We start from the raw sequence: 107,675 nt of genomic DNA, 5'->3' as shown, positions 1-107,675 counted from the left end.
TCTTTTTCTGGCCTGTTGCCGTTGTGTCCCGCTTCCATGCAATGGGCCGCGAAGAGACGAAACCCTGCGGTGTTCTGTACCCCTCTTTCCTGCCGTTCAGCCCTGTATCTCAGTTCCATTCTCCGTTACCGGCTCGATATGGACGATCACTTCCTTCATGCCTGGCACCTGCTCTTTGAGGACGGCCTCGACCTCCCGGGCAATCTCGTGGGCGTGGAGCACGCTCATCTCCGGGTCGACGGTGACGTGGATGTCGGCGAAAAGGTCGCCCGCACCGCCGCGGCACCTGAACCGATTATAGCCCCGGACACCGGGTATCGAGGGCACGCTTTTCCTGACGATATCTTCGCACCTTACGGTGGCGGCATCGGTGAGCACCATGCCCGCCTCCCTGATGATGGAAAGGCCCATCTTCCCGATCAGGGCCCCGATCGCAAGGGCGATTACGGGGTCTGCCGCCGGATATCCGGCGCTGACGGCGACGAAGCCGGCCAGTACCGAGAGGGAGACGTAGACATCGCTTTTCGTGTGCTCGGAGTCGGCGATGAGAAAACTGCTCTGCAATTCTTCGCCCATCCGCCGTTCGTACCATGCAACGAAGATGTTGATGATAAGGGTCGCCACCATCACCCCGACGGTGATCCCGGTGATCTCGGGCGCCGCTCCCGCGCTCAGGCGTACGACCCCCTCGCTGATCACCCAGTAGGCGGTGAGGAGGAGCATCCCGCCGACGATCAGGGTTGCGAGGCTTTCGACCTTCGCATGGCCGTACTGGTGGTCCCGGTCTGGCGGGCGCCCGGCAACGCGGGTGGCGGCGATCCCGATGATGTTCGAGGCCGAATCGAAGGATGAGTGAAGGGCGTCGGCGACCATGCTCATCGAACCGGCGAGGAGGCCGAAGATCGCTTTCGCAAGGGCGACTATGATGTTGAGGCCGAGGATGACCCAGAGCACCCGCTGGACCCGGTTGTATTCGGTCATTCTTCGTCTCTCCTCAGAGCAGCCCCCGCTCCCGCATGGAGGTGTGCCCTTTGCGCGAGACGATGATGTGATCGAGCACCCTGATCCCCAGGATCCCGGCGGCGGCGACGAGTTGTCCGGTCATGGCGATGTCCTCGCGGCTTGGTTCGAGGCTGCCCGACGGGTGGTTGTGGACGAAGATCACCGAGGTCGCCCGGTCGGTGAGGACGTCGGCGAAGACCTCCCGCGGGTGGACTGGGCTGTAGTTGATGAGCCCTTTTGTCACCTCCCGGTTGCCAATCACCTCGCCGGCGCCGTTGAGGGAGATGCAGATGAAGTACTCCTGTTTCCGGTCGGCCAGGTGGCGCACCAGGGGCAGAACGTCGGTGGGGGCCGATATCCGTATTTCTTCGGGCGTCAGGCGCCGGCGGGCGAGTTCGAAGGCGGCGGCGATCTGGCACGCCTTCGCCGCCCCGACGCCGGAAACGCCGACGAGATCGGCATATGCCGGGACGCCCGAGTCGGCAATCACCCCCTCGATGTCCCGCGCGATCTCGAGCACGTCCCGCCCGGCCACGCCGCGGCCGATGATCGCGGCGATGAGCTCGCGTTCGGTGAGGGCCGCGGCGCCTTTTGCGGCGATTTTCTCCCGCGGCCGGTCGCCGTCAGGGACATCGCGCATCTTTTTCATCAGGGCAGATTCTGCCCCGCCGGTATAGAACCTTTCGAATCTCATCTCACCCGTCTGTCTGGACTCTTCTCTTCAGGAAAGGATGCTTTTCGGCCTCGATGTCCGTTCGTGCATCTCTTCCGGGTGGAAAGTATATGTAGGGCGGGCGCCGATCGGATCAGCATGGCAACACTGGAGAATCTCAAGGCGGCTTTTGCCGGAGAATCGCAGGCGAACCGGAAATACCTCTCGTTCTCCCAGAAGGCCGATGAAGAGGGCTTTAAGAACGTCGCACGTATTTACCGCGCAGCCTCCCGGGCTGAAGAGATTCATGCACGGCGCGAGCTCTCCGTGATGGGCGGGGTAAGGAGCACGGCCGAGAACCTGAAGGAGAGTATCGAGGGAGAGACCGACGAGTTCACCGAGATGTACCCGCGGTTCGTGGAGGAGGCGAAGAAGGAAGGGAACAGCGAGGCCGCCATCACCTTCACCCATGCGATGAAGGCCGAGGAGGTGCATGCCGGGCTGTACAAACGGGCACTGGAGGCAGTCTCTGCTGGAAAAGACTTCGACAGTGCGGAGGTCTTCCTCTGTCCGGTCTGCGGGAACGTCGAGATCGGCGCCGCCCCCGAACGCTGCCCGATCTGCGGCGTCCCCGGGACAAAATTCCTCAGGGTCGAGTGACCCCTCTCCTTTTTTTTCGTGCCCTGAAGGCATCGTTTCCGTCGCTCACGGGATAACGGGGTGGATACGGTCTGCACAACTCTTTTATCTCCCCGGGGCCGAGGAGGGTGTGTATGCCGCGTGTGAAAGTGTATTCGACGGCCCAGTGTCCGTACTGCCGTATGGTCAAGGCCTTCCTCGAGAAAAACGGTGTCGCATACGAGTCTATCGATGTGGGGGCCGACGAGGCGGCGGCGGCGGAGATGATCGACCTTTCCGGGCAGTACGGCGTGCCGGTGACCGTCGTCGACGGCGAGGTGATCATCGGTTTCGACGCTCCGCGCCTCACCGAACTCTTCGGGTCAGAGAGGTCGGGCGAGGTCTACGACCTGATCGTCATGGGGGCGGGGCCGGCCGGGCTGACCGCCGGGGTCTATGCCAGCCGCAAACTCCTCTCGACCATGATCATCTCCGAGAACATCGGCGGGCAGGCGATGGAGAGCTGGGCGATCGAGAATTATATGGGCTACCGGATGGTCACCGGTGAAGACCTGATGACGAAGTTCGAGGAGCAGGTGAGAAACCTCAACATCCACCTCGAACTCGACCGGGTGACAGGCGTTGAGAAGGAAGACGGGCTGTTTAAGATCACCACCTACGGGGAACGAGTTTTTCGGACAAAGAGCGTCGTCGTCGCTACCGGCCGCCACTCCCGCCGCCTGGGCGTCGAGGGCGAGGAGCGGTTCTGGGGCAGGGGTGTGTCGGTATGCTCCACCTGCGACGGGCCGCTCTTTAAAGGAAAGGACGTTGCGGTTGTCGGCGGCGGCAACTCGGCAGTGATTACGGCGATCGAGATGGGGAAGATCGCCCGGAGCGTGCACCTCATTGTGCGGAGCACGATCCGGGCCGATCCCGTCTACCTCGACCGGCTAAAGGGGATGGAGCAGAACGTCACCATCCACCAGCCGTACACGGTCGCCGCTCTCCTCGGCGAGGAGGTGCTCACCGGGATCAGGATCCGGGAGAAGGACTCGGGCGACGATGAGGAACTGGCGGTCGACGGTGTTTTTGCTGAGATCGGCCATGACCCGAACACTGATGCCGTCCGCGGCGTCGTGGCGCTCAACGATCAGGGCGAGATCGTTGTGGACGAGAACTGCCATACGAATGTCCCCGGGATCTATGCGGCCGGCGATGTCACCTCGATCAGGGGCAAGCAGATCATCATCGCCGCCGGCGAGGGGGCGAAGGCCGCCCTCGAGGCGCAGGCATATCTCCTCTCTCTCCAGGCCCCTTAATATCCATTATTTTCGTTTTTCTCCCTGAAATACCGGTCGAGATCGGCGATCTTCTCAGCCGGGCCGAAGACCACGCAGACATCGCCGCCCTGGATCGTCGTCTCGCCGCACGGCGCCGTGATCACCTCTTCGCCCCGCCTGACAGCGAGGACGGTGACGCCGAACCGCCGCCGCAGGTTCGCTTCGGCAAGGGTGTGGCCGGCGATCCGCGCCTCCTGCCCCACCCGGAGGGTTTCGATCTCCGCACCCGGGCGGTAGAAACCGAGGTCCTGGAGACCGGGCTCAAGGGGGTGCGCCGACCTGAAGAGCTCGTAGCCGTCGGCCCGGACTTCGGCGGCGAAGCGCTCGATCTCGTCCCTCGGGACGAGGTACGACGAGAGGATGCAGGTGAAGATCTCGATGGAGGTGATGTACTCCTCCGGGATCACCTCGTCGGCACCGAGGTCGGAGAGGTCGGCGATGTCTCCGACATAGCGCGTGCGGGCGATGATCCTGACGTGGGGGTTGGCCCGCCTGGCCGTGGCGATGATCCGGCGGGTCGCCGAAGGGTCTGAGATGACGATGACGAGCACCTTTGCCGTCCTGATCCCGGCATGGCCGAGGACGGCCCGGCGGGTTGCGTCGCCATAGTGGATCGGTTCGCCCTTCGCCCGCTCCACCTGAATGGTCTCGGGGTTCATCTCGATGATCACGTAGGGGATATCGGCCGCCTTCGCCGCCTTCGCCACGTTCTTTCCGCCGAGGCCGAAGCCGACGATGATGACGTGGTCCTTCATGCAGGGCTCTTCGGGGGGCTTCTCCCTGATTGTGCCCAGCCGTATCCGTTCGGGCAGGGAGAGTCTCATTGTTCGGTTGGCGACCGTCGGTGCACCTCCGATGATGAAGGGGGTTGCGATCATCGTGAGGATCGTGACGGCGAGGAAGGTCTGGTATGCTCCACTGTCGATGAGGCCGTAATCGGCCCCGGTCTTGGAGAGCACGAAGGAGAACTCTCCGATCTGGCTGATCGCAAGGCCGGCGAGAAGGGCGGTGCGGATCGAGTAGCCGATCGCGAGGGTGGCGGCGCCTGCGACCACCGCTTTGACGACGACGACGCCTGCCATGAGGAGGAGGACGACGCCGAGGTGCTCGAAGAGAAAAGCGATGTTGAGAAGCATACCAATGGAGACGAAGAAGAAACTGGTGAATACCTCTTTGAAGGGGAGGATTGCCCCCAGGGCCTCGTGGGAGTACTCTGATTCCGAGATGATCAGCCCGGCGAGGAAGGCCCCGAGGGCGAGGGAGAGGCCGGTGCTGGCGGTGAGCCATGCGGTGAAGAGGCAGATGAGGACGATGGAGAGGAGGAAGATCTCCGGGATCCGCAGGCGTGCGGCATGGAAGAGAAGTTTTGGGACGAGCCAGTTCGCCGAGACGATGACGAAGATCAGGATCCCGACCGAGGTGGCCAGGAAGGCCGGGATCGACATCCCCGAACCATCGTCCACCCCGGCAAGGATCGGCACCAGGAGCATCATCGGGATGATCACGAGGTCCTGGAAGATCAGGATGCCCAGCGCCGTCCGCCCCTGTGGGCTCTCCATTTCGGAGCGGCCCTGGAGGACCGAGAGGACGATCGCCGTGCTGGAGAGGGAGAGGAGAAACCCGAACAACACCGCTTCCTGCCATGGGATCCCGAGAAGGAGGGAGGCTGCCGCCACGATCAGGATCGTCCCGCCGACCTGCAGGGAGCCGCCGAGGAGCACCGCCCGTTTGATCCGCAGGAGGCTTTTGAACGAGAATTCCATCCCGATGGTGAAGAGGAGGAGGATCACGCCGATCTCTGCGAAGTCGCCGACCGTTGCGGTGTCCTGCACGAGCCCGAGCGCATAGGGGCCGGCGAGCATGCCGGTGATGAGGAAGCCGACGATGGCCGGTATACGCAGGCGTGAGCAGACAAAAAGGATGGCGATGGAGAGGCCGAAGATGACGACGATGTCGGTGAGGATCGATGCTTCCATGAGTATCTGACAGGTATAGATTCAGTGAGGGGGGAAGATGTAGGTTTCTCAAAACCGGTCAGGAATAGTGGGCATCCTGCCGGTACTCTTTCTTGTCCACGACCGAACCGGCGCTTCAGCGCCGTACTCACCTGCCGGTGAAAAAATAAACTCTGGATTTTTTATTCTGATTTGCTGGCTTTTTTCCGGTCCTTCTCCTCATACCCCTCGCGCAGCAGGGTCATCAGGTTCTTTACCGGCAGTTTCGTGTTCTCGGCGATATGGAACTCGCAGAAGGGGCAGCACGAGACGACCACGTCTGCGCCGCTCGCCTCGAAGGCCTCGCCCCGCATCCGCCCCAGGGCGGCCGCCTCCTCGGGCACGCCCGACCTCACCCCGCCTCCCGAGCCGCAGCACTGGTTCGGGGTCTCGACGAAGGTCCCGGCCACCTCTCTGAGGAATTTTCTTGGCTCCTCTGAGATCTCCTGCCCGCGCAGGAGGTGGCAGGGGTCGTGATAGGTGGCGGTGACATGGAGTTTTGCCGGGGGCTCGATCCCGTAGCGGTTGAGCACCTCGGTGGCGTCCAGCACCTCAAAAGGCGTTTTATAATCGTTCTTCAGGGTCGAACCGCAGCCCGCGCACATCGTCATCACCACGTCGATATCCCGCGTCCTGAAGGCCTCGATGTTCCGGCGTTTAAGGTGGTCGATGAACGAGGTCTGCCCGGTCCTGATCAGGGGCGACCCGCAGCAAACCTGCTCGTGCGGGATCACGACGCGGATGCCGTTTCTGCGCATCACCTCGAGCATGTCGAGGGCGGTGTCGGGGAGGCGGCCGTTGTACATGCAGCCGACGAAGAAGCCGACGGTCGCCCGCACCTCGCCCTCGGGCTCGATCACCTCGGGCACCCCCTCCAGGAAGGTCTCCTTGATCCGCGGCACGCTCCGGCCGGTCTTCCTGACCAGTTCGGCGACCTCCTGGTGGCGCGGCAGGGTGAGGCCCTGCCTGTTTGCGATCTCCCGCAGTTTCTCGATCGCCTTGCCGGGCAGCTGGATCCCCTTCGGGCAGACCTTCCAGCATTGCTGGCAGCTCGTGCAGAAGAAGAGCCCTTCCTTCACCGCCTCGGGGACGCGGTCCCCCGTGTCCCTGGGGTCGAGGGCGAGGCGCAGCTCCTGGCGCATCGCCGTCGGGCCGGCGAAATCGGTCACCTTCAGGGCAGGGCAGACCGAGACGCAGGCCATGCACTCGATGCAGTCACGCAGGGGCTTGATCGCATCGATCTCCTCCTTTGTCGGGAAGGTGACGCATGGGGCCGGGGCGATATGCGCCAGGCGGTCGATGTACGGGGCAAGGTCCACCTCGAGGTCCTGCACTACCGGCAGGTCGAGCGGGCTGACGACCATGCCGTCCTTCGCCTCGGCGAGGCATGCGAGCACCGGCGTGCCGTTCACCTTCACGGCGCAGCTCCCGCACTGCCCGGACCCGCAGCAGTAGCGATAGGCGAGCGTCTGGTCCTGTGCGTGGACAGCGTGGAGGGCGTGGAGCACCCGCGCCCCCTCGTGAACCTCGACGGTGTAGGCCTCCGGGTGCGGTTTTTCGTCGGTCTCCGGGTTGAAGCGGATGATCGTAAAGGTGATCTCTTTCATTGTCCAACCTCCTCGATCCACGCCTCTCTGAGGCTGATATGGGTGTGGCCGAAGGGCGAGGTCTGTGCGTCCCACGTATGGACGACGTCGGTGCGGTAATGCGCCCCCCGGTTTTCCGGGCGGAGCAGGGCCGATCTGGCGATGAGCATCGCCGTGGTGCAGAGGTTCTGCACCCCGCAGCACTGGAGGAGGTTCCGCCCCGACGCCGCCTTCAGCCTGGCGCCGAGCAGTTCCTCCGCGGAGCGGAGGGCGGTGCGAAGTCCTGTTTCATCCCGCCTGATCCCGGCGCCGTCCCACATCGCCCGCTGGAGGCGCTCCTGCACGACGTTCGGCGTCACCTCGCCCTCGAAGAAGGCGGCGAGCCTCTTTTCCTGCGCCTCGACCTGCGCGGGATCGATTGCCCCTTTGCGTACAGGTGCACGGCCTGCCGCCTCCCCGGCCCGTTTCCCGAAGACCTGCGTGTCTGCAAGGGCGTTGCCGCCGAGACGGTTTGCGCCGTGGACGCCGCCCGAGCATTCGCCGCAGGCGAAGAGGCCGGGCAGGGTCGTCTGCCCCTCAGGGGTGATCCGGAGCCCGCCCATGATATGGTGGGCGGTCGGGGCGACCTCCATCGGCTCCGTTCTGATGTCCACGCCGAACCTGAGGAACTGCTCGAGCATCACCGGCAGCCGCTCTTCGATCTGCCTGGCCGGCAGGTGGGTGACGTCGAGCCAGACCCCCCCGTTCTTCGTCCCCCTTCCTTCGAGCACCTCGGTGGCGATCGCCCGGGCGACGACGTCGCGGGTCGAGAGCTCCATGCGTTCGGGGTCGTAGCGGGCCATGAACCGTTCGCCGGCGGCGTTGATCAGGCGCCCTCCCTCGCCCCGCACCGCCTCGGTCACCAGCCTGCCGCGGGCGTCATACGGGTAGACGGCCCCGGTCGGGTGGAACTGGACCATCTCCATATCGATCAGGTCGGCCCCGGCGCGGTAGCCGAGGGCGAACCCGTCCCCGCTCCCGGTGCCCGAGTTGGTGGAGACGTCGTAGACCCGCGCTCCTCCTCCTGTCGCCAGCACCACGGCGTCCGCCCGGATCGCCCGGATCTCGCCTTTTTTATCCAGCGCCAGGGCGCCGCAGACCCGATCTCCGTCTTTTAAGAGCTCGATCGCCGCTGTCTCCTCGATCTGCTCGACCCCGCTCCCTCTCAGCCGCTCCATCAGGGTCGCTATCATCTCGTGGCCGGTCCGGTCGCCGGCATAGCAGGTCCGCGGGCGGCACTGGCCGCCGAACGAGCGCTGGGCCACCTCGCCATCAGCCGAGGCGTCGAAGACTGCTCCCCATGATACGAGGTCGGACATCCGCGCAGGGGCGTCGTTGACGAGCGCCTCGACCAGGGCCGTGTCGTTGAGGTAGGCCCCGCCCCGCATCGTATCCTCCTCGTGGAGGGTGCAGGCGTCGGTGGTCTTCAGGACGGCGTTGTACCCGCCTTCGGCCATCGTCGTGCAGCCTCCCTTTCCGGTTATGCTCTTGGAAAGAAGGACAGTTTTGCCATATCGGTCGGCCTCGATTGCCGCCCTGACCCCGGCGCCGCCACTCCCGATCACCAGGACATGGCAGTCGATTACTTCCAGCGCGCGCATCCTATTATTACGTGGGACATGTCAGTACATAAATACCATTGTGTGGGATCAGCGAGAGTGAGCCAGAAATGAGGCTTGTAATGAAATTTGGGGGCACATCCGTTGGCGATGCGGAATGTATCCGTCGTACGGTCGACATCCTTGAACGCTACCATGCCGAAGGGCACGAGATGGCCGTCGTCGTCTCGGCGATGTCAGGGGTGACCGACCAGCTCCACGCCATCGCAGCAGAAGCCGAGTCCAGTGTTGAAGAACCCCCGATTGAGGCGTTTATCCAGGCGATCCGGGCGAAGCACATGAAGACCCTCGAGGCCGTCGCCCCGGGCCAGGCCGCAGCGGTCGGAAGCGTCATCGACGACCGGCTCGAAAACCTCGATCATATCCTGACGGCGGTCCACGCCCTCCACGAGCTCACCCGCCGCTCCAAGGACTATATCGTCTCCTACGGCGAGCGTCTTTCGTCTCTGATCGTGAGCGCCGCCCTGCGCGAGCGGGGCATCTCCTCATCGGCGCTCGACGGATGCGAGGCCGGGATCCTGACGACGAACAAGCACGGCGACGCCCTTGTCCTCCCGACGAGCGATCCGCGGATCAACAGCCGTATCCTTCCCCTCCTGATGAACTCAGTGCCAGTGATCACCGGTTACATGGGCTGCACGCCCGAGGGAATCGTCACCACCCTGGGCCGGAGCGGTTCTGACTACTCGGGCGCGATCGTCGGGCGGGCGATCGACGCCGACGAGGTCTGGATCTGGACCGATGTGGACGGCGTCATGACCTCAGACCCGCGGATCATCAAGAACGTCCGCGTCCTCCCGTACGTCAGCTACCGCGAGGCGATGGAACTCTCGTTCTTCGGGGCGAAGGTGCTTCACCCCAAGTCCATCGAGCCTGCGATGGAGAAGGACATCATCGTCCGGGTGAAGAACACCTTCAACCCGGACCACCCGGGAACGATCGTGCGGCGGCAGGAGCACCGGGAGAAACGGGTGGTCAAGGCGGTCACCCACATCGAACGGGTGGCGCTCGTGAACATCAACGGCGTCCAGATGATCGGAAGGCCCGGCGTGGCGCGGGAGATCTTCACGGCGCTGGGCGACGCCGGGATCAACGTGATGATGATCTCGCAGGCCTCCTCGCAGGCGAACATCTCCCTGATCATCGACGAGGGAAACCTTGCGGAAGCCCTCGAAGTGCTCGCGGCCCCGGTGAAGTCCGGGATCGTGCGCGAGGTCACCTCTGACCGGAACGTCGTGGCGATGGCCGTCGTCGGTGCCGGAATGGCCGGTACGCCCGGCATATCTGGCCGGATCTTTACGGCGCTCGGCAAGGCCGGGGTGAACGTGATGATGATCTCGCAGGGCTCGTCAGAGGTGAACGTCTCGTTCGTGGTACGGCAGGACGACAGCCGGCGGGCACTGCAGCTGCTCCACGACGAGTTCAGGCTCTCGGAGGCGTGCGACGATGAGTAAGGGTTCGGGCTATGCCGACGCCGGCGTGGACATCGACCTTGAGGCGCAGGGCGTCAAGACGCTCATCCAGCAGCTCACCTTCAGACGGACCGGGGCCTTCCCCATGCTCGGTTCGGTCGGCCACTTCGCCGGGCTCATCGAGTTCGGCGACATGGCGCTCGCCCTCGCCGTCGACGGCGTGGGCACGAAGATGCTCGTCGCCGACGCCCTCCAGGACTGGACGACCGTCGGGATCGACTGCATCGCCATGAACGTGAACGACCTCTTCGTGATGAACCTCGAACCGGTGGCGTTTGTCGATTACATCGCCACCGATGGGATCTCGATCGAGAAGATGCGCCAGATCGGCGTCGGCCTCAACGAGGGCGCCCGTCAGGCGAACATGAATATCGTCGGCGGGGAGACGGCGACCCTGAAGGGGCTCGTCACCGGCCTCGACCTCGCCGGCACCTGCCTTGGCGCCCAGAAGAAGGCTGATGTCGTCACCGGGGATGCGATCGTCCCCGGCGACCTTGTCGTCGGCGTCCCCTCCACCGGCGCCCACTCGAACGGCTACACCCTGGCCAGGAAGGTCGCCCTCGAAAACGGCGGTTTCGACGTCGTCCTCCCCTCTGGCCGGACCGTCGGCGAGGCGCTGCTTGCGCCCACCCGCATCTACCGGGAGGCCCTCGACGCCGCGGCCGCCTGCGAGGTGCACGGGATGTGCCATGTCACCGGCGGTGGTCTCCTGAATTTCACTCGCCTCTCGTCCTTCGGCTTCGATATCACCGAGCCTCTCCCGGTCCCCGAGATCCTTGCCTGGACCCAGGAGATGGGCGGGCTCTCCGAAAACGAGATGTACCGCACCTTCAACATGGGAATGGGCTATGCATTCGTCGTCCCTGAGGAGAGTCTCCGGACGCTGCAGCAGATCGTTCCGGACGCCCGGGTCTGCGGCGAGGTCGTGAAAGAGAGCGGGGCCTCTCTCCGCGGCGTGCGCATCCGCTGAAAAAATCGATTTCTCATCTTTTTTTGTCGTCTCCCGGATAAATCAGGAATATTTATATCATCAAGCGATATACTGCCAATCATACCTGAAGGGAGGTGAGTTCATGGCAGATAAAAAGAAACCGGCAGCAAAAAAACCTGAAGAGGTAAAACCGGAGACCGCAAAGAGCGCACCGGCAAAGGGAGCGAAGAAAAAGTGAGATTTCTTCTCCTCAACTCATTTTTTTTCTGCGGCGGCGTCGCCGGGATTTTTGATGATTGCAGAGTTCCCTGAGGGGTCCTCGATGATCAGGGTGATCTGTGCCTGCCCCTTCCTGACGAGGGCGATCTGCTCCTTCAGAGCGAGCGCCCGGTCACGCTCCTCCCCTTCGCTCGTTCTGAGCGCCGTGTCCAGGACGTCCTCGATCCGGTCGAGTACACCCTCGATATTGGTGATATATCCCTCGGCCGCCGGGCCCGGCCTGATCACGATCCCGAGCTCCGGGACGGTGACCGTCCCTGACGATCCCCGCACCACCCGCACGCAGAGGTCGTCCTCGCAGGTCACGGCATACTCGCACCTGGCCGGCTGCCCCTCCCTCAGGATGAAGGCGTCGGCCATCCGCCACCCGCACGGGCAGACCGCACTCTCGATGAGGATCTCAGAAAAATAGGGGATGGTTTCTGTCTGGTAGATGTACTCGATCTCCTTTTTACAGACCGGACAGGGCGCACGGAGGACGTTTCGCACTACAGTCCCCCGATCTTTTCCCGGGAGATCTTCACCGACATCGGGGTGACGAGCACATAGTGCTGGTCTCCAAGGCCGATGATGTCGCCGTTGACGTCGTGGGCAACCTCCCGCAGGTCCTTGAGCACGCGTTCGTACATGATCTTGTCGAGCTTTAAGCGGGAGATGTCCACGATGACGATGTTGCCGTTGTAGACTTCGTCCTTGACCTTGGGGGTGTCTTTGATGTCTGCGACCTGTGCGACCCTGACGTACATCGAGGCGGGCTCTTCGCCGGTCGCCCCCTCGTATGTGGCGAGATCGAGTTCCATATAGTCGTCCTGCTTCGCCGGAGCAGATTTGCCGATGATGGAGTCGAGGAATTTACCCATGAAAAGAACTGTAGAATGGAATTTATTTAAGGGTATCCAATCTTTCTTCAGAGTTCCAGGTTCCAGACGTCGTCTCCGACCCTGTGGAGCATCCGTACGACCTTTCCTTTCTCCATGGCAAGGAGGTCCGCGGCATCGTACAGGGCGATGCCGATGGCGAGCGGCTTCCCGTGCCGTTCCTCGGCGATGACGCAGGGAGCATCCTTTTTTACGTCAGGGCTCACCCCCACCACGCCCGGGCGCATGATGTCGGCGCCGTTCATCACGTACGGCACAGCCCCGGAATCGACGGTGACCCGCCGCTCAGCGAACGGACGCTCCACCGCACCCCTGACTGTGGTAAAGACGCGGCCGTCCACCTCCATCAGGAGCGGCCGTTTGTCGATGAGGTAGAGGGTGAAGGGGGAGTTCGTCTCGACCACCTCGATATTTTTCGAGCGAAACTGTTCCTCGGCGGCCCCGATCTCGTCGGCGAGCGCCCGCTGGACGCGCGAGCCCTCTGACTTCTTGATCGTGTGCCTTTTTTTCACCACGATTGTTTCCATTCTTCAGTACAATGTGCGTTTATTCTTCTTTAAATCGTTCGCCGCGGTATGTTTAAGTAGATTCCACGCGCATGTATGGTACTCTTGAAGAGGTCCTAAAGGTAATTGCCATGACGAAAAGACCACTGGAGATTCTTGATCAGGTGCTCAACGGCCAGCCCGTTATCATTTCTTTGAAGGGCGGGCATGAAATCCGGGGGGTCCTGCAGGGATACGATGTCCATCTCAACCTCGTCCTTGACCGGGCTGAGGAAGAGGTCGACGGTGCCGTTGTAAAGCGCGGCACACTGATAGTGCGCGGGGACAATGTGATCTATATCTCTCCTTCAGTCGAATAATCTGGGTGAATTAAAATGTCAAAAGGTACGCCATCAATGGGTAAGCGGCAGCACCACAGCCACATCACCTGCCGCAGGTGCGGGAAGTTATCCTTCCATGCGAAACACAAAGTCTGTTCTGCCTGCGGGTTCGGTCGCAGCACGAAGATGAGCAGCTGGAAGTGGACGACGAAGCGCCCCAAGGTTCCAACGCATTAAGGTCTGAACATGTGTGGGATCGTTGGCATCGTGGATGCTGGCGGTGTCTCTTTCCCGCTGTATTATGCCCTGTATGCTCTCCAGCACCGGGGACAGGAGAGCACGGGAATATCAACTTTTGACCGGAGGCCCTTCGTCCATAAAGGACGGGGGCTTGTGGCCGAGGTATTTGACGAACAGATACTCGGAAGGTTGAGGGGCACCGTCGGGATCGGGCATGTAAGATATCCCACGACAGGGGCTAATCTGCCCGAGAATATCCAGCCGTTCAATTTTGTCTTTCGGGAGCATACGCTCTCTCTTGCCCATAACGGGAACCTGGTGAACACCAACGCCCTGCGCACCTGCTACGAGCAGGACGGGCAGATCTTCTGCACGACCACCGACTCTGAGGTGATCGCAACGATCATCGCCCATGAGATCCGCCGTTCTGGATCGGTGGAGGACGCCGTGGGGGTTGCGATGCAGAAACTGCAGGGCTCGTACTCGGTTGTTCTCACGCTGGACGACGCTCTCTACGCCTTCCGCGACCCGCTCGGGATCAAGCCCCTCTGCATCGGCAGGACGCGCTCGGGCTACATCGTGGCCTCGGAGAGTGTGGCTGTCGACGCCCTGAACGGGACTCTCCTGCGGGACGTCGCCCCTGGTGAGCTGGTAAAGGTCACGGAGAACGGGATCACCTCGACGCAGCTCGCCGTCTCAGATCGGAGGGCGCACTGCATGTTCGAGTTCGTCTATTTCGCGCGGGCGGACTCGGTCATCGACGGCACGCTCGTCTACGATGCCCGGCGGAAGATCGGCGAGGAGCTCTATCTGGGCGCGCCGATGGACGCCGACATGGTGGCGCCGGTGCCGGACTCGGGGACGGCATATGCGATCGGGTATTCGCAGGCGTCCGGGATTCCCTATCTCGAAGGGCTGATGAAAAACCGGTACATGGGCCGGACCTTCATCATGCCTGACCAGCAGATGCGGGAGAATGCCGTGCGCATCAAGATCAACCCGATCAAAAAGCACCTTGAGAACAAGTCCGTCGTTCTCATCGACGATTCGGTGGTGCGGGGCACGACCTCGCGCCGGCTCATCGATATCGTCAGGGATGCCGGGGCACGTCAGGTCCACCTCCGCGTGGGTTCGCCGCCGATCGTCGCCCCCTGCTACCTTGGTGTGGACTTCCCCACCCGCACCGAACTGATCGCAAGTTCGCGGTGCACCGAGGAGGTGAAGGACCTGATCCACGCCGATTCGCTCTATCACGTTCCCCTCTGCAAGATGGTGGAGGCGATCGGGATCGACGTCGGCAACCTCTGTACGGCCTGCCTCACCGGGCAGTACCCGGTCGAGGTGCCCGGGGAGTGCTGCGACGCGCGGTGCGTCGAGTTTCAGAAGGGAAGCGTCCAGACGCGTCTGGACGTGGATTAACTCTTTTTCTCCTTTCTTTGGCTCTTCGCTACTGTGTGTGGGTAGCCCTGATATCTTCATTTGACTCCTCTCAGGCGACACGGGATAATGGGCTGACCTCACGAAGCAGGTCGCGATTGAGAAAGCGAGGAGTGTTTCCAGATTAAAAGGAGTTGTTCCCTGTGCTGGTGCCTGGGGGCTGGCTTGCCCCGCTGATCTGCGATAGGGGGGATGGGCGTAATCCCTCAGGATCCCGTGTGTGCCTTCCCGGTCCAATCGTGCGCGTGGGTCCGGGGGTGCAACCCCCGGCGTGCAGTGCGGGGAAGGCGGTTGATCGATAGGCACGTGTGAAAGCGTTACCCACATGAAACAGCGAAGAGCCCTTTCTTTCCTGTCAGGTATTCTTTTCCGCCGGGAACATTTCGGGATGTTGTTTCTTCGCGCGTGTGTGGGCATGCCGGAGGCTGAGATCGGGGGGATAACTTACGCGAAGAAGTGAAAAACGTGAAGAACAGTAGCGAGGGATGGATTTGAACCATCGGTCTACGGGTTATGAGCCCGTCGGGATTTCCTGACTACCCCACCTCGCTTCGCTGTTATATTGTTTGTCGGTCCTCTCATATATAAGAATCTCAGGGTCCGACGGCGGCGGTTGTTTCTGCCGCCTCCGTCCGTTGTACGGCTGCGCGCTGCGAGCGCTCCCTGATTCCGGTTCTGGGGCGCTGAGGTTTGGACGGCGCCATCGCTGTTCCCATGGCAAAACGCGGGAAAAATGTGCAGAATAGTAGCGAGGGATGGATTTGAACCATCGGTCTACGGGTTATGAGCCCGTCGGGATTTCCTGACTACCCCACCTCGCTGTGCGGGATATACATCTGGTCTTTTCTTGCGTATATAGTTTCCCTGCTCCCCGATAGATACCTGGATAACCCCCTCCTTCCTATCCCCTGCATGGACGACGAACTCGAACGGATCAGGGAGAGAAAACGGCTGGAGCTGGCGTCGCGGCTTTCTGCCAGAGACGGCGTGATCGAGATATCGGACCACGGGTTTGCCGGCGCCATCGCCGCTCATCGATATCTTGTCGTGGACTTCTGGGCCGAATGGTGCGGTCCCTGCCAGAGGGTCGCCCCTGAGATCGAGGCGCTCGCTCTGGAGTTTGCGGGGCGGGTCGCCTTCGGGAAATGCAATGTCGACCAAAATCCAAAAACTGCGAGGTCGTTCGGGGTCGAGGTGATACCGACGCTGGTCTTCTTCTCAAACGGCCGGCCGGTCGGGAGGCTCACCGGCGCCCTGCCGCGCGAGACGCTCAGGTCGCAGGTGAAGAGGGCGTTTGGTCTATCCGAATAACGTCCTTCCCCCGAATATCTCCCCGAGTTTTGCGGCGAGCACGAAATCGGTCCGGGTGAGGCCGCCCGAGGCGTGCGTGTACCAGAAGACGTCCACATGCCTGTACCTGGTGAGGCAGATGTCAGGGTAATGGTCCGCGCTCTCGGCGCCGAGGGCGATCACCTGACCGATGAAGGCGGCCGCTTCCCCGACCGACCCGAAGGAGAACCGTCTCTTCAACTTCCCGTTCTCGAACGCCCACCCCGGCACCTGCGGGAGCAGGGCCATGATCTCCCGGCGGGTGAGTGGCGCCGCGCCCGGAACAATCGGCTGCACCGATTCTGTGCTGAGAGGCATGGATATGCCTTCGGGTCATTATATTTAAATATTTCTCAGTGTGTGCAATGTAGTTAAACCCGGATGCCGAACATTCTTCTGTGTCAGAGGTCTTTGCATCCCTTCATCCGACATTGCAGGGCATACTTGCCCACCGTCTTGGATGGGACGACCTGCGGCCGGTGCAGGAGGAGGCAGCCCTCGCCGCGGCCGAAGGAAACGATCTCCTGGTGGTGGCGGGAACGGCCGGGGGCAAGACCGAAGCGGCGTTGATCCCGGTGATCGACGCCGTCTTAAAGGGTGGCCTCTCCGGTGTCTGCTGCATCTGCCTCTCGCCTCTCAAGGCCCTGATCAACGATCAGGAGGAGCGGATGCTCACCCTCTGTACCCCGGCCGGCCTTTCGGTGCAGAAATGGCACGGCGACGTCCCGAAGGGCGAACGCTCCTGGGGCGGTTGCGACCCACCCCACATCCTCCTCACAACCCCGGAGTCGCTTGAGGTGATCCTCCTCGATCCCTTCCTCGCTGGCGACCTGCGAAACCTCCGCTTCGTCATCGTCGACGAGGTCCACGCCTTTGCCGGCGACCTGCGGGGTGTGCATCTCCGCTGCCTCCTCGACCGTCTCGACGGCGCGGCCTACCGGCCCCTCCAGCGGATCGGGCTCTCGGCGACCCTGGGAAATCCCGGGGAGATCCTCGGATGGTTCTCCGGCCCTGGCCGCCGGGCCAGCCTCGTCGCCGTCCCGTCCCCGCCGGGAAAAAAACAGTTTTCTTTTCTCGTGACCGACCGGTCCGGGCTGGCCGATACTGTTTCCCGCCTGGTCAGCGGCCAGCGCGCCCTCGTCTTTGTCAGGAGCCGGAGCGAGGCCGAAAGGCTCTCATCCGCCCTTGCCGGGACGGTCGATGGCCTCTCTGTCCACCACTCCTCTATCCCTCCAGCCGCCAGAAAGGCCGCCGAGGCATCGCTCTCCGAATCGGGCGCCGCCTGCGTGATCTGCACCAGCACCCTCGAACTCGGCATCGATATCGGCGGCCTCGACCTCGTCGTCCAGGTGGGTCCGCCGCCCTCGGTCTCCTCCTTTCTCCAGAGGCTCGGGCGGACCGGGCGGCGCGGCTCGCCGGCACGGATGGCCTTTGTGCTCGCGGACGACCTCGACCTCCTGGTGGCGGCGGCGACCGTCGAGGCGGCGATGCGCCGCGAGGTCGAGCCCCTCCGCCCCCCGGTCCTGCCGTACACCGTCTTCATCCAGCAACTTCTTCTTGTGCTCCTGAAAGAGCGGCGGGCGCCGCGGCGTGGTGTAGCCTCCTCCCTCCTCTCATGTGCCGCCTTTGCCGGGATCAGGGAAGAGGACGCCGGAGCGATCGTCGATCACCTCCTCGCGGAGGGCATACTCTCGGCAGACGGCGTCTTTCTGATGCTCGGGCCGGTGGCCGAACGCACGGTCGCCCGCGTCCACGGCCGCGACCTCCTCTCGGTCTTCGCGGGCGCCGGCGCCTTCCGCGCTCTCACCCCTGAGGGCGAGGCGGCCGGCGACCTCGATCCCAGGTTTGTGGCCGGGGGTGTCGGGACGGTCTGCACCCTCGGAGGGCGGCGGTGGCGGATCATCGCCCTCGACGGCGACCACCGGATCGCCACCGTCGTCCCTGAGGGCGGCGGCCCCCGGTCCTCAGACCGCCGCCCCTTCTGGTCGGGCGCCGGCGCCCCGATGAGCCCGACAGTCGCCCGCGCCGTCCAGCGCCTCCTCGCCCGCGGCTCCTCCTCCCTCCCCCTCGGGAGGCGGGAACAGGCGTCGATCCATGGGGTTGCCGAGGATATCGGGGGTGGCATCCCTCACGAGGGCTTCATGGTCAGGGAGCGAGCCGATGGTATTTTTATTCTCTCCTGCCATGGGGGGCGGTTTAACCGGGCGCTCGCCGCCCTCTTAGAACGGGCGCTCGGGGACGGGCCGAAGATACGCGTCTCCGATCTCTGGCTCCTCGTCTCAGGGGTGACCGGGCCGGACCCGGCCGGGGAGGTGTGGGACGCCCTCGGTGCGGTGCAACGGTGGACCGCAGCAGACCTCGCCGTCACCCTTCCCCTGCCGGCATCCGATGACTGGAAGTTCGGCCCCCTCCTCCCATCCTCGCTTTTCGTCGAAATGGTCCGCGCCGACCACGACGACTGCCCTGCTCTGGCCGCTCTCCTCGCCCGGACCCCGCTGCACCCCCTGAGAGAAGATATATGTGCGCCGGGCCCTCACCTCCATAACGAATGAAACCCGGCCCCCTCATCATCTCCTGTCTTCTTCTGGCACTGTTATCCGTCCCCGCCCTTGCGGCGGCGCCTGAACGGACGGTCACTGGTACTCTTCTGCCAGGCGGGGAGTTCGTCATCACCCTGAATGTGAGCGGGATCGCCGTCGGCGGACTTGTCGAGACGATCCCGGAAGGGTTTTTGTTCTTCTCCTCCACCCACCCACCCGGACGCGTCTCGGTCGCCGATCGGCAGGTCTCCTTCGCCCTCCTTGACGACGAGAGGGTCAGCTACCGTCTCCGCGCCCCGACTGAGGGAGACGGCGTGATCACCGGGTACTGGGAGGATTTTGTCGCCGGCGAGAATGGCACCGTGGCGCCGACCTGGCTTTCCCCCACAACGGAACCGCGGGAGGCGGCAGCGTCCACGATCCCTGCAGCCGCACCGGGCTTTTCAGTGCCGGGGACTCTCCTCGCACTTGCGGCCATCCTGTTTGCCTGGGGGCGATCGGGATGAAGGCCACTTTTGCTGTCGTCCTCTGCCTGCTCCTTGCGGTGCCCTCTGTGGCGGCGATACCATGCGACGCCGATGGCAACGACAGGCTCTCCGAGGGCGAGATGGTCGGGGCGATCTTCTCATACCTCGACGTCACCTACCGGAACGGCACTGGAACTGCGCCGTCGCCTGCCGATCTCCAGGATGCCTCCTTTATCTACCATCACTGGGGCGGCGCCCCCGGAGAGTGCACCGATGCAGCGGGGCGCACGCTCGTTTTCGAACGGCCGATCCGGGCTGTGGCCGTCATGTCCCCGCAGACTCTGGAGACGATCCGTGCGATCGGCTATCCGATGAGATATGTGCGGGGCGCTGAACATTCGATCCTCATGGACCGGCAGTTCTTCCCTGATCTCGTCGGGTGCAGGGCGGTCGGGAGCCTTGACGACCCCGACGCCGCCGCCCTCGCCTCCCTCTTCCCGGACGTTGTTTTTGCTCCGGTCGGCCCTGAAGGGGACGCTGTCGCGGATGCCGCCTCCGCTCTCGGCATTCCGGTGCTCAGGTTCTCCTGCGCCTCCCCGGCCTCCGTCCGCGACGAGGCCCTCGCGATAGGCTCCCTCCTCGGCTGCCAGGACGGCGCCGAAGACCTCTGCCGCTTCCTCGACGAACAGGATGAGGCGGTGCGCTCCTGCCTCGACGGTTTGTCGGCCGACCAGGTCCAGGCCGTCTACGTGGAATCATTCCCGGCGTATATCGCCTGCGGCTCCGGAACGCCTGCCGGCGACCTCGTCCTTCTCGGCGGGGGTAGCCCGGTCCCTGCCGGCTCCGGAACGTTCGGGGTCGACGACGGGGTGGTCATCGCCGCCGCCCCCGCCGTCGTCATCAAACTGGTCGGGGAGGACCCCTCCAGATTCGGGGGCTTCGGCGACCGTCTCCCCCTCAGGTTCATCGAGGTCAGGAACGCCATCGGCAATCGCCCTGGCTGGAGTGCCCTCCCTGCCGAGCGAGAGGAAAGGGTCTACCTGATCCACGCCAGCCTCGTCGAGGGGCCGCGGTACGTCGTCGGGCTGCACTATAGTGCACGCTGGCTCCACCCTGACCGCTGCGCAGGGCTGGACCCGGCGGCCGTGCATGAGGAGTATCTCTCGCGGTTCTGCGGGCTCTCCGGCGTCTCAGGAACCTTCGTCTATCCGGGTGATGCCTGATGCAGGGCCGGTTCGTCGCCGCGGCCGTCGTGTTCCTCGTTCTCGCCCTCGCCGCGGGCGTCCATCTCTTCACTACCTATGACGACTATAGCCGCCACAACATCCAGTGGAACGGCACCTCCTCGTTCTTCTCCTTCCTGGAGGAGCGTGGTGCACACGAGGTCTGGAGGCCGGCGGATCTGGGCGGTTACAACGACGCCGTCCTCATCATCATCGCCCCGCAGGGTTCTCCGGGCGCAGAACAGATCGCCGCATACCGGGCATTCCTGGCGCGGAACAACACCATTGTTCTCTGCGATGATTTCGGGAGCGGCAACGAGTTCCTCGCCGCGGTCGGGTCGGGCATCTCCATCCTGCCCGGCAACCTCACCTCGGTCGACCGGGACTATGCCGACGGTGCGGCGGTGAAGGGCTACCGTGCCGGCAACCACACCCTCGTCGAAAATGTCTCTACTGTCCTCTTCAACCGTCCGGCGGCGTTGAAAGGTGGTACGCCGCTTCTTCAGACCTCCCTTCTCTCATGGGTGGACAGAAACTCGAACGGACGGATCGACGGCGACGAGGTGGTGAGCAGGTACCCGGTCTGCGCCCTCGAACAGGTCGGCGGCGGCGAGGTGATCGTCATCGGCGACCCCGGCATCTTCCTCAATGCGATGTCCGGGTTCTCCAGCGAGAACCGGCAGTTCATCGAGGCCCTCATCTCCCTGCGCCCGGTGCTGCTCGTCGACCAGGGCTGGAGCCGCACGGCCTCGGCCGGAGCGCCGACCGCCGCCGTCCGCCTGGCAAAGGAGTATCCCCTCCTTCAGATTGCCGTTGCCGGACTCTTTATCGGTGCGGCTGCATATTTTTTTAGAAAGAGGATCATTAGGTAGATGACATGGATGCGACAGACCTCGATGTAAGTTATATTGCCGATGCCTATCATGAGGTGCTGGAGACCACGCAACGGTTTGTGGTCGGGAACAGGGCCCTTATAGACCTTATCTTCACCGGCGTCCTCTCCGACGGTGCGGTGCTCATCGAGGGCGTGCCCGGAACGGCGAAGACCACGGTCTCGAAGATCATGGCGAAACTCCTCTCCTACTCCTTCAAGCGGATCCAGGGTGCGGTGGATGTCCAGCCCGCCGACATCATCGGTGTCCGCATCTATGTCGCCCGTGAAAATCAGTTCATCCTCCAGAAGGGGCCGATCTTCTCGAACTTCGTCCTTGTGGACGAGATCAACCGGCTGACCCCGAAGACCCAGTCGGCCCTCCTGGAGTCGATGAGCGAGCACCAGGCGACGATCGACGGGAACACCTACCCGCTCCCGAAACCCTTCTTCGTGATCGCCACCCAGAACCCCTACGAGTTCGAGGGGACGTTCTCCCTGGTGGAGGCCCAGCGCGACCGTTTTATGTACAGCATCCCGCTTGAACATCTCAATGTCGAGGACGAACTCGAGATCATCAGGCGCGACAACGGCGGCGGGCTGAGCTGGACTGACTTTGAGGAGTCCCTCCCTGCCCTGCTGAGCCCGGAGGATATCGGGGAGATGATGGGCGTCGTCCGTCAGGTCCATGTCGATGAGGCGGTGCTCAGGTATATTGCTGACCTCGTTGCGGCGACGCGGTCCCATGGGGACGTCCGTCTCGGGGCGAGCTCCCGCGCCTCGCTCGCCCTCCTGCGGGGCGCAAAGGTCAGGGCCGCGATGGACGGCCGGCCGTATGTCCTCCCCGACGACGTCAAGACGCTTGCCATGCCCGTGCTCCGCCACCGCCTCCTGATGGAGCGTGATGCGATCATCGGGCAGATCTCGGTGAACACGGTCATCGAGGAGATCCTGAACTCCGTCGAGGTGTCCTGATCTGTGAAGCCCAGCCCTGCGGCTGAAGGCGGGGCCGTCCTTGCCGTCGCCCTCGCTGCGTATGCCCTCGTCTTCGATGACCTCGCAGGGCTTCTGGCCGCTGGAACGGTTCTTTTTTTCCTCGTTTTCAGAGGAGCAGTCTTTCTCCATGGCATCTCCCGCCTTGCCTCCACCATTTCGGTTGAACGGGCTGTCGGCAAGCGTATCGTCCGTCAGGGCTCGCTGCTCGCGGTGGAGACGAATGTCTCCTACGACCCCGGGACCGCTCTTGCGGTGGAGATAGAAGACCTGATCCCGGCAGTGGCGGTGGCTGCAAGCGAGCAGAAGTCCCGGGTGGTCGGGCCCGGCCGTGTCGCCCTCAGGCACTCGTTCAGGGTCATGGCCGCCGGCGACACCTCCTTTAGCGGGATCGGGCTTGTTGCAAAGGATCCCTTCTTCTCGGCCACGCTCTCCCTGCGAAAGCCCGCCCTGAAAAACCCGGCCCTCCGCGTCACTCCGCAGGTCCTCCCGCTCTCCGGCAGGGGGAAGGGCCACGGCCCGGGCGACGAGGAGGGCGGGTCCCTGCGCCTTCTCAGGGGTCAGGAAACGCGCGGCTACCGGGAGTATATCACCGGCGACAGCCTTGACCTGGTGGACTGGAAGCTCTCTGCGAAGTACGGGGAGATGTACGTCAGGGAGGCCGAGGGGCTCTCCGGGGGGAGGCCATTTATCGTCGTGGACCTGCCCGACCGGCACGATGCCCCGGAGAGGGACGTCTTCGACCGCTATGCCCTGGCGGTGAACGGTGCGGTGCAGGGATCGTTCACGAAGTTCGGTTCCTGTCCCCTCCTGATCCTTTCCGGGGGCGATATCGTCACATATATCCCGCCGGGCGCCGGCGAGAAAGAACTCTTCCAGACCCTTGCCGGGATCCGCCCGGTCGAACGCTCGGTTCACCTCTACAGGTATATCGATCCGGCGATGGCGAGAGCCCGGATCCGCGCCCTCAAACGGGAGGGTGCGGATCCCGGCGGGTTCGGCGAGTCTCTCTCCAGGACGCTATCCGCATTCGGCGGGGACGGTGTTCCCGTCATCTTCAGGCAGCAGGTGGCGCGGGCGATGCGCTCCTCCGGTGCCGCATCGGTCCTGCTGTACACGACGGCGCTGGGCGACCTGAGCCATATCGTCCAGGTCGTCCAGGAGGCGCAGCGGCAGGGGATGCCGGTCACCGTCCGCGCCTCCGGGCCCTCGGGCGCCGGAGCAGTCGGGCGGATGCTGGCAGCCCACGAGGCTGCAACGGTGGAGGAGGTCTAGCATGGACGGCCGATATCTGGCACTGGCGGTGGCGCTTCTCGGCCTCGCCTCGGCCTTCTCCGGCACCTCGGGACTGGCCGGCGTTGCGGCGGTCGGTGTCTTTTGTGCGGTGTTTTTCCTCTCTCCGCCTCGTGAGGGACGGTGGTTTACCGTCCTCTGTGCAGGCTCGCTCGTCGCCGTCGCTGCTGGTCTCTCCTCGCTCCTCTGGACGGCGGCGATCATGCTCGTCCTGCTTGCGTGGGTCGAGGGCGACCTCGGCCTCCTGAACGCCCCGAAAGACCGCCGGGCCTATGTTCTCTTTACCGTCGTTGCCCTCCTCCTCATTCCCATGGCCGGGCTGCGCCACGTCCCCCTCCCGCTCGCCCTCCTGCTCGCCGCGGCCCTCGCCGGGGTGGGTGTGCTGGCGGTGCTGTGGTACAGGCTCGTATGGACCTCACAGAAAGGTGAACCATGAAGTTGTCAGACCTGAACGATACCTATCTTGCAGCGTTCCTCCTCCTGGGCGCCGCCGCCGCCGCCCTCATCGTGGCGACCCTGACCGGCCGGGGCGACCTGACGAGCGCCACACTCGTGCTTGCGGGTTTTGGATCCTTTATCGCCGGCGTATTCCTCCTTGCCCTGTATAAAGGCGAGCCGGTGGACCCGGCCGTCGCCGCCCTGCTCCCGGTGCAGGGAACGATCGGGATCGCCACCCTCATCGCCGACCTTGGTGTTCAGGGTGATGCCCTGTTCATGCCGCCGGGCGAGGACGGCGCCGTCGTCGAGGTCGTCCCGGCCGGGGCGAACGTGCCGGCCTCACTCCCTGCAGGATATTCCTACGTGACCGCTGCAGACGGTGCCGCCGTCGTCATGGCCCCCCTTGCCGCCCCGCTCCTCGACCACCTCAAACGCTCCTGCTCCCTCGAGATCCCGTCGGACCGGGAGCAGCTCTGCGAGGCGATCGTCGAAATCTTCGGGAACGTCCTTGAGGTGGCCGGGCCGGTGACCGCCCGGTTCGAGGGCGAGAACCTCGTCATCGACCTCAGGAACTTCACGCTCTTCAAAGGGTGCCTGGCGGTCAGAAAAGCATCGCCGAAATGCTGCACGATGGTCGGGTGCCCGATCTGCAGCCTTGCCGCCTGCGTCGCCGCAGAGGGTCTGGCCGCCCCCTGCAGGATCGCCTCGGCGGCGCCCGCAGGGGACGGGCTGCAGATCATTATCGAACAGGCGGCCTGACCCGGACCCAGAGGTGGAGGTCCCGGTAGCTCGCCTCGATCCTATCCTCGCCCCAGACGTTGTCTGAGGGGACGGTTTCGTTGAAAAGGAGGAACTGGAGCCGGTTCATGTCGGTCCTCTCGATGGAGAAGGAGTAGGGCTCTTCGACCGTGGTGTTGTGGGGGATCTCCAGGGAGAACTTCCCGATACGCTCCATTTTGTTCACCGTGGAGGTGTTTGTCGCCGTATCGAAGGTCTGGTCGGTGAGCAGCACCTCGACGGTGTAGGTGACGTTCCTGTACTCGTGGTTGCCGACGCCGATGATCAGGGACTGCTCGGTCCCGGCAAAAAAGTCGGTCGGGTAGTCGGCGGCCTTCCCGCCTGATCCCAGGATGTAGAACTCGGTGAAGTGCTCGCCCTCTTTCGGGACGACGATCACGTAGACGGTCGTCACGATCGCGGCCGCGACGGCGAGGACCAGGACGACCGAGAGCGCCCGGTCGAGCCTTGAACTCTCCGCCGGGAAGAGTTCTGATCGCGCCTCTGCCGCCATGCTGGCGAACGGAACGAAAAAACGCTTTTCCGGCGGGAGTATGACCCGCCGCCAGTGTGCGGCGGCGAGCATTGCAAAGGTGAAGATCACAAGAGCGGTGAGGATCGGATCGAGCCTGATCCCCCAGGGCGTGTAGTTGAGGGCAAGCCCGATCAGGGGGACGACGGCGATCGATAGTCCGAAGGAGAGGGCGACCCGCTCGATACCGTCGAGGTCGTCTTTTGCCGGGAAAAGGGCGGCGATCAGGGCGTAGCCTGGAATGAAAAGGACCATGGGCAGGCCGAAGACCACCCGCAGGACGCTGGTGTTCAACACCGGGAGATAGACGCAGAGCACTGTCGCCACCGTCCAGAGGGCGATGGCGACGAGGTCCTTTGGCACGGCCCCGGGTTCGAGGGCCTCAACGATCACGGGCTTGTCTTCGCTCATGGCATCACAAAAAAATTCAGGGCATTTTTCTATACAGCAGACCGGCGGCTGCAACACCGCCGAGGGCGCACAGGAGGGAGAGGGGCGTTGCCACGGGGGTCGTCGCCGTTGCGGCGGCGGTCGTCTCTGTGGCGGTCGTCGTCCCGGCCGGGGCGGTGGTTGCTCCTGTCGTCACTGCCGTCGTCGTCTCTTCGCGGGGCATGACCAGGGCGTACTCTCCTGCGGCAGAGATCGATGTTGTGATGGTGTCGCCGTCGATCCGGCTCTGCAGGGGCTTCCAGGTCCCGCCGGTGTAGCCGAGTATGGTGTACGGCACCGTGCTGTCTATCTCGTCCGCGGTCATCGTGATGCTGAAGTCCGCGGAGGGGTTAAAGGTTGCGTCTGACGGCAGGATCGCGAACGGTCCGGCGAGGGCCGTCCATGCCTGGGGCACCGCCCGGTTGCTCACCATCACGGTGAGGTCGTCGGCGCCGGCGCCCGAGAGTGCACCGCGCTCAAAGGTCAGGACGGCCAGGCCGTCGAGGGAGGAGACGGTCAGGGTTTCGTCCGCGGCCGGGGTTGTGGTCGTTTCGCCGCCAGAGGAGGAACCGCCCGGCACGGTCGTCGTCGTGGGCGTCGCGGCCGGGACGGTGGCGACCAGGCTTCCGTCCACGTAGACCTTCACGTTGACACTGCCGCTGCCGAAGCCGTTCACGGTGAAGGTGACGTCCGCATCGGTGGCTCCGACCTTCTTGCCACTGAGGTCCATGGAGGACGTAATGGCTCCCGCTCCCTCGGCGCCCGATCCTTCGAGGGTGATATAGGTGATGAGCCCCTGTGGGATGTCCCCTGGCTGGTTTATGGTCACTATCCCGTTCTCTGCGTCCCCATAGATTGTCACGGCCCGACCGCCCATCCGCGCGCTGAAGTTCGCCGTCTTCACGTTCTCGGCCCGGATATCGATCTGGCCACCGGTGAGGGCGAAGGGTATCTGGAGGTTATTGGTGCTCAGAGAGTATTTTCCGCTGCTGTCGAGGGGGATCGAGGCCTCGACCCTGATCATAAAGGCACTCCCGTCAGGGAGGTCTTTGACCGAGACGGTGATCGGCGTGTTTTCCTGGATCGTGTCCGGCGCGATGGTGACGGTGGCGGCGGCGATCGGGGCGACGACTGCGATCAGCCCCAGGATCACTGCAAGCAACCGCCCGATTCTGGGCTCTTTCATGCACACTACTCTTGGTGGATACTATATCTCTTTTGTGGACTCTGCTGGTGGATCTCTCTCGTTTTTCCCGAATATCCGGGTTCAAATCATTTCATTGAGAATTGCGATTAACTCCTCCCTGCCATCAGATACTCGCTCCCGACTGCCCTCTTCCCCTCGCTGTTCAGCCGTTTCCTTCCTGAACCCCTGCATTTAGAGGGTTTTTTGGATTTTCTCGAGAGCTATCGCTCGGCAGCTTGCGCTTTGAGGGTAAGAAGTTGCCTGAAGTTGAAATTCATGCAGGAGAAGATGTTCTTGACGTGCACTCTGGCAACCGTCGTGACCATGAGGTGGCCTGCATGGAACACCCGCTTGATCACGGCAAACGGTCGTTCCACCAGCGATCGTGTTCTGCTGATGGCCTTGTTCCGCCGGTTCTCCTTGATGGAGAGGGGATGGTTGCGAACGGCCCGGTGCATGGTCTTGTCCATAGATGCCTGCGGTTTCACCCCAAAATAGCCTTTATCGCGATAGACCGTCTCACCTTCCCGGGAGAGATCGATCCTGCTGTCATGGAGTGACGCCGTGGTGGTCTCAATCCGGCGGATCAGCTGACTGTCCTTGTCGAGCAGGATGTGAAGTTTGTACCCGAACTGTGACTTCGAGCCCTTCTTGGCCCAGGTGCCGTCGCGGCTGCGCCGCGTCTCTGCCTGATCTCCCCGGGGCGTGCCGGCAGGAGCATGCCCGGGATCGGCGGTGATGAACGTCGCGTCCTGCATGACACCGCGTTTGATGGCGAGCCCTTGTACTTCGAGTTGCCGCTGGAACTCATCCCAGATCGCGGTATCCTTCCCGGTTTGCGCCAAGCGTTCCCGGAACAGCCAGACCGTCGACCGATCCGGAATGGTTTCCGGATATCCCAGGAAGTGACGGAACGAGATCCGGTCGGTCGCCTGACGCTCCAGTTCGGGGTCAGACAGGCCATACCACTGCTGAAGCACCAGCAGCCGGATCATCAGAACGACGTCATAGTTCGGACGGCCGCCTCGCCCCTCGGCGTTGGTGTAGAGGTCAGCAAGGAGAGGGCGGAAGGCATCCCAGTCGATCAGACCGCTGACCTCACCCAGCCGATCACCCAGAGCTGCAAGGCTGGCATATTCGTGGTGGATCGCGAAATTGGTAAACGTGCTCATGGGAAAAAGGTCGATCCGGGACTATAAAGTACTTTGGGTGAGGTGGGGTTGTTCGAAATTCTCTAGCGAAGTACTGAGCCCTGAACCCCGCCATCTGGGCCCTGGGCAGGGTCGGCGACGCCCGGGCGGTGAAGCCCCTGGTCGCGGTCATGAAGAACGGCGGCACCGAGTCCTGCCGGGGGATGGCGGCGGCGGCGCTCCTGCGACTCGGGTATCCCGGCGGGGTTGCGGCGGTGAAGAGCGCGCTCGGCCTGGAGGAGACGGTCCCCGGGGCGTTCGTCCTCGAAGAGGTGGAAGGGACCGGGTGAACTTTTTTTTCGTTTTTCGGGTGGGGGAAGAGGCCGCCGGGGTCGTAGCCGTGATCGAGAGGGAGAGCTCTTCTCTGTCTGGTGTGCCTGAGATACAGGGGCGGTCGTGTTCTATGTCAGGTGTACCTGACATACGGGGGACGATCGCGTTCTCAGTAAAGCGTACCTGACATACGGGGAAGGGGACACATTCTAAGTGACTGCTCCCCCTCCTCTCGTCGGGGGCATCCCGGGTTACCCCTGAGATTGCAGCCCCAATCTCATAATGTTGATCGCAGCGTTCTGGTCGCGATCCATCACCAACCCACAATGCGGGCAGGAATGTACACGATCAGAGAGCGTTTTTGCGACGATCATCCCACATCTGGAGCACATTTGAGACGTGTTTCTGGGGTTCACCAGGATCACGCGTGAGCCAGCATCCTCCGCTTTGCTCTCTGTGATCGTGATGAACATATTCCAGGCGACATCTGCAATGCTTTTTGCCAGATAGTGGTTTTTCTGCATATTTTTGACGTTTAGATCCTCAAACACAATCGTGCCAAAACGATCCACTAATTGACGGGAGATCTGGTGAGCAAAATTGAGCCGCCTGTTGGCGATCCGTTCGTGGACGTGTGCGACGATCTTCCGGGCTTTCTTCCGTTCTAGAGTGCCCTTCTCTGCCTTCGAGAGTTTCCTCTGTGCCTTCGCAAGGGCCTTCTCGTCGGTGCGGAAGAACCGCGGGTTTTCGATCTTCTCTCCGCTTGAGAGTGTGGCAAAAGACTCAAGCCCGACATCGATCCCGACTGTGGTCTCCTTCTGCGGTGCAGGCGTGGGATCGTACTCGACCGAGAAGCAGGCATACCACTTTCCGGTTGAAGACCGCCGGATTGTAAGGGTCTTGATCGTCCCTTCGACCGGACGGTGGAGAACGATCCTTACATCTCCGATCTTTGAGAGATGAAGACGATCGCCATCGAGTTTGAATCCATACTGCGGATACGTGATACTGTCGTATCGGCCTTTCCCCTTGAACCGCGGGTATCCCGGGTTCTCCCCTGCCTTCACCCGCCGGAAGTACGCTTTGAACGCAAGATCAACGCGCATCTGGACATTCTGAAGAACCTGAGAGTGAACCTGGTTTAGATCGGGTCGTTCCTTTTTCCATTGGGTCAGGATCTTGTTGGTTTCATAGAGAGAAATGGAATGCTGTTCCTGTTCCAACGCCTTTTTTCGCAATGCGAGCGTATCGTTATAGACCCATCGACACATCTCAAGCGTCTGCTCAAGGAGAAGAGCCTGAGACTTTGTGGGATAGAGTCGATACCGATATGCCTTAAGCATTGGGCGGTTATGTGTCTTAATACGTAATAATGGTGTCGGGGGACGGCATTCATCCCCCCACTGAAGTGGGGGCATTCTGCCTGTTTTCTTCGTAAAGCGTACCTGACATATTCACGGGGCTATATACCCTGAGCGCATATGATCAGGTGAGGAGAAATGATGAGCGAACGGGCAGGGACCCTTGTCCCGCAAAAAGGGGGGTACGCAGCATTCGTCCCGAAACCGCTGCCGCCGGAAGACCTGGACCTCGACGAGGGGCTGCTCCTCCTGCTCTCGAAGGCCGAAACCGCCCTTGCGCGGCTCGAATATCAGCCGTCAGAGTGCAAACGCCCTGGTGAATAAGTTTGAAGATGCCGGGATCCTGGTCGAGATCACGGGAAATCAGCGATATAAGAGGTACATCTTCAGCGATTATCTGCGCATTGTTCAGGAGGGGACGTAGAAGTAGGCGTCGCCTCCGGATCCCCTTCACTCACGCCGTTTTCTCCACCGTATACCGCAGGTGCACCCGCCCGCCCCTCACCGCCGTCGCCCCGATCAGCGCCAGCCCGACCGGGCGGTCCACCGACGCGAAGATCCTCTGCTGCCCGGCCCCAGCCACCACCGGGGTGACCACCAGGCTGATCTCGTCCGCGGCCCCGCACCGGATCAGGGCGTCGGTCAGGGTGGCCCCGCTGTCCGAGACGATCCGGGCGAAACCGAAACGCTCCTCGAGTTCCCGGACCGCCGCCGCCAGGTCCACCCGATCGGCCCCGCAGACGACGAACGGGTACTCCCGCTCCCGCAGGTAGGCGAGGTAGCCCTCAGGCGTCGTCTCCGAGACGAGCACCACGACGTCCTTGAGATGCTCCATCCCCCGGTAGAAGTGGAGCAGCCCGTTCAGGGCTCCCCGACTGTCCACGAAGACCCCGACCGGGCGGGGGTCGTCGGCACGCACCGGCGGGCGTTTGCGCTCGTCCGGGGTCTCGGGCCGGGTGATGTCCATGAACGTCTCGATCCCGCCGTCGTCGAGCCCACCAGGAGGGCGTCGGGGTGCAGGGAGAGGAGGAGTTCGTAGTGCAGCCCGATATCGATCTCGAATCCGGTAAAGGCGTTGTCCAGGCTGACCGTGGTGTGGATGATCGTCCGCGGAGACATGGAGGAAGATGCGGGTTTTTCCTATAAAACCGGTTCTTCGAGAAGGCATGCGGGCATACGCGATGCCTTCGATCCTCCCCGCAGAAAAACCAAATTGTTTATCTATCGAACAGGGAGATCGGTTACTCGATAAGGTTTTTCCAGGAACACTTCACCCCTCTCCGCTCGAAAAATCGGGAGGGGCCGACATGACGGGCAAAAGAGACCTTACCGCGAGAGCACCATCAACCACGCCGTCAGCGTCGCCCGTCCTCCTGGAAGATCTCCGCAAGATCATCGAAGAGACGCGACAGGGCGTAGCCGCGACGGTCAACGCCGCCCTGACCCTCCTCTACTGGCGTGTCGGCAGGCGGATCAACGACGAGATCCTCAAGGGCGAACGCGCCGAATACGGCGAGCAGATTATCTCCACTCTGTCAGGAAAGTTGATGGAAGAGTACGGGAAGGGTTTTTCGGAAAAAAGTCTGCGTCACATGCTTCGTTTTGCCGAGGCATTTCCCGATGAACAGATTGTCTCGGCACTGATGAGACAATTGAGCTGGACTCATTTCCTCTCGATCATCTATTTGCCTGATCCTCTTCAGCGCGATTTTTATGCCGAGATGTGCCGGATTGAAGGATGGAGCACTCGCGTTCTCCGGCAGAAGATCGCCTCCATGCTCTACGAGCGCACCGCACTCTCCAGAAAACCTGAGGAACTTGCCCGCACGGAACTTGACGCTCTGAGGGACAAAGACAGACTCACGCCCGATCTCGTCTTCCGCGATCCTTACTTCCTTGATTTTCTCGGGCTCACCGGGGCCTTTCAGGAGAAAGACCTGGAAGCCGCCATACTGCGGGAGATTGAAACGTTCATCCTGGAACTCGGCATCGGGTTCACCTTCGTTGCCCGGCAGAAGCGGATCACCGTCGACGGCGATGACTTTTACATCGACCTTCTCTTCTTCCATCGCCGTCTCCGCCGCCTTGTCGCCGTTGAACTCAAACTGGATACGTTTCGCCCAGAGCACAAGGGGCAGATGGAGTTCTACCTCCGCTGGCTGGATCGGTACGAGCGCCAGCCCGGCGAAGATTGTCCCATCGGGATGATTCTCTGCGCCGGCAAAAAGCAAGAGCAGATCGAACTGCTGGCGCTGGGCAACGCCGGCATCCATGTTGCCGGGTATCTGATGGAACTGCCACCGAGGGAACTTTTGCAGAAAAAACTGCACCGGGCAATTGTCCTGGCCAGAGAGAGGTTCGGGGAAGGGATCGAGAACGATCGCGTCTGAGCGTCGCAGAGAAGAGCAGGTTGCCGGGATCTTCTCTTCACCAATATCCGCTCATTCCGGCAGAAGGAACGCAGGCGCCGCACGTATCCCTCAGGCACCCGCCCCCGGTACCCCGCAAGGTGTTGAGGTGCCGAAGGCAAACCGCTGATTCTCACGCCAGCCCGACCGCCGTCCGGTGCATGATATCGGCCGCGTTTCGCAGCGCCCGCCCGGCGTCCCTGAGGTGGTGGTAGATCTCCCGTTTCCGCAGGGCCGCCATCGCGTCGTTCGTGTGCAGCAGGTCGGCCATGCCCATGATGTAGATGTCCTCGATCCGGTGTATCGCCGCGCGGGCCAGCCTGATCTGCTCCTCCAGTTCGGCGTTGTTCCGGTTCATCACCTTAACGCCGGCGGCGACACAGGCAGTCCCGGCGAGCAGGGCGTCGGCCATCCCGGCGATCGGGCCGTCGGGCTCAACACCGAATGCGTACATCTCCCGCGCCGTCTCGCCGGCGTAGTTCAGGATATAGTCGATCTGCCGCGAGATGCTGTAGATGTCCTGCCGGTCGAACGGCGTGGAGAAGGAGGTGATCAGTTTCTCCTCCAGGTCGTGGCGCATCCGGTCTGCCTCCTCCTCCAGATCCCCCAGTTTCGCCGGGTTCTGAAGTGGACGGGTCTGCAGCCAGTTCACGAACGTCTGCACGCCCACCTGGATATGGCCCGCCTGATCGGCAAGCATGCCCTCGAAATCGTATTCCCTCGGGAAGATGGAGCCGAAGAGGTCCAGCCGCCTTTTTTTTCCCTGATCTTTTGATGGATCTCCCATGACACGATCACGCTCCGGTGAAGAGTGAGATTACGAAATAGACCAGCGCCCCTGAGAGCGCCGTTCCTGGGATCGTCACCACCATGGCGGCGACGATATCTTTTCCGACCCGCCAGTGCACCCGCTGCGGGTTCTCCGCAGCCCCCACCCCGATCACCGAGGTGGTGATCACGTGCGTCGATGATATCGGGGCGCCCGCGAGGGTGGAGAGGGCGATCGTCGCCGCGGAGGAGACCTGGGAGTCGAAAGAATGGATCGGCTCGATCTTGAAGATCCGCCGCCCCAGGGTCCGCATGATCCGCCACCCGCCGCCGAGGGTCCCGAGGGCGAGGAGGACGGCGCACGTGAGCCGCGCCCAGAGGGGGACCTCGACGACCGCCGACTCGCCGGCGGCGAAGAGCACCAGGGCGATGATGCCGAGCTGTTTCTGGGAGTCGTTCGCCCCGTTGAAGAACGCCATCAGTGCGGCCGTGATCCTGTTCAGGCTGACGATCCTCCAGGTGACCGTTTTCTTTGCATTGCGGAGGAGGAGACGGGTCGTCCGGCGCATCAGGTAACTCACCGAAAACCCGACGAAGACCGAGGCGACGAAGAAGACGAGGATCTTCACCAGCCCGACCACTTCGGGCTGCGGCGCCAGGAGTTCTTCTATGCCCCAGTACACGCTTCCCATCCCGGCCGCCGCCATGCCGGCCCCGATCAGGCCGCCGATCAGGGCGTGCGTCGACGACGAGGGGAGGCCGTAGCTCCAGGTCGCAAGGTTCCAGAGGGTTGCGCTCAGGATGGCGGCCAGCAGCACCCACAGCGTCTGGACGCCGGGGTCGAGGGTGAGGAGGCCGGAGAGGGTGAAGGCAACGGCGCTTCCCCCGAGGACGGCGCCGAGAAACGACATCCCGGCCACCAGGACGATCCCCTTTTTCGGCGTCGCCGACCTGGAGGCGACGAGGGTGGCGGCCACGGAGCTGGCGTCCTGAAACCCGTTGGTAAAGGTGAAGGCGAATGCAAGAAGGATTGTGATCGCCGCAACGTCGAGCATACGCGTATCGTGTCTCCAGAAGGCCAGGGCAAGAGGCCCAATTGCCCAGATTTCATCTGGAGGGATAAATAGGTGCTCCCCGGTGCCGGGTCGGGAAAGGTTCATATCCCCCGCACCCGCAGAGGGGAGCATGTCGTACCGGCCGAGGATCACCGACGATAGCGTGCTGCGGCGGTGGATGGCCCTGGAGATCGGGCGGATCAACGAGGGGCTGGCGGCCGAACAGAAGAGCCTGGCCCGCCTGCTCGCGGAGGAGAACCCCGCGACGGTGACGAAGGCGGGCGGCGAGTATGCCTTCGACCGCGCGGTGATCCGGAGGCTCGGGGAGCGCCTCCCGGTCGGCCTCCACGACCGCCTCCGCCTCCCGGTCATCTTCCGGTTCACGCCCGACGTGAAGGAAAGCCTCTATCTCGCCGATCGAACGGCGCTGGAGGCCCTCCAGGCCCTGGGCGAGTTGAGCGAAATGCGGACGATGCAGAAGGGGCGGGCCTGGGTCTCGCGCGCGATCGTGTATGCGATGATGGAGGCCTACCCGACGGCGATCCAGATCGGGATGGGATGATCCCGGGAAAAAGGAGAGGGGTCAGCTCCCCTCGATCATCTCGGCGACGATCCCGCGGAAGCTCTCGCTCTCCTTGTTCAGGCGCTGGTTCGCGGCCTGCACTCCCCGCTCAGTCCCGATCCGCAGAAGCGACGACGCTGCCAGCTGCCGGCAGTACTCGCTCTTGTGGTCCAGGACGCGGATGAAGAAGTCGACCGCCCGCTCGTCGCCGGTCTGCTCCAGGGCCCAGAGGGCCGGGAGCTGCACCCGCCGCTCGCCTGTCCTGATTGTCTGGATCAGGGACTCGACCGCCGGGCCCCCGATCTCCCCGAGGCCCATCGCCGCCTTCCACTGGATGGCCTCGTTCTTGTGTTTGAGGGCCTTGATCAGCGGCTCGACCGCCTCGTCGCCCATCCGGGCCAGGGTCAGTGCGGCGCGGTTCCCCTCTTCTTCATGCGTCTCCAGGATCTCGACGAGGCCGTCGATATCGTGCTGCATCCGGAGTTCTTCGAGATCCGGTCGTTTCTTCAACAGTTCCATCTGTGCCATGGCTTTTCCCCCCGTAGCGGCTGCCTGTTGTCGATGAGAGATAAAGAAGATTTCCACCGGTAGAGACACAGGTGAGATCACAGGACGAGGTGTGCCATGAACACTGATCCCGAGATGTTTTGCCATATGCTCACGCTGCCACCCCGCCAGGATTTTTTGAAAATGTCATGGATAATGTCTCGGAAAAAACCACAATTTTTCACATAATCCACACATAGGAACATAAAATGCGGATTTACCGTGAATGGGTGAAAATGGCCAACAGCGGCGGGCGCCAGGCCCTGAGAAAAGGGGGGTTATTCCTCCACTTCAAAGACTTCGGCGTTGGGGGCGTTGTTCTTCACACTCTCGATACCCTTCAGGCAGGACTCCCTGGACTTGTAGGCCTGGCTGACGGCGATGATCTGGCCGTTGGATGCCTTCAGTCTGAACCTGTATCCTCCGACCTTGTCGTTGTACACCTCAAATTTTCCTTTCGGCATTGTTCCACCGAAGGTAAGGAGGAAGCCACAATATATAAATTTTATTATTTTATCCGGGAGTTTCTACAGCCCTTTTGTATCCGGCATGGCGGTTCCGGCGCCGCGGTCCCCTTCCGGCACCCCTATTACCGGCGGGAGCAAAGATCGATCGATGCACCTCACCTGTCCAGCCTGTGGCCGGGAATGGGAGTATGCCGGGAGCGCCGCCCGCCCCGTCTGCCCTTCATGCAAAAAACGGCTCGGCCCCGTTAAAAAAAAGACGGAGACGAGCGAGTTCGGGGTGTCGAAGCGCGAGTGCCACGACGCCCGCCCCTTTTATAGCCGGCGGATCTATGCCGGCCCGGTCGCGGAGACCCCCGCCCCGGACGCCGGGGGGGTCGTGCCGCCCGAACTCCTGGACACCGTGCTCTGCATGGACAGCCGGCGCATGGACCCGCTCCCTGACAACAGCGTCCACCTGATGGTGACCTCGCCGCCGTACAACGTGGGCAAGACCTACGACGACGACCTGGACCTGGAGGAGTACCTCGGCCTCCTGCGGGAGGTCTTCACCGAGACCTACCGCGTGCTTGTGCCGGGCGGACGGGCCTGCATCAACGTGGCGAACGTGGGCCGGAAGCCCTACATCCCGTATCACAGCCATATCATCGGGCTGATGAACGAGATCGGGTTCCTGATGCGGGGCGAGATCATCTGGAACAAGGCCTCTGGCGCCGGGGTCTCGACGGCCTGGGGGAGCTGGTGCTCGGCCTCGAACCCGACGCTGCGGGACGTCCACGAGTATATCCTGGTCTTTTCAAAGGGGACGTACGGGCGGAAGAGGGGCGACCGGGAGGACACGATCACCAGGGAGCAGTTCCTGGAGTGGACGAAGAGCATCTGGACGTTTCCGACCGAGTCGGCGCGGAAGGTCGGGCACCCGGCGCCGTTCCCGGTGGAGCTGCCGTACCGCTGCATCCAGCTCTATACGTTCAAGGGCGACGTGGTGCTCGACCCGTTCGCGGGGGCCGGGACGACCGGGGTGGCGGCGGTGCGGGCCGGGAGGCGTTTTGTCTGCATCGATGCAGACGAGGGATATGCGGCGCGGGCGAAGGAGCGGCTGCGGGCCGACGGGTGGGATGGCTGAGGAGGTGAGGACGCAACGGCTCCGCCTGGTGCCGGCGACGGAGATACTCACGAACCGATCGGCGCTCTCGCGTGCTCTCGGCGCCACCGTCCCTGATGAGTGGCCGCCAGAGAGCCTGGCTGACGCCCTGCCCCTCTTCCTCTCCTGGCTCCAGGAGGATCCGGGGAGCGCCGGCTGGAACCTCTGGTATGTCGTCGCCGGCGGAACCCTGGTCGGGTCGTGCGGGTTTCTCGGGCGCCCTTCGGCCGAAGGCGAGGTCGAAATCGGCTACGGCGTGCTGCCGGCCTTCCGGGGGCGGGGATATGCGACCGAAGCGGCGGCCGCCCTTATAGGGTGGGCGTTTGCGCACCCGGAGGTCAGGAAAGTGGCGGCGCAGGCGGACCCGCAGAACCGGGCCTCGGTGCGGGTGCTGGAGAAGATCGGGTTTGTGCCGGACGGCGCCGGGGATGAGGGGTGCGTGCGGTTTGTGATCGGCCCGTCTGCCTGAGCCGTACCCAAAAACCCTCAAAATGACTTCGTTGAAGCCCTCCGGTAGCCTGGTTCCATGGCATCGGCATACCCGGCCTCCCGTTCCCTCACGCGAAGCCGCGAAGGCCGCGAAGAATGAATCCCTGCAATTTTCCCCCAAACCTTCGCGTCTATAGCGTGAGATCCTCGCGAAAAACTGGCTCTGTCGAAAAACACCCTTCAGAGGATATACTGCTGACTTCTATCGACGAACAGGTAATAAATATCATGAGGTTTTGACAGGCATTTCTACATAGTCCTCAAAACGGTTATTTTCCCGATCCACAGGATCCGCCCCACCTCCGGGCGATGACATATAATAGGACGGATTGAGAAAAGAAAGAACGGCAGCCCCCGGATTGAATCGTGCGCCAACACAAGTTCAGGGAGGACCGACACCATGACTCCGGCGCGCAGAGATATAAAACCACCGGATCCGGTTCTCCCCTGGCCCGGGGAGACCTGCCGGGGCTTTAACGACAGAACGGGAGAGGCGGCGGATGGTGATCTGCCCCTGTTCCACCAGAAAAAAGAGCGCACCCTGGCGGGCCCTTCACTTCTTACCGTCGATCCTGATCACGTGCCAGCCGAACTGGGTCTTCACCGGGCCGACGACCTCACCCTCTTTCCCGGCGAGGCAGGCCTTCTCGAAGGGTGCGACCATCTGGCCCCTCGAAAACCAGCCGAGTTTTCCCCCGTCCTTGCCCGAGGGGCACTTCGAGTGTTTTCTGGCGAGGGCCTCGAAGTTCTCGCCGGACTTGATCCGCTGCATGAGCTCCTGCGCCTCTGCCATGGTTCCCACCAGGATGTGGGAGGCGTTGCACTGTACCATGCTCACCTGTTGGACGCCGGGCGATATCAGGGGAACGGTCGGGGCCAGTGCTGATGGTATTCAGCACCTCTTCGGTGAAAACGACCGGGAGGATGCCAGTGCCATACGCGGTATGGCCCGCAATAAACCCCCTCTTCTTCCCGGGCGCATTCAGTCTATCCCGAAGATCGGCATGAACCCCGGCCGACCAATCAGGGAACACGGACAGATCATTCTATTCTGAATCATCGCTCTCACCGGAACGTACTTATTCACCCCTGACAACAGGGACATCATTCTACGGACGGTTCAGGCCGCCCGCAGGAGAGGGGGGGGATAGAACATGAGTTTTGCAAGTCAGGTAACGGTTGTCTACCCGAGGATGGAGATGATCGACAGGATCCTCGGGAGTTCGGTGAAAAGTGCGGCAGAAGAGCACCTCGGCGTGATCGATTCCCTGATGATCGATACGTCCTCCGGGCTGGTCACCTTCGCTGTCATCTCCTCGGGCGGGATCCTGGGCCTCGGGGAGAAGTACTTCCCTGTACCCTGGCAGGCACTCTCGCGTGAGCCAGGACAGGATGAATATACCCTGAAAGTCCGGGAGGAGACGTTTAAAAATGCTCCAAGTTTCGACAGGGGCAACCCACCGAGGTCCGACGACCTCGCATGGTTCGAACGGGTGTACCATTTCTACGGGGTCGAACCGGTCTGGTAAGGAGGGGCCAGGTAAACAGTCCGCAGGGGAGGGCAGAGCCCCTCCTCACTTCTTCTCCACCGGGCCCCGGCATAGTACACGCTGATCTCCGCCGTGTCCCTGAGGAAATCGATCCGCTCGACCTCGCACCTGATGACGTTCAGTCCGGTCCGCTCCCTGAGATCGGCGATCAGCTCATCCCGGCGGTCTGCCCGCACGAGGTCGATCTTCTCGTAGACGACCTGCTTTCGCCTGAGTTCTGGCCGGAACCCGAGGCCCTTCTCCAGCGCCCAGATGATCAGGATGATCACGGCGTCCGAGAGGAGCAGTTGCGCGTACACCCCGCTCCTGAGCAGGATCGAGTTCAGGACCGGCAGGTTTTCGTATTTTCCATGTGTCACTCAAACTCTCGATAGGATCCCAAAAAACATAAGGACGCCCGGCGACACTCCGTTAAGGAAAAATTACATGCCCACATCCCCCTCCACGCTCAAAACCACTGTCGGCACCCTCTCGCTCGACAACCCCTTCCTGCTCGCCTCTGGCCCCCCGACCGCGTCGGGCGACCAGATCAGGCACGCCTTCCGGCTCGGCTGGGGAGGGGCGGTGACAAAGACCATTGTCCCGGATTCGATGGAGATCGCCGATGTCTCGCCCCGTTTTGCCGCCTGGAAAGGAGAGGGGGCCGGGCTCCTGGGCTTCGAGAACATCGAACTGCTCAGCAAGCGGGACCTTGCCTGCTGGACCGGGGAGATTGCCACCATCAAAAAAGAGTTCCCTGAGCAGGTTCTGATCGCAAGCATCATGGCCTCGCCCGATCCGGCGGAGTGGCGGGACCTTGCCGGCGCCGTTGTCGATGCCGGGGCGGATGCGGTCGAACTGAACGTCTCCTGCCCCCACGGCATGCCCGAACTGGGCGTCGGCGCCGCACTCGGGCAGCACCCTCATCTTGTCAGGGAGGTGACGCACGCCGTGCGGAATGCCGTCGAGGTCCCTCTGATCGTCAAACTCACGCCCAACGTGACGGACATCCTGCCTGTCGCAAAGGCGGCGGTGGCAGGCGGGGCCGACATCCTTGCGGCGATCAACACGGTGCAGTGCCTGATGGGCGTCGACCTCGACACCCTCGAACCCCTCCCGTCGGTGGCCGGGGCCGGGACCTACGGGGGATATTCCGGCCCGGCGACAAAACCGATCGGGCTCCGCATCGTCTCGCAGATTGCACGGGAACTCCCGGTCCCGATCATGGGTATCGGCGGGATCTCGCGCTGGCAGGATGCGGCCGAGTACCTCGCGGTGGGGGCGTCGGCGGTCCAGGTCTGCACCGCGGTGATGTGGAGCGGGGCCGGGATCGTCCGCGGCCTCGCCGAGGGACTTTCCGGCTACCTGGCAGAGCGGGGCCTCTCCGGGCCGGGTGCCCTGCGGGGTCTGGCCCTTCCTCGCCTCGGGACGCATGAGGCCCTCTCGCGGGATGCCGCCTGCTCGGCCCGTGCGGAGTCGGTGCAGAACTGCACCGTCTGCGGCCGTTGCGTCACCGCCTGCCGGGACGGGGGGTCTGGTGCGATCTCGATCGCCGACCGGCGGGTGGCGGTCGATGAGGGCCGGTGCGACGGCTGCGGGTTGTGCTCCCTCGTATGCCCGGAGGGCGTGATGGTCGTGCGGCCCCGCTCGGAGGTGAACGGGAGGTCGGCGGCCACACGCCTATCGGGGAAGGGTCTGGCGGCGTAGGCAGGGCGTCTCGTGTGCCCGTACACGATCGACGGGCTTCATGCTGGACCGTGCGGGTTCGGTCGATCATGGTAAATAGGATCAATCCTTACAATCCTGCAATGGCTGCCACGAAACGCGTGCCGGTATCAGAGGGGGTGTGGGCCGATCTCTCCGCCCTGAAGGGGGCCGGGCAGACCTATGACGATCTCCTCGCCGCGATGATCGAGCAGGAAAAGAAGCGGCGTTTCATCGAGGATATGGACCGCATCGAAGAAGAGGGGGATTTCGTGGAGCTGGACGTTGACGTACCGGGTGCTGATTGATCGCACGGTCAACATCGCTCTTCAACGCCTCAGCCCGAAGAGCCGGCGTGTCATCATGGAGAAACTGGCCGCTCTTGCCGTAGACCCGTGCCCCGGCAGCGGCGGCGACAGGGAACGCCTCCATGTGCAGGGGCGCGACGACACCTATCGCCTTCATATCGGCCGCACCTACACCGCGTTCTACCGGATCCGCGAACCTGAGCAGGAGGTGCTGGTCCTCACCGTGATGTCGAACGAACAGGCGCATAAGAAGTATGGGGATTTTTAAATGCCCCCCATCTTCCCCCTCAGCGGCAGACCCGCCCGGCAGCAGGCCGTCATCGGCGCCGCCGTCCTCGTCTGCATCCTCCTCTTCCTCGTCGCACTCCCCTATCAGGTACAACCCGCGCCGGTGCACGTCCAGGTCCTGGCGGTCAACGATTTCCACGGGCAGGTGTCCGCAGGGCAGAAACTCGACTGCGAGGCGGCCGGCAGCGCCCCGGTGCTCGCATCGTACCTCGAAGCCGCTCTCGTCGACGACGGAGCGGCGGCGACGCTCATCGCCCTCCCCGGCGACGTGGTCGGCGCATCGCCCCCGGAGTCCGGCCTCCTCCTGGACGAGCCCACGATGCTCTTCTTCAACGCCCTCGCCGAGGACTCGCCCGGCGGGCCGTACACCATGATCGCCACCTTCGGCAACCACGAGTTCGATAAGGGCACGGAAGAGTTGATGCGGAAGATCGAGGGCGGGAACGGTGCGACGAACATCACCCACCTGGTCGACCCCTATCCGGGCTCGAACATGACCTTCGTCTCGTCGAACGTCCTCTGGGAGGCGAACGGCACGCCCCTCGTAGATCCCTGCGTGATCCTGGACGCCGGCGGCGTGCGGATCGCCTTCATCGGCGCCGACACCGTCGAGACCCCCACGATCCAGAAGCAGGCGAACCTCGAGGGCGTCGTCTTCGAGGACGAGGCTACATCGATCAACCGCTACGTCCCCGAGATCCAGCAGGCGGGCGTGCACGCCATCGTCGTCCTCCTCCACGAGGGCGGTGAGCAGGAGGCCTACGACGGCCCGACAGGGGACGGGGGCACCGTCACCGGCAGGGTCACCGAGATCGTCGCCGCCCTCGACCCTGACGTCGATGTCGTCCTCTCGGCCCATACCCATGCGTTCACCAACGCCTACCTGGAGAACGCCGGGAAAAACCCGGTGCTCGTGACGCAGGCGTACAGTTACAGCAGGGCGTTCGCCGACGTCGATCTCTTCATCGATCCCGTCTCAGGCGATATCGTCGAGAAATCGGCCGAGATCGTCCGGGCATATGCGGACCGCCCGCCCGGCACCACTCCCGATCCCGAAGCATCCGCCTTCCTCGCCGCCGTCGAAGAGACGGTCGGGCCGATGACCGAGCGGATCGTCACGACGGCCCAGGCCGACATCACCCGGGAGCAGACAGGCGCCGGCGAATGCGCACTCGGCAACCTCGTCGCTGACGGCCAGCGGGCGGCGATGGGCACCGAGATCGCCTTTGTCACCACCGGGTCCCTGAGGGCAGATATCGCGAAGGGTAATGTCACCTGGGGCGATCTCTACGCCGTGCAGCCCTTCTCCTCGAGCGTGCTCTCGATGACGCTGACCGGGGCGGAGGTCGAAGACGCCCTGGAGCGGCAGTGGGAGGCGCCGCTGCCGCCCCACAACCTGGCGGTCTCCGGGCTCTCGTACACCTACGACGATGAAAAGCCAGCCGGCGAACGGGTCACCGCCGTCCTGGTGAACGGCACGCCCATCGACCCGGCCGCGAACTACACGGCGGCGATGGTCGACTTCCTGGCCGGCGGCGGCGACAGCTACACCGTCTTTACAAACGGCACCGATATCGTCTACGGCCCGGTCGACGTCGACGCCCTGGTCTCGTACATGAGAACGCTCCCCGCCCCGGTGGAGGTGCGCGAACTGACCCGGATCGCGAAAACGGCGTGAAGGCGCCGGATCGCCGTTCAAAAAAAGAGTATTCTGGTTATGGGCCCGTTCGTCTTACATCGGGACCGGCGTCGTCACGCTCACGACCGAGACCATGAAATAGGCGGCGAGGAGGGCGATGAGGACGAGCGGGATGACGACGGCGATCGCCACGCCGATGACCGCCCGTGCGGTGCTGATCCCCTGGAGGTCGCGGATGCCGAGGACGTACAGCACCAGCGACCAGAGCGAGAAGATGATGCCGACGAACGGGATCCAGCCGAGGAGGAGGCCGGGCGTGCTCCCGTAGAAGAGTGCGTTCACGGTCTGCATGATCCCCTCGCGCCCGCCGACGACGTAGACCCAGAGGTGCACCCATGCAGCGAAGACGAGCATGCCGACAAAGCCGCCGATGACCGTCATGATCAGGTCGGCGACGATCCCGACCGCTCCACCGGTCCCGAAGACGGCGCGGACCAGCGAGGAGATGACGGCGTAGAAGAGGAGGAGCGCGCCGAAATACGTGAATACGGCACGAGGTTCATCATTTTTTGACTGCCGGAATGTTTCAACGGGTTCCAGGAAAAATCCTTTCACCCTGGCGACGATGGTGTCGATCATAGTGTGCAATGTTGGTTCTGAATGGAATAAAGATTTGATTGATCCAGATCGGCTTCATAATCGGGCTATGATAAAATCTGCGTGAAATCCGGCAGGAACGGGATTTTAAAAGATCACGGTCCCCTCCCCCACCTTTATATCCCGTCTCTCCCATCCCTCCTCAATGATCCCGGAAACCTTCACCTGCGACGCCGTCACCTGGGAGCGGGCCGTCTCTCTCTCCCGCACCCTGGCGGCGAAGGTCCGCGCCTCGGGCTTTCGCCCCGACCTCGTCGTCGCCGTCGGCCGCGGCGGCTATGTCCCGGCAAGAATCGTCTGCGACGAACTCCTGATCATGGACCTGGCCGGCATCAGGGTCGAGCACTGGGGGACGGCCGAGCACAAAAACGAGCGGGCCGTGGTCCGCCGCCCCCTTGCAGACGACATTACCGGTCTCGCCATCCTGGTCGTCGACGACGTCACCGACACCGGCGATACCCTCACGGCAGCGCTCGACCACCTGGAGGGCCGCGGGGCAGGCGAGATCAGGACCGGGGTGCTCGTCCACAAACAGGTCTGCGGGGTCGCCCCTGACTACCACGCCGAGTTCGCCCCGTCGTGGCACTGGGTGATCTTCCCCTGGGCCCGCCACGAGGACGTCTTCGGCTTCACCGGCAAGGTGCTTGCCGACGAACCCGCCGAAATGGCGGAGATCAGGGCGATCCTGGCCGGGAGGTACGGCCTCCTCGCCGGCGAGGAGGAGATCCTCGAAGCCCTCGCCGACCTGGTCGCCGCGGGCCGGGCGGTGCAGGACGGCCCGCGCTACCTGCTCGCGCCCCGCGAGTGAGGGCGACAACAACCGTTATTTCCCCCAACAGACGGAATGGCGGCCGGTAAGGACGGGGCGACCTGCTGGTCAGGGTCACCGTCTCGATCCCCCGTGCCAGGACGGCGCGGCAGAGAGACCTCCTGCGACAGTTCCTGGAAGAAAAAGGGTGACGCCGCCAGATCGCAATCTATACCACCGCCAGCGGCAGAGACTCTGATCTCCATGCGCCGCTCCAGCCTGATCACCGCACTCTCAGTAATCGGGTTCTTTGCGATCTTCTCCACCACGATCTCGAAAAACCCGGTCCTGCCCCTCTTCTCCCAGGCCCTCGGCGCCGGCGAGGTGACGATCGGGCTGATCGCGGCAGTCTCACCGGCCGCAGGGATCCTCTTATCCTTTCCGGTGGGCGTGCTCGCCGACCGCATCGGCGCAAAACGGTTACTCACCGCATCGGCCCTCGTCTTTCTCACCGCCCCGCTCCTCTACCTCTTCGTCGCCGATCCCCTCTGGCTCATCCCGGTCAGATTTTTCCACGGCCTGGCGACGGCGATCCTGGGGCCGGTGGCATTGATCACGATCTACACCGCCTACCCTGAGGCAAAGGGGGAGATGAGCGGAATCTACTCGTCGGCAACCCTTGTGGGGCGGACGGCGGCGCCGCTCGTCGGCGGGATCATCCTCTCGGCCTCGGCTGCGGCGGCCGGATTCACCGCCTATCATCTGGTCTATGGCGCCGCATTCCTCGCAGCGATCCCGGTGCTCTTCCTGGTGCTCACCCTGAAAGACGCACCGGGGGGTCCGGCCGGGGCAAAGGGGCAGACGGTCTCCTTCACAGCAAGCCTGCGAGGATTTTTGCAGAGCCCGCCCCTCCTCTCCACAGCCCTCGTGGAGATGGCAGCGTACTTCACCTTCGGGATCTTCGAGATCTGGCTCCCGCTGTATCTCATCGCCGCCGGTGTCCAGGAGTACCTGATAGGTCTCCTCTTTGCCCTCCAGGTTGTCGCCGTCGCCGTCTCCAAACCGTTTTTCGGCGCCCTCCCGGATCAGAAGGGCAGGCGGATCCAGATCGTCGCCGGGCTTCTTGCAGAAGGGGGCTGCATCGCTGCTCTCGCCTTCACCGTCGCCGTCCCGGTGGTGATGGCGGTCGGCATCTGTTTCGGGCTTGCCCTCTCCCTGGTCACGGTATCGACCGGGGCCTACATCGCCGACCTCTCTGACCGCGAGCGCCTCGGCGCCTCGGTCGGCGCCCTCAGCGCGATCATGGACATCGGGCACGCATCAGGGCCGCTCGTCGCCGGGGCAGTCATCGCCATCGCAGGCTACGCCGCGGGTTTTCTCCTGCCGGCCGTTCTTGCCGCCGGTATCGCCGCAGTCTTTATCGGAACGGGCAGAAGTGCCGCATAAAAAAGAGTGGAGAGTCGTTTCCCTGAGCCCCGGCCGGGTTCAGACCCTCACACCAGAACAGCACTCGGCCATTCCGGAGACCCCACCGCCCCGGAATCTCTCGACCGCCCCCCTGACGGCGGCGATGAGGTCGGTGTAGAATTTCATGCTGACGCCGCTTTTCTGGAGGACGTCCGACGCCCCGGCGCCGCGGGCGCGCCGCTCAAGACCATCTGAGAAGCTTCCGGTGATCAGGATATACGGGACGGGGTTCCCCTCCCTCCTGATCCGCCCGAGGAGCTGGACGCCGTTCATCTCCGGCATATCGTAGTCTGAGATGCAGATATCGAAGTACTCGGCCTCCAGCCTGTTCAGGGCGTCTCCCGGCGACCCTGTACTGGAAACCTCAAATCCTCCGATGTTCTCAAGATAAAGACTGATCGTGTCAAGCAACGCTGGATCGTCGTCCACGGTGAGGACCCTGATGGCCTCTCCGGTGTGGGGGCTCATGAGAGGTAGTGTACAACCGTAATATATATGATTTTCGATATATTCCGACATTAAAATTCAATGAATTATCCATCAGTTTATTTTTAAATCCGGATTCCCGAAAATTTCAGGTAATAACTCGGAGTAATATATATGGCACCGTATTGGGGCCGTATTCACCCCTCATCTCCCCGGTATCGCTGCGAAATTCCTCGCAGTCATGGAATCCTTTATCCCTCTCAGGGAAGAGGTTGTTGCATGAAGCGAATGGTGCTTGGAACCGCCGCCGCACTCCTGCTCTGCGCCTGCATCCTCGGCGCAGGCTGCACCGGAGGGGAACCGGCGGACGCAACAACGCCGACGCCGACGGAGAACGGGTCCGTCGGGATGGCGAACCCTGCCGCCGTATGGTGCGAGCAGATGGGATACGGCTATGAGATCCGAAAAGACGCCTCAGGAGGAGAGTACGGTGTCTGCATCTTCGGCAACGGCATGGAGGCCGACGAATGGGCGGTCTACCGTGCGGCAATGGGAGCCTACAACGAGACGGCGAACGGGACAGTGGTCGACGTCACGAAGGGCGACATCGTCGCGATCGCCCTTGCGGAGAACCCGACGACCGGTTACGGGTGGAACGCCACCCTCTCCGCCGGGCTCACCCTCTTAAACGACACCTATGTCGTGGATGAGCACCCTGCGGGCATGGTCGGTGTCGGCGGGACGCGGACCTGGATCCTGAGGGCCGACGGCACCGGGGACCAGACCTTCTCCGCGGTGTACAAACGCCCCTGGGAGAACGCCACCGCCCAGGACGAGACCTTCTCCCTCTCCTTCACCGTCGCCTGAGGCGGCAACTTCACCCTCTCTTTTTTTCCGGGACCATTGATATAGGAGGAGATGATATGGGGGGTGAGGATCGAGATGAAGATCACCGGATTTGTCGGAAGCCCGAGAAAAGGGGGGAACACCGATGTGCTTGTCAGGCAGGCCCTCGCGGGAGCGGAGGAGGCAGGGGCGGCGACCAGGCTTATCTATCTCAACGACGTCGCTTTCCGCGACTGCCAGGGGTGCGGGTTCTGCAAACGTGCCGGGGCGTGCCGGCTCAACGACGGCATGGAAGAACTCTACGCGGCGATCAGGGAGTCGGACGGGATCATCCTGGGGTCGCCGGTCTATTTCGGGATGATCACCGGGACGGCGAAGAGTTTCATCGACCGCTGGTACGCTTTCCTCAACGACGATTTCACCACCCGCCTCTCGCCCGGAAAGACGGCCGCCCTCGTCCTGCCGCAGGGCGACGTAAACCCTGACGTCTATGCGCCGATGGCCACCCATTTCTCGGTGACCCTGGAGTTCTTCGGCTTCCGTGTGGCGGCCCCGCTGATCGCCGCCGGGATGCTGGACGCGGGCGACGCCGCGAAGGACGAGGCGCTGATGGCGCGGGCCTATGCCCTGGGGCAGGCGCTGGTCCCGTCGCAGACCGAGAAGTAGGCCTCGGCCTCCTCCAGGAACGACTCCCGGCTGGCATAGAACTCCCGGGCGAGGAGAAAGATCCGGGCGGCGTCGCCGACCGCCCGGTGCGGACTCAGGAACGGAGAGTATCGATCGGGAACCGGGTAGCGGTAATGCTTCGACCTGATGGCGCCGGCGCCCTTTCCAAACCCGATGATGCATCCGGCGCGATCGAGCGAGAGGAAATTTTTCATCCCGAGCGCCGCCCCGACCTCGCGCTGGAGGTCGGTGCAGGCGTACGGCCCGAGGTCGAACCCGGCCCGGTCGAGGGCCCGGCACTCCATGCTCCGGGCAAAGAAGGTGAACGCAGCCGGATCGTGCCTGGCACAGAGGGCGTCCATGAAGAGGGCGAGATCGGCGAAGGAGGAGGCCGCAGCCGCCCGCGCCTCCCGCCAACCGGCCCGATTGAGCCTGAAGCGCGGGTCGTACGGGAGGCCGCCGGTTCCCTGTCCCGGGTTTGCCACCGTGGTCATAACGCCGGTCCGGCGGCCGAGGTTGTCGGTGCTGCTCCGCCAGATCTCGACCTCGAGGTCATGGGCGAAGGTTCGTCCCACAAACGCAGCGCAGTCGGCTACGGGATCGTAGGTGACCACGCCGACCTCGATGGGCATGACGATTTTTCGGTGCGTCCCGTAGACATGGCCAAACTCCATGTCGATGAAGGCGACCGGCCCCTCTTCAGGTTCCATTCTAGGATACGACAACGAAGACCTTCTTTGTGGCACCGCATCTCGGGCAGAGCCAGGTCTCGGGGAGTTTTTCAAAGGGCGTTTTTGGCGGGATGTTCTGGGAGGCGTCGCCGGAGACAGGATTATAGATATAGCCGCACTTTGTGCACTTGTACATGTCCATGGTGCGAAGGAGGGCACAATGGTATTTATGGGTTTTGAAATCCGTGCAGAGAACGGTGCCAGACGTGCATGCTTTCGCACCCCCCGCAGATCTGGGTGTTGTTGATCAGGGTGCCGCCCTGTTTCCCTGACGGTGCAGGTCTCCAGCGGCCAGACGAACACCCCCTTCGCAACCCTGACCAACGACGACGAGGAGCACGACTAAGCGCGACGGCTTCGGCAGATGGCACACCACCGACCCGAACCTCGTCGACACCGACGGCCACTCAAACTACGTGGAATACCTCGACCCGATCGCGTATGAAGATCGTCGCGCCCCGATGAAACACCTGATCGTTAAAAACCCCTATTCCGTGGGGATCGCCGGCAATGCGTCGCACAGCCCGGAGAGAGGAGACCCTCTCATCCAATCTGCCGCGAGGATTTATCGGCCGCCCGCCCAAACCTGTAGGAGGATGTACTACCACCTCATCCTCACCGACGCCTGCAACCTCTGCTGCTCGTACTGCCGGGCAAAGGACTTCGAGGAGAGCGACCCCCCGGAGAGGGAGGCGGCGGTGGACGAGAACATCCCGCCCGACCTCGACTTCGATCTCGCCTGCCTCTACCGTTTCCTGGGACAGGACACCTCTCCAGTCCTCACCTTCTACGGCGGCGAGCCCCTCCTGAGATCAGACCTGATCAGAGAGATCATGGAGCACGCCCCGCCCTGCCAGTTCATGATCCAGACCAACGGCCTCCTCCTCCACCGGCTTGAGCGCGAAATCGTCAACCGCTTCTCGACGGTACTCGTCTCAATCGACGGCCCGCAAGCCCTCACCGACGTACACCGCGGCGCCGGCGTCTATGCGACGGTGATGAAGAACGTGCGGGCGCTCCGCGCCGGCGGCTACGCGGGCGAACTCATCGCCCGGATGACCGCCGACGAGGAGACCGATATCGAGGAGGCGGTCCTCCACCTCGATAGGATCGAGGAGAACCCCTTCTCGGCGATCCACTGGCAGATCGACGCCAACTTCTGGGGCGACTGGGCCCGCCGGGACTTCGCCCGCTGGGCGGAGGAGTCCTACAACCCCGGCATCCGCCGCCTGGTCAGGCGATGGGTCGGCGAGATGGAGGCCGGGAGGGTGCCGCGGTGGTACCCCTTCCTCGGATGCATGGCCGACCTCCTTTCAGGGCAGGAGAGCCGCCTGCGCTGCGGCTGCGGATATATGAACTACACGGTGATGACCGACGGCACGATCGTCCCCTGCCCATGTATGGCCGGAATGACGGATTGGTACCTCGGGCATATCTCGACGACCGCCCCGGCCGATCTCAGGGTCGCCCCGGTGGGAGAGCCCTGCACCACCTGCGATATCGCCGGGTTCTGCGGGGGGCGATGCCTGTACTCCAACATCCTCCGCCCCTGGCCCGTCGAAGGGCGAAGCGTCGTCTGCGGGACGGTCAGGAACCTCCGCGACGCCCTCGTCGGGGCAGTCCCTGCCGTGCGCCGCCTCATCGACGATGGCGTGATCTCGACCGAGGACTTCTCCTTCGAGCACTACAACGGCTGCGAGATCATCCCGTGAACCGGGCAATACCATCATAACGGCCCGGCCGAAAGATAGAGAGAGAACGTATGGAAAACGATGAGATTCGCCGATACCTGATGGATTACACCCTCTCCGCTTCGCAGGCGACCGAGGTCGAGGAGATCGCCATCGGCGAAGGGCGCTATCCCCGGTACGTCAACGAGTACTGGACGGCCGGACAGCGACAGACCTCATCGATCCATGAGATATCGTATCGCGCCTGCTTCAAACCCCAGCTCCCGGCCTTTTTTATAAAATGGCTCTCGGCCGAGGGGGAGACCGTCTACGACCCCTTCGGCGGCCGGGGGACGACGGCGATCGAGGCGGCGCTGCTGAAACGAAAGGTCATCTCAAACGACACCAACCCCCTGAGCAGGATCCTCACAGAACCGCGGCTGCATATCCCGGCGATAGACGAGGTCGCCCGGAGACTGGAGGAGATCGAGACCGGCGGGGATGAGTGCGCCGATATCGACCTCTCGATGTTCTACCACCCGAAGACCGAGGCGGAGATCGTCTCCCTGAGAGACTACCTCTCGGCGCGGCGCACCGACGGCACCGAGGACGCCGTCGACCGCTGGATCAGGATGGTCGCCACAAACCGGCTGACCGGACACTCCAGGGGTTTTTTCTCGGTCTATACGCTGCCCCCGAACCAGGCGGTATCGCAGGAGAGCCAGAGAAAGATCAACGAGAAGCGGAGTCAGGCGCCCGAATACAGGAATACAAAAGGGCTCATCCTGAAAAAGTCCAGGAGCCTGGTGCGAAACCTCACCCCTGATCAGATCGACGCCCTGAATGCCGCAGGGAAAACGGCCCTGTTCTTGCATGGGGACGCGAGATCGACCCGGGAGATCAGAGCCAATTCGGTCAGGGTGACGGTCACCTCGCCCCCGTTCTTGAACATCGTCCAGTATTCAAAGGACAACTGGCTGCGGTGCTGGTTCAACGCCCTGGACACGGAGCAGATCGCAGGACAGATCACGATGGCGAGGACCGTCGAAGCCTGGTCCGCTGTCATGAGCGACGTCTTCAGGGAACTCTACAGGATCACGACCGGCGGCGGGTATGTCGCCTTCGAGGTCGGCGAGGTGAACAAAGGGAAGATACGCCTGGACGAGCACGTGATCCCGCTCGGTCTCGGTGCAGGCTTCGAATGTCCGGGCGTCCTGGCCAACGTCCAGGAGTTCACGAAGACCTCCAATATCTGGGGCGTAAACAACAACAACGCCGGGACGAACACGAACAGGATCGTCCTGTTCAGAAAGGCGGCGTGACCCCGGCGGGGTCAGGAAAAAAATGGATCCGGGCCCTCCCCTCAGGGGAAGGAGAGGGACATCTCGCGTTTCGCCAGGATCTTGAGCCTGGTCGAATACGTCCCGGCGGAATGGCCCGCACCGGATACGTCGCCGCGCGCAAGGTCGCGCAGGAGGATGTCCCTGATCACCATGCTCGCATGCACCTGGATATAGCTGCGCTGGTCGTGCGTCCACCAGCGGTGCACCGGGGCGGTGAACCCGCAGTACGGGCAGGAGTAATCAGTGCCCGAGTCCTCCTCAAAGGCATAGAGGCGGTTCGAGTTCAGTACGTTGAACGAGTTCAGGCGCGCCTTGGAGATGCGCTCAATCTCCTGTTCGTTCAGCTGCATCTTGAAGGTCCGTGCGCAGGACGGGCAGGTCCTGGCAATAAACCCGTCGTCATCAAAAGGAAACGGAATACGAATGGTAATGTCGCTCATAGCTTGCTCACCCCGGGGATCTCTTCCCGGCAGCGTGGGGGCGGGGATCTCTCGAGTTCCCCATTCACCATGAATCCAGAGCCAATATATACTCTTCGAAATGATGCCATGCTCTGGTGCATGGCAGATGTGCATTCCAACATCTCCTCGCAAATCATAATATTTTCTCAGGATAATGAGGGAATGCCGCACGGGTGCGGCGGAGGGGGGAAGAATGGGAAGGATTGAAGAGATGGAGTCCGCAGGCGATCTTGACGGGATCGCCGATAAAGTGCGAAGCGGGGCGGCGAGCGAGCGGGTCGCCGCCGCATGGAAACTCGGGGCCCACGGCGACGAAGGGGTCAGGCGCCTGATGCCGCTCCTCCTCGAGGGCGATCTCGAAGAGCGGTGGCGGGCGGCCATGGGACTGACCCGGGCAGGAAACAAAGCCGTCGATCCCCTGATCGGCGCCCTCGCCAGCGAGCGGCCCGAGACCAGGAGCGCCGCGGCCTGGGCCCTGCAGGAGATCGGGGACCGAAAGGCCGTAAAGCCGCTGATCAAAGCCCTCGAGGACTCCCGCGACTCATGCCGCTGGATGGCGGCCGCGTGCCTGATCAGGTTCGCTGACGAAGAGGGACTCAAAGCCCTTGAAAAGACCCTTGAAAAAGAGAGCGAGGAGGCCAGGGGGTATATCGGCCTGCTCGCGGAGGGGTCCTGAGGGGCCGCTCCGCACCTGTTTTATTCTGCGCCGAGCGCCTCGATCGGGTTGAGGCGTGCCGCCCGCAGCGCCGGGTAGACGCCTGAGAGCAGGCAGACGCCAATCCCGATCCCCATGCCAGTCGGGACGTACACCAGTGTCTGCGGGGCGAAGAAGAAGGTCGTGTCCCCGAACATGAAGGAGACCAGCAGGTATCCGCCGATCAGGCTCACCAGGGCACCGAAGAACGAGCCCGCAACGCCCAGGATCACCGCCTCGTACAGGAATATTAAACTGATCTCGTGCTTCTGCACCCCGATGCTCCGCAGGATCCCGATCTCCTTGATCCGCTCCGAGACCGACATCAGCATCACGTTGAAGATGCTCACCGCCGCCACGATGAGGGAGATCCCGCCGATCGCCATCACGAAGAGGGAGATGCTCCCGAGGGCCTGGTTGACCATGTCCAGGAAGGCGCGGGAGTCCCAGACCGTCACCGTATCCTCGCGCCGGTTCATCTTGGACTCGATGCTCTCCTTCACCCGGTCGATTGCCGAGAGGTCCTTGACGAGGATCTGGACCATGCTGTAGCCTTTGTCCCCGTAGATCGAGGTGAAGGTGTTTTCCGCCACGACGATGGCGTTGTCGGTCATCATCGCCCCGGAAAACCCGGACTCTTTCAGGATACCGACGACCCTGAGGCTCCGGCCACCCTCAAAACCGAGAATGATCCGGCTCCCGACGCGCATGTCGTACTCCCTTGCCAGGGCAGGGCCGACGAGGGCGCCTTCGCCGCCGCGGACAGACACTCCCTGATCGACCTCGGCGATCTCCCCGATGTCGCCGGGGTCGAGGCCGTATACGCTTGCATACCCGTTCTTCGAGCCGACGGTGATCCGGTCGGAGCCCGACATGATCGGGATCACCGGGTTTGTCCCGGCCGAGAGTTTGATGTCCCGGAGCTGCCGCCCGGTGATCCCCTCGTCGCTCCCTGAGGTCATATGCGGGTAGACGACAAGGGCGTTCGCGCCCTCCGAGAGCTGGGACGAGACAGAGAGCTGGAGGGTCGAGCCCATCATCCCCATCGCCGTGATGGCGAGCACGCCGATGACGATCCCGACGGCCGCCAGGAGAGAGCGGAGAAAGTGGAGCCGGACGTTCCGCGTCGCAAGGTCGAAGAGGATCCTGGAGAAGATCATCGGGCGATCCTCCCGTCAGAGATGGTGACGACCCGGTCGGCATATGCGGCTGTTCTGGCGTCGTGGGTGACCATCACGATCGTCCGCCCCTCCTGGTGGAGGTCGGCCAGCAGGTCCATGATCTGCGTCCCGGTCCTTGAGTCCAGGTTCCCGGTGGGTTCGTCGGCGAGCAGGATACGGGGGTCGTTTGCGAGCGCCCGCGCGATCGCCACCCGCTGCTGCTGCCCGCCTGAGAGTTCAGGGGGCGTGTGGGTGATCATCTCGCCTTCAAGCCCCACCTTCCGCAGGAGCTCGGCCGGGCGGCCCGAGACATCGCGGTGCCGGTGCTTCATGATCAGGGGGAGTTCGACGTTTTCGTAGGCGGTGAGCAGGGGGATGAGGTTGAACTTCTGGAAGATGAACCCGATCGCGTCCCGCCTGAGGTTGGTGAGCTCGATGTCGCTGAGGTCCCGAACGTCGGTGCCGTCGATGAGGAGGCGGCCCGAGGTCGGGACGTCCAGGCAGCCGAGCTGGTTGAGGAGGGTGGACTTGCCCGAGCCCGAGGCGCCCATGATCGCCACGAACTCGCCCTCCTCGATGGAGAGGGAGACGCCGTTCAGCGCCACAACGTCCCCTGCAGGGCGGGGATAGACCTTCCTTACCTCTTCGAGTCTGATGACCGGTGTGCCCATGCGATTCTGTTATCTCCCAACATCCCCGGCACGCTGCACGAAGATTATGCCTAACAGTTCTTCACCCCGGCGCCAATATACCTGATGTTCGGAGCGGCCGGGATAGATAGATATGCCCAACAGAAGAGTGATCTGATCGATGTTTCTCCTCGCCCACCTGGTCGCCGGCATCGTCATCGGGATCATCCTCGCACAGGCCTTCCATGACCGCCGGGCTATTCCCGCCTGCGCCTTTGGGGCCCTGCTCCCCGACATCATCGACAAGCCCCTGGGCCATATCTTTCTCGCCAGTTCCCTGGGTTACGGGAGGATCTACTCGCACACTCTTCTCTTCCTCACCATTGTCACCCTGATCGGGATCGTGATCTTCTGGCGCTACCGCAGCATCCTCGCCCTGGCGGCGGCGGCCGGGATCGCCTCCCACCAGGTTCTGGACGCGATGTGGCGGGAGCCTGTGAACTGGCTCTATCCCATGTTCGGCCCGTTCACCGGCGGGAGCGGGGGCCGGTCCTTTTTTGACCTCGTCATGTCTGAGCTGGCAGAGCCTACCGAATGGATCCTCTTCGCCGCCGTTCTCCTCCTCGGCCTGGCGTTGCTGTACCAGGAGAGGCACGAGACGGTCAGGGTGCGGTTTGCCCCCCTGCTGGAGAAAGCCCTGCTCGTCCTGGGGATACTGCTGCTGGCCGCGGGGCTCTGGGTTGCCGGGTGCGCCTTCCTGCATCTTTCCTGCCCCCTCACCGGGCTGCGGAGCCCTGAGGATCATCTCATCTGTGGCTTTGTGATCATGCTCGCCGGCATTGCGGCGCTCTCCTGCAGGAAACCAGAGTAACGGGCCCCATTACTTCGCTAAAATGGTTGAGACAGCCATCAGAAGATCAAACCATCAACTTCCCTTCGCCTCTTTTCGCGTCCTTCGCGTGAGGTTTCAACACCCGCAGAGAGCCTCTCGCGAAGGCGCGAAGAACGCGAAGCCCGGTGTCCGGGTGCTGCTAACGCCGTTCGACGTCGCCGCGCGAGACCGCATCGCTCGATGTCGGATGTCAAAATGAGCGAATTACTGGGTCCTCTTTTCCGTCTCGAAAAAACGGTTGCGCACGGGGCCTGCCACCCCACCGAAGTGCGATAGGGAGAGAGGGCAGGAGTATATTCAGGGATTTTCCAGACGTGCCTATCGATCAACCGCCTTCCCCGCACTGCACGCCGGGGGTTGCACCCCCGGACCCCCGCGCACGATTGGACCGGGAAGGCACACACGGGATCCTGAGGGATTACGCCCATCCCTCCTATCGCAGATCAGCGGGGCAAGCCAGCATCCAGGCACCAGCACAGGGATCAACGCCTTTTAATCTGGAAACACTCCTCGCTTTCTCAATCGCGACCTGCTTTGTGAGGTCAGCCCATTATCCCGTGTCGCCTGAGAGGAGTCAAATGAAGATATCAGGGCTACCAACACACAGTAGCGAAGAGCCAGTTTTTCCTGAGAACGATCGGCCTCCATGCTCCAGGAGCGAGAGCGCAGGGAGTGTTCGTGGATATCATGTTTTAAGAAGCGTGCAGAAGAAAAAAGAAATTTTTGGGGTTATTGCCGCTGCATGTAGACGTATGCACCGGCAGCGACAGCGATGATCACGATGATCACGATGACCCAGAGCCACGGGAAACCGCCCTCATCAGAGGGGGTCGGCGCGGTCGTGGTCGTCGTGACCGGAACGGTCGTTGTCGGGGTCGTGGGCTCCTGCGTGACCGGGGTCACCACGGCCACGTCGGAAAAGAGGCCGTAGGTGCTGAAGTGGGTGATCGAGGCAGTCACGGTGTGGTGCACGGCGTCGACGGTCGTCGGGACGTGCTCCCAGACGCCGGTCAGCGGGTTGTACCACTTCACGACCAGGTTCTCGACGTTCCCGCCGACCTGCTCGAGGATGTCCGCCCATTCCTCGTCGGTCAGGGTGAAGGTCAGGTCGATCGCTGGCGAGAAGGTGGCGCCCGCAGGCGAGCACTCGACCGCATAGCCCAGGAAGGAGAAGGTCGCACCGGTCGGGACGGCCGGGACCTCGTCGCTCTCCAGGTCATTGATGGTGATCTGGCCGACCGGTGTCTTGCCGTCTTCGAGAAGGGCGGTCACACCGGTGGCGAGGAACAGGTCTGCAGTGCCCTGGTCAGAGTTGATCTGGTAGGGCTTGAGCACGCCGCCCCATGAGGCAGTCAGGAGCGTTGCCGAACCGGTCGAGGTGCTCGTCGATACCGAGCTGCCGCCGCCACCGCCGCCTGAGGGCGAGGGGGCCGCGGTCACGGTGATGGTGGCAAGGGCCGAGTCGTTGCCGAGCGGGCCGGTGACCGTCAGGTTCGCGGTGAAGGTACCGACCGTGGTGTAGGTGTGCGTGGCGTTCCGCGTGGTGGCGTTCGTGCCGTCACCGAAGTTCCAGTGCCATCCGGTGATGTTGCCGGTGGAGAGGTCGGTGAAGGTGACCGCCAGCGGGACGGTGCCTGTGGTCGGGGTTGCGGTGAAGATCGCCGCAGGCACCGGCGAGGTGACGACGAGCGTCTGGGTGGTGGTGTCAGTGCCGCCAAAGCCCGTGACCGTCAGGTTCACGAGGTAGGTGCCCGGCACCGTGTAGATGTGGGTCGCATTCCTGGTCGAGGCCGTGGTGCCGTCGCCGAACTCCCACGCCCAGGTGTTGATGCTCCCGGTGGAGGCGTCGGTGAAGGCGACCGCCAGCGGGGTGTAGCCCGTCGACGGCGTCATGGTGAAGGCGGCCACCGGAGCGCCGGGCGTCCGGATGGTGATCTGGTGGTGGCCGTAGGCCTGGATCGTGCCGTTCACATTCTCGGCGAGCAGGTGGACGTCATAGAGGCCGGCGAGCAGGCCGGCGGTCCCGACCGTGACGGTGGTGGTGTTTGGAGCCGCGACGTACGCAGCCGCGTTCGGGCTCGCGTAGATGTTGCCGGCGATCTTCTTCGTCGCCGGGACGCCGCCGTAGGTCAGGTTGGCGCTGATCATCCCGAGGCCGAGGGTGCTGGCGTCGATCCCGAGCTGGTTATCCCAGGTGTCGTGCCTGACGACGATCGCCGTCACGCGGCGGGCCTGCGTCGGGAAGGAGGCGTCGAACGAGGTGCCGCGGTTCACGGACGTCGGGACGGTGCCGACCTCGTTCGTGTCCATGACGGTGAAGGGCAGCATTTCAATGATGCCGATGCGGTCATCATCCACGCTGATGGCAGCGAGGACGTAGTCGCCGGCCGGGAAGGTGAGTGCCGGAAGCCCCTGCGTGCTGAGCCGGTAGCCGGCGTTCAGGTCCACCTGATTGGCGGCCAGGGCCAGGGTGTCCATGATCTTCCCGGAGGCCGGGACGGTCAGGGGCGTGCCCTCGGCGACAGGCTGCGAGAACGTGCCGTCAGGGTTGACCACAAGCTTCGTGTAGCCGCCGTTGATGAAGAACCAGGCGCTCTTCTTGAAGAGGTCATTGTAGTTGACATTGCTGGCTGCCCTGCCCTCGTCGATCATCCTGGCGAGATAGGACTCGTTCGCCTCGAGGACCAGGAGGTTGGCGCCGTCGATGTTGGGCGCCTGCACACTGAAGTCAAGGACGCTGGCCGGGTTGTAGGTCCAGAGGTTGTCGTAGGTCTGGGCGCCGGTGTAGGTCCGGTTTGCCGTGGTGTCCACCGCCACAAAGGTGTCGGCGGTGACCTGGCCGACGTGTGTCACCGACCGGACGATGGTGCCGAAGGGCGGAAGCGGAGCCTCACGGGCGTTGTAGAAGGTGACCGAGCCCTGGGCGGTGAGGTCGATCTGGCGCAGCGCCGTGAAGTTCATGTCGATGCCTGAGACCGTGCCCATGCGAGTGGAGTTCACCCAGGCCATGTAGTTGTAGTAGAGATGGAAGGGGACGTAGGCAGCGTTGCCGGCATTATCGAATGCGGCAAAGACCATGTTCCGGTTGCCGAGCGGTATGATGACGTTGTCGGAACCGGCGGCATCGGTCGAGGTGAAGAAGACGGCCTGAGTGTCGTTGTCCATGAGGTGGACGACGTCCGCACCGGCGACGTTCCAGTTGAAGTTCAGGGTCTCGTCAGACTCTACATAGCCGTCACCGTCGGTGTCGGTGATGGTGAAGGCGTTGATCACCGGCGGGACCGTGTCGAGGGTGAAGGTCCATGCAAGATACCGGGTGTCGCCGCCGATCGTGTCGTTGCCGGTGGCGTTCACCGTCCAGGCGCCGTCGACGAGCGCCGGCACGGTTGCGTTCTGCGCATAGTCACCGTTGAAGGTAACGCCGAGCGGGATCGTAGCCGGGCCTGAGAGGGTCATCGTGACCGTGGCCGGGTCGATCTGCTGGGTGAAGACCCTGATCAGGGAGGGCTGCGCGTTGATGTATCCGGTGGGCTCAGGGTTGGAGAAGCCGACCGGGGAAACGGTAACAAGAGCGTTATTCGAACCGGTGTTGCTGGCAGCGTCCGTTGCCGTGACACTGATGTTCACGATCTCGTAGCTCGCCCAGGTTACGTCCTTTGTGAACGTCCAGGTGCTGGCCGAGGTCTGGGTCAGCGGAAGGGCAAAGGTCTGGGTGGCACCCGAGGTGAGGCCGGTGAGCGTGGCTGACGCCGTGCCCATGCCGCCGATGTCGGTGACCGTGCCGGTGACGGCGAAGGTCGGGGAAACGGTGGCCGGCGTGGTGATGGCGATGGCCGGGGCGACCTCGTCGCGGGTGGAGAAGGTGCCGTTAACGACGGTCGTCGACAGGATCAGATCGTCGCCGTTGGTGTCGTCCAGGGTCGTCAGAGAGATCGTCAGCGCAGTGGAGCTGCCGTCGTTCTTGAGGGCCTCCATCGGGATTTGGGCGATCCAGGTCGCGGTCGGGATGCCGGTGAAGGTGATCAAACCCATCGTGATCGGGCTGTTCAACTGGTTGTACGAGCTCAGGCCTCCGATGGCACTGTTAAACGTCACCGCCCGCGCAACGCCCACGGTCTGGTCATAGGTCAGATCCAGGGTCAGTGAGCCTGCGGGTGGCGTGAATGTATTGTTCAGGTATATCTCTACAGTTCCATTCTCCCCCTGCTGGATGCCCAGCGCATCGGTGACAGAAAGCGTACCGCTCCCCGCGGCACTGGCTGCCCCGATGCACAGGGCAAAAATCAGGAGGGCTGGCAGAATGAGGTAGTGTTTCAGATCTTCTGTAATTCGTCTGAGCCCTGTCTCCTTGTTTGATCATTCCCCCTCCATCGTCAAATATCTTCTGCCGGTCACCCACTCCTCATTGATGTCCATCAGGATGGATCCTGCCAGCCTGAGGAGTGACTCTTCATTGGGAAAGGCCCCTACAACTTTGGTTCTCCGTTTCAGTTCCTTGTTGACTCTTTCCATCATGTTCGTCGTTCGGATCCGCTTTGCGTGCTCTTTCGGGAACGCCGTGTAACTCATAAGTCCCGGGATGAATCTCTCGATCGTATTGGCCGCTTTCCGATATCCTCGTTCGTTCAGATCGTCTGCAAGCTCCTGCAGTCTCTCCTCGTCCCCATATGCCTCCTTCAAGGACTCAGCAACTTCTTTCTGATGTTTCCGTGGAATATTCTTTAAAACCGCCCGGGTGCAATGGACCGAGCACATCTGCCACGATGCGCCGAGGAAGGTGGCTTCCGCCGCCTTCTGGATCCCGGCATGACCATCTGAGACAACCATCTTGACACCCACCAATCCTCGTTCTTTGAGGTCTTCGAACAATCCCGACCAGAACATCTCATTTTCACAATCAGTGATTCTAGCTCCCAGGATTTCCCGGTAGCCATCCATTCGAACACCGGCGATCACCAGAAGAGCTTTGGTGATGTAGCGTGGTCCCTCTCTGACTTTGTAGTACGAAGCATCCACAAAGAGATAGGGAATCTCCTGTTCAATCGGCCTCTGAAGGAATGCATGGACCTGTTCATCGAGGTCCTTTGCTATCCTGGATACTGAAGCAGGAGAGAGTTGTTCGATGGGCTTCGTTGAAACCCTCCAGTAGTCCGGTTCCGCGCTCAAGCAAAGATCTATAAGAATCGTTGCTCCTTGTGTATGTGACCAAACAAAACCCAAGGAGCAGAGATAGTGTCAACGAACCGGTATATCAACCTTATCGAAAGCATCTGTTCAGTACTCCGATCTTCCCATCTGCCTCTTTATTCCTGCAAATACTCCCGGAAAACGTATACTCAGCATCAACTCATGGCCATTCTTCTCTTTCGAGAAGCTCTTCGCACTGACTATCGCTCGACCGTTGAGCTCATCGATCTGATGGATGGGATCAAAGAGATCCTTCAGCTCGATCAGGTTCCCCACTACTCGACCATTCATAAGTTCATGGCCCGGATTCCTTCTGCTATCTTCTCGATACTCCTGAATAAAACCCTGAAATCTTTCTATTCCTGGGGTGAAATCATTCCAATAACTGCCATCGATTCTTCAGGTTTCACCAGTTCGTACGCCAGTCATTATTATTCCTGGCGGACTGGAAAGATGCGGAAAAACTTCGTGAAAACCACGATAGCGATAGATACGCTCAAGCAAGTGATCATCTCCTTCAAGATCTCGCTCAAACCCGTGCATGACGTAAAACATGCAACACCACTTCTCAGGCAGTGCCGGAGGACGAGAAAGACCGGGTGCTATGTGATGGATAAAGGATACGATTCAGAGGAACTTCATCGCCAGATCCGGGAAGAGATTGGAGCTGATTCAGTGATACCAGTCAGAACATGGAAGGGAAAGATCTATTCGGGCAAATATAGGCAGGAGATGTATGCCTCCTTTGACGCTGAACGGTATGCTGAGAGAAACAAGGTCGAAACAGCGTTTTCGGTCATGAAAAGAAAGTTTGGAGAGGGGCTGAAAGCACGAATATTTTGGTACCAGATCAAGGAGATCAAGATCAAACTGATACTCCATAACCTCACCAAGGCGATTCAGGCGATCGTGGTTCTTGTAGTGGTCGAGGGATTCAACAAAGCCGTTCGATGCCAAAATGAGCAACAATCTCCTGGATCCGGCGGGTTGAGACTCCCTGAAGGTAGGATTCAAAGATAGCATTCTCAAGAGCCTTCTCAACCCGGGAATAGCGTCCAAATACCTGTGTTTCGAAGGGGAACTCTCGGAATTGTGGTTTCTGGAGGATCGTTTCTCCATATCGGGTTTTTAGAGAGCGCTTCTTGTAGCCGTTTCGGTGAGCCTTCCGCGCATCGGTTCGTTCATACTGCTCGGCTCCCGCCTGGTGGAGGGCTTCGAGCAGCATCACCTGGTTGAGGAACCAGGTGATGAGGGTCTTCATGCCATTCTCATTATCGGAAAGATAATCTTCGATTAACGCTAAGGGATCCATGGCCCTGTTTCTCCTTTGTCCAAATCTAGGTTGGATTCAGGGCCAAATTATTTTTACAGAAAATTCGTTACACTATCCAGAATGAGGCGAAGTAACTTCATAATGATATCATCCTTCAGAGAATTTCGAACAACCCCACCTCACCCAAAGTACTTTATAGTCCCGGATCGACCTTTTTCCCATGAGCACGTTTACCAATTTCGCGATCCACCACGAATATGCCAGCCTTGCAGCTCTGGGTGATCGGCTGGGTGAGGTCAGCGGTCTGATCGACTGGGATGCCTTCCGCCCTCTCCTTGCTGACCTCTACACCAACGCCGAGGGGCGAGGCGGCCGTCCGAACTATGACGTCGTTCTGATGATCCGGCTGCTGGTGCTTCAGCAGTGGTATGGCCTGTCTGACCCCGAACTGGAGCGTCAGGCGACCGACCGGATCTCGTTCCGTCACTTCCTGGGATATCCGGAAACCATTCCGGATCGGTCGACGGTCTGGCTGTTCCGGGAACGCTTGGCGCAAACCGGGAAGGATACCGCGATCTGGGATGAGTTCCAGCGGCAACTCGAAGTACAAGGGCTCGCCATCAAACGCGGTGTCATGCAGGACGCGACGTTCATCACCGCCGATCCCGGGCATGCTCCTGCCGGCACGCCCCGGGGAGATCAGGCAGAGACGCGGCGCAGCCGCGACGGCACCTGGGCCAAGAAGGGCTCGAAGTCACAGTTCGGGTACAAACTTCACATCCTGCTCGACAAGGACAGTCAGCTGATCCGCCGGATTGAGACCACCACGGCGTCACTCCATGACAGCAGGATCGATCTCTCCCGGGAAGGTGAGACGGTCTATCGCGATAAAGGCTATTTTGGGGTGAAACCGCAGGCATCTATGGACAAGACCATGCACCGGGCCGTTCGCAACCATCCCCTCTCCATCAAGGAGAACCGGCGGAACAAGGCCATCAGCAGAACACGATCGCTGGTGGAACGACCGTTTGCCGTGATCAAGCGGGTGTTCCATGCAGGCCACCTCATGGTCACGACGGTTGCCAGAGTGCACGTCAAGAACATCTTCTCCTGCATGAATTTCAACTTCAGGCAACTTCTTACCCTCAAAGCGCAAGCTGCCGAGCGATAGCTCTCGAGAAAATCCAAAAAACCCTCTAAATGCAGGGGTTCAGGAAGGAAACGGCTGAACAGCGAGGGGAAGAGGGCAGTCGGGAGCGAGTATCTGATGGCAGGGAGGAGTTAATCGCAATTCTCATATATTTTATTTTCTATGGCGAATCGGAGTAGAGCGGGGTAAAGTGCGGACATTTTCGAGGGGGCAGTGAGGAGGATGACGCCTATCTGCTCCAGATCAACCACACCTGCACCGCATTTTGTCGTATCCCCGAACCGGAAAAAAGAAGGGCTCTTCGCTCCTTTGTGTGGGTAGCCATGAAACCGCCATCTGGCTCCCCTCAGGCGACCCGGGGAATCATACCTGAAAGACCGCTATTTTTAGAGGCGGGGACTGTTTTGGGAAGAAAAGCAGGTGATCGGCGTGCCGGTGCCGGGGAGGCCGCTGCCCCGCCAACCTGCGACGGGGAAAGAGAAGGGTCACGCACTTCGGGATCGCGTGGGTGCCTTCCCGGTCCAATCGCATGCGGGGGTCCGGGGGCAGCGCCCCCGGCAGGCAGCGTGGGGAAGGCGTGGACCGGTACGCCCGGATGCGGAGCGGACCTGAACATGGCATGCCGGGGACTGACCGCAGGGAGGGGACCATGTCGGAATTACCCACATGAAACAGCGAAGAGCCCAAAGAAGTGCTGATCCTCGCGGTGATATCGACCGAACAGGCGCATAAAAACTACGGGTGGTTCTGATCCGGTGGTTTAAACCTGCGTGCACCTTCCGGGAAAATTAGACGTAATAAATGGGCTGTTGTAAAAACCTGAACAAAATTGGACAAGCCGCCGGAGGGATTTGAACCCTCGACCTGCTGATTACGAATCAGCCGCTATACCGCTAAGCCACGGCGGCAGGTACTCTATCATATAGGTAGAGAAGAATTATAAAGGTAATCATCTGTTCTGGCCCAAACCCCCGCCCCTCTCCGGCAGGGCGAGGAAGAGCGCGGCAAGAGCGATCCCGAGGGCCGCGGGGACGAAAAGCCCCTCCCGCAGGAGATACCCGGCCCAGAAGCCGAAGATCACCACCGCACTCACGGCGACGGTGCCGGGCACGCCCTCACCCTCTTCGAAACGGTCGTGCACGCACCATCTGAGGACCGCCGCATAAACGAGGCCGGTGAGCGCCCATCCTGCAAAGTTCACCGCCGGAATCCCGTAGTACACCCCGGACGAGTCCCAGATCCAGAACCCCGCCCGCACCGCCGCCGGGTCCAGGACCAGATCGGCGAGGACGGCACAGAGGGATGTGGCCAGGATAAACCTCCCGGCAGAGGTGCCGAAGAGGGCGGACGCAGCCGCGGCGCACCCGAGAAAGACCGGCGGGTAGGCGAGGGCGACCGTCCACGGGACAAGCCCCAGGGCCTTCGGGCCGAGGGCTTCCGAGTACGAGAACCCCCCGTAGGGCACCCCGGTCAGGACTGCCAGCGCCTCGACAAGGAGGGGGAGGACGGAGAGGACGAGCAGGACCAGGACCCCCCTCCGGGCCCCGATCCACCTGACCAGCGCGGCATAGGCGGGCAGGGCCATCAGCACCAGAAACAGCGGTGCGGCAACCTGGGGCGCATCCCCGAAATCGACGAGGGCAAACCCGACAGATCCAGCGGCCACCGCCCCGACCCCTGCCGGCACCCGCCACCCCCACCTCATTCCACTCCCTCCCCCTTCAGATCCCCTTCGTGATGGTGATCGCCGCAAAGGCCAGTCCCCCGAGCCCGGTATTGAGGTACGGGAGATACCAGTACGCCGCGGCGGTGTTTACGGTGCGGACCAGCAGGAGGGCGAGCGGGACGGCGGGAAAGAGCAGCACCGGCAGGGCCAGCGGGTGGAGCCCGGCAAGGAAGAGGACCAGCGCCGCACACGCCGACCAGAACACCAGGCAGAGGGCCAGGGACCGCCGCTCCCCGAGCACGACCGCCGTCGTCGTGATCCCGGCCTCGCGATCGCACCCGATGTCAGGGATCGCCGAGAAGAGGTGCATCGCCGCAATATGAAAATACCCGGCCGCGATCAGGAGGAGAGGCGGGAACGATCCCGACGCCAGGAGATACCCGAAGACCCCCGGCATGATGTAGAGCATGTTCGAGGAGAAATCGAGGACCGGCACCTCCTTGAACCTGAGGGGCGGGGCGCTGTAAAAATACGAGAGAAAGAGAAAGGCGCAGAAGACCGCCCGCTCCGCCATCGTCTGGGAGACCAGGAGGGCGGCGCTGAGGGCCGAGACCCCGAGGAGCAGGACCACCAGCGACCGCCACTCCCGCTCCTCGAGCAGGTGCTCCCTCTCACCCTTCTTCGGATTTTTCAGGTCTGTCTCACGGTCCCAGAGATCGTTGACGCCGTATATGAATACATTCGCCGGAAAAAAGAAATAAAACAGATATACTGCATACGAAGGGAGCAGAAACGCCTCCCACGACCCCATCCCCAGGGCATAGCCGACCACATAGGTCCCGCCCGTATAGATCCAGAACCTGAACCGCGAGACCGAGAGCGCAAGGGTGAGGAGCGGGTTCATCGCAGATCGCCCGGTGCAACGGCGTTGGCGACCGCCCTGAGGACCGCTCGCGGCGGCGACGGTTTTACCTTCCGCCGGTAGACGACCGTCGGGTCGGCCAGGATCTGCAGGGCCGTCCAGCGGTAGAGATCAGAGGCCGTCTTCACCGGTATGAGGGACCGGCGCGGGATATACTCAAACCCCGCCTCCCCCTCCTCCTGCCAGGCGAGATACCGGTCGATCTGGGCGGCGATAAACGCCTCAAAGGCGCGGGGTGCGGCCGCCGTCTCCCGCTCCTCGAGCGAACCGAGCCCGAACGCCGCCATCTCCGCCGCCGGCAGATAGGTCCGCCCGAGGGAGAGGTCTTCCGGGATATCCCTGATGAAGTTGATATACTGCATCGCCTTCCCCAGGGCGCGGGCCGCCGGCAGGGCGGCGTCAGGGAGGTCCATCACCCGCGCCATCATCATCCCGACCACCTCAGATGATCCGTACAGATACCCTTCGAGTTCCTCGATCGTCTCGTACCGCCCTTTCCAGAGATCGCTCTCCATGGAGGCGAGAAAAGCCTCCACCCACGCCGGATCGATCTCTCTGCTCCCGACCAGAGCGGCGAAGGGATCGATGACCGGATCGCCCGTCGCCTCCCCCTCAAGCGCCCGGCGGTAGCCGTCCCTGAAGGCGTAGAACGCCGCAGCCTCCTGGGGGACGGCATCGACAAAGTTGTCGGCCGTCCTGACGAACGAGTACAGGACAAAGACGTCCTCTCTCACCCTCCGGGGAAAAAAGAGCGTGCTGTAGAAGTACGTCGTGCTCCCCCGCCTGAAGATCCTGAAATGAACAGGCGATACCATCCTCCTCTGCCTCCTCACCCGCGGGGGTGACGTTCTGCGATCTCCCTGGCCACGATCGTCGAGGAGATCAGGGTCATCGGCACCCCGATCCCCGGGTGGGTGTACTGCCCGGTGTAGTAGAGGTTCCCGACCTTCCGGCTCAGGTGCGCCGGCCGCCAGAGCGCCGTCTGGAGGAGCGTGTGCGAGAGGCCGAGCGCCGTCCCGCGGTAGGCGTTGTAGCGCTCGGCAAAATCGTTCAGGGCAAAGATCCGCTTCACCACCACGGCGTCCCTGAGTTCCTCCCCGATCTTCGCCTCCAGGTCGTCGAGGATACGGGTGTACAGACGTTCCCTGAGTGCGGGCGTGTCCTCAAGGCCGGGCGCAAGGGGCACCAGGATGAAGAGAGTCTCAGAGCCCGGCGGTGCGGCAGTCGGGTCGGTCCGGGACGGGACGTTGACGTAGTACGATGGGTTCTCCGGCCACGCCGCCCGGTTCGGATCGAAGATCCGCTCGAACCCTGCCTCCCAGTCCCGGTCAAGGAAGAGCGTGTGGTGGGCAAGGGCCGGCACCTCCCGGTCAAGCCCGAGATAGATCACGAAGGCCGAAGGGGCGAGCACACGGGACCGCCAGTATTTCTCCGGGTACGTCCGGTGCGCCGCATCCAGCAGGTCCAGTTCTGCATGGGCATAATCGGCATTCACCAGGACGAGATCGGCGTCATGCCGCCCCTTCTCCGTAACAACCCCGGTCGCCCTCTTTCCCTCCACTTCGATCCGCCGCACCGGTTCGTCCAGAGAGATCTCCGCGCCGTAGGATCGGGCGAGTTCGGCGATACCTCCGGCCACCGCCCTGATCCCGCCGTCCGGGTACCAGACCCCCATCGTCATATCGATGTGGGACATGATGTGGTAGAAGGATGGGGTGTTCTGCGGGGCCCCGCCGAGAAAACCGATCGAGTACTGGACGATCTTCTGCGCACGGTCGCTCTCGAAATGACGCCTGACAAAGGTGCCCAGGTTCTCGAAGATATGCAGCCTGCTCCCCTGCATGATCAACCGCCCGTTAAGAAAGTCGAAGATCGAGCGGTAGTCCCGGTAGAGCAGTTCGTTGATGGAAAGGTCGTACATCTCTTTTGCCGAGGCGAGGTACGCCCGCAGCTTCTCCCCTCCATCCTCCTCGAAGGAGTCGAAGAGGGCATAGTCCTCCTCGAGATCTGCCCTGATATCGACCGGGTCGCCGTCGCCGAAGAAGATGCGGTACGCGGGGTCCAGGCGTTTCAGCGTATAAAAATCCTCTGGCTTCTTTCCGAACGCCGCAAAGAACGTCTCGTAGACGTCGGGCATCAGGTACCACGACGGCCCCATATCAAAGGTGAACCCCTTCTCGCTGTAAACGCTCGCCCTCCCGCCGGGCTGCTCGTTCTTCTCGATCACCTCGACGTCAAAACCCTCTTTTGCCAGCAGTGCCGCGGCTGAAAGTCCGCCGAAACCTGCACCTACAATTGCTGCCTTCATCGTCCCCCTCCGAACAGAGCATGCAAATCCCAGTATAAATACCATTCTCTCTCAGCGCCGCTTCAGGGCGGCATAGGCGGCGGCGACGGCGATGAGGACCGCCACCAGGAAACCCGAGAGCGTCATCGAGGAGATCATCGAGCAGAGCCCCGGACCTGCCGGGGGTTCGGAGGAGAAGATCACCAGCGCCGACCCCAGGACGAAGGCGGCCGCGACCATCCCGATCAGGGTGACGTTTGCGGCATACCTGATCGAAGCGCCCAGGGCGTCCAGCTCAGGACTCCCGACCGCGAGAGAGATCTGACCGGCGGAGAGTTTCCTGAGGGCGGCGTTGACCGCGCCCGGGATTTCGGTGGTGTCCCTGACCTGCTGCCCGATCGCCTTTGCGAGGGCGTCTGCGCCATCCATGGAGAAGACCTGCCGCCTGCGGATTGCCCTGATGCCCGGGCCGGCCCGGGCCGTAAAATTGAACGACTCGTCGAGGTCCCGGCAGATCGCCATCAGAAAGAGGAGGACCTTGATCACCTGCATCATCGGGAGCGGCACCTTGAGGTGATAGCGTCTCAGGGTTGCCGGGATCTCCTCCATCACCCCGGCAATATCCACCTCCCCGATCCCGTACGACCCCGGTCCCATGAGGGTGGCATAGATCTCGTCCTTGAAGAGGTCGACCGCCCGATCCGGGATGACGATCCCCAGGTCCCGGTAGGCGTCGACGATCGCATCGCTGTCCTCGTCCACGATCCCGGCGACCAGGCGGAGAAAGGCGTCGCGCCGTTCAGGGCGGAGGATCCCGACGGTCCCGAAGTCGACAAAGGCGAGCGCCCCGGTTTCTGTCACCAGGAGGTTTCCGGGATGGGGATCGGCATGGAAGAACCCGTCCTCGAAGACCTGCTTGAGATAGGCCGAGAGCAGGGTGTCGGTCACCTCCTCAGGCGAGACCCCGATCGCCCGGATCCCGTCGGCGTCGTCCACCCGCACGCCGTCGATGTAGTCCATTGTCAGGACCAGCGGCCCTGAATAGTCAGGGTAGATACGCGGGATGACGACGCCCGGCGACCCCCTGAGGTTTCGGGCAAGGGCGCCGGCGTTCTTGCCCTCCTGCACGAAGTCGAGTTCTCTCCTGATCTGGGCGGCGAACTCCTGTACAAGGCCGGCGGGGTTATAGACCGCAAGGTCGGGGCGGCGCCGCTCGATCTGTCTGGCGAAATACTCCAGGATATCGATGTCGTCCTCGATCACCCGCCTGATTCCCGGACGCTGCACCTTGACGGCCACGACGGTCCCGTCCTTCAGCACCGCCCGGTGCACCTGCGCAAGCGACGCCGCGGCCACCGGGGTCTCGTCGAACGATGCAAAAGCGGTTGCGATCGGGCCGCACAGGTCCTCTATGGTCGGGCGGATCGTCTCAAAGGGCAGGGGGGCGACGGTGTCGGTCAGGAGGCTCAGTTCTTCGATGAGCGGGCCCGGCAGCACCTCGCGCCTGGTGCTCAGGATCTGCCCGAACTTGATGAAGGTGGGACCGAGTTCTTCGAGCGCCAGGCGGATCCGGCGGTACAGCGGGTCGGCGCCGTCCGGGCGTTCTGCCGCCCGTCGACCTGGCAGGGGGAGGCGGATGCCTGTGATCAGGGCGCCAAGCCCATACTTCACCAGTATCCCGGTGATCTGGCGGTACCTGCCCATCTGGCGGATCATGCTCCCCTGCCCTCTGACGAGAGGGGAGACAATTCTCCTATATAAAACCGGCGGAAAAAAAGGGTGTTAAGAATAGCCCCGCATCGTCACGTTCGTGTCCCCGACCTTCTCGGTCGGCGCCTGGATGGCGCCGTACTTCTCCTCGTAGTCCTTCATGCTCCTTGAGAGCACGGCGAGGAGGTTCTTCGCGTGCTTCGGCGTAATGGAGACGATCGACTTCGCCCGGGCCTGGTTCGTGCCCGGGATCTCGTGCAGGAACATGAAGGTGAACTCGTCCTCCTTGTATGCGACCTGGATCCGGTTCGCATAGACCGGGTCGAGCGCCTGGGGGATATTGACCGAGATCTCGTGCTGAGACATAGCATAACATATAAGGGGATAGGAATTAAGGGTTTTTGCAATGGGAAAAGACGATGGCCTCACCGGCATCTCGGCCGTGACCGCCGCCCATTTCTGCCCCCTCCGCCTCTACCTCGATAGGCAGGAAGAGCACGAAGAGCCGCCGCGCTACGCCGTCTGCAAACAGGTCTCCTACCACCTCGGTATGGGCCCCCTCGACCCGCCGGCCGTCTGGGCCGAGATCGCCGCCGTCCTCCCGTACGCCGGCGAGGCCGAACACGCCCTCTTCGCCCAGTGCATCGAGGCCTGCACAGATGTGGAATGGATCCCCTTCTCGGACACCGACGTCCCGGTCTCCTCTCCCACCCTCGGGATCAGGGGCACCGTCGACAAGGCCGACCCGGCCCTTCCCGGTTTTGCGATCACCCGGTCGAGCGAAGCGCCGGTCGCCGGGGTCCACGGGGCAGACCGTCTGCGCATTGCCTGCTACGCCGCCTGCGTCCGGGAGACGCTCGGCATCGACGTCCCCGGCGGGTGGGTGGAATACGTCCCGTCAGGCGTCATCCGCTTCTGCACGCCCGGCCCCCGCGACCGGCGTGCGATGCTCAGGGCGATCGCCGCTGCAAAAGAAGTGGAGGCGGGAACGATCCCGGGAAAACCCCTCAACCCGCCGTGCGCCCGCTGCCCGCACGGGGAGCGCTGCTCTCCCGGGCCGCGGCGTCTTTCAGACCTGCTCTAACAGCGTCTTCGAGACGATATACTCGCCCCGCGCCTCGCGGGTCGTGCCCACGATGAGCCATTGCGTATCGCCGTGCTCCTCGAGCACCCCGACCGCCTCGATCGTCTCGCCGGCCAGCGCCTGCCCTGAATAGGTGTGGGTGAACGAGATCACCCGCGAGACCGTCTCGTGCTCCACCTCGTAGACCGCCGGGGAATCGAACGACTGGGAGGCGTCGGTCACCAGGGCCTCAATCCGGCCCCGCCCGATCTCCCGCCCCCGCCCTGCTGGCGCCGAGGCCAGGGCGTCGTAGTCCCGCGTATAGAGCAGGTCGAAATAGGTGTCGCCGAACTCGCCCCGGTTCCACTTCCGCGCCTCGTGGAGCACGAACGTATCAAACGAGATCTCCGGGACCCGCTTCTCGTAGACCTTCCGCCACATCTCCTCGGACATCGCGGGCAGGGTCCCGGTCTGAACAAGGCGTGCAAGCTGCGCCTGCGCCGAGAACCACGCCCCTCCGTAGACGACCAGGTCGATATCTGAAGCGGCGTTCTCCACGCCGATCAGCCGCGACCCCGTGCATCCCACCTTCCCTGCCGGCAGGTCGAAGAGGGAGAGGAGACGGCGCACTCTCGGGTCACGGGAGGCGATCCAGTCCATCCTCTCCTCGGGCTTGTAGACCCGGGCGATCCGGTCCGCCGGCACCCGGTGGAGGTGATCGAGGTACTCGGGCCGGTGCTCCCTGATGTACTCATATGCCGGCTCGAAATCGAGTTTCGTATACCGCCGCCCCTCGGGATCCACCCGTTCTCCTGCAGGGTCCGGGACGTAGCGGAGCACGCACCCGGCCCGCTCGGTGTTGTCATAGGCAGAGACGGCGAAGATCAACCCCCCGTCGTCCTCGATAAAATCGCGCAACCTGATCGGCATCATGGCATCTCCGCAAGAAACCCGGCGACCTCCTCGATCTCTGCCCCCACCCTGAGCACCTGCCGGTGCACCAGGTCCACCACCGTGCTCGGCGTCCCCGGGAGGTGCCCGCCGTCGATGAGCAGGTCGTGCGGGACATGGACATCGTTGACGGTCACCGGGTCGGGCCCGCCGTGGACGTTCGCCGAGGTCGCCGTGATCGGGGCGTCGAGTTCCCTGATGATCGCAAGGGCGACCGGGTGGTCAGGGAAACGGATCCCGACAAGGCCCGTCCCCCCGGTGAGGATCTCGGGCAGGCATGACTTCGCCCGCAGCACGACCGTCACCGGGCCCGGCAGGAACCGGTCGATGAAGGCGTCGGCCGCCCGGTCCACGACGGCGATCGCCGAGAGCATCTCGCAATCCGAGACCGCCACCGAGACCGGCATCGCGCGCGGCCGCATCTTCGCCTCGTACACCCGTTCGATGGCGTATTCCGAGAGGGCGTCGGCCCCGAGGCCGTAGATCGTGTCGGTGGGGTAGACCACAAGCCCGTCGCGCCTGAGCACCTGCACCGCTTTATGGATGATCGCTGTGTCCATTAGAACTCCTGACCGCGGACGCGGTTGATATCGAAGACCGCACGTTTCGAGACGTGCATCACGGCAAAAACGCCTGCCTGGATCGGGTCGGTGACCACGAGGTCGGCGTGCTTCGGGACACTGCCGGCCATCTTCAGGGCGATGACCGGGATCCCGGCCGCACGGACCCGCTCGACCGCCTCGGTGATCGCCCCGCCCATGATCGATCCCGCCAGCACCAGGATCGACGCCCTCGGCAGGCGGGCGACGGCGTCCACCGCCTCGGAGAGATCTTTCTCGCCGACGAGCGGGATCGTGTCCACCGAGATCCGTTCGCCCCTGATATTGTGGCGGTCGGCCTCGTTCACCGCACCGAGGGCCACCTGGGCGACCTGGGCGCCGCCGCCGATGATGATCACCCGCGACCCGAAGATCCGGGAGAAGGTGTCGTTCGTCGAGACGTGGCGGACGGTCGGGATGCTGAGGAGGTCGGCGAGCGCCCGCCCGATCCCGCCGGCGCACTCCACCTCGAAGTAGAAGAGGGCGTCCCCGGCATGGGCGCCCGAGGGCATGATCGACTGCTGCACGGTCACCACGTTCACGGCGTTCGCCGCCATCACCGCGGCGATATCCCGCAGCACGCCGGGCTGGTTCTCTGCGATGATGCTGAGCGCATACAGTTCGAGGATATTGAGGCTCTGCAGGTGTTCTGGCTCTTCCATGCGCGTGCAGAGGCGGGGCGTCCGACCCCCGCCCCCTCCTATCTGTACGGTGAATATTGACCGCGGAACAACTTAAGGTGTGTGGTGGGAGACCGTCCATTTCCGGGCAGAATTGCGCACGGCGCACGTAGTTGCCCGGCAGGCCCCGGGGGGCGAGGGCCGCCCACCGGCTGCCTCTGCTCCCTGCAGGTGTGTCTGCCCCGGGACAACCCTTATCCCGGAGCATGAGGAGATGGGGGTATGTTCGATATCGTCGGCGCCGAGAAAAGGGTGAACGGGATCGAGGTGACCTACCGGAAAGACGGCGAGTTAAGGCTCAGGGACTTCGCCCTGGACGAACTGGTCGCCATGGGCGTCAACCCCCTCGACCTGCTTGCCGACCCGGGCGCCTTTGTGATCGACCCGGAAAAGCACCTGGTCTGCGAACGCTTCCTCTGAATCACCCGGCGTTCCCCGGCACCCACCTGGTCCCCCCGCCCTTTTCAAACTCCTTCTTCCAGATGGGGAGGCGTCGCTTGATCTCTTCCAGGATATATTCGCAGGCAGCAAACGCCTCCCGCCGGTGACCGGCGCCGACGATGATCAGGAGGATGTTCTCCCCCACCTGCAGGGGCCCGATCCGGTGGACGATCGCCACCGAAGCGATCTCGTGGGCGGCAAACGCCTCGTTGCGGATCGCTTCGAGTTCCTGCACCGCCGCCTCCCGGTAGGCCTCCAGCTCGATCCGCTCGATCTCGTCGTCCCGCACCACGCCGAGGAAGGTGACCAGGGCGCCCATCGACGGGTCTTTCGCCCGCTCGATCATCTCGTTTATGTTGAAATCGTCATGCCTGACATCTATCATGGTCTCACCTCTTCGTGCAGGTGCCCGCATGCAGGGCACCCCGCCTGCCGCTCCACCGGGATCGTCTCCATCGTGGACCTCGCCCCGTCCCAGAGCAGGAGACGCCCGGCGAGGAGGTCGCCGCTGCCGGTGAGGTACTTGATCGTCTCGTTCGCCTGCACGAGCCCGATCACGCCGGCGGTGGTCCCGAGGGCCGGGAAGGTCTCGTCCGGCGGGGGGACGGGGAAGAGGCAGCGGAGGCACGGCGTCCTCCCCGGGATGACCGTCGTCGCCTGCCCGAAGAACCCGGAGATCCCGCCGTGGACCAGGGGTATCCCGCGCTCGACCGCCGCACCGTTGAGGAGGTAGCGGGTCTCGAAGTTGTCCATGGCATCCACGATCACATCGGCGCCGGCGGCGAGGCCGGCGACGGTGGCGGCGTCGATGACGGTCCGGATTGCCTCCACGGCGATCTCCGGGTTGAGGGCGGCGAGTTTCTCGGCCGCCGAGACGACCTTCGGGCGCCCGAGGTCGGGCGTCCCGTGGAGCACCTGCCTGTTCAGGTTGGAGAGGTCGACGGTGTCCCTGTCGGCCAGGCGGATCCGGCCGACGCCGGCGGCGGCGAGGTAGAGGGCGATCGGGCACCCGAGGCCGCCGGTCCCGGCGATAAAGACCGTCGCCCTCTTCAACCGCTCCTGCCCCTCCTCGCCGAAGATCATCGTCTGCCGGCGGTAGCGCTCGCCTTCGCTCTCGTTCAGCACCGCCGATCGCCTCCTTTCGCGGCAACGACGAGCGCCTTCATCCGCCGTGCCGCCCCGACTGGGTCCTCCTGCCCGACGACCGCCGAGATGACGGCGATCCCGTCGGCCCCGGCCCTGACCACCTCGCCGACGTTCGCCGGGCCGATCCCGCCGATCGCGATCAACGGGGCCGGGACTGCCGCTCTGACCGCCCGCAGGGTATCGAGGCCGCGGCCGGGCCCGGCGTCGGCCTTCGACCCGGTGGCGAAGGTGGGGCTGAGGGCGACGTAGTCGGCCCCGCCCTCGACGGCAAGGGCGGCTTCGGCGGCGTTTCCGACTGAAACACCCAGGATGAAGTCGGAGGGGACGATCGAGCGCGCCGCCCCCACCGGGAGGTCGCCCTGCCCGAGGTGGACACCGTCGGCCCCGGCGGCGAGGGCGACCTCCAGGTGGTCGTTGACGATGAAGAGGGCGCCGGCCGCATGGACGACCCTCCGCACCTCGCGGGCCGTGGCGAGGAGGTCGCGGGGGGCGAGCGCCTTGTCCCGCAGCTGGACCACATCAGCCCCGCCCTCGACGGCCAGGCTGGCCTGTTCTGGATGAGAACGGCCGCGGCCGATCCCGGCGTCGGTGATCACGTAGAGGTCATACCCCATGGCGTGCCCTCACCCGCGCCCCGGCCGCCAGGTCTGCCAGCTTCATGGCAGAGAGTTCGTCGAAGAGGGCCGTCCTGAAGGAGTACGGCCCGCGGGCCTGCGCCGCCGCCCGTTCGCCGGCAAGCCCGAAGGCGGCGAGGGCCGAGGCCGAGGAGAGGAGGCGATCGCCCTCCACCGCCGCAAACGCCCCGGTGACCGAGGCGGCCATGCACCCGGTGCCCGAGAGGCGGTCCATCATCGGGTTCCCGTTCTCGACCAGGAGGACGCGCCTCCCGTCGGTGACGACGTCGGTCGCCCCGGTCATCGAGACCACCGTCCCGGTGGCGAGGGCGCAGGCGACCGCCGCGTCCACGGCGTCGCCGACGATCCCGCAGGAGTCCACGCCCCGCACCGTCCCGCCGGTGCCGGCGAGAACGCCGATCTCCCCGGCGTTCCCCTTCAGGACGGCGACCTGTACCTCCTGGAGGATCCTTAGCACGGCGTCGGTGCGCATCCGGGTCGCCCCGGCGCCGACCGGGTCCAGGACCACCGGGACGCCGCACTCGTTCGCCCGCCGCCCGGCAAGGATCATCGACGCCACCTGGGCCGTCGAGAGCGTCCCGATGTTCAGGACGAGCGCTCCCGCCACCGCCGCCATCTCGGCCGACTCCTCGGGGGCTTCGGCCATCACCGGCGCCGCCCCGGCGCAGAGCGTGATGTTGGCGCAGTCGTTGATCGTCACGGTGTTGGTGATGTGGTGCACGAGCGGGCGCCTCGACCGCACCTGCTCAAGGATCTCCGCACAGATTCTTCCGTCCATGATATGCTCCATGAAATCTCCGGGTGTCGCCGGGTGGGGCGCACCTCCTCCCGTAGTTCTACGACTTCCTGGAATTGAGGGCTTCCGGTCCGGGCACGAGGCAGGGCGTTGCCTGTCCGTCCTCCCTCCTCAGCCCCCGGCGACCGGGGGGAAGAGGGCGACCTCGTCTCCGGCCGCGAGGGTCAGCGCCGGGACGTCGGCGTGGTTCACCCGCTTCCTGTTCAGCATCAGGACCACGTGCCCGTTCAGGGCGCCGCCGCCGTCGAAGAGCGCCCGGTGCGCCGCCCCGGACTCTTCGCCGAGCACCTGGAGGAGGGTGGAGAGGGCGGCCCCTTCCGGGACCTCAAGCGTGCGCTCGGCGCCGAATATCTCCCGCATCCAGGCAAATGCCCTGACCTGTACGATCATGCTCTCCCTCTCCCCGGTGAAGTTAACAATTGTTAACTCCCCGGTCTTATCTCTCTTTGCAACCGGATACGAAAAAAAAGTCGGGGGGAGAATTACGCCCGCCGCACCCTGAGGGCGACGAGGACGCCGCCAAGGAGGAGGGCGAGGGCCGGGAGCAGGGGGGAGGCTGCCGCCTCGGGCGCCGGTGTTGCCTGGACGAGGTCGGCCTGCACCGGCGTCGTCGCCCCGGCGTTCACCTGGGCGGTGCCGGTCCAGTCCCCGTAGCCGGCATAGGTGATCCTGACGGGGTACGATCCCGGCGCGAGGTCGGGCACCGTCAGCGGTGTCAGTCCATAGGGCTGGTTGTTGAAGTACACCGTCGCTCCGGTGGGTGTCGAGGTGAAGGAGACCGACCCCGTGCCGCCGGCGTTGAGCACGGCGTCGAGGGTCGCCGTCCCTCCGGCGGCGACCGTCACGGTCGTGTCATAGTCCCCGTAGCCGCCGAGGGCGAGGTGGATGGTGTGCTGGCCGGCGGCGATGCCGTTGACGAGCAGGCGGTTGCCCGCCGGCGTCTGGCCATAGTAGACGCCGTCGACCGAGACCGAGGCGCTCGCCGGGGTGGAGGCGATGGAGATGGCGCCGGTGGGGGGCTGTGCGCTCGGGGTCAGCGTCTCTGAGATGGAGGTGACCTTCCCGACATAGACGGTGGCCCGGCCGCTCCACTCCTCGTAGCCGGGGGCGTTGAGTTCGACGACATGGGAGCCGGGGTCGAGGCCGCCGATCGTGGCGGGGGCCGGGCCCTTATAGACGCCGTCGAGGGTGATGTAGGCGCCTTTCGGGACGCTGGAGATGGAGAGCGTGCCGTATTGCTGGACCTGTTTTAAGACGGCGTCGACGTAGGTGATCCTGCCGGAGACGATCTCCTCCTGAGCGGTCCAGGTCCCGTAGCCCGGATAGTCGATCGAGACCTGGTAGGTGCCGGCGGCAAGCCCGGTGACGGTGTGCGGGGTGGTGCCGTAATAGACGCCGTTGATCCTGATGTTCGCACCGCCCGGCGTGGAGGAGAGGCCCATGCTCCCGGTCTGCGGCGTGTTCGGGTTGAGGGTGAGGTAGACGGCGGCATGGTGGCCCGCGGCCGGGACGGCCGGGAGTGGTTCCTGCGCCGTCGTGTATCCGGCCTTCGTGGCGGTCACGGTGCCGGGCGGGGTGCCGGTGCTTGCCCAGGCGACGGTAAGGATGCCCTGGGCGGTGGTGCCCTGGTATTTCCCGTCGAAGGAGACGGCGGCGCCGTCGATATTGGTGTGGATGTCGAACCAGCCCGTGCCGCCGCCTATGATGGCCTGGGTGGCCGAGGTCGTCACCGCCTGCGTGACCGCGGTCGTCGGGGCCTTTGTCGGGGTGGCGGTCGTGGTTGGAACGGCGGTGGTTGCCGTCGTCGTCGGGGCTGCGGTTGTCATGGTCGGTTCGGCCATGGTGACGTTCGTCGTGGTATCGGCGAGGGCCGATACGCACAGCAGGGAGAGGGCGAGGAGGAGGATCAGCCACGGGAGTGGCCTTTGTGCACGTTCCATGCTATTTCTGGAGATGTTTGGGGGAAAAAATCTACCGAAACAGAAATCCTGGATCTTTTTGAAGAAGGTTTCACGGATCCAGGCGCTGGCGATGATCATGGTGCTCTGCCTGTTTATCGATTCAACGAACTCCGCAAGGAGTCCCCTGACTTCAGGCCGGGGAGGAATTGCGGTTCACAAGCACAACGGTAAATACTGTTGATTGAAATAGGCCCTTATGCTCGCCGCAAAGACCATCATCCTCAAGATGGACTGTCCTGACCCCGATCGTCTCGACCGGACGGTATGGACGTACACCGAGGGGATGAACTATGTCTCTGCGGTCGTGCACAACCTCGGGAAACCAAAGGGTTCTGCCGCCCTCCAGAAGATCGTCTATTCCGCTCTCCGGGAAAAGATCGGTCTCAAGTCCCAGATGTCCTTCAATGTCGTCAGGCAGGTCACGGGAACCTACCGGACACTTCAGGAGCAGGTCAGGGCGAAAAAGACGGTGTGGCAACAGATCATGTACGCTCCCACCTCCATGACCTTCTCCTTCGGGCGGGACTTCTCCCTCGACGGAGACGATATCGGTCTTACAACCCTCAACGGCCGGAGAAAGTATCGGTTCTTCCGATACCCTCACATGGAGCAGTATCTCGATGGAACATGGAAATTCGGAGCGTCAAAACTGGTGAAGCACCTGGATGGCACATACTACTTCCATCTTTGTTGTGAACGAGAGACCGAGACCCGTGAGGTCACGAAGTCTTCTACCTTCATGGGGGTGGATCTCGGCCAGAACTTCCTTGCGGTTACATCGACGACCGACAGGAAATGTCGGTTCTTCTGTGGCGGGAAAGCCAAGGACCTCCGAAATGTCTATTCTACCATGCGGAAACGGTTACCGTCTAAGGGCACCCGGTCGGCAAAGAGGATGCTGAAGCATCTTTCTGGCCGGGAGAGACGGCTGATGACTGATATGAACCACCGCGTCTCAAAGGAGATCGTTTCTTTTGCCGTTCAGAACAACGTGGATGTGATCGGGCTGGAGGATCTCTCCGGGATCGGGGATCGGACAAAGATCTCAAAGAGGCGGCGATACACCCATCATTCCTGGGCGTTCTTTGAACTCCAGACGTTCATCGAGTACAAGGCACGAGAGAAGGGTATATCGACGATCTATCTCGATCCGGCCTATACCTCGCAGACCTGTCCCCGGTGCAACCATATCAGCAAGAACAATCGGAATGGACGGTCGTTTGTCTGCGAATGTTGTGGGCATTCGCTCCATGCCGATCTGATCGGTGCTCAAAACATCGAATCCAGAGCACGCACCTACAGGTATACCCTGGAGGTGCAGGGGTGCAGTCAGCCACCCATACGAGAACTATCGACACGATAGAGTCTCAAGCCCCGGCCTTCAGGCCGGGGTAGTTGACTAACTGAGTTCCGGCTGAGGAGAGATCTGAAACGGTCCGGCGAGACGGTCATCAGCCAGACCAAGAAGCAGACGCAACGGCCCACGATGAAATGGACGTTTTTCTGTTTCGGAGAGTGAGGGAGTTTGTGATGGTCGAGGATGGGAGGAGGGTCAAGCGGGTGACGAACCTGAATGAGGAGTTGAGGAAGATTTTGAGGCTGCTGGTGAGGGCGCATGAAAATGACTACTCATGAAAAAAGTGGTGCGAAATGTCGGTTGAATCGTTTCGTTTTTCGTGTATTCGAAGATATTCTGGGTTGGTACAGCGATACCGGGGTATTTATAAGAAGAAAAAAAGATAAATAGAACGGGCCAAACGCGTAAGCGAGGTAATGGTATGCCAACGAGTAAGAAACAATTGGAGAAGCTGAAAAAAGTGCAGAAGGCCAAGGCAGAAGAGCTCTCGCAGCAGGCGGCTGCAGGGAGCGATGCCGCCAAGAAGAAGCTCAAGAAGCTTGAGAAAAAGCTCAAGTGAGCCGCCAGGAATTTCCCACTATTTTGGCGTTGTCGAACTCCTTTTCTGTGATGCCGGCTGGCAGGGAGTGATCCCTCTCTTCAGATCTTCCCGCTCTTTCTTTCCCGGCAATCCTGAGCGGTGGTCCGGGTGCGCACGTCCCCCCCGCGAGCCTGGTGGGGAAGGCAGTTGATCCGCTCCCGCCTTGACCTGAGACCTATCACCCTGACGGCGTACGGGGATTTCGATAAAGCCGTTTTTTCAAGCGGGTGCCCCGAGATGCGGGCAGTATAGCAGAACCGTGAACGCGCACCGAGAACAGTGGTATTTTTTGGGATATCTATTACCCCGTAGAAGTGCGATAGCCGGGATTCGAACCCGAGTTAGAGGCTTGGGAAGCCACTGTCCTACCACTAGACTACTATCGCAGGTACCAGATCATATTCCCCTTCCTCGCTATTAAAGGTTAATCCTCAGCCCGCCGCAGCACCAGGGTGATCGCCGCACCATCCCCGGGTCTGCCCGGCACGCGGTCCCCGGCCGTGATGCTCCCGCCGTAGCGCTCGGCGAGGGTCCGGCAGATCCAGAGCCCGAGCCCCTTGCCCGAGACCCGCGGGGCGTTCCGCACAAACCGCCCGAAGACGTTCTCCTTCTGGTCGTCCGGGATGCCGGGGCCGTTGTCGGCCACGGTCACCGCAACGGTGTCGTCCTCCTTCGCCACCGCAATCCAGACGGTCACCTCAGGCCCCCCGAACTTCCCGGCATTCCCGATCAGGTTCGTGAACACCTCGGAGAGGAGGTCGTCGGCCATCACAACGGCATCCGTCCCCGCGTACCTGATATCGAGTTCGGAGAACCGGGAGATCTCGCCTCTGATGACGGCGTCCAGCGGCACCGGCTCGACCCTCGTCGCCCGCTGGCTCAGGGAGCGGTAGGTCGAGACGTTCATGATGATCTCGATGCTCTGCCTGACCCCGGAGAGCACCTTCTTCGCCATCAGGTGCTCCTTCCCGGCGAGCCTGGGCAGGAGCAGGCTGCAGTAGCCCGCCGCCACCGTGTTGGCGTTGTTGATGTCGTGCATCATGATATCCAGGTAGAGGTTGGCGTCGGCGTTCGCCCGCTCCAGCCCTTCGCTGAACCGCGCCCGCAGCACCGCCCCCCCGATCGCCCGCCCCGAGGTCTCCAGGAACTCCCGCTCCCCGGTCGTGAAGACGTGCTCCCTTCGCGTCGCCATGTTCAGGGTGCCGGGGATCTCGTCCCCGACCTTCAGCGGGATCGAGGCGCAGGACGCAAAATTTTCCCTGATATGCGGCGGGACCCCTTCAGGCCGGTCTGACGAATACTGCGGTTCTGAGGGGACTGCCAGCCGCCTGATCTCGTATGGCGCCTCCATATCGGCCGGCCAGCGCTGGCTGACGCGGACGCCGACATCTCCCTCCCCCTCGAAGAGGTAGATCGCCCCGGCCTCAAAGTCCATGAGGTCCAGCACTTTTGCCAGGGCGGCGTCCAGACGCTCGGGGAGCGGCAGAAGCGACGAAGTGATCGCCGAGACCTCCGCAAAGGCGGCGAGTTCGCGGTTTCTGGCGGCAATCTCCCGCTCAGCCTCCTTCAGGGGGGTGATGTCCATCACCGAGACCACGCTCAGGTCGGTCTCCGGGATCATGGCGGCGGTCACCAGGGCGTCGCGCTCCTTCCCATCGGCGTCCCTGACTGTTCCCTCGTATATCGGCGGCAGGTTGTCTGCACCGTTGCGGCGCATCTGGTGGTACTGCCCGCTGAGATCGTGTACCGGCCCGGAGAAGATGGTCGCCCAGGCGCTCCGGCCGACGATATCAGCGGGGTCGTAGCCGAAATGCCTGAACCGCGCGTTGGCGTGGGTGACCGTGCCGTCGCCGTCCAGGATCATCGTCGCCGTCCCGGTCGCCTCGAAGACCGTGCGGTAGAGGGCCTCCGAGCGCTTCAGGTCGTCGGAATATTGTTTCCTCCTGACCAGCCCCCACATCCCGGTCATCAGCAGGGAGAACTGGCGGGCGTCGTCCTCGTCATAGGGGGCGGCCTTGTTGATCACCCCGGCCACCGCCACGATCCGTTCTCCCTCGAAGACCGGGACGCTTAAAAACCGCCTGATCGCCGGGTGGCCCGGCGGGGTGCCCTTCTTCAACGGCAAGGGGGCGGCGTAGTCGTTGAGGATCACCGTGCGGCGCTGCCGCACCGGTTCACCCCAGAGCCCGGTCTCGGCGAGAGGATACGCGGTCTTCGGGTGGTCCACCCGGCAGGCCGCAACCGCCCGGTCCGACCAGGACTGGATCGTGAGCGTCCGCTCCTCCGGGTCCAGGAAGGCGAAATACCCGTGCTCGCTCCCGGTCATCGATACGGCGCAGGAAAGGGCGTAGTCGGTGATCGCCTTTAAGGGGGCGTCGTACATCCGGTCCAGCCTCAGCAGGGCTTCGAGACGCTGTTCGTTCAGCCGGATCGCCGTCTCAGCCGCCTTTCTCCCGGTGATATCCTTCCCGTAGAGATTGACGTAGTCCTCGCCCTCGATCGGGAAGACCGTGATCAGGAAGATCCCGTCGCCGACCTGGACTTCGAGTTCGACCTGGTCGCCGGTGGCCGTCGCCTCCGCGGCGGCGCGGGAGAGTGCCGCCCGTGTTTCACTCTTCTCCCCGGGCGCTTCGGCCCCGATGACCGCCATCGCCGCCTCGTTTGCATAGAGGATCTGCCCTCCCCGTCCGATCCTGAGGACCGGGTCAGGGCTCTCCCCGGCGAGCCTGGCAAGGGCGTTCATCGTCCGTTCGTCCTCTTTCTGCCGGGAGATGTCCAGGAGGGTGCAGACCGCCCGCTCTTCGGGGAGCGAACCCGAGACGATCCTGACCCAGCGGACGCCGCCGCCCCGCGTCGTGAGCGCCGCTTCGAGGACGTCGAGGTCCTGCCCGGCCTTCAGCGCCTCTGCCGTCCCTTCGGCCGTTGCGGGATCGGCAAACAGGGAGACGAAAGAGCGCCCCACGACCTCGGACGGCGCAAACCCGATCATCTCTGCCGCCGTCAGGTTCAGGTCCAGAACGGCGAGCGACCGCTGATCGACGATGATGTATCCGCCGCCGGCGTGCTGGAAGATGCCGGGATAGTCGCGGGCAAGGGCGCTCACGTGGGACGAGAGCGCCGCGAGCACCATGGCGACGGCGACCATCACACCGGCGCGGGCGACCGCTTCGGGGAATACCGGGAAGGCGAACCCGGTTAACCATCCAAGGATCGGGATATACGCCGCGGTAATGGCGACCACCACCGCAAGCCCGCGCCAGCGGTACCAGACGACCGCCAGGATGATCGGGATATAGAGGATCTGGGCGACAACGGCAGTAACTCCGGCTGCGGCCGCCATTGTGGTCGCCGCCAGCGTTCCCACTCCGGCGACGGCCAGGACGGGAATCTGCCAGCGCTCCGGGAGGCGGAGCGAGGGAAAGGGGGGTATCATGGGGGTATGCTTATGGGGCATACTTTCGGGAGGGAAATTAAAGGTTTCGCTTTTGTTCTGCCGTCAACCTTAAGAACGAGGAGCGAGATTTATATATAGCACTTTTATGTGCTGGCCGATGTAAGTCCGACGTGCCGTTCCGGCACGGCCCGAAGTGGCTCGGGATTACAGGGAAGTCAGTAGCAGTACTGCTCTTTTCTGGACTTACTCTGTCATATGAGGTAGAATATGGCACGAATGCATGCACGGCGGAGAGGCAAGTCCGGCTCAGTCGCACCGTACCGCACCGAGGCACCGGAATGGACCGGCATCTCGGCGGACGAGGCAGAGAAGGTTGTTGTCGATCTCCGTAAAAAAGGCAAATCCAGCAGCGAGATCGGGTTCGTCCTGAGAGACAAGTACGGCATTCCCGACGTGAAACTCGTGGCCGGGAAGAAGATCGGCGAGATCCTCAGCCAGAACGGACTCGAGCAGGAGATCCCCGAGGACCTCAGGAACCTCATCGCAAAGGCGCTCGGCATGCGCAAGCACCTTGCTGAAAACAAAAAGGATCTCCACAACAAGCGCCAGCTCCAGCTCACCGAGTCGAAGGTGCGCCGCCTGGTGAAGTATTACCGGTCGAGCGGCAAGCTCGCGAAGGACTGGACCTACAAGCCGGAGACTGCCGAGATTCTCCTCTCCAGATAAGTCATGTCCATTCAGGCCGCTGCCGAACGGGTTGCCGCGCAGATCCTCGCCACCGATTTTGTCGAGGTCTACGCCCACCACGACGCCGACGGGATCGCCGCGGCGGCGATCCTCTGTCAGGCGATGCTCCGCGCCGGCCGCAGGTTCAGACTGCGGGTGAGGCCGGGCATCGGGACAGAGGATATCGTCCACCCGGATTCGACCCTGCTCTGCGATTTCGGCGCCGGCCTTGCCGATCTGCCCGGGACCGTGATGGTCGTCGACCACCACGTCCCGCACTTCGAGGGGCCCTTCCACGTGAACCCCCGCCTGGCCGGGATCGACGGCGAGCAGGAACTCACGGCGTCAGGAACTGCCTACCTGGTGGCGCAGGAGATGGGGGACAACCGCGACCTTGCAGGGCTCGCCCTGCTCGGGGTCTTCGGGGACGGCCAGAAATTTTCCGGGATGAACCTGGAGATCCTCAACGAAGGGATCGCAAACGGCTTTGTCGTCCCGGAGAGAGGGTTCGCCCTCCCGGGCGGTTCGGTCCGCGAAGCCCTCATGACGGCCGTCACCCCGTATATCCCCGGTATCAGCGGGGACGCGGATAAGATCACCCGCATCCTTGAGCAGGCGGCCGGGGAGGAGGCGATCGCAACCGATCTCCTCCTCTCCCTCCTGGTGCTTGAGGCAGGAGAAGAGGCGGCGCCGTCCGTCTTTTCGCGCCTGTACGGCGGGCGCTACCGGCTCGAGCGCGAGGTGATCGACGACGCCCGCACCCTTGCGGCCGTCATCGACGGCTGCGGCCAGCAGGGCCGCGGCGGCCTTGCCGCTGCGGTCTGCCTGCGCTCTCCAGACCTCGTCACCGAGGCTGAGGAGGTTGCCGGGGCCTACCGGGCGCGGGTGCTCGCCGCCGTCATGGCGGCGGAGCGGGTCGAGGAGACCGGGCGGATCTACCGGGTCGCGGACGCCGGGGCGGCGAGCGGCGTTGCCGATTGCCTGGCAAACGACGTCAGGCAGGCGGCGCCGGTGGCCGTGGTCGCGGAGAACGGCACCTGCTGGCAGGTCTCGGTGCGCTGTCCTCCCGGGGTCGATCTCGATCTCGAGGCCCTGCTCCGCCGCCTGGCGGCAGAGGTTGGGGGGTCAGGCGGCGGCCACCGGAGCCGCGCCGGCGCCCGGATCCCCCTGGACCGGATCGACGAGTTCGAGGAAGGTTTTCTCAGGGGGATCGCCGCATGATCGGGATTATAGGGCTGATCCGCACGGAGAGCGCCTCTGCGACGTGTGTCGCCGGCTCACTCGCCCCGGACAACCTCCCTGGCATGGCGACCGCCGCCGAGGGCGGTACGGTCGTCTTTGCGATCGAGGGGGCCGCCCTGCGGACGGTAACCGCAACGGTGGACGATTACCTGATGAACCTCGCAATGGCAGAAGAGATGTGCTCGCTTTGCCGAGCGGGCGGCCTGAACGATATGACGCATCTGGCAGGATGACCTGAGCAGAGATTCTAATACATAAAACTGGTGATTTCATGGCAAAGAGAAAACAGGTTGGAAAGAGGGTCGAAGGCTGGAAGGCCAAGTCCTGGTTCAAGGTCTATGGCCCTGAATCCTTCGGCAAGATCTATATTGGCGACACGATCTCCGCCGACCCGTCCAAGGTGATGGGGCGCGTGATGCAGACCACGCTCGGCGAGATCTCACAGGACTATGCAAAGCAGCACATCAAGATGCGCTTTAAAGTGAACAGCGTGGCCGGCGACGCCGCATATACCGAGTTCGTCGGGCACGAGATCACCCGCGACTACATGCGCGGCCTCGTGAAGAGGAAGACCTCCAGGATCGACGCCATCATCCTTGTCCCGACAAAGGACAACAAGAAGGTGCGCCTCACCGTCACCTGCTTCACGATCAACCGGGCGAACGACTCCCAGGTGCACGCGATCCGGGGAGCGATCATGAAGACCGTCGCCGAGCAGGCGGCCCAGATGTCCTTCGAGGAGTTCTCCAAGATGGTCGTCGCCGGCGACCTCGCCAAGGAGGCCTTCAAGGTCGTCAAGGCGATCTTCCCGGTCCGCCGGGTCGAGATCATCAAGAGCAAGGTCGAGACGCCCGTCGTCATGGCCTTCTAACCCTCTTTTTTTCGCTTCTTCGCGTGCGTGTTTCGCCCTATTTTCTCGTGAGGAACTAACTTTCGGTGCCGGGGGGTCTCCTCATATGCGCCCTCGAAGAACCTTTTTTCGGTCTCCGTCTTTCCGGTCTGCCGACGGCAGATAGATAAGACTCATATGGCTTTGGTGCGAGAGTTTTACTGTTCATGGAGAGCGGGGTTCAGGACTGGCTCCACCAGTGTTCTCTCCCCAACGGCACCGATCTGCAGGAGCACACCCTGAAGACAGAGATGAATATCATCATCGGGGACCGCTGCTCAATCGATTACGGGCTGAAGGGTAAAGACGTCATCGTCTGTGAGTTCTGTACGCTGAACGGCAGCGTCGTCGCAGACGGCGACGTCAGGATCGATAACTGGTGCGAGATCAACGGGGATGTCATTGCCGGGGAGGACGCCTACCTCGGGGAGGGCGTAAAGATCCACGGGCGTCTGGTCGTCCGCGGTGACCTGGATATCGGGGACAAGGTGCAGATCGACCGGGGGTTTGAGGCGAAGGGCTGGATCTCGATCAGGAACCCGATGCCGGTGTTCATCTATCTCCTCCTGTACGTGATGACCCTCCTGAAGATCGACAACCCCGACGAGATCGATAGTGCCCTGGACGAACTTTTCGGCGAGGAGGACCCCGAGGACGAGACGCCGCTTGTCATCCCGCCGGGCTCGAGCCTTGACATGAAGGTCTTCTCGGTGCCGGCGGCGATGCGGATCGGGGAGCGGTGCCGTCTCCACGGGAATATCCGGGCGAATGCCGTGAGCGTCGGAGAATACACCACAATTTTTGGGAGTCTGCGGGCCGGCGGCCCCATCACGATCGGGCGGAAGGCCCAGGTCCACGGCAACGTCGAAGGCGGTGGGGAGGTGCGCGTGGCCCCTGCGGCCCATATTCTCGGGGACGTCGCCGGGCTCTCTCTTTCTCTCCACGAGGACGCCCTGGTGGAGGGGATGATCCGCGCACCGAACGGCGTGCGCATCGAGAGAGGAGAAGATACAGCATGAAAGCAGCAGAAATACTCGAACTTGAGAGCCTGACCTTTGTAGAACGATCGTTTGCCGACCTCGCGGACCCGGACTCGGCCCTACCGGCATTTTTCCGCCGGCCCGATGACGGAAAACTCCTGGTCGACGAGGATGAGGACCTGCTCGCCGTCGCCTTCCGGTGGGACGAGAAGTGGATCGTCGCGAACTATCTCTGCCACCCGGTGCACGAGGAGGCGATCGATTTCTTCGAGGAGACCGGGGGCGACCTCTTCATGGAGGAGCGGGAGGTCTGGGCCCGCGCCGTGCGGGAGTATTACAGCGAGGCGATCCGCACGGGCGTACGGCCGGCGATCGAGGATATCCCGCCGGACCGCCCGGAGAAGTGCGCCGATCTCTTAAAAGAGGTCTTCGGGCAGCAGAGCGGGGAACGGTGCCTGGACTGCTGCTGCGGGTCGGGGATCGGTTCGGCGGGCCTCCGTTCGATCGGGCTGAACCCGCTCGCCTTCGACCACGATCAGGCCCTGCTCTCTCTGGGGTTTGCGCAGGGGCGCCTGGACCCCTGCGAGACGGCCTGCATCGACGCCACGATGGCCTCGGCCTATTTCGACCCGGCACCGTATGGGGCGGCCCTGATGCTCGGGACGATCCACTCGTTCGACCGCGAGATCTGGGAGGGGATTGTCAGGGACTTCCTGGGTCTCTCAGAGCGTGCCCTGCTCACCGTCGCCACGAAAGAAGAGGTGGATCTGGTCAGGGAGTGGTGCGAGGAGGAGGGGCGCAGCCCTGAGGTCTGGGAGAACGAGCGCGACGCCGTTTATGACCGCTGGGTCTGCCTGACGTAAAAAATCAGAGTCCGGGATCGAACTTTCTGAGGCGGAGGAGCATCGCCTCTGCAGGCGGGAGGTCGGCGGCATTTCTGCCAAGAAAACCCCTCACGTCCTCTTCTCCCCTGAGCATTTTGCCGCGGTCGAGGCCGTCGCCCCGGATCTTCTGCAGGAACGACCACTGCATTTCCTGTTCTTCGCATTCACATGCCATGCCAGTATCCTCCGACGTTATTCAATTATACTCTCATTATAGTATATACATATTCCTATCGTTCTTTTTCTTCCATTTATGAAAATAATGTGATTTCACAGGGTTGTTGTTGGCCATTCGCCGGCGCGGACGATCGGGAGATCCGGGCGTATGGTGGGTATTTAAAGAATGGGGCTGCGCAAAATCACGGGACCTCCGGGCGCAACCGGGATCTTTTTAAATAGTGGTGCCCGGGATGCGATGTTCACTTTTAAAATATTCGGTCGATGGGTGGGGGTGCGTGGGCGCAGCACAAAAATCCAGAATACATACCGGCCACCTGTCCGCACCGCCGCCATTGGCGGGCCGTCCTGCAGAACGGTGCGGGGCGGCCGGCATACGGCGCCTTTTTCCGGGGTGTCGGCACCGGGAGAAATCTGGTTTTTCCCCCCTGGCGGCGGTGGGTCAGTGTTCGGTTTCCCGCACCGTGCAGTCGATCTCGGCCAGGATATCCAGGGGGTCGTCCTTCTCCCCGACGAGATCCTTGATCAGGAGCAGGCGCTCGACCCCGATGAAGTGCCTGGCCATCACCATCGCCAGGTCGGTGAGGTCGACATGGCCCTTCTGCCACCGCACCAGCCTCTGGCTGACCAGGAGGTCGAGCACCGGCTCGGTCGTTCCGACCATCACCGCCTCCATCCGGCGGATCTCGGCGCCGTCGCCCTTGCAGACGATGGCGTTTGCGGCGAACTCCTCTGAACTCTCCTCGACGCCGTAGACCGGGGCGACCTCCTCCATCTCGCCCTTCAGGAGGGCGATCGCCATCTCCTCCTCGGTCGCCTTCGAGGTCCGGGAGTAGGTCGCACCGGGTTCGGCCAGGATGACGACCTTGCCTTCGTCGTGGAAGTCCGGGCGCCCGGCGCGGCCGAGCATCTGGTTGAACTCCTGCACCGTGAGCCACTTGATCCCCATCGCGAGGGCGTCGAAGATCACCTGCGAAGCGGGAAAGTCCACGCCCGCCGCAAGCGCCGCCGTCGTGACCACGCAGGCGATCTTCTGCGAGGAGAAGAGGTCCTCGACCTGCCGGCGCTCCTGCGAGGTGAGCCCTGAATGATACGGGCGGGCAAGGTTCGCCCCGATAGCGTCAGCGAGGGTGTGGCAGCGGGCGCGGGCGTTGGTGAAGACGATCGTCTGCCCCCGGTATCCTTTCGAGGACCGGCGGGCGAACTCCTCGCGCACCATGGTGGTGATGAACTGGATCTTCTTTTTCTTCTCGGTGAAGATGAGGTGGCGCTCCAGCGGGACCGGGCGGCTGTCGTACCTGACCAGCCGCGCTCCCAGTTTGTGCGCCAGGGTGCTCGGGGCGCCGATCGTCGCCGAGAGGTAGAGGAACTGGGCGTTCGGGGAGGTGTACTTGATCCGGGCGATCAGCCCATCGAGGCGGTGGCCGCGCTCGGGCTCCTCCAGGTTCTGGACCTCGTCGATCACCACCGTCCCGATATCCTTCAGGTCCCGGCCGTTCCTGAAGACCGTGTCCAGGCCCTCGTAGGTGCCGACGACGATCTGCGCCCTGGTGCTCCGCTCCCCGACCGGCCTGGTTTCCGGGAGGTTGAGGCGGCTTGCGCCGACCTGGAGGGAAACCGTGGCGAGGTCCTTATACCGCTCCTTGAACCTGAGATATTTCTGGTTTGCAAGGGCAACGAGAGGGACCAGGAAGAGGAGGCGCCCCCGGCCTTCGAGGAGGTTTTTCATCCCGGCCATCTCGCCGATGAACGTCTTGCCGCTTGCCGTGGCTGAAACCACCAGGAGGTCTTCCCCTTCGAGGAGGCCGGCGTTGACGGCGAGCTGCTGCACCGGCGTGAGGTACTCCACCCCGGAAACCTTCGCGAACGCCGGCGGGACGTCCACCTGGGTGATGTGGCTGGTCTCGATCGGCTTCACTGCTTCGAGCCGGTCGAAGAGGGTCTGCCCCTTATCCCGCTGCTCTGGCTGGAGGAGGGCGAGCACCCGGTCCACGTCCCGGTACGACTCCAGCAGGGAGCGGACGTGCTGGACCGACCGGTCGCCGAACCGGCCGAGGTAGCCCATCTCCCGCCTGATCTCGCGCTCGGCGCACTCCAGGCAGATCCGCTCGCGCCCGAAGGTTGCGGCGTTTTTCTTGGAGAGGGCGGTGACCCGGTCCTCCAGGAGACAGATGCGGCAGAGGTCCACGGTGGAGGGCGTGATCTGGAAGTCGCCGAGAAACGCCAGCAGGGCCGGATCGGGCTTCGTGATCCTGACGTCGGCCTTGCGGAGGCGCTCGATCAACTTTTTCGTCGGGACGTTCTGGTAGTTGCGCCGGTTCGGCTGTTTCGTCTTCAGGTCGGTCGGGCGGTAGCCCCGGGCCGATTTCACCAGCTCGAAGACCCCGGTCTCCCGCACGCTCCTGCCGTCAAACATGAGGAGCTTATAGGCTCCTCTCTGCGGGGCGATGATGACCGTCATGGGAGGATCAGGTCATGGATCGTGTAGTTCAGCCCCGCACTCTCAAGCCGTTTGAGAAAATCGGTAAACTCTTCGTCGACGATGAGGATGGCGCACTCGACCCCGTGGAAGGCCGCCTCGATGACGCCTTCCCGCGAGCCGAAGGAGATGTCGGGCCGCCGGCCGACGGCGGCGAGCGCCACCGAGGCCTCGAGCCCGGCGATCCCGACCAGGCCGACCCCGGCAAGGACGCTGCGCAGCCCGTCAAGGTCAACTTTACGCGAACCGCCCCGTTCGATCCGCGGCACCTTGAGGACGTGCACCGTTCCTTCCGTGTGGTCGATGAGCCCGGCAAGGCGGGCGATCCCGACGTCCTGCCCCGTATCGGCGTCGGCGATCACCTCTCCCATTGCACTTCGCTCCTCTTTCGATGCATACAGCCAGCCCCCCTGCATATAGACGCCGACCTGGTCCCCGGCCTTCAGCGGCCCGGCGGCGATCGCCGGCCAGACCCGCACTTTCTGGATGACGTCGCGGGTGACGTGGCGGGCGTAGTTCTCCAGCACCTCGGCGTTGGTGAGCACCCACTCGATCCCCTCCTTCGTCACCTCGTAGCGGCCGCGGCCGTAGGCCGATACGTAGCCGTCGTCGGCGAGTTCGCGGATGTACTCGGAGACCGCCTGCGGGGTCACCCCCATCTTCGCAGCGATCTCCTGCTGCCTGATCGCGGGCTGGTGCTCGGCGACCTCGACCAGGATCTGGAACCGGGTTATCTCGCGTTTGCTCCGCAGCAGCACGGAAAGGGGGTCTTCACCTGGCATTGCCGACATGGACCAGTCCCTGCCCCTTCACATCGAGGTTTGGAATCCGCTTGGAGAGCGCCTTGATGACGAGGGGTGATACCTCAAACTTCCGTGCGATATCGGCGATGGACGTGTTCCCTGAATTCAGTTCGTCCTCCACATGGGACGCCAGCTTCTGCAGGTTCTCATCGGTCGAGAGGGAGATATAGATCAGGTCGGCGAGATCGATCATCGAGCACTGAAAATTCGCCCTGAAGGTCTTGTAAGTTGATCTGAACTCTTTGCTCGGCTTTTCGCCGGGTTTCGGCATCCGCCACTGCTCCTCGATGAGGTTGCCCTTCCTGAGGATGGAAAGGCATGAGGCGACGCAGGCGCTCTCGCACCGCTCTGCAAGCTCCTGTTCAGTCATCCAGTTCTTATCGAGCAGTTCGTAGAGCTGCTTGAATTTTGGATTGTTGAAGGTGAGGAGCAGAGGTACGAGTTCGACGGGATCGTTCACTATCCGAATATGGCCAGTCACGCAAAAACCCTATTTATATATCGCTCTATCACACAATAAGTTTTTGCAGGTCTTGAATGCAAAACAGAGGGAAAATCGTCATCCGCGGTATTGTGCAGGGGGTTGGATTCAGGCCGTTCGTCTATGCTCTCGCCGAGAAATACGCAATTTCGGGCTGGGTGAAGAACCTCGGGAGCCGGGTCGAGATCGCCGCTGCCGGTGCGCGCTTTTCTGATTTTTGCAGGGAGGTCTCGAAGGGGACGGTCCTCTCGACGATCGACGCCGTGGAGGTTTTCCCGCTGGACGGGGAGGTGGGACCGGGGTTTGTGATCCGGTCGAGCGGCGAGGGGTCGCTCGACGGGATGATCCCGCCTGACGTCGCCGTCTGCGACGATTGCATCAGGGACATTTTCACGCCGGGCGGGCGCTACGAGGGTTACTGGGCGACCTCGTGCGTGAACTGCGGCCCCCGCTACAGCATCATAAAAACCCTCCCGTACGACCGGGAGCGGACGGCGATGGACGCATTCCCGACCTGCACGGCCTGCGGGGCCGAGTACACTGATCCCGCCTGCCGCCGCCACCACGCCCAGACGATCGCCTGTGCGTCGTGCGGGCCGTCGCTCGCCCTCCTGGGGCCGGACGGGACTGAGACGGCGTGCGCCGACCCGGTCGCCGCTGCGGCGGCGATGCTCGACGCCGGGCAGATCCTCGCCGTCCGCGGGCTCGGGGGCTTCCACCTCGCCTGCACCGAAGAGGCGGCGGGGGTGCTGAAGGAACGCCTGGGTCGGCCCGAACAGCCCCTGGCGGTGATGGTGCGGGAGGACGCCGTCGAGCGGTACGCTTCCCCGACCGGGGAGGATTGGGGGGCGCTGCGGGACCGCGTGCACCCGATCGTGGTGATGGAGAAGCGTGACCCCGCCGGGAACAGGGGGATCTCCTCCCTCCACACGATCGGGGTGATGCTCCCGTACACCGGGCTCCACCACCTCCTCTTCGCCCGCCTTCGCCACGACCTCCTGGTGATGACCTCGGCGAACATGCCGGGGACGCCGATGATCACCGCCACCGCCGACGCCGTCGCCCGCCTCCACGGGACGGCGGATGCGTTTCTGGTGCATGACCGGGAGATCGTCAACCGCTGCGACGACTCGGTGGTGCGGGACGGGCATATCATCAGGCTCTCGCGGGGGATGGCGCCGATGCGGGCGGCGATCGATCTCGGGGGGCGCTGCATCCTGGGCGTCGGGCCTGAATTGAATGCCACGACGACGATCTACCGGAACGGGTTTGCGGTCACCTCGCCGCACGTGGGCAATGTCAGGAACCCGCAGACCCTCGCCTACCTGCAGGAGACGGTGGAGAAGATCGGGCGCCTCCTCGGGGCCTCGTTCGAGGTGATCGCCCACGACCTCCACCCGCAGTTCCTCTCGACCCGCTACGCCCGCGAACTGGCGGCTGAATGCGGCGCCGAACTCGTGGCGGTCCAGCACCACCGCGCCCATATCGCCGCCGCCACACGGGAGGAGTGCGTGGGGATCGCCATCGACGGCGTGGGTTACGGCGACGACGGGACGATCTGGGGCGGCGAGGTCTTTGCCGGGGCGGCGCCGCACCTCGAACGGGTCGCCCACCTCCAGACGGTGGCGATGCCGGGCGGCGACCTGGCGACCCGGTACCCCGAACGGATGCTCTACGGCATCCTGCCGGAGGAGGAGACGCTGCGCCTGCTCGTCGCCCGCGGCATGGGCGAGGTCGAGGCGGGCGTGCTCGCCAGGCAGGTGGAGCGGGGGGTGAACGTGGCGCGGACCAGCAGCACCGGACGGGTGCTCGACGCCGCCGCCGCCCTGCTCGGGATCTGCCGGGAGCGGACCTACGACGGCGAACCGGCGATGAAGCTGGAATCGGCGGCGCACGGGGTGCGGGCGGAGGACTGGGACCTCGAATATGGGCGGGAGGGGAACTGCCGGACCCTGCAGACCGCCGCACTCTTGAAACGGGCCGCGGCCGAGCGGGCGGCGGGGAGGGACGTGCGCGGGATCGCCGCCTCGGTGCAGCACAACCTCGCCCGCGGCGTGGCGGCCCTTGCGATCGACGCCGCCGCCGAGCGCGGGATAAAAACGGTCGCCCTCTCCGGCGGCGTCGCCTACAACGCGGCGATAAGGGAGACGATCCGCCGGTGCGTCGAGGATGCGGGCTTCTCCCTCCTGGTCAACCGCCGCTACCCCCTCGGGGACGGGTGCATCTCTTTGGGGCAGTGCGTCTTTGCGGCGGCTGAACTCGATGAAAGATAACCCTATTGGGAGGGAGAGAAAGAATCTCACTCCTGCATGACCGAACTCGTCTCCCATTACCGCGTCGAGGGCGGGACGACCCTCGTCGAAATGACGCTCTCATCGGTCGCCCAGTTCTTCAACTCCTTCGATCCGGCCCCTTTCTACGAGAAAGAACTCGATAGGGACGCCGTGGACTACATCCTCGCCGCCGTCTCTGACCTGCCCCCGGAGACGCCGATGAAGATCGTCATCTATCTCCCGCCCGCCTCTGCAACAGAGGAGAACGCCCGCATGATGGAGCGGGCGGTCAGGGCGCATTTTACCTATCTCGTCAGAAACGGCAATCGGCAGATGCGGCTGCGGTTCCGGGAGGGGCGGATCAATATGGCGATCGGTCTCCTCTTCCTCTTTGTCTGCCTCTCTGCGCACCATTTTCTCACTCCCTGGACGGCGAACGGGTTTGCCGCCGTGATCAGGGAGAGCTTCATCATCATCGGGTGGGTCGCCCTCTGGGAACCGGTGCAGTTTTTCCTGTACGGCTGGCACCCGGCGCGGCGGATGCGCCTGGTCTACCTGAAGGTGATCGGGATGCCGGTCGAGGTCCGGGCGGTCGCCGGGGATTCAGTGCATCCGTGACATCGCTTCCCGGTGGTGGAGGTTGTGGAGAAAGGTTTGAATGGCCCGCTTCTGTTTTTCGAGGGTGCGGCGGTCGCTCTTCAACCGGTCGAGTTCCTCGTCGACGATGGTGTTCACCCGGTCGAGCCATGAGGCGGCATACTCGCTCATGCCGCCGTTCTGAAAGGTCTGGATCTCGTCGAAGACCGTTTCGAAAAAGCAGAATTTGTCAGAGAAGAGGTCGCTCACCGCCGTCCTGATCCGGTCCCGCATCAGGTAGCGCATCGAGAGCGGGCCGTACCAGACCCGCCCGACCGGTTCGCCGTCCTCGTCGAAGCCGGCGCAGGTCCGGGCCGAGGGCATGCCCGAAAAACCGTACCTGGCGGCGAGCATCCGGTTCACCTCCAGGAGGGCGGCGCGGTCGGTTGCGAGGGTGCGGAGCGAGTAGCGGTCCCGCGGGACGATCAGGAATTCCACCGAGGTCGGGTCGGCGGTTTTTCTGGTGAGGATCCGAAACGAGGGGAGGGAACCGGCATCGGGATGAAAACAGGTGCGCCCGGCATAGTCGAGCACCACCGGGGGCTCTCCCCGGGCCGTGAGGTCCCGGGCGCGGGAGGTGGCGAAGGTGGTCTTGACGGCGCCGGCAAGGGTGTGGAGTGTGCAGGAAAGATCATATTGCGTTGGCCGCGACGGGTAGCGGTGCGGCACGGAAAACCAGAGATCAATCCAGGTTTTATGAAAAATATGCTGTTCAACAGGTGATACCATGACGTCCCCCTGGAGTGGTGCACGCGGGGGAAAATAAATTTTTTTGTGGCGATCATCCATAAAATTTCAGGGATATAAATTCTTTTACCTTGAAATCTGGATTTTTGCGTGTATGTTTGCGATTATGTGAATATTCATCTGCCTGTCTGACGCCTGCCCGGCAGATATTTGCCTGACCGGGACGATCCCCCTCCATGCATGTGCTTGCCATCGGGGCGCACCCTGACGACCCCGAGATCGGGTGCGGCGGGAGCCTGGCCCTCCATGCGGCCGCCGGCGACCGGGTGACGGTGCTCTACGCTACCGCCGGGGAGGCCGGGGCGCTGGGCGTCCCTGAAGACGAAACGGCCGCACGGCGCCGGGCCGAGGCCGCGGGGGCGTGCGCCGTCCTGGGGGCGGAGGCGCCGGTCTTCCTGGACTTTCCCGACGGGCGCCTCGCCTATGCGGGCTATACCCTGGTCGCCGCCCTCGGCCGCGCCGTCAGGGAGGTGCGCCCGGCGATCGTCTATGTCCACCACCCGGGCGATGCCCACCCTGACCATGCCGCCCTTGCCGCGGCGGCGATCGACGCCGTCAGGCGGGCCGGGACGCCCCATTTCCCCGACCTCGGCGAGACTCCGCACCTGGTGGGAGAGATCCGTCTCTACGAGGTCTGGACGCCGCTGTCGGAACCGGCGACGGCGACCGACATCACCGGCTTTGCCGGGAAAAAAGGGGAGGCGATCCGCTGCCACGCCTCGCAGTGCCGGGTGCACGCCTACGACGAGATCGCCCTGGGGCTGAACCGCTACCGGAGCCTCCTCGTGCCGGGGAGCCGGTATGCCGAGGCCTTCGGGGCGGCGCGGCCGCGGTGGTGATACGGAAGGGGCCTTCTCTTCACCGCACGAAGGCGTTTCTTCCGGCAAAGGTGAGGCTGCTCCCCGCTTCTTCCTCTATCCTGAGCAACTGGTTGTATTTCTCCACGCGCTCGCCGCGGGCCGGGGCCCCGGTCTTGAGGTGTCCGGTGCCGAGGGCGACGCAGAGGTCGGCGATGAAGGTGTCCACCGTTTCTCCGCTCCGGTGCGAGACCATCGCCCCCCACCCGTTGCCCTGTGCAAGGTCGACGGCCGCAACCGTCTCGGTCACCGTCCCGATCTGGTTGGGCTTAATGAGCACGGCGTTTGCCGCCCCCTGCCTGATCCCTTCCTGGATCCTGGCGACATTTGTGACGAAGAGGTCGTCGCCGACCAGTTCGAGGTGGTCGCCGAGACGTGCGGTCAGCATCTGCCACCCGTCCCAGTCGTCCTCGGCAAGTCCGTCCTCGATGACGATGATCGGGTATGCGGCGGCAAGGTCGGCGTAATAGTCCACCATCTCGCCGGCGGAGAGCGACCGTCCCTCGGTCTTCAGGCGGTAGGCGCCATCCTCAAAAAAGCCGCTCGATGCCGGGTCGAGGGCGAGGCCGATCTCGGCGCCGGGGCGGTAGCCTGCGGCCTCGATCGCCTCGACGATCAGGTCGAGGGGTTCGCGGTTGGACCCGACCGCCGGGGCAAACCCGCCCTCGTCCCCGACGCCGGTGTGGTGCCCCTTTGCGGCAAGGATCGACCTGAGGGCATGATAGGTCTCGGAACCGTAGCGGAGGGCTTCCCTGAAGGTGGGCGCCCCGTACGGGACGATCATGTACTCCTGAAAATCGGCGCCCTGCCAGTGGGCGTGCACGCCGCCGTTGAGGATGTTCATCATCGGCACCGGCATCGAGGCCCTGCCCGCGGGCGCTTCAAGGGAGCGCCAGAGGGGGAGGCCCTTTGCCGCCGCCGCCGCCCGCGCCGCCGCGATCGAGACGGCGAGGATCGTGTTGGCGCCGAGGCGGGATTTCGTCTCGGTGCCGTCGAGGGCGATGAGGCGGCGGTCGAGTTCTTCCTGCACCGCGGCGTCCGCCCCGGCCAGACCGGCGGCGATCTCGTTGTTCACCAGGCTGACGGCGTTGAGGACGCCTTTCCCGCGGTACCTCGTCGGTTCTCCGTCCCTGAGTTCCCATGCCTCGTGGATGCCGGTCGATGCTCCTGATGGAGCGGCGGCGCGGGCGCATACCCCGCATGCAAGGCGCATCTCTACCTCGATCGTCGGATTTCCCCGCGAATCCAGGATCTCTCTCCCGTGAAGGGCTGCAATCTCTGTGCTGGACATCTGTGTTCACCTCGTTGTGGTCTGATCGCTCTCCGTGACGATCGCCAGGGCCTGTTTTAAGCGGCCGATCTCCTCTGCCGTCTCCTCGATCTCTTCCCGCCGCCGTTCGGAGGCGGCGCGTATCGCCCCTCCGGTGACCTGGATCGCCTCGTCCAGGTCGGTTTCCCTGTCTTCGCGGAACCGCCTGAAGGCGGCGTCGATGTTCTGGAGCGTGGCCCAGCGGAGGTTCTCGACGTTGTGCAGGACAAGGCTTTCGATCTGCCTGGAGAGGCGCTCCCTGATCCGCCGCTCCCGCATGCCGCGGGGGAGGGCGCGCTCGATGAGGTCGGCGGCGACCGGGGAGAGGACGCTGCTCCAGTGTTTCCGCGAAACCCAGAAGGGCTCGCGTTCGATGACGTAGACCTCGCCCTTCGGGCGGTCGGGGTACGGGAGGGCGAAGAGGGCGGCGGCCTCCCTGCGCACCGTCTCGACGAGATCGTCGATCCGGTCGCGGTGGCGTTGCAGTCTGGCAGCGAGTTCCCGGTCGACCGCGGCGGTGGTCTCCCCGAGGAGGCCGGCGAAGTAGTCCGGGATGAACGCCGCAAGAGCGTCTGCGGCGGCTTTTTCGTCGAGATCAGGCGAGGCTTCGGCGGCGACCGCCACCAGGTGCGCCGTGGCGGTGGTGCGGAGGCGTTCGGCCTCGGCCTCCAGGAATGCGGTCACCCGGCGGCGGTCGCCCTCGACCCCATCGGTGATCTCCTGCCGCCTCTCTTCGGCCTCCCGGATCGTCGCCTCAAAGAGACGGCGTTTCTCTTCGAGGTCTTCGAGGGGGATCTCCCGCGCCCGCAGGGCCAGTTCGATCTGGAACTGCAGTTCAGCCAGGACCTCGCGGGCCCGCCGCCCCATCGCTTCACGGAGGACGTCCTGCTTTTCGTGCACGAGAAAGGCGACGAGGTGGTCGAGGACGGCGCCAAGCCCGCTCTGCCGCCATGCCTCCTCGTCACCGGACTGCCGCGCCCGCAGGGCGGTTCTGGCCGAGACCGGAAAAATCGTCACGTCACCGCCGATCTCCGCGGCGAGTACGCCCCGGAGGAAGGAGACGGCGGTCTCCTGCTCCTCGGGGGTGAGGTAGTCGACCTTGTTGAGGAGGAAGAAGAGGCGGGAGATCGTGCCCTGCACCTCGCGGAGGAAGGCGACCTCGGCCTCGGTGATCGGCGGGTCGGCCGAGACCATGAAGAGGGCGGCGTCGCACCTGGAGAGGAAATTGAGCGTCATCTCGGTGTTGTGGCGGTGAGTGGAGCCGATACCCGGGGTGTCGATGAGCACGACGTCCCTGAGCAGAGGGGCCGGGTGCGTGATCTCGACATACGAGACTCTCTTCTCGTTCCTGGGGTTGCGGTCTTCGGCGACGTAATCGAGGAGGGCCTGCTTCATCTCGCCGGCGCTCCCGGCCCGGACGACCCGGTCCGCTGTCTTGTCCAGGAAACAAACCCGCACCGAACGTCCGTCCCCGTGGACGATGAAGGTCGGGACGGCGGTCAGCGGGATCACCGAACTGGGCAGGACGTCCTCGCCGATGAGGGCGTTTAAGAGGGTGCTCTTGCCCCGCTTGAACTGCCCGAGGACGGCCAGGTGAAACCGTCCTGCGGCCATGCGGCTGGCGAGGGTGAGGAGGCGCTTCTCGTATGGGGCATAGGCGGGCCCGAGATCCCTGACGCGGCTGATGGCGGCGTCAAGCTGGTCGGGGCGGTGTGACGGCGGCTGCATGATACTTCTCCGATGCGCGGGAAAAGCAGGAGTTATCAGCACAAAAGGCGGTTTTAAGGTGAACTCCATCACCTGACTGCAGGAACATATGCCCGCCGGCTACATTAACTCTTTGCCGGGGGGCGATACGCATAGAGAGCTGATCGGATCCTCTACTTGACGATCAGCACCGGGCAGGCGGCGAGCTGGGCGACCTTCTGGCTGACGCTCCCCTGGACCACCCCTTTGAGGGCGCCAAGCCCGCGGCTCCCGATCACGATCAGGTCGGCGCCGATCCGCCCGGCGGTCGCGAGGATCTCCGCTGCGGGATCGCCCATCCCGACCTCCAGGGTGTACCGGACACCTGTTTTCTCGATGAGGTCGAGGATCGGGGCGGCGATCGAGCGGGCGTCATCCTCGAGGACGGCGTGGACGTCGAAGTTCGCCTTCATGATCCTGGACTGGGCCGGGGTCGCGGCGGCGACGTAGACCACGGCGAGGGACGATCCTGCGAGGTCGTGGACGAGGCCGGCGGCGGTCGCGGCCGCACGGCGGGAGTTTTCCGAACCGTCTATTGCAAGAAGAACTGTATGAAACATGAGAACCTCCAGAGGGCCGGTCGGCGTCGGCGCGGCCTATCAGTTCTATAGAGGGATATCGCACCTTAAATCCGTGCCGGAGCGCCCGGCCGGCGGTGCGGGATAGATTCAAAAAGATGGGCGCCGAAGAGTACTGCAACCTATGGTGACCGGGCGCTCCCGGCCCGGCCCCCCCTCTCCTGAACCAGAAATAATGAGGAACTGCTGTGAATTTTACGATATCTCCTGATTTTGGCGCGCTGAAAAAGACGTGGCTCTCCAATATCCGCGGGGACACCCTGGCCGGGATGACCGTGGCCCTCGCCCTGATCCCGGAGGCGATCGCCTTCTCGATCATCGCCGGCGTCGACCCGATGGTCGGGCTCTACGCCTCCTTCTGCATCGCCGTGGTCATCGCCTTCGCCGGCGGACGCCCGGGCATGATCTCGGGGGCCACCGGCTCGATGGCCCTGATCATGGTCGTCCTGGTCCGCGACTACGGTCTCGAATACCTGCTGGCGGCGACCGTCCTGACCGGGTTCATCCAGCTCGTTCTCGGCCTCTTAAACGTCGGACGGTTCATAAAGTTCATCCCGTACTCGGTCGTGCTCGGCTTTGTCAACGCCCTGGCCATCCTGATCTTCATCGCCCAGCTCCCCTTCCTCATCGGGGCGCCGCCGGCCGTCTATGCCCTGGTGGCGGCGACCCTCGCCATCGTCGTTCTCCTCCCCCGCCTGACGAAGGCCGTCCCGCCCGCGCTCGTCGCCATCGTGGCGGTGACCGCCGCCGCCGCCGCCCTCCACCTCGACGTCCTCACCGTCGGGGGCATGGGCGAGATCACGCGCGCCCTCCCGGTCTTTCACCTGCCGGTCGTCCCGCTGACCCTCGACACCCTCCTCATCATCCTCCCGTACTCGGCAACCCTGGTCATCGTCGGGCTCATCGAGTCCCTCCTCACTGCCTCGATCATCGACGAGATGACCGATACGCAGAGCGACAACGACCGCGAGGTGCGGGGGCAGGGGATCGCAAACTGTGTCGCCGGTCTCTTCGGCGGCATGGCCGGGTGCGCCATGATCGGCCAGTCGGTGATCAACGTCAGGTCGGGCGGGTCAGGGCGCCTCTCTTCCCTCGTCGCCGGTCTCTTCCTGATCTTCCTGATCATCGTCCTGGGTGATATCGTCGCCATGATCCCGATGGCCGCCCTGGTCGGTGTGATGATCATGGTCGCCGTCGGCACCTTTGAGTGGCAGTCGGTCCGCGACCTGCCCAGGATCCCGCGGGGCGACGCCGCCGTGATGCTCCTCACCGTCGCCATCGTCGTCGCCACGCACGACCTGGCAAAAGGCGTCATCGCCGGGGTCGTCCTCGCCGCCCTCATCTTCGGCTGGAAGATCTCGGTCATCTCGGCGACGAAAAGGCTGCGGGAGGACGGCGCGATGGTCTATACGATGAAGGGCCAGCTCTTCTTCGGGACGATGTCGGCCTTCATGGACCTCTTCGACTACGCCGGCGACCCGGCGCGGGTGCGGATCGACTTCTCGAACTCGCATATCTGGGACCAGTCAGGGGTCGAGGCGATCACGCGGGTGGTCCACCGCTACCAGCAGCACGGGAAATCGGTCTATGTCACCGGGCTGAACGAGGAGAGTCAGGCGACGCTCGACCGGGGATTCTCCTCTGAGGGATAGCCCCCGCACCTTTATATAGATCCCCTGCACAGAGAGATCAGGAGATGAACGGGGTGCGGGAGAGGGACGGCGCGGAAAGTGCCATCGAGGCCGCCGACCTGAGAAAGACCTTCAACGGCTTTGCTGCGGTCGACGGCGTCTCGTTCTCGGTGCGTGAAGGCGAGGTCTTCGGGTTCCTCGGCCCGAACGGCGCCGGCAAGACGACGACGGTCAGAATGCTTACCGGGGTGATCAGGCCCGACGGCGGGTCGGCCCGGATCCTGGGCCACGATATCGTCAGGGCGCCGGTGCAGGCGAAACAGCGCTTCGGCGTCGTCCCGGAGACCACAAACGCCTATGCAGACCTCACCGCCTGGCAGAATCTGATGCTCGTCGCCGGGCTCTACGGCCTCGATCGCTCCAGGGCCGGAGAGCGGGCGGCGGCGCTTCTTGCGGCCCTTGGCCTCTCCGGCCGGCAGGACGACCGGGTGCAGGGGTTCTCGAAGGGGATGAAACAGCGGCTCATCCTTGCGATGGCTCTCCTGCACGAGCCTGAACTCCTCTTTCTCGACGAACCGACGAGTGGGCTCGACGTCCAGAGCACGCACCTGATCCTGGAGATGCTCCGCGACCTCAACGCCGCCGGGACGACGATCTTCCTCACCACCCATAACATGGAGGAGGCGAACAGCCTCTGCGACCGGGTGGCGATCATGCGCAAAGGCCGTATCGTCGCCCTCGACGCCCCGGAACGCCTGAAGATGGCGATCGAGCGTCTCCACACCGTCGAGGTGAGTTTCGACGGTCAGGTGGAGGCGGGCGCCCTTGCCGCCCTCTCCGGGATCGTCTCTGCCGACCGGGAAGGGGACCGGTGGGTAATCGCAACCGGTGACGTGGACGCCGTCGTCCGCGCCCTCGTCGGGTTTGCCGGGGGGGAGGGTCTGCGGATCGTGCGCCTGAACACCCCGGCGCCGACCCTGGACGAGGCATTCCTGAGACTGACGGAGGGGACGCGATGAACCCGGAGCACCCGTTCGAGCAGATGCGCCGCGCCCTTGCGATCACACAAAAGGACATCAGGATCTACTACGCGAAGGGGCCGGTGGTGATCTTCGGGCTTTTCATGCCGTTCTTCCTCTTCCTCGCCTTCGCCGTCGGCAACCGGGGGCTCTCGGTTCCGTTTCTCGTCTCGGGCCTCCTGGCGATGACCCTCTTCTTCACCGCCACCGCCGTATCGCCGGTGATCCAGCCCTGGGAGGCGCAGGCAAGGACCCTGGAGCGCCTGCTCGCCGTCCCTATCACGATGCGGACGCTCGTCGCCGGGGATATGCTGGCGTCGCTCGTCTTCACCCTCATTATCGCCGTCGTTCCTGTCGGGATCGGGTGCGCCGCCGGGGCCTCGCCGCTCCACCCGCTCCCCCTCCTCGCCGGGATCGTCCTCGGGGCCGTCTGCTTCTCAGCGTTCGGCCTCCTCCTCTCGACGCCGCCGACGAACACCCCCTCGAACGTCATGATGCTCTCGTCCCTGGTGAAGTTCCCGCTCATCTTCATCAGCGGCGTCTTCGTCCCGGTGGAGGAACTCCCGCTCTGGGGACAGGCTCTGGCCGTATGCTCGCCGCTCACCTATTTCACCGATATCGCCCGCTACGCCCTCATGGGCACCCACACCTTCCCGGTCTTCGTGGACCTTGTCGCCCTGGCCGGGTTCGCCCTCCTCTTTGGTGCGGTCGCCATGGCCCTGCACGAGCGCACGGTCGGGGGGCGGATCTGATTCAGGTGCGGGGCGGCGCCCACCGCTCGCCCTCATCGGTGAGGCGGTAGATGATCCAGTTGCCCTGCTGCTCGCCCTGGATCAGTCCGGCCTTTTTCAGCACCGAGAGGTGGTAGGAGAGTTTTGAGTCGGCAATTTCGAGCACCGCCTTGATCACGCAGACGCAGAGGGGCTGGACGGCGAGCATGGCGAGGATCTTCTGGCGGAAGGGGTCGGCGAGCGCCCGGTGGACGGCGCACGCCGCCGCGATCGCGGCCTCGGTTGGCAGACGCTCGACCAGTCCATCGATGCCGCCGCACCGGCAGAGCGACGCTTCGATCTGCTCGGGGAGCGCCATGCACTCTTCTCTGCACCTCTCGTTCTCTTCCATCGGGGACGTACCTCCAGTGTTTCAACAAATGATGAAATGGTAACCCCTATATAGGGATCGATCCAGATGTTGGATACCATGGAAGATATCAGCGTCGGTTTCATTGGCGGCGGCAGGGTGACCGGGATCATCCTTGCCGGGTGGAAGAGGGGCGGTCAGATGCCCGGGCGGGTTGTGGTCAGCGAGACCGATCCGGCCGCGCTCGCTGTGCTGAAAGAGCGGTTCCCTGAGATCGAGGCCGCCGGCGACGATCCGACCGTACCGGCATCGGCCGATATCGTCGTCCTCGCCCTCCACCCGCCGGCGATCGGGGCGGTGCTGCAGGCGATCACCCCGGCGCTCAGGGGGGGTGCGATGCTCGTCTCCCTGGCGCCGAAGTGGCGGATCGGCGCGATCGCCGCTGTTCTCGGCGCCGCCCGCCCGGTCGTCAGGATGATCCCGAACGCCCCCTCGGTCGTCGGGATGGGCTACAACCCCTTCGCCTGCTCCCCTGGTCTTCGCCCCGAAGAGTGCGAGCGGTTTGTCAGGCTCTTTGCCCCCCTCGGCGAGACGGTCGAGACCGACGAGGAGAAACTGGAGGCCTATGCCCTCCTCACCGCCATGGGTCCGACCTATTTCTGGTTCCAGTGGTACGAACTCCTCGACCTCGCCGATTCCTTCGGTCTCTCGCCTGAAGAGGCGCGCACCGGCCTCTTTGCAATGGTCGCCGGAGCCCTGCGAACGATGACCGACGCGGGTCTCTCCCCCGCTCAGGTGATGGATCTTGTGCCGGTGCACCCGATCGCCGGCGGGGAGGAGGAGATCAGGCGCCTGTACAGGGAGAACCTGCGCGACCTGTATCAGAAACTGGCAGGCTGATCCCTCTTTTTTCCCGCTTCTGCCAGACCTATTTCAAAAATTGCCGAAACCCCAACCTATATGTCGGGAGATCGCCAATCAAAGATTCAAAGAAATTTGAAAAATGGTCTGGATGTGGTTATACGGTAGAAAAAAAGACTGAAAGTGTTGAGAAGATCAGCATCTTGAAAAACTATGCGCCGACAATTGTTCTGCTGGCCCTCATCGTCGGCCTGACGGTCTGGTCGTTTTCAACGGGCATGGCCACACATGAAGGGGCCCCGGCTATCACGTTCATGGCGGTCGTTCTGCTCCTCGTTGTTGGACTGGCCGCGGGGATGCTCGGCGGTATTATCGGGACCGGGGGCTGCAGCGTCATGCTGCCGATCCTCCACTTTTACCTGGGATATCCGGTGCCCATCGCGATAGGCACCACCCTTTTCGCGGTGATCTTTACCGCGATCTCCGGGGGATATGGCCACCTGATCCGGAAAAACCTGGATGTAAAGACCACCGCATGGCTTGGCGGGTTTGGCATTCTCGGTGTGATCGCCGGTTCATATGTCTTCGACCTCCTCTCGGATCAAACGGCTCTTTTAGGGCTGATCCTCGGTCTGGCATTCGTGGTGCCAGCGGTCCGCATGATTCGTGAAGGCGTTGCGCACCGGGCGATCACGCACCCGGAGGGAAATGTCATCCCGGGATCTGGGGGAAAAAGGGATCGTTTGGGTTCGTGGTCGGCATCCTGACCGGGCTTGTCGGTCTGGGCGGGGGGTATGCCCTTGTTCCCGGTCTGATCTACCTCTTTGAGGCGCCGGTGTACGTCACGATGGGGACGTCGCTGGCAACGATGATCCCCCTTGCGATCGTCGGCGGGGGCATCAAGCTCGCCGAGGGGTATGTTGCAATCGGGGCCGGACTGATCCTGGCCGCGGGAACGATCGTGAGCGCACAGGTCGGTGCCGCCGCGATCAAGAAATTCCACCCTGCGACCCTGAAACTGATCTTCGGCGTGTACTTCCTGTACGTCTCCCTGAAATTTATTATGGCCTATTTCGGGATCGCAATCTTTTAAGGGAAGTTACGGCGTCATCCCGGCAGATATCTGCCGGGAGCCCCTCTTCTCAACGCCTGCGTGATGCTGTTCCGTCCTGAACGGCATGGCATGATCCCCACTCTTTTTCCATCCCCTCTCTTCAGGTACTATTTCAAAAATTGGTGAAATCTGCTGTGTTGCATAACTCTCTCCTGTACTCTTCCTCCCTCTTTTCTCCGCCGTCTCGCTCACTTCACCATTGTAAGCAGCATATTGTAGCAGTTCATTTTCATCTTCACCTCCCGGATCATTCCCTCCTTCGAAGTCGCCCTCACCGTTTCGCCGAATATTCGTTTTCCACTGGAAAACACTCCTTCAGCCTTCCATCTCATCCCATAGTCGATATCCTGTGCCCACTCTCTATATCCCCCCAATCGTACTCGCTCCCGTACGCATTCGGCGCGATAGGGCGATCCGGTGGATCTGGTCGCTGCATCTGTTCGCGTCTTGATTCCCGATAGGATCCCGCGTTTTTCGAGCGTATTGAAGATCTCGTTCCGGTCATAGGCCCCATCTGCAAGAAGACGGCGTATGGTATGCTCCCTGCCACAGTGCTGCTGGACCTGATCCAGGAGGGGAATACACCGTGCATCATCCTGAACCGATTCGTCGGTGACCTCTAGACCAAGGATCTGATTGGTTTCGATGTCGATCATCGCATGGACCTTGATCCATCCGCGCCGGACCCTCCACTTCTCCCGCATCCATTCCCCGCGGTTGGTGACTTTGATCCCGGTGCTATCGACAGCAATGATGACATTGCGTGAGAGGATCGTTGGATCAACCCGAAGGGAGATATCAAGACGCTTGATCCGGCGGAAAAGGGTTGTATAATCTGCTGAAACAAGGGAAGGAATAAAGATAGAGAGTTTCCGGGTAAAACCCTCCATCTGGCGATAGGGCATCTGCAGGAAGACGTGAATGAAAGCCATCCAGGTGATGAAGGGTTCGGGATAGTGAAAAGGACGACCGGGCTTGCCGGTGTTCATCCGGGAAACGAGATCAGTCCAGTGGTCGATGAAATCAAGGGAGAGGTAGAATTCGCCGCGGCGAACCAGACGTTCATTATATATACTCCAATCACGAGTGTCGGTGTACGGACGGCCCCATCGTTTGTTCTTTGGCATGAGGGAATGACGGGGCCTCCGGCATATTCTATCTTTGGGTGCGGTAGTGGCACTTATGCAACACAGCAGTGAAATCGCAACGTATATACGCCGGCGCTGCCAATCAAAGATTCAAACAAATTTGAAACACTGCTCCATGGTGATGAAATTGGCCGAAAAAGATACGGTGAAGAAAGAAGGCGGGTTCCTCTCCCGCCTCCGCTCGATGGGTGGACAGGACTGCGGATGCGGCTGCTGCGGCGGCGTGAAGATCGTACCGAAAGAGACGAAAGCGGACGAAAAAAGTCTTTCTGAAGAGAAATGATCTCCGATATTGCCAGAACCAAAGAGGAAGACACGGCGGCACGTATCCGCGCCTGGGCCGAAAGATACGCGGCGCGCAACGGCTGGCGACTCAACCCCGATCCGGCTGAACGCGAAACCGTCATCCACGGACTTGCCAGAAACGCCATCAGGTTCGGGAAGCAGTACTGTCCGTGCCGGATCAGGAGCGGCGACGCGGCGGAGGACAGAAAAATCATCTGCCCCTGCATCTATCACCGGGATGAGATTCGGGAGGACGGGCACTGCCACTGCCGTCTTTTCTTCAGGAACGATCAGGGGGTGTCGTCATGACCGGTGAGGTCATTACGATCGCGGTCGGCACCGATCTCCTCTGGATCGTTGCCGCCGTCATGATCGTCTGTTTTCTGCTGATGATCGGCATGATGATCCTGATGCGGCGACAGATGGCAAAGGGCGGATGCTGCTGCTGTGGCGTGGAACGGAGGGAGAGCGATGGCGCTGACTGAGACGCTTCTTGAAGCGGGCAGGTTCTTCGTCGTGATCGCCGGGGAACTCATCATCCTCTTTGTCGGGATCAGTTTCCTGGTCGGTCTGCTCCATGCCTACATCCCTGAGGAGCGGATCAGGCAGACCCTCGCCGGACGGGGCGAGGGCACATCCACCGTCCTCGGCGGCGTCTTCGGGGCGCTCACGCCCTTCTGCTCCTGCTCCACGATCCCGATCCTGGTGGGGCTGTTGAACGCCCGGATCCCGTTCGCCGCCTGCATGGCCTTCCTGCTCGCCTCGCCCCTCTTAAACCCGGTGATCCTCTCCCTCCTTGCCGCCCTCATCGGCCCGGTGCCGA

At 63.1% G+C, this 107,675-nt stretch carries 115 protein-coding genes, 4 tRNA genes, 4 pseudogenes and 1 riboswitch (1 of these 124 running past the window's edge); of the genes and pseudogenes, 61 read left to right on the top strand and 62 right to left on the bottom strand.

Annotation, left to right across the window (positions count from 1 at the left end; all coding sequences use genetic code 11):
* Window positions 1-96: 96 nt before the first annotated feature.
* Together HWN36_RS07815 and radC are read right to left on the bottom strand one after the other, a co-directional pair.
* A complete protein-coding gene (locus HWN36_RS07815) occupies window positions 97-981 on the bottom strand; it encodes a cation diffusion facilitator family transporter (protein ID WP_176788831.1) in 885 nt (294 codons plus the stop codon).
* A 13-nt stretch (window positions 982-994) separates the two neighbouring features.
* Window positions 995-1,651, bottom strand: a complete 657-nt coding sequence (radC, locus tag HWN36_RS07810) for a RadC family protein (RefSeq protein ID WP_246269876.1) — start codon at window positions 1,649-1,651, stop codon at window positions 995-997.
* A gap of 162 nt (window positions 1,652-1,813) precedes the next feature.
* Between radC and HWN36_RS07805 the strand changes: the two genes are divergently transcribed.
* Window positions 1,814-2,314, top strand: a complete 501-nt coding sequence (locus tag HWN36_RS07805) for a rubrerythrin family protein (RefSeq protein ID WP_176788829.1) — start codon at window positions 1,814-1,816, stop codon at window positions 2,312-2,314.
* Between the two features lie 113 nt (window positions 2,315-2,427).
* Complete coding sequence (locus HWN36_RS07800; protein WP_176788828.1) at window positions 2,428-3,591, top strand: FAD-dependent oxidoreductase; 1,164 nt, start codon at window positions 2,428-2,430, stop codon at window positions 3,589-3,591.
* Here the strand turns inward: HWN36_RS07800 and HWN36_RS07795 are convergent.
* The 3 genes from HWN36_RS07795 to tfrA all read right to left on the bottom strand — a co-directional run bounded on the left by HWN36_RS07795 (window position 3,588) and on the right by tfrA (window position 8,832).
* Window positions 3,588-5,588, bottom strand: a complete 2,001-nt coding sequence (locus HWN36_RS07795; protein WP_176788827.1) for a monovalent cation:proton antiporter family protein — start codon at window positions 5,586-5,588, stop codon at window positions 3,588-3,590. The genes HWN36_RS07800 and HWN36_RS07795 overlap by 4 nt on opposite strands.
* Window positions 5,589-5,749: 161 nt before the next feature.
* A complete protein-coding gene (gene tfrB / locus HWN36_RS07790; RefSeq protein ID WP_176788826.1) occupies window positions 5,750-7,213 on the bottom strand; it encodes a fumarate reductase (CoM/CoB) subunit TfrB in 1,464 nt (487 codons plus the stop codon).
* Window positions 7,210-8,832, bottom strand: a complete 1,623-nt coding sequence (gene tfrA, locus HWN36_RS07785; RefSeq protein ID WP_176788825.1) for a fumarate reductase (CoM/CoB) subunit TfrA — start codon at window positions 8,830-8,832, stop codon at window positions 7,210-7,212. The genes tfrB and tfrA overlap by 4 nt, the downstream gene beginning before the upstream one ends.
* 80 nt (window positions 8,833-8,912) lie before the next feature.
* On the opposite strand from tfrA, the gene HWN36_RS07780 reads away from it, so the two are divergent.
* Window positions 8,913-10,304 (top strand): aspartate kinase, encoded by a 1,392-nt coding sequence (locus tag HWN36_RS07780; protein WP_176788824.1) that lies wholly within the window; start codon window positions 8,913-8,915, stop codon window positions 10,302-10,304.
* Entirely contained in the window at window positions 10,297-11,292 is a 996-nt protein-coding gene (gene purM, locus HWN36_RS07775) for a phosphoribosylformylglycinamidine cyclo-ligase (protein ID WP_176788823.1), read from the top strand. Before HWN36_RS07780 ends, purM begins: the two co-directional genes overlap by 8 nt.
* Window positions 11,293-11,508: 216 nt before the next feature.
* Here the strand turns inward: purM and HWN36_RS07770 are convergent, their stop codons facing one another.
* From HWN36_RS07770 to HWN36_RS07760, 3 genes are read right to left on the bottom strand one after another with little or no spacing between them, the layout of a single operon-like run.
* Complete coding sequence (locus HWN36_RS07770) at window positions 11,509-12,021, bottom strand: ZPR1 zinc finger domain-containing protein (protein WP_176788822.1); 513 nt, start codon at window positions 12,019-12,021, stop codon at window positions 11,509-11,511.
* Entirely contained in the window at window positions 12,021-12,392 is a 372-nt protein-coding gene (locus HWN36_RS07765; RefSeq protein ID WP_004040612.1) for a cell division protein SepF, read from the bottom strand. Before HWN36_RS07765 ends, HWN36_RS07770 begins: the two co-directional genes overlap by 1 nt.
* A 47-nt stretch (window positions 12,393-12,439) precedes the next feature.
* Window positions 12,440-12,937 (bottom strand): RNA-binding protein, encoded by a 498-nt coding sequence (locus HWN36_RS07760; protein WP_176788821.1) that lies wholly within the window; start codon window positions 12,935-12,937, stop codon window positions 12,440-12,442.
* 110 nt (window positions 12,938-13,047) lie between these two features.
* Here HWN36_RS07760 and HWN36_RS07755 point away from each other — a divergent pair, with 110 nt between their 5' ends.
* Genes HWN36_RS07755 through purF form a run of 3 tightly spaced genes read left to right on the top strand, consistent with a single transcriptional unit; the run spans window position 13,048 to window position 14,895 of the window.
* Window positions 13,048-13,275 carry an LSM domain-containing protein gene (locus HWN36_RS07755; protein WP_048104249.1) on the top strand — a complete coding sequence of 76 codons (228 nt, stop codon included), beginning with the start codon at window positions 13,048-13,050 and terminating at the stop codon, window positions 13,273-13,275.
* 15 nt (window positions 13,276-13,290) lie between these two features.
* The gene (locus tag HWN36_RS07750) at window positions 13,291-13,473 is read left to right on the top strand and encodes a 50S ribosomal protein L37e (protein WP_004040609.1); all 183 of its coding nucleotides are present in this window, start codon (window positions 13,291-13,293) and stop codon (window positions 13,471-13,473) included.
* A gap of 9 nt (window positions 13,474-13,482) precedes the next feature.
* Window positions 13,483-14,895 carry an amidophosphoribosyltransferase gene (gene purF / locus HWN36_RS07745; RefSeq protein ID WP_176788820.1) on the top strand — a complete coding sequence of 471 codons (1,413 nt, stop codon included), beginning with the start codon at window positions 13,483-13,485 and terminating at the stop codon, window positions 14,893-14,895.
* Between the two features lie 494 nt (window positions 14,896-15,389).
* Here purF and HWN36_RS07740 read toward each other — a convergent pair.
* Window positions 15,390-15,464: transfer RNA gene (locus tag HWN36_RS07740), tRNA-Met, on the bottom strand.
* Between the two features lie 195 nt (window positions 15,465-15,659).
* A tRNA-Met gene (locus tag HWN36_RS07735) sits at window positions 15,660-15,734 on the bottom strand.
* A gap of 91 nt (window positions 15,735-15,825) precedes the next feature.
* Here HWN36_RS07735 and trxA point away from each other — a divergent pair.
* Window positions 15,826-16,224, top strand: coding sequence for a thioredoxin (gene trxA / locus HWN36_RS07730; RefSeq protein WP_176788819.1), 399 nt, complete (start codon window positions 15,826-15,828; stop codon window positions 16,222-16,224).
* Here trxA and HWN36_RS07725 read toward each other — a convergent pair.
* A complete protein-coding gene (locus HWN36_RS07725; RefSeq protein WP_176788818.1) occupies window positions 16,213-16,560 on the bottom strand; it encodes a 4a-hydroxytetrahydrobiopterin dehydratase in 348 nt (115 codons plus the stop codon). The two genes, trxA and HWN36_RS07725, sit on opposite strands and share 12 nt — an antisense overlap.
* An 80-nt stretch (window positions 16,561-16,640) precedes the next feature.
* Here HWN36_RS07725 and HWN36_RS07720 point away from each other — a divergent pair, with 80 nt between their 5' ends.
* The 8 genes from HWN36_RS07720 to HWN36_RS07685 are packed head-to-tail and all read left to right on the top strand — an operon-like array spanning window position 16,641 to window position 24,826.
* Window positions 16,641-18,794, top strand: coding sequence for a DEAD/DEAH box helicase (locus tag HWN36_RS07720; protein ID WP_176788817.1), 2,154 nt, complete (start codon window positions 16,641-16,643; stop codon window positions 18,792-18,794).
* Window positions 18,791-19,288: a hypothetical protein gene (locus HWN36_RS07715; protein ID WP_176788816.1), complete on the top strand. Its 498-nt coding sequence runs from the start codon at window positions 18,791-18,793 to the stop codon at window positions 19,286-19,288. Before HWN36_RS07720 ends, HWN36_RS07715 begins: the two co-directional genes overlap by 4 nt.
* Window positions 19,285-20,472, top strand: coding sequence for an ABC transporter substrate-binding protein (locus HWN36_RS07710; protein ID WP_176788815.1), 1,188 nt, complete (start codon window positions 19,285-19,287; stop codon window positions 20,470-20,472). The genes HWN36_RS07715 and HWN36_RS07710 overlap by 4 nt, the downstream gene beginning before the upstream one ends.
* A complete protein-coding gene (locus tag HWN36_RS07705; RefSeq protein ID WP_176788814.1) occupies window positions 20,472-21,344 on the top strand; it encodes a DUF4350 domain-containing protein in 873 nt (290 codons plus the stop codon). The genes HWN36_RS07710 and HWN36_RS07705 overlap by 1 nt, the downstream gene beginning before the upstream one ends.
* A gap of 5 nt (window positions 21,345-21,349) precedes the next feature.
* Window positions 21,350-22,318: an AAA family ATPase gene (locus HWN36_RS07700; protein ID WP_176788813.1), complete on the top strand. Its 969-nt coding sequence runs from the start codon at window positions 21,350-21,352 to the stop codon at window positions 22,316-22,318.
* 3 nt (window positions 22,319-22,321) lie between these two features.
* The gene (locus tag HWN36_RS07695) at window positions 22,322-23,611 is read left to right on the top strand and encodes a DUF58 domain-containing protein (RefSeq protein ID WP_176788812.1); all 1,290 of its coding nucleotides are present in this window, start codon (window positions 22,322-22,324) and stop codon (window positions 23,609-23,611) included.
* Between the two features lies 1 nt (window position 23,612).
* Entirely contained in the window at window positions 23,613-24,065 is a 453-nt protein-coding gene (locus tag HWN36_RS07690; RefSeq protein WP_176788811.1) for a hypothetical protein, read from the top strand.
* On the top strand, window positions 24,062-24,826 hold the full coding sequence (locus HWN36_RS07685) for a hypothetical protein (RefSeq protein ID WP_176788810.1): 765 nt from the start codon (window positions 24,062-24,064) through the stop codon (window positions 24,824-24,826). The genes HWN36_RS07690 and HWN36_RS07685 overlap by 4 nt, the downstream gene beginning before the upstream one ends.
* On the opposite strand, the gene HWN36_RS07680 is transcribed toward HWN36_RS07685, so the two are convergent.
* From HWN36_RS07680 to HWN36_RS07670, 3 genes are all read right to left on the bottom strand, one after another.
* Window positions 24,807-25,787, bottom strand: a complete 981-nt coding sequence (locus HWN36_RS07680; protein ID WP_176788809.1) for a DUF1616 domain-containing protein — start codon at window positions 25,785-25,787, stop codon at window positions 24,807-24,809. The two genes, HWN36_RS07685 and HWN36_RS07680, sit on opposite strands and share 20 nt — an antisense overlap.
* 16 nt (window positions 25,788-25,803) lie before the next feature.
* A complete protein-coding gene (locus HWN36_RS07675; RefSeq protein WP_176788808.1) occupies window positions 25,804-26,991 on the bottom strand; it encodes a hypothetical protein in 1,188 nt (395 codons plus the stop codon).
* Window positions 26,992-27,212: 221 nt separating this feature from the next.
* The gene (locus HWN36_RS07670; RefSeq protein WP_176787388.1) at window positions 27,213-28,163 is read right to left on the bottom strand and encodes an IS5 family transposase; all 951 of its coding nucleotides are present in this window, start codon (window positions 28,161-28,163) and stop codon (window positions 27,213-27,215) included.
* Window positions 28,164-28,243: 80 nt separating this feature from the next.
* Between HWN36_RS07670 and HWN36_RS07665 the strand changes: the two genes are divergently transcribed.
* Window positions 28,244-28,471: a HEAT repeat domain-containing protein gene (locus HWN36_RS07665; RefSeq protein WP_176789601.1), complete on the top strand. Its 228-nt coding sequence runs from the start codon at window positions 28,244-28,246 to the stop codon at window positions 28,469-28,471.
* 234 nt (window positions 28,472-28,705) lie between these two features.
* Here the strand turns inward: HWN36_RS07665 and HWN36_RS07660 are convergent, their stop codons facing one another.
* Window positions 28,706-29,797, bottom strand: coding sequence for an RNA-guided endonuclease InsQ/TnpB family protein (locus HWN36_RS07660; protein WP_176788807.1), 1,092 nt, complete (start codon window positions 29,795-29,797; stop codon window positions 28,706-28,708).
* Between the two features lie 159 nt (window positions 29,798-29,956).
* On the opposite strand from HWN36_RS07660, the gene HWN36_RS07655 reads away from it, so the two are divergent.
* Complete coding sequence (locus HWN36_RS07655; RefSeq protein WP_176788806.1) at window positions 29,957-30,139, top strand: hypothetical protein; 183 nt, start codon at window positions 29,957-29,959, stop codon at window positions 30,137-30,139.
* Between the two features lie 130 nt (window positions 30,140-30,269).
* Here the strand turns inward: HWN36_RS07655 and HWN36_RS07650 are convergent, their stop codons facing one another.
* Both HWN36_RS07650 and HWN36_RS12040 read right to left on the bottom strand, forming a co-directional pair.
* On the bottom strand, window positions 30,270-30,782 hold the full coding sequence (locus HWN36_RS07650) for a dihydrofolate reductase family protein (RefSeq protein WP_246269874.1): 513 nt from the start codon (window positions 30,780-30,782) through the stop codon (window positions 30,270-30,272).
* Window positions 30,677-30,934 carry a hypothetical protein gene (locus HWN36_RS12040; RefSeq protein ID WP_246269873.1) on the bottom strand — a complete coding sequence of 86 codons (258 nt, stop codon included), beginning with the start codon at window positions 30,932-30,934 and terminating at the stop codon, window positions 30,677-30,679. The genes HWN36_RS07650 and HWN36_RS12040 overlap by 106 nt, the downstream gene beginning before the upstream one ends.
* 188 nt (window positions 30,935-31,122) lie before the next feature.
* Between HWN36_RS12040 and HWN36_RS07645 the strand changes: the two genes are divergently transcribed.
* Complete coding sequence (locus HWN36_RS07645) at window positions 31,123-32,205, top strand: PDDEXK nuclease domain-containing protein (protein WP_176788805.1); 1,083 nt, start codon at window positions 31,123-31,125, stop codon at window positions 32,203-32,205.
* A gap of 151 nt (window positions 32,206-32,356) precedes the next feature.
* Here HWN36_RS07645 and HWN36_RS07640 read toward each other — a convergent pair whose 3' ends face one another.
* Together HWN36_RS07640 and HWN36_RS07635 are read right to left on the bottom strand one after the other, a co-directional pair.
* Complete coding sequence (locus tag HWN36_RS07640; protein WP_176788804.1) at window positions 32,357-33,010, bottom strand: DUF47 domain-containing protein; 654 nt, start codon at window positions 33,008-33,010, stop codon at window positions 32,357-32,359.
* 7 nt (window positions 33,011-33,017) lie between these two features.
* Window positions 33,018-34,046, bottom strand: a complete 1,029-nt coding sequence (locus HWN36_RS07635; RefSeq protein WP_176788803.1) for an inorganic phosphate transporter — start codon at window positions 34,044-34,046, stop codon at window positions 33,018-33,020.
* 130 nt (window positions 34,047-34,176) lie between these two features.
* On the opposite strand from HWN36_RS07635, the gene HWN36_RS07630 reads away from it, so the two are divergent.
* Entirely contained in the window at window positions 34,177-34,608 is a 432-nt protein-coding gene (locus tag HWN36_RS07630) for a DUF61 family protein (RefSeq protein ID WP_176788802.1), read from the top strand.
* Window positions 34,609-34,629: 21 nt separating this feature from the next.
* Here HWN36_RS07630 and HWN36_RS07625 read toward each other — a convergent pair whose 3' ends face one another.
* Both HWN36_RS07625 and HWN36_RS07620 read right to left on the bottom strand, forming a co-directional pair.
* Window positions 34,630-35,136 carry a HEAT repeat domain-containing protein gene (locus HWN36_RS07625; RefSeq protein WP_176788801.1) on the bottom strand — a complete coding sequence of 169 codons (507 nt, stop codon included), beginning with the start codon at window positions 35,134-35,136 and terminating at the stop codon, window positions 34,630-34,632.
* A gap of 296 nt (window positions 35,137-35,432) precedes the next feature.
* Window positions 35,433-35,618, bottom strand: coding sequence for a YegP family protein (locus HWN36_RS07620; RefSeq protein ID WP_004040500.1), 186 nt, complete (start codon window positions 35,616-35,618; stop codon window positions 35,433-35,435).
* Between the two features lie 151 nt (window positions 35,619-35,769).
* Here HWN36_RS07620 and HWN36_RS07615 point away from each other — a divergent pair, with 151 nt between their 5' ends.
* A complete protein-coding gene (locus tag HWN36_RS07615) occupies window positions 35,770-36,744 on the top strand; it encodes a DNA-methyltransferase (RefSeq protein ID WP_176788800.1) in 975 nt (324 codons plus the stop codon).
* The gene (locus HWN36_RS07610; RefSeq protein ID WP_176788799.1) at window positions 36,737-37,231 is read left to right on the top strand and encodes a GNAT family N-acetyltransferase; all 495 of its coding nucleotides are present in this window, start codon (window positions 36,737-36,739) and stop codon (window positions 37,229-37,231) included. Before HWN36_RS07615 ends, HWN36_RS07610 begins: the two co-directional genes overlap by 8 nt.
* Before the next feature lie 573 nt (window positions 37,232-37,804).
* On the opposite strand, the gene HWN36_RS07605 is transcribed toward HWN36_RS07610, so the two are convergent.
* Window positions 37,805-38,083 carry a peptidylprolyl isomerase gene (locus HWN36_RS07605; RefSeq protein ID WP_176788798.1) on the bottom strand — a complete coding sequence of 93 codons (279 nt, stop codon included), beginning with the start codon at window positions 38,081-38,083 and terminating at the stop codon, window positions 37,805-37,807.
* Between the two features lie 322 nt (window positions 38,084-38,405).
* Here HWN36_RS07605 and HWN36_RS07600 point away from each other — a divergent pair, with 322 nt between their 5' ends.
* Complete coding sequence (locus tag HWN36_RS07600; RefSeq protein ID WP_176788797.1) at window positions 38,406-38,780, top strand: PRC-barrel domain-containing protein; 375 nt, start codon at window positions 38,406-38,408, stop codon at window positions 38,778-38,780.
* On the opposite strand, the gene HWN36_RS07595 is transcribed toward HWN36_RS07600, so the two are convergent.
* Window positions 38,756-39,160 (bottom strand): DUF4956 domain-containing protein, encoded by a 405-nt coding sequence (locus HWN36_RS07595; protein ID WP_343044954.1) that lies wholly within the window; start codon window positions 39,158-39,160, stop codon window positions 38,756-38,758. The two genes, HWN36_RS07600 and HWN36_RS07595, sit on opposite strands and share 25 nt — an antisense overlap.
* A 67-nt stretch (window positions 39,161-39,227) precedes the next feature.
* On the opposite strand from HWN36_RS07595, the gene preA reads away from it, so the two are divergent.
* From preA to HWN36_RS07575, 4 genes are all read left to right on the top strand, one after another.
* Complete coding sequence (preA, locus tag HWN36_RS07590) at window positions 39,228-40,487, top strand: NAD-dependent dihydropyrimidine dehydrogenase subunit PreA (RefSeq protein ID WP_246269872.1); 1,260 nt, start codon at window positions 39,228-39,230, stop codon at window positions 40,485-40,487.
* A 101-nt stretch (window positions 40,488-40,588) separates the two neighbouring features.
* Complete coding sequence (locus tag HWN36_RS07585) at window positions 40,589-40,792, top strand: hypothetical protein (RefSeq protein WP_176788796.1); 204 nt, start codon at window positions 40,589-40,591, stop codon at window positions 40,790-40,792.
* Window positions 40,782-41,060, top strand: coding sequence for a type II toxin-antitoxin system RelE family toxin (locus HWN36_RS07580; protein ID WP_343044953.1), 279 nt, complete (start codon window positions 40,782-40,784; stop codon window positions 41,058-41,060). The genes HWN36_RS07585 and HWN36_RS07580 overlap by 11 nt, the downstream gene beginning before the upstream one ends.
* The gene (locus HWN36_RS07575; protein WP_176788795.1) at window positions 41,061-42,758 is read left to right on the top strand and encodes a bifunctional metallophosphatase/5'-nucleotidase; all 1,698 of its coding nucleotides are present in this window, start codon (window positions 41,061-41,063) and stop codon (window positions 42,756-42,758) included. It abuts the gene before it with no gap.
* A 54-nt stretch (window positions 42,759-42,812) separates the two neighbouring features.
* On the opposite strand, the gene HWN36_RS07570 is transcribed toward HWN36_RS07575, so the two are convergent.
* The gene (locus HWN36_RS07570) at window positions 42,813-43,358 is read right to left on the bottom strand and encodes a YIP1 family protein (RefSeq protein ID WP_176788794.1); all 546 of its coding nucleotides are present in this window, start codon (window positions 43,356-43,358) and stop codon (window positions 42,813-42,815) included.
* Between the two features lie 163 nt (window positions 43,359-43,521).
* On the opposite strand from HWN36_RS07570, the gene HWN36_RS07565 reads away from it, so the two are divergent.
* Together HWN36_RS07565 and HWN36_RS07560 are read left to right on the top strand one after the other, a co-directional pair.
* The gene (locus HWN36_RS07565; RefSeq protein WP_176788793.1) at window positions 43,522-44,184 is read left to right on the top strand and encodes a phosphoribosyltransferase; all 663 of its coding nucleotides are present in this window, start codon (window positions 43,522-43,524) and stop codon (window positions 44,182-44,184) included.
* 204 nt (window positions 44,185-44,388) lie between these two features.
* The gene (locus tag HWN36_RS07560) at window positions 44,389-45,570 is read left to right on the top strand and encodes an MFS transporter (RefSeq protein ID WP_176788792.1); all 1,182 of its coding nucleotides are present in this window, start codon (window positions 44,389-44,391) and stop codon (window positions 45,568-45,570) included.
* Window positions 45,571-45,609: 39 nt separating this feature from the next.
* Here the strand turns inward: HWN36_RS07560 and HWN36_RS07555 are convergent, their stop codons facing one another.
* A complete protein-coding gene (locus HWN36_RS07555; RefSeq protein WP_176788791.1) occupies window positions 45,610-46,059 on the bottom strand; it encodes a response regulator in 450 nt (149 codons plus the stop codon).
* Window positions 46,060-46,296: 237 nt separating this feature from the next.
* Here HWN36_RS07555 and HWN36_RS07550 point away from each other — a divergent pair, with 237 nt between their 5' ends.
* Both HWN36_RS07550 and HWN36_RS07545 read left to right on the top strand, forming a co-directional pair.
* The gene (locus HWN36_RS07550) at window positions 46,297-46,884 is read left to right on the top strand and encodes a protease inhibitor I42 family protein (RefSeq protein WP_246269871.1); all 588 of its coding nucleotides are present in this window, start codon (window positions 46,297-46,299) and stop codon (window positions 46,882-46,884) included.
* A gap of 75 nt (window positions 46,885-46,959) precedes the next feature.
* Window positions 46,960-47,529: a flavodoxin family protein gene (locus HWN36_RS07545; protein WP_176788789.1), complete on the top strand. Its 570-nt coding sequence runs from the start codon at window positions 46,960-46,962 to the stop codon at window positions 47,527-47,529.
* On the opposite strand, the gene HWN36_RS07540 is transcribed toward HWN36_RS07545, so the two are convergent.
* Both HWN36_RS07540 and HWN36_RS07535 read right to left on the bottom strand, forming a co-directional pair.
* Entirely contained in the window at window positions 47,484-48,239 is a 756-nt protein-coding gene (locus HWN36_RS07540) for a hypothetical protein (protein ID WP_176788788.1), read from the bottom strand. The two genes, HWN36_RS07545 and HWN36_RS07540, sit on opposite strands and share 46 nt — an antisense overlap.
* 1 nt (window position 48,240) lies before the next feature.
* Window positions 48,241-48,402: a rubredoxin gene (locus HWN36_RS07535; RefSeq protein WP_176788787.1), complete on the bottom strand. Its 162-nt coding sequence runs from the start codon at window positions 48,400-48,402 to the stop codon at window positions 48,241-48,243.
* A 454-nt stretch (window positions 48,403-48,856) separates the two neighbouring features.
* Between HWN36_RS07535 and HWN36_RS07530 the strand changes: the two genes are divergently transcribed.
* A complete protein-coding gene (locus tag HWN36_RS07530) occupies window positions 48,857-49,972 on the top strand; it encodes a TIGR04084 family radical SAM/SPASM domain-containing protein (RefSeq protein ID WP_176788786.1) in 1,116 nt (371 codons plus the stop codon).
* A 50-nt stretch (window positions 49,973-50,022) separates the two neighbouring features.
* On the top strand, window positions 50,023-51,252 hold the full coding sequence (locus HWN36_RS07525; protein ID WP_176788785.1) for a DNA methyltransferase: 1,230 nt from the start codon (window positions 50,023-50,025) through the stop codon (window positions 51,250-51,252).
* A gap of 41 nt (window positions 51,253-51,293) precedes the next feature.
* Here the strand turns inward: HWN36_RS07525 and HWN36_RS07520 are convergent, their stop codons facing one another.
* A complete protein-coding gene (locus HWN36_RS07520) occupies window positions 51,294-51,713 on the bottom strand; it encodes a hypothetical protein (RefSeq protein WP_176788784.1) in 420 nt (139 codons plus the stop codon).
* A gap of 214 nt (window positions 51,714-51,927) precedes the next feature.
* Between HWN36_RS07520 and HWN36_RS07515 the strand changes: the two genes are divergently transcribed.
* Window positions 51,928-52,410: a HEAT repeat domain-containing protein gene (locus HWN36_RS07515; RefSeq protein ID WP_176788783.1), complete on the top strand. Its 483-nt coding sequence runs from the start codon at window positions 51,928-51,930 to the stop codon at window positions 52,408-52,410.
* A 20-nt stretch (window positions 52,411-52,430) separates the two neighbouring features.
* Here HWN36_RS07515 and HWN36_RS07510 read toward each other — a convergent pair whose 3' ends face one another.
* The gene (locus tag HWN36_RS07510) at window positions 52,431-53,588 is read right to left on the bottom strand and encodes an ABC transporter permease (RefSeq protein ID WP_176788782.1); all 1,158 of its coding nucleotides are present in this window, start codon (window positions 53,586-53,588) and stop codon (window positions 52,431-52,433) included.
* A complete protein-coding gene (locus tag HWN36_RS07505) occupies window positions 53,585-54,259 on the bottom strand; it encodes an ABC transporter ATP-binding protein (RefSeq protein WP_246269870.1) in 675 nt (224 codons plus the stop codon). Before HWN36_RS07505 ends, HWN36_RS07510 begins: the two co-directional genes overlap by 4 nt.
* 139 nt (window positions 54,260-54,398) lie before the next feature.
* Here HWN36_RS07505 and HWN36_RS07500 point away from each other — a divergent pair, with 139 nt between their 5' ends.
* Complete coding sequence (locus tag HWN36_RS07500) at window positions 54,399-55,088, top strand: metal-dependent hydrolase (RefSeq protein WP_176788781.1); 690 nt, start codon at window positions 54,399-54,401, stop codon at window positions 55,086-55,088.
* 750 nt (window positions 55,089-55,838) lie between these two features.
* On the opposite strand, the gene HWN36_RS12275 is transcribed toward HWN36_RS07500, so the two are convergent.
* Together HWN36_RS12275 and HWN36_RS07490 are read right to left on the bottom strand one after the other, a co-directional pair.
* Window positions 55,839-59,204: a PKD domain-containing protein gene (locus HWN36_RS12275; protein ID WP_176788780.1), complete on the bottom strand. Its 3,366-nt coding sequence runs from the start codon at window positions 59,202-59,204 to the stop codon at window positions 55,839-55,841.
* A gap of 261 nt (window positions 59,205-59,465) precedes the next feature.
* A pseudogene (locus tag HWN36_RS07490) lies at window positions 59,466-60,248 on the bottom strand (IS256 family transposase); the annotation flags it as partial.
* Between the two features lie 93 nt (window positions 60,249-60,341).
* Between HWN36_RS07490 and HWN36_RS07485 the strand changes: the two are divergent.
* Window positions 60,342-61,316: an IS5 family transposase gene (locus HWN36_RS07485; RefSeq protein ID WP_176788778.1), complete on the top strand. Its 975-nt coding sequence runs from the start codon at window positions 60,342-60,344 to the stop codon at window positions 61,314-61,316.
* On the opposite strand, the pseudogene HWN36_RS07480 reads toward HWN36_RS07485, so the two are convergent.
* Window positions 61,237-61,608: pseudogene (locus HWN36_RS07480) on the bottom strand (transposase); the annotation flags it as partial. The gene HWN36_RS07485 and the pseudogene HWN36_RS07480 sit on opposite strands and share 80 nt — an antisense overlap.
* A gap of 181 nt (window positions 61,609-61,789) precedes the next feature.
* Here HWN36_RS07480 and HWN36_RS07475 point away from each other — a divergent pair.
* Window positions 61,790-62,740 carry an IS5 family transposase gene (locus HWN36_RS07475; protein ID WP_176787388.1) on the top strand — a complete coding sequence of 317 codons (951 nt, stop codon included), beginning with the start codon at window positions 61,790-61,792 and terminating at the stop codon, window positions 62,738-62,740.
* A gap of 815 nt (window positions 62,741-63,555) precedes the next feature.
* Here HWN36_RS07475 and HWN36_RS07470 read toward each other — a convergent pair.
* From HWN36_RS07470 to HWN36_RS07440, 7 genes are all read right to left on the bottom strand, one after another.
* Window positions 63,556-63,627, bottom strand: a tRNA-Thr gene (locus HWN36_RS07470).
* Between the two features lie 41 nt (window positions 63,628-63,668).
* Window positions 63,669-64,424, bottom strand: coding sequence for a carotenoid biosynthesis protein (locus tag HWN36_RS07465; protein ID WP_176788777.1), 756 nt, complete (start codon window positions 64,422-64,424; stop codon window positions 63,669-63,671).
* A 16-nt stretch (window positions 64,425-64,440) separates the two neighbouring features.
* Window positions 64,441-65,289, bottom strand: a complete 849-nt coding sequence (locus tag HWN36_RS07460) for a prenyltransferase (RefSeq protein WP_176788776.1) — start codon at window positions 65,287-65,289, stop codon at window positions 64,441-64,443.
* Window positions 65,286-66,122 carry a phytoene/squalene synthase family protein gene (locus tag HWN36_RS07455; RefSeq protein WP_176788775.1) on the bottom strand — a complete coding sequence of 279 codons (837 nt, stop codon included), beginning with the start codon at window positions 66,120-66,122 and terminating at the stop codon, window positions 65,286-65,288. Before HWN36_RS07455 ends, HWN36_RS07460 begins: the two co-directional genes overlap by 4 nt.
* A gap of 14 nt (window positions 66,123-66,136) precedes the next feature.
* The gene (locus HWN36_RS07450; RefSeq protein WP_176788774.1) at window positions 66,137-67,615 is read right to left on the bottom strand and encodes a phytoene desaturase family protein; all 1,479 of its coding nucleotides are present in this window, start codon (window positions 67,613-67,615) and stop codon (window positions 66,137-66,139) included.
* Between the two features lie 51 nt (window positions 67,616-67,666).
* On the bottom strand, window positions 67,667-69,310 hold the full coding sequence (locus tag HWN36_RS07445) for an ABC1 kinase family protein (RefSeq protein WP_176788773.1): 1,644 nt from the start codon (window positions 69,308-69,310) through the stop codon (window positions 67,667-67,669).
* Between the two features lie 66 nt (window positions 69,311-69,376).
* Window positions 69,377-69,670 carry a DUF3467 domain-containing protein gene (locus tag HWN36_RS07440; RefSeq protein WP_176788772.1) on the bottom strand — a complete coding sequence of 98 codons (294 nt, stop codon included), beginning with the start codon at window positions 69,668-69,670 and terminating at the stop codon, window positions 69,377-69,379.
* A gap of 40 nt (window positions 69,671-69,710) precedes the next feature.
* On the opposite strand from HWN36_RS07440, the gene HWN36_RS07435 reads away from it, so the two are divergent.
* Window positions 69,711-70,388: a CRISPR-associated protein Cas4 gene (locus tag HWN36_RS07435; RefSeq protein WP_176788771.1), complete on the top strand. Its 678-nt coding sequence runs from the start codon at window positions 69,711-69,713 to the stop codon at window positions 70,386-70,388.
* On the opposite strand, the gene HWN36_RS07430 is transcribed toward HWN36_RS07435, so the two are convergent.
* From HWN36_RS07430 to HWN36_RS07420, 3 genes are read right to left on the bottom strand one after another with little or no spacing between them, the layout of a single operon-like run.
* Window positions 70,374-71,300, bottom strand: coding sequence for a DNA polymerase subunit beta (locus HWN36_RS07430; RefSeq protein WP_176788770.1), 927 nt, complete (start codon window positions 71,298-71,300; stop codon window positions 70,374-70,376). The two genes, HWN36_RS07435 and HWN36_RS07430, sit on opposite strands and share 15 nt — an antisense overlap.
* The gene (locus tag HWN36_RS07425) at window positions 71,297-71,878 is read right to left on the bottom strand and encodes an L-threonylcarbamoyladenylate synthase (protein ID WP_176788769.1); all 582 of its coding nucleotides are present in this window, start codon (window positions 71,876-71,878) and stop codon (window positions 71,297-71,299) included. Before HWN36_RS07425 ends, HWN36_RS07430 begins: the two co-directional genes overlap by 4 nt.
* Window positions 71,878-72,579 carry a DUF5612 domain-containing protein gene (locus tag HWN36_RS07420; RefSeq protein ID WP_176788768.1) on the bottom strand — a complete coding sequence of 234 codons (702 nt, stop codon included), beginning with the start codon at window positions 72,577-72,579 and terminating at the stop codon, window positions 71,878-71,880. The genes HWN36_RS07425 and HWN36_RS07420 overlap by 1 nt, the downstream gene beginning before the upstream one ends.
* Window positions 72,580-72,819: 240 nt before the next feature.
* Between HWN36_RS07420 and HWN36_RS07415 the strand changes: the two genes are divergently transcribed.
* Complete coding sequence (locus HWN36_RS07415; RefSeq protein ID WP_176788767.1) at window positions 72,820-73,017, top strand: hypothetical protein; 198 nt, start codon at window positions 72,820-72,822, stop codon at window positions 73,015-73,017.
* A gap of 1 nt (window position 73,018) precedes the next feature.
* On the opposite strand, the gene HWN36_RS07410 is transcribed toward HWN36_RS07415, so the two are convergent.
* The 6 genes from HWN36_RS07410 to HWN36_RS07385 form a co-directional block, all read right to left on the bottom strand.
* Window positions 73,019-73,423 carry a molybdenum cofactor biosynthesis protein MoaE gene (locus tag HWN36_RS07410; protein WP_176788766.1) on the bottom strand — a complete coding sequence of 135 codons (405 nt, stop codon included), beginning with the start codon at window positions 73,421-73,423 and terminating at the stop codon, window positions 73,019-73,021.
* A complete protein-coding gene (locus HWN36_RS07405; protein ID WP_176788765.1) occupies window positions 73,420-74,163 on the bottom strand; it encodes a ThiF family adenylyltransferase in 744 nt (247 codons plus the stop codon). Before HWN36_RS07405 ends, HWN36_RS07410 begins: the two co-directional genes overlap by 4 nt.
* Window positions 74,157-74,798, bottom strand: coding sequence for a thiamine phosphate synthase (gene thiE / locus HWN36_RS07400; protein WP_176788764.1), 642 nt, complete (start codon window positions 74,796-74,798; stop codon window positions 74,157-74,159). Before thiE ends, HWN36_RS07405 begins: the two co-directional genes overlap by 7 nt.
* Complete coding sequence (gene thiM / locus HWN36_RS07395) at window positions 74,788-75,597, bottom strand: hydroxyethylthiazole kinase (RefSeq protein WP_246269869.1); 810 nt, start codon at window positions 75,595-75,597, stop codon at window positions 74,788-74,790. The genes thiE and thiM overlap by 11 nt, the downstream gene beginning before the upstream one ends.
* A gap of 129 nt (window positions 75,598-75,726) precedes the next feature.
* The gene (locus tag HWN36_RS07390) at window positions 75,727-76,005 is read right to left on the bottom strand and encodes a MoaD/ThiS family protein (RefSeq protein WP_176788762.1); all 279 of its coding nucleotides are present in this window, start codon (window positions 76,003-76,005) and stop codon (window positions 75,727-75,729) included.
* A gap of 92 nt (window positions 76,006-76,097) precedes the next feature.
* Window positions 76,098-77,555 (bottom strand): PEGA domain-containing protein, encoded by a 1,458-nt coding sequence (locus HWN36_RS07385; RefSeq protein ID WP_176788761.1) that lies wholly within the window; start codon window positions 77,553-77,555, stop codon window positions 76,098-76,100.
* A 217-nt stretch (window positions 77,556-77,772) separates the two neighbouring features.
* Here HWN36_RS07385 and HWN36_RS07380 point away from each other — a divergent pair, with 217 nt between their 5' ends.
* The 3 genes and pseudogenes from HWN36_RS07380 to HWN36_RS07375 all read left to right on the top strand — a co-directional run bounded on the left by HWN36_RS07380 (window position 77,773) and on the right by HWN36_RS07375 (window position 79,492).
* Entirely contained in the window at window positions 77,773-78,939 is a 1,167-nt protein-coding gene (locus tag HWN36_RS07380) for an RNA-guided endonuclease TnpB family protein (protein ID WP_176788760.1), read from the top strand.
* A gap of 36 nt (window positions 78,940-78,975) precedes the next feature.
* Window positions 78,976-79,211: pseudogene (locus tag HWN36_RS12350) on the top strand (IS1634 family transposase); the annotation flags it as partial.
* A 143-nt stretch (window positions 79,212-79,354) separates the two neighbouring features.
* Window positions 79,355-79,492, top strand: coding sequence for a hypothetical protein (locus tag HWN36_RS07375; protein ID WP_176788759.1), 138 nt, complete (start codon window positions 79,355-79,357; stop codon window positions 79,490-79,492).
* A 336-nt stretch (window positions 79,493-79,828) separates the two neighbouring features.
* On the opposite strand, the gene HWN36_RS07370 is transcribed toward HWN36_RS07375, so the two are convergent.
* Together HWN36_RS07370 and HWN36_RS07365 are read right to left on the bottom strand one after the other, a co-directional pair.
* Window positions 79,829-79,899 (bottom strand) — tRNA-Gly (locus tag HWN36_RS07370).
* Between the two features lie 38 nt (window positions 79,900-79,937).
* A complete protein-coding gene (locus HWN36_RS07365; RefSeq protein WP_176788758.1) occupies window positions 79,938-82,946 on the bottom strand; it encodes a GAF domain-containing protein in 3,009 nt (1,002 codons plus the stop codon).
* A gap of 228 nt (window positions 82,947-83,174) precedes the next feature.
* On the opposite strand from HWN36_RS07365, the gene HWN36_RS07360 reads away from it, so the two are divergent.
* The 6 genes from HWN36_RS07360 to HWN36_RS07335 all read left to right on the top strand — a co-directional run bounded on the left by HWN36_RS07360 (window position 83,175) and on the right by HWN36_RS07335 (window position 87,607).
* Window positions 83,175-83,633, top strand: coding sequence for a 30S ribosomal protein S15 (locus HWN36_RS07360; protein ID WP_176788757.1), 459 nt, complete (start codon window positions 83,175-83,177; stop codon window positions 83,631-83,633).
* Window positions 83,634-83,636: 3 nt separating this feature from the next.
* Window positions 83,637-84,854 carry a DHH family phosphoesterase gene (locus HWN36_RS07355; protein ID WP_176788756.1) on the top strand — a complete coding sequence of 406 codons (1,218 nt, stop codon included), beginning with the start codon at window positions 83,637-83,639 and terminating at the stop codon, window positions 84,852-84,854.
* Window positions 84,851-85,108: a KEOPS complex subunit Pcc1 gene (locus tag HWN36_RS07350; RefSeq protein ID WP_176788755.1), complete on the top strand. Its 258-nt coding sequence runs from the start codon at window positions 84,851-84,853 to the stop codon at window positions 85,106-85,108. Before HWN36_RS07355 ends, HWN36_RS07350 begins: the two co-directional genes overlap by 4 nt.
* Before the next feature lie 38 nt (window positions 85,109-85,146).
* A complete protein-coding gene (locus tag HWN36_RS07345) occupies window positions 85,147-85,746 on the top strand; it encodes a 30S ribosomal protein S3ae (protein ID WP_176788754.1) in 600 nt (199 codons plus the stop codon).
* A gap of 185 nt (window positions 85,747-85,931) precedes the next feature.
* Entirely contained in the window at window positions 85,932-86,783 is an 852-nt protein-coding gene (locus HWN36_RS07340; protein WP_176788753.1) for a polymer-forming cytoskeletal protein, read from the top strand.
* Window positions 86,780-87,607: a class I SAM-dependent methyltransferase gene (locus HWN36_RS07335; RefSeq protein WP_176788752.1), complete on the top strand. Its 828-nt coding sequence runs from the start codon at window positions 86,780-86,782 to the stop codon at window positions 87,605-87,607. The genes HWN36_RS07340 and HWN36_RS07335 overlap by 4 nt, the downstream gene beginning before the upstream one ends.
* A 4-nt stretch (window positions 87,608-87,611) precedes the next feature.
* On the opposite strand, the gene HWN36_RS07330 is transcribed toward HWN36_RS07335, so the two are convergent.
* The 4 genes from HWN36_RS07330 to HWN36_RS07315 form a co-directional block, all read right to left on the bottom strand.
* On the bottom strand, window positions 87,612-87,803 hold the full coding sequence (locus tag HWN36_RS07330) for a hypothetical protein (protein WP_176788751.1): 192 nt from the start codon (window positions 87,801-87,803) through the stop codon (window positions 87,612-87,614).
* Window positions 87,804-88,247: 444 nt separating this feature from the next.
* Window positions 88,248-90,266, bottom strand: a complete 2,019-nt coding sequence (locus tag HWN36_RS07325; protein ID WP_176788750.1) for a DEAD/DEAH box helicase — start codon at window positions 90,264-90,266, stop codon at window positions 88,248-88,250.
* On the bottom strand, window positions 90,263-91,075 hold the full coding sequence (locus HWN36_RS07320) for a DUF7839 domain-containing protein (RefSeq protein WP_176788749.1): 813 nt from the start codon (window positions 91,073-91,075) through the stop codon (window positions 90,263-90,265). Before HWN36_RS07320 ends, HWN36_RS07325 begins: the two co-directional genes overlap by 4 nt.
* The gene (locus tag HWN36_RS07315; RefSeq protein WP_176788748.1) at window positions 91,056-91,568 is read right to left on the bottom strand and encodes an ArsR family transcriptional regulator; all 513 of its coding nucleotides are present in this window, start codon (window positions 91,566-91,568) and stop codon (window positions 91,056-91,058) included. Before HWN36_RS07315 ends, HWN36_RS07320 begins: the two co-directional genes overlap by 20 nt.
* Window positions 91,569-91,624: 56 nt before the next feature.
* Here HWN36_RS07315 and hypF point away from each other — a divergent pair, with 56 nt between their 5' ends.
* Complete coding sequence (hypF, locus tag HWN36_RS07310) at window positions 91,625-93,841, top strand: carbamoyltransferase HypF (RefSeq protein ID WP_176788747.1); 2,217 nt, start codon at window positions 91,625-91,627, stop codon at window positions 93,839-93,841.
* Between the two features lie 36 nt (window positions 93,842-93,877).
* The gene (locus tag HWN36_RS07305; RefSeq protein ID WP_176788746.1) at window positions 93,878-94,459 is read left to right on the top strand and encodes a hypothetical protein; all 582 of its coding nucleotides are present in this window, start codon (window positions 93,878-93,880) and stop codon (window positions 94,457-94,459) included.
* On the opposite strand, the gene HWN36_RS07300 is transcribed toward HWN36_RS07305, so the two are convergent.
* Window positions 94,445-95,206, bottom strand: a complete 762-nt coding sequence (locus tag HWN36_RS07300; protein WP_176788745.1) for a hypothetical protein — start codon at window positions 95,204-95,206, stop codon at window positions 94,445-94,447. The two genes, HWN36_RS07305 and HWN36_RS07300, sit on opposite strands and share 15 nt — an antisense overlap.
* A gap of 194 nt (window positions 95,207-95,400) precedes the next feature.
* Between HWN36_RS07300 and HWN36_RS07295 the strand changes: the two genes are divergently transcribed.
* On the top strand, window positions 95,401-96,063 hold the full coding sequence (locus tag HWN36_RS07295) for a PIG-L deacetylase family protein (protein ID WP_176788744.1): 663 nt from the start codon (window positions 95,401-95,403) through the stop codon (window positions 96,061-96,063).
* Window positions 96,064-96,082: 19 nt separating this feature from the next.
* Here HWN36_RS07295 and eno read toward each other — a convergent pair whose 3' ends face one another.
* The 3 genes from eno to HWN36_RS07280 all read right to left on the bottom strand — a co-directional run bounded on the left by eno (window position 96,083) and on the right by HWN36_RS07280 (window position 99,696).
* On the bottom strand, window positions 96,083-97,372 hold the full coding sequence (gene eno, locus HWN36_RS07290; protein WP_176788743.1) for a phosphopyruvate hydratase: 1,290 nt from the start codon (window positions 97,370-97,372) through the stop codon (window positions 96,083-96,085).
* Between the two features lie 6 nt (window positions 97,373-97,378).
* The gene (locus HWN36_RS07285) at window positions 97,379-99,118 is read right to left on the bottom strand and encodes a dynamin family protein (protein WP_176788742.1); all 1,740 of its coding nucleotides are present in this window, start codon (window positions 99,116-99,118) and stop codon (window positions 97,379-97,381) included.
* A gap of 19 nt (window positions 99,119-99,137) precedes the next feature.
* Window positions 99,138-99,200: riboswitch (Fluoride riboswitch) on the bottom strand.
* 70 nt (window positions 99,201-99,270) lie between these two features.
* Complete coding sequence (locus tag HWN36_RS07280; protein WP_176788741.1) at window positions 99,271-99,696, bottom strand: universal stress protein; 426 nt, start codon at window positions 99,694-99,696, stop codon at window positions 99,271-99,273.
* Window positions 99,697-99,902: 206 nt separating this feature from the next.
* Here HWN36_RS07280 and HWN36_RS07275 point away from each other — a divergent pair, with 206 nt between their 5' ends.
* Genes HWN36_RS07275 through HWN36_RS07265 form a run of 3 tightly spaced genes read left to right on the top strand, consistent with a single transcriptional unit; the run spans window position 99,903 to window position 103,116 of the window.
* A complete protein-coding gene (locus tag HWN36_RS07275) occupies window positions 99,903-101,366 on the top strand; it encodes a SulP family inorganic anion transporter (RefSeq protein ID WP_343044951.1) in 1,464 nt (487 codons plus the stop codon).
* Between the two features lie 44 nt (window positions 101,367-101,410).
* Entirely contained in the window at window positions 101,411-102,364 is a 954-nt protein-coding gene (locus HWN36_RS07270) for an ABC transporter ATP-binding protein (protein WP_176788740.1), read from the top strand.
* Window positions 102,361-103,116 carry an ABC transporter permease gene (locus HWN36_RS07265; protein ID WP_176788739.1) on the top strand — a complete coding sequence of 252 codons (756 nt, stop codon included), beginning with the start codon at window positions 102,361-102,363 and terminating at the stop codon, window positions 103,114-103,116. Before HWN36_RS07270 ends, HWN36_RS07265 begins: the two co-directional genes overlap by 4 nt.
* A 1-nt stretch (window position 103,117) precedes the next feature.
* On the opposite strand, the gene HWN36_RS07260 is transcribed toward HWN36_RS07265, so the two are convergent.
* Window positions 103,118-103,486 carry an ArsR/SmtB family transcription factor gene (locus tag HWN36_RS07260; RefSeq protein ID WP_176788738.1) on the bottom strand — a complete coding sequence of 123 codons (369 nt, stop codon included), beginning with the start codon at window positions 103,484-103,486 and terminating at the stop codon, window positions 103,118-103,120.
* Window positions 103,487-103,564: 78 nt separating this feature from the next.
* Between HWN36_RS07260 and HWN36_RS07255 the strand changes: the two genes are divergently transcribed.
* The 3 genes from HWN36_RS07255 (at window position 103,565) to HWN36_RS12155 (ending at window position 105,398) form a co-directional block, all read left to right on the top strand.
* Entirely contained in the window at window positions 103,565-104,344 is a 780-nt protein-coding gene (locus tag HWN36_RS07255) for a pyrroline-5-carboxylate reductase family protein (RefSeq protein WP_176788737.1), read from the top strand.
* Window positions 104,345-104,508: 164 nt separating this feature from the next.
* On the top strand, window positions 104,509-105,072 hold the full coding sequence (locus HWN36_RS12160) for a sulfite exporter TauE/SafE family protein (protein WP_281361644.1): 564 nt from the start codon (window positions 104,509-104,511) through the stop codon (window positions 105,070-105,072).
* Window positions 105,057-105,398 carry a TSUP family transporter gene (locus HWN36_RS12155; protein ID WP_343044949.1) on the top strand — a complete coding sequence of 114 codons (342 nt, stop codon included), beginning with the start codon at window positions 105,057-105,059 and terminating at the stop codon, window positions 105,396-105,398. The genes HWN36_RS12160 and HWN36_RS12155 overlap by 16 nt, the downstream gene beginning before the upstream one ends.
* A gap of 6 nt (window positions 105,399-105,404) precedes the next feature.
* Here HWN36_RS12155 and HWN36_RS07245 read toward each other — a convergent pair whose 3' ends face one another.
* A complete protein-coding gene (locus HWN36_RS07245) occupies window positions 105,405-105,611 on the bottom strand; it encodes a hypothetical protein (RefSeq protein WP_176788736.1) in 207 nt (68 codons plus the stop codon).
* A pseudogene (locus HWN36_RS07240) lies at window positions 105,608-106,485 on the bottom strand (IS5 family transposase). The gene HWN36_RS07245 and the pseudogene HWN36_RS07240 overlap by 4 nt, the downstream one beginning before the upstream one ends.
* A gap of 197 nt (window positions 106,486-106,682) precedes the next feature.
* Here HWN36_RS07240 and HWN36_RS07235 point away from each other — a divergent pair.
* The 4 genes in view from HWN36_RS07235 to HWN36_RS07220 are tightly spaced (each overlapping or abutting the next) and all read left to right on the top strand, a layout consistent with a single transcriptional unit that may run on beyond the window.
* Window positions 106,683-106,850 (top strand): hypothetical protein, encoded by a 168-nt coding sequence (locus tag HWN36_RS07235; protein WP_218133212.1) that lies wholly within the window; start codon window positions 106,683-106,685, stop codon window positions 106,848-106,850.
* The gene (locus HWN36_RS07230; RefSeq protein WP_176788735.1) at window positions 106,847-107,161 is read left to right on the top strand and encodes a ferredoxin-thioredoxin reductase catalytic domain-containing protein; all 315 of its coding nucleotides are present in this window, start codon (window positions 106,847-106,849) and stop codon (window positions 107,159-107,161) included. Before HWN36_RS07235 ends, HWN36_RS07230 begins: the two co-directional genes overlap by 4 nt.
* Window positions 107,158-107,337, top strand: coding sequence for a hypothetical protein (locus tag HWN36_RS07225; protein WP_176788734.1), 180 nt, complete (start codon window positions 107,158-107,160; stop codon window positions 107,335-107,337). The genes HWN36_RS07230 and HWN36_RS07225 overlap by 4 nt, the downstream gene beginning before the upstream one ends.
* Window positions 107,324-107,675, top strand: partial view of a permease gene (locus HWN36_RS07220; protein ID WP_176788733.1) — the start only. Its footprint extends 575 nt past the window's final position; 352 of the gene's 927 nt are visible here — the first part of the coding sequence; its start codon is at window positions 107,324-107,326; the stop codon falls past the right edge of the window. Before HWN36_RS07225 ends, HWN36_RS07220 begins: the two co-directional genes overlap by 14 nt.

The organism is Methanofollis tationis, from assembly GCF_013377755.1.
In the GTDB taxonomy this organism is placed as follows: Archaea; Halobacteriota; Methanomicrobia; order Methanomicrobiales; family Methanofollaceae; genus Methanofollis; species Methanofollis tationis.
The sequence above is the reverse complement of the archived record's forward strand: the minus strand, read 5'-3'. Positions and strand labels throughout refer to the sequence as shown.

Excerpts from the sequence above, each read along its gene's own strand:
- HWN36_RS07430 (WP_176788770.1), bottom strand. The coding sequence starts at position 71,300 with ATGATGCCGATCAGGTTGCGCGATTTTATCGAGGACGACGGGGGGTTG.
- HWN36_RS07630 (WP_176788802.1), top strand. The coding sequence starts at position 34,177 with ATGTCGTACCGGCCGAGGATCACCGACGATAGCGTGCTGCGGCGGTGG.
- HWN36_RS07435 (WP_176788771.1), top strand. The coding sequence starts at position 69,711 with ATGGGAAAAGACGATGGCCTCACCGGCATCTCGGCCGTGACCGCCGCC.
- HWN36_RS07230 (WP_176788735.1), top strand. The coding sequence starts at position 106,847 with ATGATCTCCGATATTGCCAGAACCAAAGAGGAAGACACGGCGGCACGT.
- HWN36_RS07540 (WP_176788788.1), bottom strand. The coding sequence starts at position 48,239 with ATGGAACCTGAAGAGGGGCCGGTCGCCTTCATCGACATGGAGTTTGGC.
- HWN36_RS07555 (WP_176788791.1), bottom strand. The coding sequence starts at position 46,059 with ATGAGCCCCCACACCGGAGAGGCCATCAGGGTCCTCACCGTGGACGAC.
- HWN36_RS07560 (WP_176788792.1), top strand. The coding sequence starts at position 44,389 with ATGCGCCGCTCCAGCCTGATCACCGCACTCTCAGTAATCGGGTTCTTT.
- HWN36_RS07635 (WP_176788803.1), bottom strand. The coding sequence starts at position 34,046 with ATGCTCGACGTTGCGGCGATCACAATCCTTCTTGCATTCGCCTTCACC.
- HWN36_RS07530 (WP_176788786.1), top strand. The coding sequence starts at position 48,857 with ATGTACTACCACCTCATCCTCACCGACGCCTGCAACCTCTGCTGCTCG.
- HWN36_RS07305 (WP_176788746.1), top strand. The coding sequence starts at position 93,878 with ATGACCGAACTCGTCTCCCATTACCGCGTCGAGGGCGGGACGACCCTC.
- HWN36_RS07455 (WP_176788775.1), bottom strand. The coding sequence starts at position 66,122 with ATGGTATCGCCTGTTCATTTCAGGATCTTCAGGCGGGGGAGCACGACG.
- HWN36_RS07585 (WP_176788796.1), top strand. The coding sequence starts at position 40,589 with ATGGCTGCCACGAAACGCGTGCCGGTATCAGAGGGGGTGTGGGCCGAT.
- HWN36_RS07680 (WP_176788809.1), bottom strand. The coding sequence starts at position 25,787 with ATGAGCGAAGACAAGCCCGTGATCGTTGAGGCCCTCGAACCCGGGGCC.
- HWN36_RS07500 (WP_176788781.1), top strand. The coding sequence starts at position 54,399 with ATGTTTCTCCTCGCCCACCTGGTCGCCGGCATCGTCATCGGGATCATC.
- HWN36_RS07750 (WP_004040609.1), top strand. The coding sequence starts at position 13,291 with ATGTCAAAAGGTACGCCATCAATGGGTAAGCGGCAGCACCACAGCCAC.
- HWN36_RS07645 (WP_176788805.1), top strand. The coding sequence starts at position 31,123 with ATGACGGGCAAAAGAGACCTTACCGCGAGAGCACCATCAACCACGCCG.
- HWN36_RS07295 (WP_176788744.1), top strand. The coding sequence starts at position 95,401 with ATGCATGTGCTTGCCATCGGGGCGCACCCTGACGACCCCGAGATCGGG.
- preA (WP_246269872.1), top strand. The coding sequence starts at position 39,228 with ATGCCCACATCCCCCTCCACGCTCAAAACCACTGTCGGCACCCTCTCG.
- HWN36_RS07235 (WP_218133212.1), top strand. The coding sequence starts at position 106,683 with ATGGTGATGAAATTGGCCGAAAAAGATACGGTGAAGAAAGAAGGCGGG.
- HWN36_RS07650 (WP_246269874.1), bottom strand. The coding sequence starts at position 30,782 with ATGGACATCACCCGGCCCGAGACCCCGGACGAGCGCAAACGCCCGCCG.
- HWN36_RS07685 (WP_176788810.1), top strand. The coding sequence starts at position 24,062 with ATGAAGTTGTCAGACCTGAACGATACCTATCTTGCAGCGTTCCTCCTC.
- HWN36_RS07605 (WP_176788798.1), bottom strand. The coding sequence starts at position 38,083 with ATGGTACAGTGCAACGCCTCCCACATCCTGGTGGGAACCATGGCAGAG.
- HWN36_RS07550 (WP_246269871.1), top strand. The coding sequence starts at position 46,297 with ATGAAGCGAATGGTGCTTGGAACCGCCGCCGCACTCCTGCTCTGCGCC.
- HWN36_RS07390 (WP_176788762.1), bottom strand. The coding sequence starts at position 76,005 with ATGATCGTACAGGTCAGGGCATTTGCCTGGATGCGGGAGATATTCGGC.
- HWN36_RS07365 (WP_176788758.1), bottom strand. The coding sequence starts at position 82,946 with ATGATACCCCCCTTTCCCTCGCTCCGCCTCCCGGAGCGCTGGCAGATT.
- HWN36_RS07800 (WP_176788828.1), top strand. The coding sequence starts at position 2,428 with ATGCCGCGTGTGAAAGTGTATTCGACGGCCCAGTGTCCGTACTGCCGT.
- HWN36_RS07350 (WP_176788755.1), top strand. The coding sequence starts at position 84,851 with ATGATCGGGATTATAGGGCTGATCCGCACGGAGAGCGCCTCTGCGACG.
- HWN36_RS07615 (WP_176788800.1), top strand. The coding sequence starts at position 35,770 with ATGCACCTCACCTGTCCAGCCTGTGGCCGGGAATGGGAGTATGCCGGG.
- HWN36_RS07520 (WP_176788784.1), bottom strand. The coding sequence starts at position 51,713 with ATGAGCGACATTACCATTCGTATTCCGTTTCCTTTTGATGACGACGGG.
- HWN36_RS07805 (WP_176788829.1), top strand. The coding sequence starts at position 1,814 with ATGGCAACACTGGAGAATCTCAAGGCGGCTTTTGCCGGAGAATCGCAG.
- thiM (WP_246269869.1), bottom strand. The coding sequence starts at position 75,597 with ATGGACGGAAGAATCTGTGCGGAGATCCTTGAGCAGGTGCGGTCGAGG.
- HWN36_RS07655 (WP_176788806.1), top strand. The coding sequence starts at position 29,957 with ATGAGCGAACGGGCAGGGACCCTTGTCCCGCAAAAAGGGGGGTACGCA.
- HWN36_RS07260 (WP_176788738.1), bottom strand. The coding sequence starts at position 103,486 with ATGGAAGAGAACGAGAGGTGCAGAGAAGAGTGCATGGCGCTCCCCGAG.
- radC (WP_246269876.1), bottom strand. The coding sequence starts at position 1,651 with ATGAAAAAGATGCGCGATGTCCCTGACGGCGACCGGCCGCGGGAGAAA.
- HWN36_RS07440 (WP_176788772.1), bottom strand. The coding sequence starts at position 69,670 with ATGTCTCAGCACGAGATCTCGGTCAATATCCCCCAGGCGCTCGACCCG.
- HWN36_RS07450 (WP_176788774.1), bottom strand. The coding sequence starts at position 67,615 with ATGAAGGCAGCAATTGTAGGTGCAGGTTTCGGCGGACTTTCAGCCGCG.
- HWN36_RS07345 (WP_176788754.1), top strand. The coding sequence starts at position 85,147 with ATGGCAAAGAGAAAACAGGTTGGAAAGAGGGTCGAAGGCTGGAAGGCC.
- purF (WP_176788820.1), top strand. The coding sequence starts at position 13,483 with ATGTGTGGGATCGTTGGCATCGTGGATGCTGGCGGTGTCTCTTTCCCG.
- HWN36_RS07505 (WP_246269870.1), bottom strand. The coding sequence starts at position 54,259 with ATGGGCACACCGGTCATCAGACTCGAAGAGGTAAGGAAGGTCTATCCC.
- HWN36_RS07460 (WP_176788776.1), bottom strand. The coding sequence starts at position 65,289 with ATGAACCCGCTCCTCACCCTTGCGCTCTCGGTCTCGCGGTTCAGGTTC.
- HWN36_RS07700 (WP_176788813.1), top strand. The coding sequence starts at position 21,350 with ATGGATGCGACAGACCTCGATGTAAGTTATATTGCCGATGCCTATCAT.
- HWN36_RS07600 (WP_176788797.1), top strand. The coding sequence starts at position 38,406 with ATGAGTTTTGCAAGTCAGGTAACGGTTGTCTACCCGAGGATGGAGATG.
- HWN36_RS07285 (WP_176788742.1), bottom strand. The coding sequence starts at position 99,118 with ATGCAGCCGCCGTCACACCGCCCCGACCAGCTTGACGCCGCCATCAGC.
- HWN36_RS07755 (WP_048104249.1), top strand. The coding sequence starts at position 13,048 with ATGACGAAAAGACCACTGGAGATTCTTGATCAGGTGCTCAACGGCCAG.
- HWN36_RS07325 (WP_176788750.1), bottom strand. The coding sequence starts at position 90,266 with ATGACGGTCATCATCGCCCCGCAGAGAGGAGCCTATAAGCTCCTCATG.
- HWN36_RS07570 (WP_176788794.1), bottom strand. The coding sequence starts at position 43,358 with ATGATCGACACCATCGTCGCCAGGGTGAAAGGATTTTTCCTGGAACCC.
- HWN36_RS07340 (WP_176788753.1), top strand. The coding sequence starts at position 85,932 with ATGGAGAGCGGGGTTCAGGACTGGCTCCACCAGTGTTCTCTCCCCAAC.
- HWN36_RS07515 (WP_176788783.1), top strand. The coding sequence starts at position 51,928 with ATGGGAAGGATTGAAGAGATGGAGTCCGCAGGCGATCTTGACGGGATC.
- HWN36_RS07610 (WP_176788799.1), top strand. The coding sequence starts at position 36,737 with ATGGCTGAGGAGGTGAGGACGCAACGGCTCCGCCTGGTGCCGGCGACG.
- HWN36_RS07690 (WP_176788811.1), top strand. The coding sequence starts at position 23,613 with ATGGACGGCCGATATCTGGCACTGGCGGTGGCGCTTCTCGGCCTCGCC.
- HWN36_RS07445 (WP_176788773.1), bottom strand. The coding sequence starts at position 69,310 with ATGATCCGCCAGATGGGCAGGTACCGCCAGATCACCGGGATACTGGTG.
- HWN36_RS07465 (WP_176788777.1), bottom strand. The coding sequence starts at position 64,424 with ATGAGGTGGGGGTGGCGGGTGCCGGCAGGGGTCGGGGCGGTGGCCGCT.
- HWN36_RS07510 (WP_176788782.1), bottom strand. The coding sequence starts at position 53,588 with ATGATCTTCTCCAGGATCCTCTTCGACCTTGCGACGCGGAACGTCCGG.
- HWN36_RS07660 (WP_176788807.1), bottom strand. The coding sequence starts at position 29,797 with ATGCTTAAGGCATATCGGTATCGACTCTATCCCACAAAGTCTCAGGCT.
- HWN36_RS07360 (WP_176788757.1), top strand. The coding sequence starts at position 83,175 with ATGGCACGAATGCATGCACGGCGGAGAGGCAAGTCCGGCTCAGTCGCA.
- HWN36_RS07780 (WP_176788824.1), top strand. The coding sequence starts at position 8,913 with ATGAAATTTGGGGGCACATCCGTTGGCGATGCGGAATGTATCCGTCGT.
- HWN36_RS07330 (WP_176788751.1), bottom strand. The coding sequence starts at position 87,803 with ATGGCATGTGAATGCGAAGAACAGGAAATGCAGTGGTCGTTCCTGCAG.
- HWN36_RS07415 (WP_176788767.1), top strand. The coding sequence starts at position 72,820 with ATGTTCGATATCGTCGGCGCCGAGAAAAGGGTGAACGGGATCGAGGTG.
- HWN36_RS07535 (WP_176788787.1), bottom strand. The coding sequence starts at position 48,402 with ATGGACATGTACAAGTGCACAAAGTGCGGCTATATCTATAATCCTGTC.
- HWN36_RS07815 (WP_176788831.1), bottom strand. The coding sequence starts at position 981 with ATGACCGAATACAACCGGGTCCAGCGGGTGCTCTGGGTCATCCTCGGC.
- HWN36_RS07255 (WP_176788737.1), top strand. The coding sequence starts at position 103,565 with ATGGAAGATATCAGCGTCGGTTTCATTGGCGGCGGCAGGGTGACCGGG.
- HWN36_RS07575 (WP_176788795.1), top strand. The coding sequence starts at position 41,061 with ATGCCCCCCATCTTCCCCCTCAGCGGCAGACCCGCCCGGCAGCAGGCC.
- HWN36_RS07725 (WP_176788818.1), bottom strand. The coding sequence starts at position 16,560 with ATGCCTCTCAGCACAGAATCGGTGCAGCCGATTGTTCCGGGCGCGGCG.
- thiE (WP_176788764.1), bottom strand. The coding sequence starts at position 74,798 with ATGGGGTATGACCTCTACGTGATCACCGACGCCGGGATCGGCCGCGGC.
- HWN36_RS07280 (WP_176788741.1), bottom strand. The coding sequence starts at position 99,696 with ATGTTTCATACAGTTCTTCTTGCAATAGACGGTTCGGAAAACTCCCGC.
- HWN36_RS07705 (WP_176788814.1), top strand. The coding sequence starts at position 20,472 with ATGCAGGGCCGGTTCGTCGCCGCGGCCGTCGTGTTCCTCGTTCTCGCC.
- tfrB (WP_176788826.1), bottom strand. The coding sequence starts at position 7,213 with ATGAAAGAGATCACCTTTACGATCATCCGCTTCAACCCGGAGACCGAC.
- HWN36_RS07225 (WP_176788734.1), top strand. The coding sequence starts at position 107,158 with ATGACCGGTGAGGTCATTACGATCGCGGTCGGCACCGATCTCCTCTGG.
- HWN36_RS07265 (WP_176788739.1), top strand. The coding sequence starts at position 102,361 with ATGAACCCGGAGCACCCGTTCGAGCAGATGCGCCGCGCCCTTGCGATC.
- HWN36_RS07760 (WP_176788821.1), bottom strand. The coding sequence starts at position 12,937 with ATGGAAACAATCGTGGTGAAAAAAAGGCACACGATCAAGAAGTCAGAG.
- HWN36_RS07475 (WP_176787388.1), top strand. The coding sequence starts at position 61,790 with ATGAGCACGTTTACCAATTTCGCGATCCACCACGAATATGCCAGCCTT.
- HWN36_RS07795 (WP_176788827.1), bottom strand. The coding sequence starts at position 5,588 with ATGGAAGCATCGATCCTCACCGACATCGTCGTCATCTTCGGCCTCTCC.
- HWN36_RS07620 (WP_004040500.1), bottom strand. The coding sequence starts at position 35,618 with ATGCCGAAAGGAAAATTTGAGGTGTACAACGACAAGGTCGGAGGATAC.
- HWN36_RS07320 (WP_176788749.1), bottom strand. The coding sequence starts at position 91,075 with ATGTCGGCAATGCCAGGTGAAGACCCCCTTTCCGTGCTGCTGCGGAGC.
- HWN36_RS07270 (WP_176788740.1), top strand. The coding sequence starts at position 101,411 with ATGAACGGGGTGCGGGAGAGGGACGGCGCGGAAAGTGCCATCGAGGCC.
- HWN36_RS07625 (WP_176788801.1), bottom strand. The coding sequence starts at position 35,136 with ATGGCACAGATGGAACTGTTGAAGAAACGACCGGATCTCGAAGAACTC.
- HWN36_RS07300 (WP_176788745.1), bottom strand. The coding sequence starts at position 95,206 with ATGGTATCACCTGTTGAACAGCATATTTTTCATAAAACCTGGATTGAT.
- HWN36_RS07375 (WP_176788759.1), top strand. The coding sequence starts at position 79,355 with ATGCCAACGAGTAAGAAACAATTGGAGAAGCTGAAAAAAGTGCAGAAG.
- trxA (WP_176788819.1), top strand. The coding sequence starts at position 15,826 with ATGGACGACGAACTCGAACGGATCAGGGAGAGAAAACGGCTGGAGCTG.
- HWN36_RS07355 (WP_176788756.1), top strand. The coding sequence starts at position 83,637 with ATGTCCATTCAGGCCGCTGCCGAACGGGTTGCCGCGCAGATCCTCGCC.
- hypF (WP_176788747.1), top strand. The coding sequence starts at position 91,625 with ATGCAAAACAGAGGGAAAATCGTCATCCGCGGTATTGTGCAGGGGGTT.
- HWN36_RS07420 (WP_176788768.1), bottom strand. The coding sequence starts at position 72,579 with ATGGAAGAGCCAGAACACCTGCAGAGCCTCAATATCCTCGAACTGTAT.
- HWN36_RS07640 (WP_176788804.1), bottom strand. The coding sequence starts at position 33,010 with ATGGGAGATCCATCAAAAGATCAGGGAAAAAAAAGGCGGCTGGACCTC.
- HWN36_RS07675 (WP_176788808.1), bottom strand. The coding sequence starts at position 26,991 with ATGAAAGAGCCCAGAATCGGGCGGTTGCTTGCAGTGATCCTGGGGCTG.
- HWN36_RS07335 (WP_176788752.1), top strand. The coding sequence starts at position 86,780 with ATGAAAGCAGCAGAAATACTCGAACTTGAGAGCCTGACCTTTGTAGAA.
- HWN36_RS07670 (WP_176787388.1), bottom strand. The coding sequence starts at position 28,163 with ATGAGCACGTTTACCAATTTCGCGATCCACCACGAATATGCCAGCCTT.
- HWN36_RS07565 (WP_176788793.1), top strand. The coding sequence starts at position 43,522 with ATGATCCCGGAAACCTTCACCTGCGACGCCGTCACCTGGGAGCGGGCC.
- HWN36_RS07380 (WP_176788760.1), top strand. The coding sequence starts at position 77,773 with ATGCTCGCCGCAAAGACCATCATCCTCAAGATGGACTGTCCTGACCCC.
- eno (WP_176788743.1), bottom strand. The coding sequence starts at position 97,372 with ATGTCCAGCACAGAGATTGCAGCCCTTCACGGGAGAGAGATCCTGGAT.
- purM (WP_176788823.1), top strand. The coding sequence starts at position 10,297 with ATGAGTAAGGGTTCGGGCTATGCCGACGCCGGCGTGGACATCGACCTT.
- HWN36_RS12040 (WP_246269873.1), bottom strand. The coding sequence starts at position 30,934 with ATGTCTCCGCGGACGATCATCCACACCACGGTCAGCCTGGACAACGCC.
- tfrA (WP_176788825.1), bottom strand. The coding sequence starts at position 8,832 with ATGCGCGCGCTGGAAGTAATCGACTGCCATGTCCTGGTGATCGGGAGT.
- HWN36_RS07715 (WP_176788816.1), top strand. The coding sequence starts at position 18,791 with ATGAAACCCGGCCCCCTCATCATCTCCTGTCTTCTTCTGGCACTGTTA.
- HWN36_RS07385 (WP_176788761.1), bottom strand. The coding sequence starts at position 77,555 with ATGGAACGTGCACAAAGGCCACTCCCGTGGCTGATCCTCCTCCTCGCC.
- HWN36_RS07765 (WP_004040612.1), bottom strand. The coding sequence starts at position 12,392 with ATGGGTAAATTCCTCGACTCCATCATCGGCAAATCTGCTCCGGCGAAG.
- HWN36_RS07710 (WP_176788815.1), top strand. The coding sequence starts at position 19,285 with ATGAAGGCCACTTTTGCTGTCGTCCTCTGCCTGCTCCTTGCGGTGCCC.
- HWN36_RS07545 (WP_176788789.1), top strand. The coding sequence starts at position 46,960 with ATGAAGATCACCGGATTTGTCGGAAGCCCGAGAAAAGGGGGGAACACC.
- HWN36_RS07425 (WP_176788769.1), bottom strand. The coding sequence starts at position 71,878 with ATGGACACAGCGATCATCCATAAAGCGGTGCAGGTGCTCAGGCGCGAC.
- HWN36_RS07410 (WP_176788766.1), bottom strand. The coding sequence starts at position 73,423 with ATGATAGATGTCAGGCATGACGATTTCAACATAAACGAGATGATCGAG.
- HWN36_RS07525 (WP_176788785.1), top strand. The coding sequence starts at position 50,023 with ATGGAAAACGATGAGATTCGCCGATACCTGATGGATTACACCCTCTCC.